Annotated in this window: 52 protein-coding genes (2 of these 52 running past the window's edge); 34 read left to right on the top strand and 18 right to left on the bottom strand. The window is 48.1% G+C overall.

The genetic code is table 11. The features are described 5' to 3' along the window. The 3 genes from OL444_RS21985 to OL444_RS21975 form a co-directional block, all read left to right on the top strand. Positions 1-6,371, top strand: the final stretch of a protein-coding gene (locus OL444_RS21985; RefSeq protein WP_264729694.1) for a non-ribosomal peptide synthase/polyketide synthase. 98,989 nt of this gene lie to the left of the window's left edge; the window shows 6,371 of its 105,360 coding nt (coding positions 98,990-105,360); the start codon falls outside the window, past its left edge; its stop codon occupies positions 6,369-6,371. Positions 6,372-6,567: 196 nt separating this feature from the next. Next, positions 6,568-8,730: a TonB-dependent siderophore receptor gene (locus tag OL444_RS21980; protein WP_264729695.1), complete on the top strand. Its 2,163-nt coding sequence runs from the start codon at positions 6,568-6,570 to the stop codon at positions 8,728-8,730. A gap of 224 nt (positions 8,731-8,954) precedes the next feature. After that, positions 8,955-9,920 carry a hypothetical protein gene (locus OL444_RS21975; protein WP_264729696.1) on the top strand — a complete coding sequence of 322 codons (966 nt, stop codon included), beginning with the start codon at positions 8,955-8,957 and terminating at the stop codon, positions 9,918-9,920. 135 nt (positions 9,921-10,055) lie between these two features. On the opposite strand, the gene OL444_RS21970 is transcribed toward OL444_RS21975, so the two are convergent. Beyond that, positions 10,056-11,468 (bottom strand): aminotransferase-like domain-containing protein, encoded by a 1,413-nt coding sequence (locus OL444_RS21970; protein WP_264729697.1) that lies wholly within the window; start codon positions 11,466-11,468, stop codon positions 10,056-10,058. A 97-nt stretch (positions 11,469-11,565) separates the two neighbouring features. On the opposite strand from OL444_RS21970, the gene OL444_RS21965 reads away from it, so the two are divergent. Beyond that, complete coding sequence (locus tag OL444_RS21965) at positions 11,566-12,462, top strand: DMT family transporter (protein ID WP_264729698.1); 897 nt, start codon at positions 11,566-11,568, stop codon at positions 12,460-12,462. Between the two features lie 55 nt (positions 12,463-12,517). On the opposite strand, the gene OL444_RS21960 is transcribed toward OL444_RS21965, so the two are convergent. The 3 genes from OL444_RS21960 to OL444_RS21950 form a co-directional block, all read right to left on the bottom strand. After that, positions 12,518-13,438 (bottom strand): helix-turn-helix domain-containing protein, encoded by a 921-nt coding sequence (locus tag OL444_RS21960; RefSeq protein WP_264729699.1) that lies wholly within the window; start codon positions 13,436-13,438, stop codon positions 12,518-12,520. Between the two features lie 85 nt (positions 13,439-13,523). Next, the gene (locus tag OL444_RS21955; RefSeq protein WP_264729700.1) at positions 13,524-14,429 is read right to left on the bottom strand and encodes an NAD(P)H-binding protein; all 906 of its coding nucleotides are present in this window, start codon (positions 14,427-14,429) and stop codon (positions 13,524-13,526) included. A 213-nt stretch (positions 14,430-14,642) separates the two neighbouring features. Then, on the bottom strand, positions 14,643-15,731 hold the full coding sequence (locus tag OL444_RS21950; RefSeq protein WP_264729701.1) for an FG-GAP repeat domain-containing protein: 1,089 nt from the start codon (positions 15,729-15,731) through the stop codon (positions 14,643-14,645). Positions 15,732-16,317: 586 nt separating this feature from the next. On the opposite strand from OL444_RS21950, the gene OL444_RS21945 reads away from it, so the two are divergent. Further along, positions 16,318-19,695 (top strand): outer membrane protein assembly factor BamB family protein, encoded by a 3,378-nt coding sequence (locus OL444_RS21945; RefSeq protein ID WP_264729702.1) that lies wholly within the window; start codon positions 16,318-16,320, stop codon positions 19,693-19,695. 143 nt (positions 19,696-19,838) lie between these two features. Here the strand turns inward: OL444_RS21945 and katG are convergent, their stop codons facing one another. Beyond that, positions 19,839-22,115: a catalase/peroxidase HPI gene (gene katG, locus OL444_RS21940; RefSeq protein ID WP_264729703.1), complete on the bottom strand. Its 2,277-nt coding sequence runs from the start codon at positions 22,113-22,115 to the stop codon at positions 19,839-19,841. A gap of 623 nt (positions 22,116-22,738) precedes the next feature. Beyond that, the gene (locus tag OL444_RS21935) at positions 22,739-22,867 is read right to left on the bottom strand and encodes a hypothetical protein (RefSeq protein ID WP_264729704.1); all 129 of its coding nucleotides are present in this window, start codon (positions 22,865-22,867) and stop codon (positions 22,739-22,741) included. 373 nt (positions 22,868-23,240) lie between these two features. Here OL444_RS21935 and OL444_RS21930 point away from each other — a divergent pair, with 373 nt between their 5' ends. From OL444_RS21930 to OL444_RS21920, 3 genes are all read left to right on the top strand, one after another. Further along, positions 23,241-25,502, top strand: coding sequence for a S41 family peptidase (locus OL444_RS21930; RefSeq protein WP_264729705.1), 2,262 nt, complete (start codon positions 23,241-23,243; stop codon positions 25,500-25,502). A gap of 166 nt (positions 25,503-25,668) precedes the next feature. Continuing rightward, positions 25,669-26,124, top strand: coding sequence for a hypothetical protein (locus OL444_RS21925; protein WP_264729706.1), 456 nt, complete (start codon positions 25,669-25,671; stop codon positions 26,122-26,124). A 126-nt stretch (positions 26,125-26,250) separates the two neighbouring features. Continuing rightward, entirely contained in the window at positions 26,251-27,966 is a 1,716-nt protein-coding gene (locus OL444_RS21920; protein WP_264729707.1) for a peptide MFS transporter, read from the top strand. Between the two features lie 17 nt (positions 27,967-27,983). Here OL444_RS21920 and OL444_RS21915 read toward each other — a convergent pair whose 3' ends face one another. Both OL444_RS21915 and OL444_RS21910 read right to left on the bottom strand, forming a co-directional pair. Continuing rightward, positions 27,984-29,300 carry a hypothetical protein gene (locus OL444_RS21915; RefSeq protein ID WP_264729708.1) on the bottom strand — a complete coding sequence of 439 codons (1,317 nt, stop codon included), beginning with the start codon at positions 29,298-29,300 and terminating at the stop codon, positions 27,984-27,986. Positions 29,301-29,314: 14 nt separating this feature from the next. After that, positions 29,315-30,697: an aminopeptidase P family protein gene (locus OL444_RS21910; protein WP_264729709.1), complete on the bottom strand. Its 1,383-nt coding sequence runs from the start codon at positions 30,695-30,697 to the stop codon at positions 29,315-29,317. 475 nt (positions 30,698-31,172) lie between these two features. Between OL444_RS21910 and OL444_RS21905 the strand changes: the two genes are divergently transcribed. The 3 genes from OL444_RS21905 (at position 31,173) to OL444_RS21895 (ending at position 35,035) form a co-directional block, all read left to right on the top strand. Further along, a complete protein-coding gene (locus tag OL444_RS21905; RefSeq protein WP_264729710.1) occupies positions 31,173-31,664 on the top strand; it encodes a hypothetical protein in 492 nt (163 codons plus the stop codon). A gap of 109 nt (positions 31,665-31,773) precedes the next feature. Next, positions 31,774-32,265 carry a hypothetical protein gene (locus OL444_RS21900; protein WP_264729711.1) on the top strand — a complete coding sequence of 164 codons (492 nt, stop codon included), beginning with the start codon at positions 31,774-31,776 and terminating at the stop codon, positions 32,263-32,265. A gap of 76 nt (positions 32,266-32,341) precedes the next feature. After that, positions 32,342-35,035 carry a TonB-dependent receptor gene (locus OL444_RS21895; protein WP_264729712.1) on the top strand — a complete coding sequence of 898 codons (2,694 nt, stop codon included), beginning with the start codon at positions 32,342-32,344 and terminating at the stop codon, positions 35,033-35,035. 28 nt (positions 35,036-35,063) lie between these two features. On the opposite strand, the gene OL444_RS21890 is transcribed toward OL444_RS21895, so the two are convergent. The 4 genes from OL444_RS21890 to OL444_RS21875 form a co-directional block, all read right to left on the bottom strand. Beyond that, complete coding sequence (locus OL444_RS21890; RefSeq protein WP_264729713.1) at positions 35,064-35,624, bottom strand: hypothetical protein; 561 nt, start codon at positions 35,622-35,624, stop codon at positions 35,064-35,066. 13 nt (positions 35,625-35,637) lie between these two features. Beyond that, complete coding sequence (locus tag OL444_RS21885; protein WP_264729714.1) at positions 35,638-36,051, bottom strand: LIC_13387 family protein; 414 nt, start codon at positions 36,049-36,051, stop codon at positions 35,638-35,640. A 67-nt stretch (positions 36,052-36,118) separates the two neighbouring features. After that, a complete protein-coding gene (locus tag OL444_RS21880) occupies positions 36,119-36,706 on the bottom strand; it encodes a Crp/Fnr family transcriptional regulator (protein ID WP_264729715.1) in 588 nt (195 codons plus the stop codon). Positions 36,707-37,340: 634 nt separating this feature from the next. Next, entirely contained in the window at positions 37,341-38,684 is a 1,344-nt protein-coding gene (locus OL444_RS21875) for a jacalin-like lectin (protein WP_264729716.1), read from the bottom strand. A 412-nt stretch (positions 38,685-39,096) separates the two neighbouring features. Between OL444_RS21875 and OL444_RS21870 the strand changes: the two genes are divergently transcribed. Beyond that, entirely contained in the window at positions 39,097-39,831 is a 735-nt protein-coding gene (locus OL444_RS21870) for an ATP-grasp domain-containing protein (protein ID WP_264729717.1), read from the top strand. Between the two features lie 18 nt (positions 39,832-39,849). Here OL444_RS21870 and OL444_RS21865 read toward each other — a convergent pair whose 3' ends face one another. Beyond that, complete coding sequence (locus OL444_RS21865) at positions 39,850-40,863, bottom strand: LacI family DNA-binding transcriptional regulator (protein ID WP_264729718.1); 1,014 nt, start codon at positions 40,861-40,863, stop codon at positions 39,850-39,852. 345 nt (positions 40,864-41,208) lie between these two features. Here OL444_RS21865 and OL444_RS21860 point away from each other — a divergent pair, with 345 nt between their 5' ends. The 8 genes from OL444_RS21860 to OL444_RS21825 all read left to right on the top strand — a co-directional run bounded on the left by OL444_RS21860 (position 41,209) and on the right by OL444_RS21825 (position 58,582). Then, on the top strand, positions 41,209-44,370 hold the full coding sequence (locus OL444_RS21860) for a SusC/RagA family TonB-linked outer membrane protein (protein ID WP_264729719.1): 3,162 nt from the start codon (positions 41,209-41,211) through the stop codon (positions 44,368-44,370). A gap of 43 nt (positions 44,371-44,413) precedes the next feature. Next, a complete protein-coding gene (locus tag OL444_RS21855) occupies positions 44,414-45,985 on the top strand; it encodes a RagB/SusD family nutrient uptake outer membrane protein (protein WP_264729720.1) in 1,572 nt (523 codons plus the stop codon). A gap of 26 nt (positions 45,986-46,011) precedes the next feature. Next, positions 46,012-46,902, top strand: coding sequence for a DUF5017 domain-containing protein (locus tag OL444_RS21850; RefSeq protein ID WP_264729721.1), 891 nt, complete (start codon positions 46,012-46,014; stop codon positions 46,900-46,902). Between the two features lie 30 nt (positions 46,903-46,932). After that, on the top strand, positions 46,933-48,651 hold the full coding sequence (locus OL444_RS21845) for a sodium:solute symporter family protein (protein ID WP_264729722.1): 1,719 nt from the start codon (positions 46,933-46,935) through the stop codon (positions 48,649-48,651). Between the two features lie 10 nt (positions 48,652-48,661). Next, complete coding sequence (locus OL444_RS21840) at positions 48,662-51,283, top strand: glycoside hydrolase family protein (RefSeq protein WP_264729723.1); 2,622 nt, start codon at positions 48,662-48,664, stop codon at positions 51,281-51,283. Then, positions 51,267-54,677, top strand: coding sequence for a glycoside hydrolase family protein (locus tag OL444_RS21835; RefSeq protein ID WP_264729724.1), 3,411 nt, complete (start codon positions 51,267-51,269; stop codon positions 54,675-54,677). Before OL444_RS21840 ends, OL444_RS21835 begins: the two co-directional genes overlap by 17 nt. A 17-nt stretch (positions 54,678-54,694) precedes the next feature. Next, complete coding sequence (locus OL444_RS21830) at positions 54,695-56,113, top strand: SGNH/GDSL hydrolase family protein (protein ID WP_264729725.1); 1,419 nt, start codon at positions 54,695-54,697, stop codon at positions 56,111-56,113. Positions 56,114-56,281: 168 nt separating this feature from the next. Beyond that, positions 56,282-58,582, top strand: coding sequence for an FAD-dependent oxidoreductase (locus OL444_RS21825; RefSeq protein ID WP_264729726.1), 2,301 nt, complete (start codon positions 56,282-56,284; stop codon positions 58,580-58,582). A gap of 67 nt (positions 58,583-58,649) precedes the next feature. On the opposite strand, the gene OL444_RS21820 is transcribed toward OL444_RS21825, so the two are convergent. Continuing rightward, positions 58,650-60,224, bottom strand: a complete 1,575-nt coding sequence (locus OL444_RS21820; protein WP_264729727.1) for a Na+/H+ antiporter — start codon at positions 60,222-60,224, stop codon at positions 58,650-58,652. Between the two features lie 449 nt (positions 60,225-60,673). Here OL444_RS21820 and OL444_RS21815 point away from each other — a divergent pair, with 449 nt between their 5' ends. Beyond that, positions 60,674-61,918: an alpha/beta hydrolase family protein gene (locus OL444_RS21815; RefSeq protein ID WP_264729728.1), complete on the top strand. Its 1,245-nt coding sequence runs from the start codon at positions 60,674-60,676 to the stop codon at positions 61,916-61,918. 252 nt (positions 61,919-62,170) lie between these two features. Here OL444_RS21815 and argH read toward each other — a convergent pair whose 3' ends face one another. After that, a complete protein-coding gene (gene argH / locus OL444_RS21810) occupies positions 62,171-63,763 on the bottom strand; it encodes an argininosuccinate lyase (RefSeq protein WP_264729729.1) in 1,593 nt (530 codons plus the stop codon). 246 nt (positions 63,764-64,009) lie between these two features. Here argH and OL444_RS21805 point away from each other — a divergent pair, with 246 nt between their 5' ends. Together OL444_RS21805 and OL444_RS21800 are read left to right on the top strand one after the other, a co-directional pair. Then, entirely contained in the window at positions 64,010-64,858 is an 849-nt protein-coding gene (locus tag OL444_RS21805) for an AraC family transcriptional regulator (protein ID WP_264729730.1), read from the top strand. 76 nt (positions 64,859-64,934) lie between these two features. Then, a complete protein-coding gene (locus tag OL444_RS21800) occupies positions 64,935-66,275 on the top strand; it encodes an amidohydrolase family protein (RefSeq protein WP_264729731.1) in 1,341 nt (446 codons plus the stop codon). A gap of 138 nt (positions 66,276-66,413) precedes the next feature. On the opposite strand, the gene OL444_RS21795 is transcribed toward OL444_RS21800, so the two are convergent. After that, positions 66,414-67,649 carry an amidohydrolase family protein gene (locus tag OL444_RS21795; protein ID WP_264729732.1) on the bottom strand — a complete coding sequence of 412 codons (1,236 nt, stop codon included), beginning with the start codon at positions 67,647-67,649 and terminating at the stop codon, positions 66,414-66,416. 927 nt (positions 67,650-68,576) lie between these two features. Between OL444_RS21795 and OL444_RS21790 the strand changes: the two genes are divergently transcribed. Beyond that, on the top strand, positions 68,577-70,712 hold the full coding sequence (locus OL444_RS21790) for an Ig-like domain-containing protein (protein ID WP_264729733.1): 2,136 nt from the start codon (positions 68,577-68,579) through the stop codon (positions 70,710-70,712). A gap of 206 nt (positions 70,713-70,918) precedes the next feature. On the opposite strand, the gene OL444_RS21785 is transcribed toward OL444_RS21790, so the two are convergent. Both OL444_RS21785 and OL444_RS21780 read right to left on the bottom strand, forming a co-directional pair. Then, entirely contained in the window at positions 70,919-73,375 is a 2,457-nt protein-coding gene (locus OL444_RS21785) for a TonB-dependent receptor (RefSeq protein WP_264729734.1), read from the bottom strand. Between the two features lie 96 nt (positions 73,376-73,471). Then, complete coding sequence (locus tag OL444_RS21780) at positions 73,472-73,804, bottom strand: hypothetical protein (RefSeq protein WP_264729735.1); 333 nt, start codon at positions 73,802-73,804, stop codon at positions 73,472-73,474. A 138-nt stretch (positions 73,805-73,942) separates the two neighbouring features. On the opposite strand from OL444_RS21780, the gene OL444_RS21775 reads away from it, so the two are divergent. From OL444_RS21775 to OL444_RS21730, 10 genes are all read left to right on the top strand, one after another. Further along, on the top strand, positions 73,943-74,629 hold the full coding sequence (locus OL444_RS21775) for an RNA polymerase sigma factor (RefSeq protein ID WP_264729736.1): 687 nt from the start codon (positions 73,943-73,945) through the stop codon (positions 74,627-74,629). Beyond that, positions 74,610-75,029: a hypothetical protein gene (locus OL444_RS21770; RefSeq protein ID WP_264729737.1), complete on the top strand. Its 420-nt coding sequence runs from the start codon at positions 74,610-74,612 to the stop codon at positions 75,027-75,029. Before OL444_RS21775 ends, OL444_RS21770 begins: the two co-directional genes overlap by 20 nt. 259 nt (positions 75,030-75,288) lie before the next feature. Continuing rightward, positions 75,289-75,942, top strand: a complete 654-nt coding sequence (locus OL444_RS21765) for a response regulator (RefSeq protein ID WP_264729738.1) — start codon at positions 75,289-75,291, stop codon at positions 75,940-75,942. 987 nt (positions 75,943-76,929) lie between these two features. After that, positions 76,930-83,394 (top strand): non-ribosomal peptide synthetase, encoded by a 6,465-nt coding sequence (locus OL444_RS21760; RefSeq protein WP_264729739.1) that lies wholly within the window; start codon positions 76,930-76,932, stop codon positions 83,392-83,394. Positions 83,395-83,424: 30 nt separating this feature from the next. Then, positions 83,425-84,381: a TauD/TfdA family dioxygenase gene (locus OL444_RS21755; protein WP_264729740.1), complete on the top strand. Its 957-nt coding sequence runs from the start codon at positions 83,425-83,427 to the stop codon at positions 84,379-84,381. 45 nt (positions 84,382-84,426) lie between these two features. Continuing rightward, positions 84,427-95,304: a non-ribosomal peptide synthetase gene (locus tag OL444_RS21750; RefSeq protein WP_264729741.1), complete on the top strand. Its 10,878-nt coding sequence runs from the start codon at positions 84,427-84,429 to the stop codon at positions 95,302-95,304. Continuing rightward, positions 95,301-108,944, top strand: a complete 13,644-nt coding sequence (locus tag OL444_RS21745; RefSeq protein WP_264729742.1) for a non-ribosomal peptide synthetase — start codon at positions 95,301-95,303, stop codon at positions 108,942-108,944. The genes OL444_RS21750 and OL444_RS21745 overlap by 4 nt, the downstream gene beginning before the upstream one ends. Positions 108,945-108,991: 47 nt before the next feature. After that, positions 108,992-110,851, top strand: coding sequence for an asparagine synthase (glutamine-hydrolyzing) (gene asnB, locus OL444_RS21740; protein ID WP_264729743.1), 1,860 nt, complete (start codon positions 108,992-108,994; stop codon positions 110,849-110,851). A gap of 64 nt (positions 110,852-110,915) precedes the next feature. Beyond that, positions 110,916-114,023 carry a non-ribosomal peptide synthetase gene (locus OL444_RS21735; RefSeq protein WP_264729744.1) on the top strand — a complete coding sequence of 1,036 codons (3,108 nt, stop codon included), beginning with the start codon at positions 110,916-110,918 and terminating at the stop codon, positions 114,021-114,023. 71 nt (positions 114,024-114,094) lie between these two features. Further along, positions 114,095-115,343, top strand: the 5' portion of a protein-coding gene (locus tag OL444_RS21730) for a non-ribosomal peptide synthetase (RefSeq protein ID WP_264729745.1). The gene runs 7,493 nt beyond the window's last position; 1,249 of the gene's 8,742 nt are visible here — the first part of the coding sequence; it begins with the start codon at positions 114,095-114,097; its stop codon lies beyond the right edge, outside the window.

Here is a 115,343-nt window from a genome sequence, read left to right as displayed (position 1 = left end):
GTTATCTGGTAGATGCCGTATTAGATCAGCAACTTTCTTATTGGAGAGGCAAGCTGTCGGGCTACGAAACCCTGCATTTGCCTACTGATAAAACCAGGCCGGCCATGATCAGTTATGAAGGAGCCGACATCGGTTTTGTAATAGATAAAGCGACTACTGATGAGTTGAAAGCCTTGTCGAAAGAATTGAAAGTGAGTATGTATAGCTTGTTGTTGAGTGGTTATTATCTCCTCCTGAGCAGTTATAGTCATCAGAAAGATATTGTGGTAGGTAGCCCGGTTACTAACCGGCATTACGGAGAGGTGGCCGAGCTGATTGGATTTTTTGTGAATACGTTGGTATTACGGGAAGAAATCAATCCGGAGCAGCGGTTGGTCGACTTTATAGAGCAGGTTGGTACTGCAGTAATCGCGGCACAATTGCATCAGGATCTGCCTTTTGAAAAATTGGTGGATGAACTGGAGGTCACACCAGATACATCGCGGCATCCTATATTCCAGGTATTATTTGGTGTGCAGAGCTTCGGCGGAGAAGTAGTAGCTGGTGATCAGTTATTTATCCCATATGGCGGAAATGACCTGGCTGCGGCCAAATATGATCTGACTATGATGTTGGATGATAGCGGAGAAGAACTGGTAGGGGAATTCAATTATGCTACCAGCCTTTTTGAAGAGGATACTGTGCAGGCCTATATCCGGACCTATAAAGAAATATTACGTCAGCTTGCCGGATTAAGGTTGGCGCCACAACGCAGCAGGAAAATCAAATCATTGCATTATCTGGACCAGGCGCAGCATCAGGAAATTATTTATAACTGGAACGACACCACGAAAGTATATGCAACCGATAAAACTATCCACCAGCTGTTTGAAGAACAGGTAGCGCGCACGCCAGACCACATAGCAGTAGTCTATAACGGTGTACAGCTGACGTATAAAGAGCTGAACGCCCGTTCCAATCAACTGGCCGCTTATCTGCGGGACGTGTACGTTATTCAGCCGGATGAGCTGATCGCGTTGTGCCTCGACCGCTCCGAACATATGCTGATTGCCATACTGGGAGTATTGAAAGCAGGTGGCGCGTATGTGCCAATGGACCCTGCATACCCGGCAGAACGAATCGCCTACATCCTGTCTGACACAAATACGAGACTGCTATTGAGTAATGTAGCGCATCGTCCTGAACTGGCCGTGCATACCGTAGAAACATTATATATTGATGCCACTGAAACAGCAGCTATCTGCACATCGTATGCGGTTACCGATCTGGAGCCGCTGGCTACTACCGGTAATCTGGCATACGTTATTTACACCAGTGGTACTACCGGTGTGCCTAAAGGCGTGATGGTGGCCCATCATAATGTGGTTAATCTGGCTTGTCTGCAGGCAGACCAGCTGGGATGGAAAACGGGGGGAGCGGACAGCAGCTATCTGCGTTTCCTGCTCTATGCCAATTATGTATTTGATGCCCATGTATGGGAGCTGTATACAGCGCTGATCAATGGCCACACTACTTATCTGGCAGATGGTGATACCAGAACAGATATTACTTTGTTACAGGCGTATGTAGCAGCAGGTCATATTCAGGTAGCTACCGTACCGCCGGCCTTACTTGATCAGGAACATTTGCTGGATCTGGAAATATTGATCGTGGCAGGTGATGTTACGCCGGCGCATGTGATGGCAGCTTACCACCAGCAAGGAGTAAAGGTGATAAACGCATACGGGCCAACGGAAACAACGGTATGTGCTACCTGGCATATTTATGCGGCTGGTAGCAGTAATACGAATATCGGCCGTGCGGTTACGAATACCACTGTGTATGTACTTGACAGCAGCCTGCAACCCGTACCCATAGGTGCCATTGGAGAATTATATGTTGGGGGCGCCGGTATATCCCGAGGCTATCTGAATCAGCCAACGTTAACGGAAGAACGTTTTATCGCGAATCCTTTCCGGACCACTCAGGAAAAACAAGATAACAGGAATGCCACGTTGTATAGAACCGGCGACCTGGTGCGGTATATGGCTGATGGTGATATCGAATACATAGGGCGTAATGATTTTCAGGTGAAGATTCGTGGGTACCGTATTGAATTGGGAGAGATAGAAAGCCACCTGGCAGCCTTGCCGGGCATACGGCAAGCGGTAGTACAGGCGGTAGACGCCCCCGCAGGAAATGGTCAATATCTGGTAGGTTATTATGTGGCAGAGGATAAATTGAACCACGAATCATTATACAGCTATTTGCATGCAGCTTTACCTGAATACATGGTACCGGCAGTATTGATATACCTGGAAAAACTGCCGCTGACCATTAACGGTAAGCTTGACCGGCGTATGCTGCCTGATCCGCAATTGCTGGAAGCTGACAACTATCAGGCACCGGAAGATGAGATGCAGGCACGCATGTGTGATATCTATGCACAGGTGCTGGGCAAAGAGGCGCATCAAATTGGTATTCAGGATGATTTCTTCCGCCTGGGAGGAGACAGCATTATCAGCATTCAGCTGGTAAGCCGTCTCAAACAGCAGGCGGGTATTCATGTAAGTGTGAAGGACATTTTCCGCTATCGGACGATTGCTGCACTTTACAGACATGTAGTAACAGCGGCGCCGCAGCAGGCAGTACAAGTCGATACAGAACAAGGCATATTATCAGGAGAGGCAGGTTTGCTACCTATTCAATCCTGGTTCTTCGATCAGGTAGAGAAAGGATTATTACCTGACAGGTCTCACTGGAACCAGTCATTCCTGATTAATGTGCCTGCACTCGACAAAGCATTGCTGGAAGAGACAATTATCCGTTTATTAAACTATCATGATGCATTGCGGCTGCGTTATACACGTGAAAATGTACAGTATTATAGTGAAGCAGTGACGGCTGCAAATGTCCGTTACCTGGATGTAAATACGATGGGTAGTGCAGAGGAGCTGATGGGAGTATTAACAACATGGCAGCAGGATTTCGACCTGTATGGAGATAAACTGATGCAGGTAGGTTATCTGTATAATTATCCGGACGGGCGTGCGCGGATTTATATAGCGGCACATCACCTGTTGATTGATGCGGTGAGCTGGCGTATACTCACGGATGATATGGCCAATATTTACCGACATCTGTCTGATAGCACAAATAGGGCAGGCTTGTCAGATCTGGCTACCGTGAACATTTTAGGTAATAAAGGTACCAGCTATCGCCAATGGACGGCATTAGTCGCAGATTATATGGCACAGCCATCCTATCAGGCATCAGAATATGCCTATTGGTCCAGGATACAGGCCGGTGTAGCGGCATATAATACCTCCCTGCTGGCGTTGGCAGCGCAGGAAGAGCACCAACATACGGCTTCCCTGTTACTGGATGTGTATCACACCGGATTGTTATTACACCAAACCAGTCATGTTTATAACACCCAGATCAATGATATTTTGCTGAGTGCATTAGGAGCCGCATTATCAAAAATGACAGACCTTGAGCGGCACTATATTGTATTGGAAGGGCATGGGCGTGAAGAATTAGCTGATACCATTGATATAACACGTACGACCGGCTGGTTTACAACGATGTATCCAATTGAAATTGTAGGGAAGGGAAATCACTATGGAGAATGTATTATAGCCGCCAAGGAAATGTTACGGGAAGTGCCGGCTAACGGTATCGGCTATGGGGCATTGTTTGGCTATGCACTGGAGCATTTGCCCCTTATCAGTTTTAACTACCTTGGACAATTTGATAATCAGGCAGCCGAAGCTGGTGCAAGCTGGTACATTTCCAGCGAAAATAGTGGACTGGCAGTAAGCGTTGCCAACAGCAATCATGATCTCATCAGTATCGATGGGTGGGTGATAGACGGACAGTTACAGTTCGGTATTTCAGGTAATTTCAGCGCAGACTGGCTGAATCAGCTGGCTACAGCTTATCAGCAGGTATTGAAAGAAATGGCTGTTTATCTATCGGGTATGAGCCGCAGTTATTTAACAACAAGTGATGTAGATCATATTATCTCGGCAGACTATTTATCAAGATTGCAGGCGGGAAAAGAGGTGGCCGCAATTTATCGCGCCAGCAGCCTGCAGGAAGCATTTATTCAGCCGAGTGAAGGAGACGTGCATGAAACCTCCGTGATACAGGTAGTGTGGCACTATACGACTTCGTTGAATGAATCATTCATGAAACAGGCATGGTCGTATATACAGCAACGTTATCCGGCATTGCGGCTACGCTTCGGATGGGAGAAAGTACCTGTACAGATTATTGATAAAGCCGGATATATGGACTGGCGTTATACGGATATCAGTCATCAGGATACTGCATACGGGGCTGCTTACATGAAACAGTTACAAGTAACAGATAGATCTGAATTGTTTGACCTCGCCGCAGGTAATCTCTGGCGGTTGCAGCTCGTGAAATCAGGTGAGACAGCATACACCTGTCTGTTCAGTTATCATCAGGCGATCCTGGATGGATGGAGTATTCCGGTGTTACAGAAAGAGGTACATAAGGTTTATCTGCAATTATTGGAGGGGGAACAACTCCTTATACAGGAAGATACCAGTTATGTATTGTCTCAGCCGCAACTGTTGTTACAGGCAAAAGATAATATCAATTACTGGCAGTCCTATATCAGTCAGCTGACCGTACAGGAAGAACTGAGTGGTTTATTACGTCCGGAAATGCGGGGTATCAGGTTGTCGGATTACAGATATGTGCTACAATCGCAGGAACAGTCACTGACCATCACCGGTGCATTGTATAAAGCCCTGAAGGAGCTGGCAGATACACAGGGTATCGCCATAAGTGCCGTGTTGCAGTACAGCTGGCACAAGCAACTGAGCCTTTATGGTAATAACAATGTCACAGTAACCGGTGTACCTGTATCGGGCCGTTACCTGCCGGTAGATAATATAGCACAGGCGGTAGGATTGTACGGTAATATTGTGCCGATAATATTGCATCATAAAAACAGGGATGTGATCAATGCCATTAAAGACCTGCAGGCAGATGTGGAAGCGGCGCAAAATCACAGCTGTGTGGATGTTCATCAACTATGGCAGGAAAGAGCAACCGGATTCGATAGCCTGTTTATGTACGAAAAAGAAGTGGTCGGAAAAGGAGGAGAAGAGGCGCCGGCTATACAATGCCACGGAAGTGCAGCGGCATTTGCTTATCCGTTGGTCGTAAACGTGAAGGAGGGTGAAACGGCGATAAACATCACCTTGCAGTATGCCGAAGTCTTGTTTGAAGAAGAAATGATGGTACAGTTACTGTCAGGAATGAACTGGATTATAACACAGCTGACAGATAACACAGCAATAACCACCCGTGCACTTTCCTGGATCAATCCGGATCAGCACCAGCAGATGGTATATAACCGGAACGAACCAACGTATGTACTGGACAGCTATTTACAACCTGTTCCGGTGGGAGCTATCGGAGAGCTATATGTTGGTGGCATGGGTGTAGCCGATGGGGATTTGAATCAGCCAGCATTGACAGCGGAGCATTTTATCACTAATCCTTTCCGGACAGCGGCTGAAATACAGGCTGGCATAAATGCACGATTGTATAAAACAGGAAGCCTGGTGAGATACCTGCCGGATGGTCAGCTGGAGTACCTGGACCGTAGCATTGCCGGGGTGAAATATATCCCGGGTGATTTTACGGAGGATTTTGATCCTTACATCACCATAAATGCTGAAAATGAATCTGATCCGATATTGTTTATGTTACCACCGGCAGAAGGAGGTGCGGAAAGTTATTTAGGTAACATTATACCGGAATTTAAGAACAAGATGATCGTCGCATTTAATAACTATTATTTGCACCTTGCGCAAAAATTAGATCAACAGGAAATGGATAAAATCGGATTTGAATTTTTAGCGGCCTATTATATCCAATTAATTAAAAAGATACAACCAGCTGGCGTGTATCACCTGTTTGGATGGAGCTTTGGGGGCGCACTGGCATTTGAAATAGCCAGGCAGCTGACAGCGAGTGGTATGCAGGTGGAAAGTTTACAGATGGTAGATACCTATTTCAACTGTAAGCATGTGGCTCATGTATTAAATACGGATCAAATGGGCGCGATTAATATAAATTATACGCCGGATGTTAACGGGAAACCAGTAGCAGCCAGAATGATCCTGTTTAAAGCGTTGACGATAGGAGAGCAGATGTTGAAAAATAATTCTGCTGAAATGATGCGTATTATCAGCCATTATGTTTCGGTGCCTGATAACTATTTGAAAGAAGTAATAAAAGATGCGCCGATTGAGATTATTAATATTGACGCAGATCATGACTCCTGGATGCATAATAGCGTGATCATTGATCAAGTGGTTGGCTATCTGGCATCCAATAAAAATTAATCAGTTACCAATCGGATGATAAACAGCCCATTCATCCGAATGAAGCAAAGTCGATAGTCTGCTTAGACAGGCTATTGACTTTGCTATGATGAGATGTTGTTTAAATAACAGAATTTCCTGATCCTGCAACTAATTTTCCCGATAGCGTAAGCGGCCTGCCGGTATTTAGTGACACCTTTGCGAAATTCTTTCTCTGATGACGCCAACATCTACCCTTATCTCCTGGCTGTGCATAACAGTACTGACAATAGGTGCGTTGCCATCTACCGGGCAAACGCACCTTCCACAGGACACTACCAAAATATTGAAGGAGCTGACCGTATATGGTCAGAAGCGGGAAATCGCCTCCATTACCAAAACACCTACTGCATTGCTGGATCTTCCGATATCTGTACAGCTGGTAGACAAAAAGTTGATTGAACAACAACAGATTATGGATGTACGGGATGCCATCAAGAATGTAAGTGGTATCACCGTAACAGGTACTTATGGCGATGGGTATGCGATGTTCAATGGCCGCGGTTTTAGTATGAACTTTCAGTCCAACTTCCGCCGGAATGGTATGCTGACGCCGACTACCGGCAGGTTATACGGAGACAATATAGAACGTATAGAAATACTGAAAGGCCCGGCTTCTATACAATATGGAGATGTGGCGCCGGGCGCCGTGATGAACCTGGTCAGCAAAAAGCCGCTGGACTACGACTACCGCCGGTTTGAACTGCGGTTGGGGGAATATGGGCTCATGCGTCCATCCCTGGATCTCAGCGGTGCCCTGACAAAAGACAAGAATCTCCTCTACCGGCTCAACACCACCTATGAAAGTAGTAATTCCTTTATTGATCATATCAAGGGGAAAAGTTTTCTCATCGCTCCTACGATTACCTGGAAGATCCTGCCGAACCTGGAATGGACGGTGGAACTGGTTGCCAGAAATGAGGCGCGTACCTTTGCCGCCGGCGTGGTATCACCGGATGGTACTTTTGAAGGGTTGAAGAAAATACCGATCAGTCATTTCCTGGGAGAACCGGGCAACCAGCATCGGTATAATGAGCAAAGCGCTTACTCTACCCTGCATTACAAACTGGGCAAAAACTGGACGCTCCGCAATACCTCTTTTTACGCTAAAGCCAATGAACAGGAAGAATCGGTTTTTTTTCCGAATAACCGGGCCGATGCCAATGACAGCCTGAAAAGGACCACGGAGTTCTTCCAGACGTTTACCCGCATATATGGTACTACGCTGGACCTCGTAGGGAGGTTCTCTACTTTCGGGGTACGTCACGACTTCTTACTGGGCGCAGATTATACCGAATGGAACTATCGTATATATTATAACGATGCGCTGGAACTGAAACCGATCCATATCTATCATCCTGTATACGCCCAGGATGTGTTACCTAAAGTGCTCGGTTATGAAAGCGATAAGGATAAGCCCCGGCAGCAGATCAAACGGATAGGCCTATACGCACAGGATCAGTTGAAGTTCTGGGATAACCGGATACACCTGTTATTGGGGGTACGGTTAAACCGCACTACGCGGGGTACGGCCTATACAGCTGCCAATCCTGCCCCGAAAGATTATAAAGATGATGTACAAACACCGCTGTCGCCCCGGCTGGCATTACTGGTGAAGCCTATCCGGAACCTGTCTGTATATGCTTCCTACACGCAGTCCTATGAGCAGAATGGCTGGGATGAAATCACAAACATCATGTTGCAGCCGACCAACGCCAAACAAATTGAATTTGGCGCCAAGGCAAACCTGTTGCAAGAAAGATTGGGCGTAGGCGTATCGTGGTTTCAGATCGATAAAAAGAACATCGTGGGCTATGTATACGGATTGGAAGAAGCGCCGGCATGGTCGCACCTGTACTATCACAAATACTACAAATGGGCCATGTACCAGGGCGGACATCATCGCAGTAAGGGTATAGAACTGGATGTGAATGGAAAGATCACGCCGCAACTGAGTATTAACCTGGCTACCTCTTTTATAGATGCCACAGTAGTGGAAGATCCTGCATTCAAAAAAGGGAATCAGCTGGAAGGTAATGCCAGGCAGACATTTAACATCTGGGCCAGCTATGCACTGGATAAAGGCGCGCTGAAAGGACTGGATATAGGCTATGGCTTCTTTTACAAGGATAAATTCTTCGCGGCTACCGACAACCTGCCCGAACAGGAAGTAAGGTCTTACTGGAGTATGGATGTATCTGCAGGCTATACTTACAAGAGTTTCTTCACGCGACTGAACGTGAGTAATTTTACCAATAATAAAGGCTACCTGGCGCGTAACAACCTGTATGAACCGCTCTGGGTACGCCGCGCAGTATGGAGTGTAGGCGTGCGGTTCTGAGGTACCTGATATGTTTACGTAACTGAAACCTTGTAGTATTCATTACTACAAGGTTTTTTTATATACTATGGTCCCGGCACAGCAGTTAACCAAAACAGGGTGGAGCGATGTATATTGGATCATGCCATCCGTATTACTGATAAATGATGGGAGATGTAATGCTGCTGTTATTTTACTACTTTGCATTAATATTTATCCGGATTTTTAGCATAATAAAATTACCTATGAAGTACTTGATCCTGTTGTTGGGTTATCTCACACTTTTTAATGTAGTGAACGGACAGACCAATTTTGTTCGCGATACCGGAAATGTTGGTATCGGCACCCTGGCGCCAAAACAAAAGCTGGAAATTGCAGCGAATGGCGCCGCCTACGAACAGCTCACCAATAATTGGGATGTATTAGGCACTGTTGGTGCTATCAAATTTAATATGGCTGGTACTGAAATTGGCAGCATCGAAAGTGAAAGAGTAGTGCCTACAGGTAGATTGGGTACGTTGAAGTTTTCTGTCAGAACCGCCAATGGTTTATCTGAAGGATTGAGAATCGGTAGTAATGGATTGGTAGGCATTGGGGTGACAAGTCCGCAGGCAGGATTACAGGTAGCCAACGTCAACATCCTGGCAGATGGAACAAGAGTGGCGGCAGTATTGGGAAACGCCTGGAACGACTGGACTGCGTTCGGCGGCACTGGCGGAGGAAAGATCCGGGGAAGTAATGAAGGGTATCTCATGCTGGAAACCAATCCGACGGGTTCAGATAATGTGCTGGGATTAAATCAGAACTCACCGGGGAAGGTGTTGATCGCCGGTGGTGGCGGTAATGTGGGGATCGGTACATCTACACCTCAGGCGAAATTAGCCGTTAATGGCGATATCTTTGCCAAAAAAATAAAGGTAACACTGATTGGGTGGCCTGACTATGTTTTTGAGCCAACATATGCTTTACCAACTTTACAGGCTGTGGAATCATTTCTGACAATACATAAACATCTGCCCGAAATGCCTTCTGCAGCGGAGGTAAAAGCAAATGGTATTGATGTTGGTGAAAACCAGGCTAAGCTATTGCAGAAAATTGAAGAGCTGACGTTATACCTGATTGACCTGAATAAAAAAGTGGCGTCTCAAGAGCAATTATTATTGGAGCAACGTAAGGAGTTGATGGCATTAAAGCAACAAAAAACTAAGTAAAAGCAGCGGTACTTATCTTATATAACACGGTAGGATAGCCTATTCGGATTGGTAACTATTTTTATTGACCGCTGTTATCGCGCCTGCGGCATCTTACAGCAGATGCCGCAGGTATAGAAAATACCCACATAGGATTCAAATGCTTTTAGCCAGCTGTCCGAGCTGTTTTAATTTAAGCCGGATGTCTGCAGACCAGGGTAATCCGATACAAAGCCGCATACAGTTTTCAAATTGGTTTTGCAGGGTAAACATGCGTCCGGGTGCGATGCTGATACTCCGTTTAATAGCCAGGTCATATAATTGCTTGGTATCGGCGCCTTTGCTGAGCTCCACCCAGATGGCAAGTCCTCCCTGCGGTCTGCTGGTTTTGGTGCCTTCCGGAAAGTATTCGGCGATGGCATGTACATAATGCTGGTAGTTGCTTTGCAGCGTCCGGCGCAGGTGGCGTAAATGATTTTCATACTTGCCGGAACCGAGGAAATTGGCTACTGATTCCTGGATGATCGTGGCAGAGGAAATGGCGTGAATCAGTTTTAGTTTCAGCAGTTGGGCCTTGTATTTGCCTGGCGCTACCCAACCCACCCGATAGCCAGGGGCCAGGGTTTTGGATACAGAGCTGCACCATAGCACATTGCCTTCCTTATCAAAGGATTTACAGCATTTAGGTCGTTGTGTGCCGAAATACAAGTCACCATAGATATCATCTTCAATCAGTGGAATGTTGTGTTTGGCGAGCAGCGCAACGATTTCTTTTTTATGTTCATCCGGCATACAACTTCCCAGGGGGGTATTGAAGTTGGGTACCAGCAGGCAAAGGTTGATTTTAGGGATAGCGGCTTTCAGGGCGGCTATTTCCAGACCGGTAACAGGATGGGTGGGTAGTTCCAGTACTTTGAATCCCAGGCTGATGGCCAGTTGCAGCATACCGGAATAACAGGGGCTTTCCATGGCGATGGTATCGCCTGGTTTGCCCAGCGCCATCAGGCAAAGCGAAACCGCATTCATAGCCCCGTTGGTGGTGATGAGATCATCTTCATGCAGGTGACCGCCCCAGCCAAGAGAGCGGATGGCCACAATTCTTCGTAGTTTTACATTGCCCTGTAGCGGCTCATAGGCCGTGCCGGCTTCTTTCAGGTCGCGGGTGGCCTGTACAATATCCTTTTTTAATTTAGCCAATGGCAGTAATTCCCCGGCGGGTGCACTGATGGAAAAAAGTGTGAGCGCATCATTGCCCATGTTGGCATATACTTTACTGGTCAATTCATCCGGCTCGTTGTCGTTGGCGCGGGCCGACGGCCGGCTTACAGCTGGCAGGGGTAGTTTCAGGTAAGGAAGCCGGCTGACAAAATAGCCCGACTGCGGTTTGGAGTCGATTAATGACTGTGCTTCCAGTTCCAGGAACACGCGTTTGGCCGTGTTCATACTGATACCGTGTTCTTCACACAACATCCTGACAGAAGGAAGCTTGTCGCCGGATTTTAAAACCCCCGTCTTTATCTGACCGGCAATGCCGTTGGCTATTTCATTATACAGAAAATCCCTGCTCATACTACAAAGATAACTGTGTCCATTAAAATATACAAAACTGAGACTGTGTTTATAGTAGCCCTCTTGCTATTTTTGTAAAAAGAATCATCACAATAACATGGAAAACAGTTTATCATCGCCGGCCTTATTGGAGAAAAACAGCACCAGTGGCTGGATCAATGGGTTTATAGGCGTCGTTATATTCAGTGGCTCGCTGCCGGCCACCAGGCTGGCAGTGCTGGAAATGAGTCCGGTATTTTTAACGGTGGCACGGGCGACCATTGCCGGGTTGCTGGCACTTTGTGTGCTGCTGTTGCTGAAAGCGAAGCGCCCTGAAAGGGCACACATGGTTCCCCTGATGATCGTATCAGTAGGGGTGATTATCGGATTTCCCTTACTGAGCGCCTTGGCCTTGCAGTATATAACGGCTGCACACGCTATTGTATTTCTGGGTATGTTACCATTGACCACAGCTATATTTGGTGTGATGCGTGGAGGAGAACGTCCGCACCCGGTATTCTGGTTATGTGCTATCGCGGGTAGTTTGCTGGTGATTGGTTTTGCTGTTGCGCAGGGGCTTTCCGCATCGCCGGTGGGAGATATATTAATGTTGCTGGCTGTCATTTTATGCGGACTGGGGTATGCAGAAGGGGCTATGTTGTCTAAAACACTGGGTGGGTGGCAGGTGATTTCCTGGGCGCTGGTGCTGTCGTTGCCGGTGATGATACCTGTAATGTGCTGGCAGTTTCCGGCCTCGGTATCCGGCATTGGTGCGCCAGCCTGGCTGGGACTGGCTTATGTATCCATATTCAGTATGCTGATAGGTTTTATATTCTGGTATCGGGGATTAGCCCAGGGTGGTATTGCTGCAGTCGGGCAGTTACAATTGTTGCAGCCATTTTTTGGATTGGCATTGGCTGCTGTTTTTTTACACGAACAGGTGAGCATTGGCATGGTGGGTGTTACGGTAGGGGTTATTCTTTGTGTGGCCGGCTCAAAGAAATTTTCCAGGTAGCCCGTGCTGCCCGTATGGCCGGACAACCGCAGCAGTAGCACATCTGCGCATGAGGTTAGTTAAATGACTGCCTGAATGCCAGCGGAGAAAGATTGGTTTTGCTTTTGAATAATTTACTGAAAGACTGGGAATGTTCGAAGCCTAATTCATAGGCAATTTCACTGACAGATAAATCGGTAGTAGATAATTTTTCTTTGGCTTTTTCAATCAGCTTTTCGTGAATGTGTTGCTGAGCGGTTTGTCCTGTCAATACTTTTAATAAACTACTAAGGTACTTCGGCGAAACGTTGAGCATGCCTGCAATATATTGCACCGTTGGTAAGCCTTTGCTGATCAGGTCTTCCTGGTTGAAATAATCTGCCAGTAAAGCTTCCAGGCGATCGAGTATTTTGTGATTGGTGATTTTTCGGGTGATGAATTGACGGTGATAAAATCTTTGCGAATAACTGAGCAAAGTTTCTATCTGCGAGATGATGATCTGTTGACTGAAATTATCAATGTTTGCATGATATTCCTGCTGAATATTTTGAATGATGCTGTTGATAATCGTTTCTTCTTTATCGGAGAGGAATAAAGCTTCGTTGACCGAATAATCAAAGTATTCATATTGCTTAATGCTTTTTGCCAAAGCGGTATGCCATAAAAAATCAGGATGAATCAACAGCATCCAGCCCGACCGTTGAGCGGTGGGATGGGTACGGGCTGTAATTCTGAAAACCTGATTGGGTGCAATGAAAAACATGACGCCTTCATTAAAATCATAGGACTGCTGGCCATACAACATGGTGCCGCAGATGCCCCGTTTAACGGCGATCATGTAGAAATCAAAAACCCAGTTGGTGGAGTCGTTATCAGGTGCATGTTTGATGGCCGCATAATCCACCACACTGATCAGCGGATGTTCAGGGCCAGGTAAACCCCGGAGCTGATGGAATTCACTGATGCTTTTAACCCGGTATGTTTTTGTGCTGTTCATATCACTAAAACCATTAAGGAATAAGTAGGATAGGGGTACGTTATTCCTTAATGGATTTGTTTTTTACTGTTTAAAGATAGCCATTTTATTGCTGATGGTAGGCGGCTGCAAACGCTTGTGCAAAATCGGTGAGCTTAACCTGACCGAGCACAGGTTTATGCCGGTAGTAGTCTTCATACAATACGCCGCTGTGCATGCTGGCCTGCATTTCTACAAAGTCTTTGGCCAATTGTGCATTCATACCTGCTGTCAGCCACTTTTGCAGTAATTGGTCATCTGCAATTACCTCCCATTTCAAATCGGGTTTCCCGATGGCTTGACCCAGGAAATAGGCCGCTTCATTCGGAGAAAATTCATCGCTGGCGATGTAACGGATTTTTCTGCCTGCAAAAGGTGTGTCCACTTCTTCTGCAATCACTGCCGCGATGTCTATCGGCGATACCCAGGGGAATTTGTTGTCTCCGCCATAGTTCTCTACGATATTGCCATGTGCTGCAATCGAGCGTATAAAGGCAAACATATTGGTGTAGAATCCTACCGGGCGCATAAATTTAATGGCAACATCTGCCGGCAACTCTTGCAATATGTTTTCAACATTGTGGTGAAAGGCCAGAATGCCGTTTCCTTTGCTCATGTGAGCGCCTATGCTGCTGAGGTGTATCACCTGCTTTACCCCGGATGCTTCAATCGCTTGTTGGTAGTTACGGCCAATCTGGTTGATCGCCGCGATAAAGTCAACCGCAGGATCGAAGAAGCTGCCAGCCATATCCAGTGTTTCCATCACATACACGATGTCTGCACCTTTGAACGTAGCGGATAAAAAATCTACATCCCCGATGGTGCCAATCGCCGCTTTTGCACCCAATGCTTCAATGTCTTGTTGCCTTTCGGCTTTGCTGCTGATAACAGTGACCTGATATCCTTTTTGTACCAGTGTTTGTGTAAGTGGTTGGCCAATGTTCCCTAAGGAGCCTGTAAGCACAATATGCATAATCTTGTTTTTTGTTGATACAAAGGTCAGTTGTTATGACACGACTGCTGTAGCCAAACGACGTATTGTTGTAGTCAAAAAGGAGGGAATGTTTTATTTGTAAGGTAAAGCTGGACAATGTGTGTTTTGCTGAGTGGTTGCAGTGGTAATAAACGCATAGCCGGGCATTATCAATGCCTGGCTATGGATATAATTAAAATATCGCTGTATACCTTAATCGAAAAAGGGTTCCCAGGTTTTACTTCTGGGATTCCAGGTAATACTGTAACCAATGTAATACTTATAGTAATCTTCTGCCGGTGTATCGGTTACGCTTAAGAACAATATATCCCTGGTGCCATCCCGATCGAAATCGGCAATAGTAACGCCAGTTCCCTGGCCACTTTCACCCAATCCTTCGTATTGTTTAAAGCCGGATACTTTTTCCAGCTCTCCTGTTGGGGTGACTGTGGCTGTGATCACCCGGAAGGAATTTTGTCCGGGCGGGTTATCATTACCCACTATAAATAATTCCTGTTTGCCATCTCCGTTTAAATCGGCCAGGGCGGTACCAATATCCTGTATAATATGGCCCAGATAGGTGCCAGCGTGTACGCCATAATCTTTTATGTTGGTGGAGAAACCGGCACTATTCAGATTAAAGGCAATCTTATAGGTGAATTTTCCTTCTACATCAAAATGATAAGAGGAGAGCAACAAGTCAAGGGTACCATTGGCATCAATATCGGCGAGGGAAGCAGCGGCTCCCTGGGCAACATAATTGGTGCCGAATACCGTAATGGGAGAAGACCAATAGGCCGGGTCACCATTGGCATTCAGGTTAAATCCTACAATATATACAAAGTTATTGGGGCCGTCCGGTGCATCATATGCCAGCAATACAAGGTCTGGTATCCCGTTTTTATCGATATCTCCCACAGCAATACCTGCTCCTTCACTGATGCTACTGTTGCTGGCAATTTGTTTAATGCCGGTAACGCTACTGGGATACCCTGTTTCACTGACATCCCATCCTACATAATACCGGAAATAGTTGGGGCCGGCCGGTGCATCATTGATGAGATAAATGAGATCTGGTATACCATTACCGTTGAGGTCTGTAGCTGCTACATCACCTCCTTCAATAATCCAGCCGAAGGCATTTAACGTATTGATGACTTTGGCCTTGGGTTTACGTGCCGGCGCGGGCTTGTCTGCTGTTTTATCCGCGGAGGCGGTAGTCAGCTGTGCCTCTTTTTTACAGGCTGTCAAATACAATGCTGCTATACAGCATACACAGTAAAGAATAATTGTTTTCTTCATAAAGTAGTATGGTTTAGGTGATAAAAAAATGATGGTATCATGCAGGATAATAACACTGGCTATTATGCTGTGGTGGTACATGAGCAGATGTCGTTCAATGAAAAATATGGGTAATAGGATGATGTTTAATGGCTTCCTTTGATAGGAACAACGGGTAAATAAATATTGGTATAAGTCCGTTCGGTTGATGGCACAAGATTACAAAGCGGGGCTGCCATGCAATTACAAACCCGTGAAAATAATCAGAGAGGTCTGGCCGCAGCAGGCATGATGTTGGCGTAAAACGGTTGTGGAACGCAATTGGTTGTTAGTTGATCCTGTTACAGGAGACACGGATACTGCAAAAAATATAATCAATCAACTTAAATAATACACCTGATAAATAGCCATGTGCAGCAAAAAGAGGGCATGTGTTTAAGTGAAGTGCAACATGACCGGCGAGGCAGAAGGTCTTTGAAGTGACGAATGTTGATGGTTACTCCGGTAACTAGAATAGTAGGCAGCAGATTTTCCCTATTCTTGATATGGTGATATTTTGTGGTATAACATTTTTCTATACCTTAGTGCTACATTATAATTATCCCTTATGTACCGATTGATTGCGCTTTGCGTTTACCTGTCGATTTTATCGTTAACCTCTGTGAATGGTCAGCATCGTTTCTCTTATATATTACCCCAGCGGGATACTTTTCCTGGCAGGGAAACAGAAGCCGTAGTACAGGATGGTCCATTTCTCTATTTAGGCGTATCTGTTAATCCGCTGAATGGTTCACAGCCTGCCATCATCAAAACAGATACTTCCGGTAAAATTATCTGGACACATACAGTTGATACGGAAACCACCCGCGAGGATGTCAATTATATTAACGCCTTACCCATTGATATGGTGGTTGATGGCACACAGTTGTATGCTGTTTGCAATACGGTCGACAACCTGCTCATCTGGGGAATCGATAAGGAAACCAGTCAGCTTAACTGGCAGCTGAAGGTAGGAAAGTATAACAATTTCCGCGCAGTGCTGAAGGATGCCTTCGATGGTACGCTGTTATTGCAGGCCGGTTTAAATATCATGACCATCGATAAACGTAGCGGCACTATTCTCCGGCAACAGGACATCCCGCCTCATATCCGGCTGATCGCGGTAGACAGTGGTGCGGTATACCTGTCGGGCGGGAGCATGCTGTATAAGTATAATACTGCCCAGCTCCAGGTACCTGTCTGGCAAAAACAGGTGCTACTGCGTGATAACCAGGTGAACATCACAACCGTGGATCTTCCTGGCGGCAATGAACTATATGTTACCGGTGGCATCGATTTCGAAAATATGTTTGCCGTGCGGTTGGATAAGCACAGTGGTGATATCAAATGGAGCTGGCGGGCGCCTGTAGGTTATGGCACCGGCTTGTCTAATGACCTCCCGGTGATCGTGAGATTTACCAAAGAGCAGCTCTATATTGCTGGTCGGCACAGGTATGTGGGTGGTGGTAATAAATCTTATCATGTAGCCAAACTAAACCGGGAAGATGGGCATGTGAGCTGGGATCACGTATATGATGAGGATGGCCGGCAACAGGTAGGGAACAGCATTTCAAAAGGTTTTGTGAACGGTGTGCTGGATGAGCAAGGTAATTTTTATCTCTGCGGCTACCGCGATTCAGATAACTATGGTCCCGGCAAGTGGATCACCAGCAAGATCAATACGAATGGGGAGATGGTGTATAATTATACCGTTTCTGAAATGGCTACGAATCGGAATGATATGGGAATATTCAGTTTCCTGAATAATGGCAGGGTATTTCACGTAGGAACGCTGGAAACAGCAGGGGAAATGGGCGTTTACCTGGCTGCCGCGGATACCACCGCCGTCTACAGGCCGGTGTTGAAAAAAATGAACGCGGAACTGCAATGGAGTGTAGCCGTGACCGGAGTAGTGACTTTATCCGACAGCAGTTACGCATTGCTGAAGCAACAAGGACGGCAGGTGGTATTGGAAGTAAGAGGTACGGCGGATAATCGTTTGTTTTGGTCGAAGCTTTTCGGAGGAGAAAAACGTTTCTATAAAGCGGATCAGCTGGTGGCGGGTAACAATGGTACCGTCGTTGTTTCGTGGTTAACACATCTCTCTCATGAAGGCACGTATTACTATGGGAACCCCCAAACCCTGGAGGTGAGTACATTTGACGCAAGCGGTAAAGAGTTGTTCATACGCAGGATAGAAACCAGCAACCTGTATGGCTTCCGTCCGAAACGGCTTTTTGTACCTAATCCGCAGTGTATTGTATATGAATGTACGCTGCGGGAGTCGTACGATGGTAACACGGAGATGTATCGTATTAATCTGAACCAGACAAACCAATACAGTGAAACCGATCTTATCAGAAGAGCCCGGGCAGGAGAAGCCGGGGATGAGCCATGGGAAAAACGGGGCATATTGCCCTATCTGCGCGACTCTTCCATCAGCGCTTACCAGTATATAAGAAATGGGGTATATGGAATAGAACTGGCTACCATCATTTATAGTACGGCGCCTGCGGCTTATTATGGCTACAATGTTGGCCGTTGGAGAGAGATGCCGGGGATGGATGCTGAGTTCCATAATATAGCTCCGCTGGATTCCGGCAGTGTGTTGCTGGTGACCCGTAGCCGTATCTCCCGCAAATCTGAAATCCGGGGAATTGATTTTGAGAAAGAGCAGACACTGTTTAAATTCACGACCAGTGATACCACCGCTATCTGGGATGCTACCACTGATAAAAAGATAACATGCTGGATAGGGAGGAGAGAAAGTAGCCTGGTGGTAGGTAAGTTGGATAATCTGACCGGTACAGGGGTGTGGGAAAAATCTTTTACCCTTGCCGGGGCCGGACAATATTACATACCACAGCAACAGCAACTCAACAGCATAAAGCAACAGTATATCATCAGTGGTTACGTAGCGGATAGCAGTGTGCCCATTAAAAAACGTTATCCGTTTTTCCTCGTACTGGATATGGCAGGAAATACAGTGAGGCAATGGCAGGGTACACCAGATTACCTGGGAGATAATGGTCTGCCGGTGATGATGACAGACCATCAGGGACGCACCATGATCGGTGGGGCCTATTACACCAAACTGGCCGGTAAAGCCGGTGTGTTAATCGATCTGGATGGGAAACGGGGTCCGGTGATAACAGATACGATGGAGGTTTGTATAGGCGCCATACCTGTGTTGACAACAGATGATATTGGCGACTCCTATCAGTGGCAAATCTATAAAGGACAGGGTTTTGAAAATCTGAAAAATGGCGCTGGCTTTCAGGGGGTAACCACCGCTAAGCTTACACTGCCTGCAGCAATAGCCAACAGTGATGAGTTGTATCGTTGCCTGGTCGATGGATATAATGACCTGCAAATCAAATTACAAACTAAAACAAGTATTGTACCGGCGCTGAGGCTAACCGGCGATACGGCTGCATTAGCCGGTAACCCTGTTGTACTTAGTGCTTGGGTGAATGTCGTATCGGCTGCACCTGTATATCTTTGGGAAGACAGTACCGCTTCACACGGCTGGCGGACCATCGACAATGATAACGGGCAGGTACTGAGATATACACCTGCCTTAGGGCGTAACAAGGTGCGTTGCACGGTAACAGCTGATGTGCTTTGCATTGGTAACCGGCAGTTTACAGCACCGGCCTTTACTGTTACGGGTACGGCAATAGCAATAGATCCGGTAGCAGGTGCGGGTATACATCCTTACCCAAATCCTGTTTCAGATTACCTCGTATTGGATAAACTGAATGAGACCGACAAATGGGAATCCCTGGAAGTATTGCAGGCAGATGGTACCTTGTTGCTGACGAAGCGGATCAAGGATCAGACCAGGGTAGCACTGTCTACCACGCATTGGAAAGCGGGATTTTATTTAATAGTCCTGCGTAATGGACAGGGACAAAAGGCATCATACCGGGTGCTCAAACCTTAAACAGCAGCTAATAAAAAAGGCACCGTTATCGGTGCCTTTTTTATTAGATCGATCCGTTACCGGATCAGCGTAAAATGTTTGAAGCAATTTTCTGTGCGGGCGTATCTATAGCAAACAGGCTTGCTGCCTGTTATGGCTGCTCATCAGGCTACATCAAATCTGTCCAGGTTCATGACTTTAGTCCAGGCAGTCACAAAGTCTTTTACAAATTTGTTCTGCGCATCTGTACTACCATATACTTCTGCAATGGCCCGCAGTTCTGCGTTGGAACCAAATACCAGGTCTGCCCGGCTGGCCAGCCATTTAACGATGCCGGTGGTACGATCGGTGCCTTCATACAGTTCTGTACTGCCACCCGCTGATTTCCAGGAAATACGCAGGTCGAGCAGGTTGATAAAGAAGTCATTGGTCAGCAGTCCCGGACGGGTGGTGAAGATACCTTGTTTGGAACCATCGAAATTGGTGTTCAGGGCACGCAGACCTCCGACGAGTACAGTTAACTCAGGTGCGGTAAGGGTCAGCAACTGTGCCTTGTCTATCAGGAATGCTTCTGTACTTACCGGGTATTTCGATTTGCGGTAGTTGCGGAAACCGTCTGCCAGTGGCTCCAGGTAACCGATTGATTCCACATCCGTCTGTGCCTGTGAAGCATCCATGCGGCCAGGGGTAAAAGGTACGGCGATCGTATGCCCTGCATCGGTGGCTGCTTTTTCTACCGCAGCACTGCCCGCCAGTACAATCAGATCTGCCAGCGAAACTTTTTTACCATCTGTCTGGGCAGCGTTGAAGGCATTCTGAATATTATCCAATACCTTCAATACTTTCTTCAACTGCACCGGATTGTTTACTTCCCAGTCTTTCTGAGGCGCCAGCCGGATGCGGGCGCCGTTGGCACCACCCCGTTTGTCTGAGCCCCGGAAGGTCGACGCAGAAGCCCATGCAGTAGCCACCAGTTCCGCAACACTTAATCCGGAGGCCAGTATTTTTGTTTTTAAGTCGGCAATATCTGTAGCATTTATTAAAGGATGATTCACGGCCGGAATCGGATCCTGCCAGAGCAGTTCTTCCTTGGGTACGTCCGGGCCGAGGTAACGGGTACGAGGACCCATATCTCTGTGTGTTAATTTAAACCAGGCCCGGGCAAATGCGTCGGCTAATGCATCCGGATGTTTCCAGAAGTGCCGGGATATTTTTTCATATGCCGGGTCAAATCTTAAAGAGAGATCGGTGGTCAGCATGGTGGGTACATGCTTTTTGGTGTTGTCGTAGGCATCCGGAATAATCGCCGGTCCGTTTTTAGCGACCCATTGATGTGCCCCGGCCGGACTTTTAGTGAGTTCCCATTCAAAGCCAAACAGGTTCTCGAAGAAATTATTGCTCCATTTGGTGGGAGTAGTCGTCCATATTACCTCCAGACCGCTGGTAATGGTGTCCGGACCTTTACCGGTACCATAGCTGTTGCTCCAGCCCAGGCCCTGCTGTTCTATGGATGCGGCTTCCGGTTCCTTGCCTACGTGGGTGGCAGGAGCGGCGCCGTGGGTTTTACCAAAGCTATGGCCTCCTGCAATGAGGGCAACAGTTTCTTCGTCATTCATGGCCATGCGGCCGAAAGTATCCCGGATATCTTTGGCCGCTGCAATAGGGTCCGGATTACCATCCGGTCCTTCCGGGTTCACGTAGATGAGTCCCATCTGTACGGCAGCCAATGGTTTTTCCAGGTTGCGGGAATGAATATCACCATCTGCATTATCGTCTGAGGAAACCACGCCATGCTCTTTGGCCACACCATCGGAGCCATGCGCATAACGGATGTCGCCACCTAACCATTTCGTTTCAGCGCCCCAGTATACTGCTTCATCTGCTTCCCAGGCATCTTCACGTCCGCCGGCGAAGCCGAAGGTTTTAAGACCCATTGATTCCAGTGCTATATTACCGGTCAGGATCAGTAAATCGGCCCATGAAATTTTGCGGCCATACTTTTGTTTGATGGGCCAAAGCAGTCTGCGGGCTTTATCGAGGCTCACGTTATCGGGCCAGCTGTTCAGCGGCGCAAAACGTTGTTGTCCGGAACCGGCTCCGCCACGACCATCGCCCACACGATAGGTACCTGCACTATGCCAGGCCATACGGATGAACAAAGGACCATAATGTCCGAAGTCTGCCGGCCACCAATCCTGCGAGTTGGTCATCAGCGCATGCAGGTCTTTTTTCACTGCTGCCAGATCGAGGCTTTTAAAAGCTTCTGCATAGTTAAAATCTTCGTCCAGGGGATTGGATAAAGGTGAGTTTTGACGCAGGATACTGACTTTTAACTGGTCGGGCCACCAATCATGGTTCCTGGTGCCGCCACCGCCTACATTGAACTTCGTGCTGCCATTATGAAACGGGCATTTACTGATGTCGTTTAATTCTTTCTCCATTTGTAAAAATTTAGGGTCTGGAATGTACATATGCTTGCACCAGGTATTTGTGCAGGCTTATAAAGTTAAGGTATTGAAGGTATAATCATAATCAATTAATTCTATTTTTTAATAGTTAAAATTTATAATTATACAATGGCTGCGGACTGATTTCCGGGGTTAATACTGCAAATGGCTGTTTGTCATTGGTCGTTGATCAACAATAAATATAGCAGTTGACTGTTGGATATATACCTGGCCTGATAGCCGTGATGAGCGGTGCTATATATACCGGTCCCGAAACTTCCTGTCAGGAGACTGGCTATAGCCGGTCTTATAAGAATGGATTCAGGATAGGTGTTAATGCTTCGGTCGACGTATCATTCGCACATAGCATGGCGTAATCACTTGCTTTATTTGTCTGCCTTCCTTACTTTAACCTGTTACTCCTAAGTTAGGATAAGAAAGTATAATCACCATCAATTGACCAGGCTTATTTTATTATAACAAATACTGATTTTTTTTGTTGCGGGGAAGACACAAACAATCCGCTTTAATGTTCCCCTGGTGAAAGCGGCTGCCACACCATCGTCTTGCCGCCGTATTACTTTTCTCTGTCCGGCTGCCAGCGCGGTAGCATCAAATCACTGCAGCCGGTGACAGGTTTTCAGGAGCGGGTTGTTCTGCCGTTGCTGATCCTGCACAAATACCACAGCAGGCACGGTATCAAACAGGTATATGATGAGGACAAACGGGCATATTAGTATGGTCATGGTTATGCGCGCATGATTTTGGCGCGATAGGTTTAAAAAAACAGCAATAAGCACGATCATCTTACTACTAATATAATCTTTTATATGCAGGATGGGCAGGGGATAAGTTGATAGCGGCATTTACCTCGACAAGAATGCAGACCGTCAGGAATATTTGTTCAATATATGCGTCTCCGTATGTGAAAATGAGCAGTAGTATGTTTGATATTCGCTGTGGTAGTCTGGTTGCTGAAACATGGGGTAGACCAAAAAATGACTTATGTCGTGATATCAATGTCAGTAACCGGATGATGAAATAGAAGGGAATGATTTTATCTGCAGCACTTATCCGTATATTCATTTTGATCAATTAACCCTGCAACATTTTATTGTTATGTACAAAACCCTATTCGCTTTTTTTCTATGCCTGACGACGTATGCTTGTCGGGCGCAGTCATCTCTTTATAATCTCAATTTTGAACAGGTAGATCCCTCAACAGGTTATCCGTTACATTGGGGGCTGGGTAGTATAACGGGAACGATCAATCCCGTGGAAGCCGGAGCTTTCCGTATAGACAGTACCGTGAGTCATCAGGGGCGTAATGCATTGCTGATTGACAGAAAAGGAACGGGATGGGTAGCTTGTTCCTATAAAATCAGCCGGGTATTCGCCGGTAAAAAAATACAGTTGAAGGGGTATCTGAAAACCGCACTGGAAAAAGGTCAGGCAGCGATATGGATGCGTATTGATGGCCGCGAAGGCAATCCGATTGCATTTAACAATATGGAGGATCGCATGGTAACTGGTACAACCGCATGGGAAGAGTACACAATAACGCTGAACTATGAGCCGGAAATTGCAGCGGATATTTTGGTGGGTGTGTTATTCATCGGTGAAGGTAAGGTATGGGCAGATGACCTGCGGGTTACGATAGACGATAAAGATATCTCAACGGCGGCCGTTTATCCGACTGTTGTGCCGCCTGCTGCATTAGATACCGCTTTTGATAAAGGCTCGGGAATAACAGCCATCCCGATAGCAAAAAAAGATATGACCAACCTGGTGAATCTGGGTCAGCTCTGGGGTTTCCTGAAATATTATCATGCGGGTGTTAATCGCGGAGAATATAATATGGATGCTGCTTTGTTTCGGGTGCTGCCACAGATCATAAATGCCGGCAGTAAAACGACAGCAGATAGTGTGCTGGAAAAGTGGGTAGATGGTTTTGGAAAGCCGGCGCCATGCCCTTCCTGTCAGTCTGTTACGACAGCAAAAAATGCCACGCAGCTGCCTGTATTCGGGCAGCTTTTTGAAACCGGCAATTTCCCGGCTTCTTTGCGGGAGAAGCTTATCTATATCAGAGACAACCGCGATACCGCTACCTTACATTATTACATCACCCACAACAGGTATATTCATAATCCGGAGTTCCGGAATGAAAAAAAGTACAGGGAGGCCGGGACCTATCCGGATGCGGGGATGCGGTTACTGTCACTTTACCGCTTTTGGAATATGATCCGGTACTTTTTTCCGGCCCGTCACCTGATAACGAAAGATTGGGATGGGGTCCTGCAAACGGCTATACCTGAATTCTGCCAGGCAACAGACAGTACGGAATATGTGAAGGCCTGCCTGAAATTGATCGGCCAGGTGGAGGACACGCATGCCAATATATGGCCGGGTAATAAGACGCTGGATAAAGCAAAAGGGGAGTGGATGACTCCCTTCAAGGCCCGGTTTATCGAAGACAAACTGGTGGTGACATCTTATTATAAGGATACTTTAGCCATCCGGGAAAGTATCTACATCGGTGACGTGATTGAAGCAATAGACGGCACGCCTGTTCAGCAACTGGTACAGCGTTATCAACCACTGACGCCCGCCTCCAATAGGGAGCGGATGTTACGGGATGTGGCAAATAGTACGGGATGGCTGCTCCGGGGCCAGTTACCGCAGGTACGCGTGAAAATCCGGCGCAATGGTAAGACTGCTGAGGTGCTGATCCCCCGTATACGCCTGGCGCCATTCATGTGGCAGGGGGATGGGAATGAAAGAAAGGTGGCAGTGGGGTATAAACTACTGCCAGATAACATTGGCTATCTCTATCCGGCCAACCTGAAAGATCCTGACCTGGATAAGGTCAAAAAACTGCTGGGTAATACCCGTGGAATCATTATTGACCTGCGTTGTTATCCGGGTACCTTCATGCCGCATACCTATGGGGAGTGGTTTAAACAAAAGGTTACCCCTTTTGTACAATTTACATATGGCAGTGCCGATCGTCCCGGGATGTTTTTTAAAGGAGAATATGATAAGAACGGAGGTGCAGGAGAGGATCACTATAAAGGTAAGCTGGTGGTGATCGTTGATGAAAATACCCTGAGTCAGGCGGAATATACGACTATGGCTTTTGCTTCGTGTGCAACAGTGATTGGTACGACAACGGCAGGTGCAGATGGGAATATATCCTTCATTACATTACCGGGCGATGTGAGAACAATGATCTCCGGTATAGGCATTTTATATCCGGATGGTACAGAAGCCCAGCGTAAGGGGGTGAAAATAGACCGTATCGTGAAACCTACCATTGCTGGTATCAAAGCGGGGCGGGATGAGCAGCTGGAAGCCGCCATACAGCTTATTGAGGGGAAGTGAGTTCCTGATAATAATATAAATCATCTGCTGATAAAATAAGCAGGTTTACATAATTAAAACCTTGTAACATCTATTGTTGCAAGGTTTTTGTTTTTTAAATAGTAAAATTGTGAAAAGATAGGATGGTGATGGAATGAGTTTAATATCAGAATAGATTTATCTCCCTATGACGCTACTGCATAAAACGGATGAATACTTCCGGAAAAGGTTGATCTGGCAGGCTACAAAACATAATTTGCCGGCTGCTTATTCCTTCTTGTACGATGATCTGCCTGAGGCTACGAAAACATACCTGGCTGCACAAATTGATATGGAATCAGCGGGCATCCCGGTATTGTTCTTTACTACACCCAGCCAGGAATGGACGTTGCTCTGTACGCGACAATTAATTGGATATAACCAGGGCGTGTACGTGCTTCCGCTGAAAGAGATAACGTTTATCACATCGAAAAAGCGGACATCCCAATTAGCAGGAGATAGCCGGCTTCCCAAAGGTGAATGGCATGAACTGGAGGTCAAAGATCAGCAGGAGCAGATTTTTTTATTTCATGCACATAAGGGAGGTGAATTTTTTGCCTTGTGGAACCTTCTTTTGATGATGCGCCGGTTTAATCAGGAATAACCTAACCAACCTCACTTTGGTTAAAATGAACGGACAGGCAGTTAATTATTGCAAATACATATCCGCTAAAGCAGTGCATATTTGAGATGGTACCCTGGTTGAACAGGGTATTGAAAATATAGCACTATGCCTGATTCCCGTCTACTACCTCATCCCAAAGGTCTGTATATCCTGTTTGTTACTGAAATGTGGGAGCGCTTCAACTACTATGGCATGCGCGCGGTGCTGATCCTGTTTATGACCAAAGCGTTGCTGTTCAGTAAAGTGTTTGCCGCCAACCTGTATGGCAGCTATACTGGTCTTATCTATCTGACACCTTTGCTGGGCGGCTATATAGCAGACCGTTACTGGGGTAACAGGCGATCCATCATTATCGGTGGTATTGTGATGGCGGCAGGGGAGATGGTACTCTTTGTATGTGCCTCCTTATTTCATACCTATCCGCAGTTGTCGTTGCTGCTCTTCTTTTGCGGTCTGGGCTGCATGATTGCCGGCAATGGGTTCTTTAAACCGAATATCTCTTCCCTGGTAGGACAACTCTACAGTGAAACGGATAAGCGAAAAGATACGGCCTATACTATTTTTTATATGGGTATTAATACCGGTGGCGCCTTAGGCCCTATTATCTGCGGACTTACCGGAGATACCGGCAACCCGGCCGATTTCAAGTGGGCATTTTTAGCCGGTGGCATCAGCATGATCATCAGCGTGATCGTGCAGGTAGTGTTTCATCACCGGTATGTAAAAGATCCTGCGGGAAATGTACTGGGCCTCACGCCGGAAGATGCGCCGGTAAAGCTGCTCCGGCCATTGCTGACAGTGGCAGGTTTGGTACTGATTACATTACTGATGATCGGTTTATTATACCTGGATGCAGCGGTGATCAGTTACCTGTCGTATTTCCTGGTGGTAGTCGTGATCGTGATTGCGGTGATTATCCTGCGTGATCCCTCGCTCTCCCGGGTGGAGAAGCAGCGGATTCAACTGATTTTTATCATTTCCTTTTTTGTGATCTTCTTCTGGGCAGCGTTTGAACAGGCAGGCGCTTCGCTGACTTTTTTTGCAGATGAACAAACGGACCGACAGCTGGGCTGGCGTATACCCGTATGGGGTATACAACTGGGCGCTGTAGGGCTATGGTATCTGTTATACCGGTTGTACCGGAAAACCCAAAGACAGCTTGCTGCAGCAGCAGATCGTTTGCTGCGCCATACCGTATATGGATTGCTGGCAGGTTTGCTGACAGGCATCGTAGGTATACAGGTGTACCTGCTGGTACAAGGCAACAGCGTTTTCCCGCTGAACGAAATTCCTCCCAGTCTTTTTCTTTCCCTGGGCTCTATCTATATCGTGCTTTTTGCCCCTTTCTTTGCCTGGCTGTGGCCGCGTTTGGGAAAGCGTGAACCAAACGCTGTTGTGAAGATGGCAATAGGATTGTTGTTGCTGGCATTAGGATATCTGTGGATTACCTTCGGCGTAAAGGCGATTACGCCCGGTGCCAAAGTAAGTATTATCTGGATTACCGGCATGTATGCTTTACATTCCTTCGGAGAGCTATGCTTATCACCGATCGGGCTTTCATTGGTGAATAAACTATCGCCACTTAAATTTTCCTCCTTACTCATGGCTGTATGGTTCCTGGCAACAGCGGCGGCCAATAAATTTGCCGGTGTATTAAGTACGCTGTATCCGGAGCAAGGCAGGATCACGGCTTTCGTGGGGTATCCCATCCGGAATGCCTATGACTTCTTCCTGCTTTTTGTGGTGATGGTAGGAGCAGCAGCAGTGTTGTTACTGCTGCTGTCCAAAAGATTATCTGCGATGATGAATGGTCGTCAATAAATGGTCGTCAGGAATAGTTATTCCGCGTGATGGGCATTGATCAGGTCTGTTGGTGTAATTTCATTTGTCAGCAAACGCCCGAAGCTTTCCCATCTATCTGAGAGTTGGTTACCTTTTTCGGCTGCTGCAATATAATTCCTGATGAGATCCTGGCCGTAGTTGTAATTGATCACATAGCTACGGTTCTTTTTGATGAACTGCAGCCCTTTAGCCGCTGCTTCCTGATTCAGCAGGGTATAGTTCAATAGCCATTGTGTTGCTGTGGTGTCAGACATGCTGCCATTCAGTAAGCCGCGGCCCACTTCATTGCGGGCATAGTTGAGCTGTCCTTTGATAGCCAGCGCCTGGAAGTAGGTGTCTATCCCGGTAGTATCCAATCCTGCCAGTGGCAATAATACATTTTTGGTAAACGTATTTTTCTCCGTTCCGGGGAAAGCGATTTCTATGCCGTAGTTGGCGCTGCCCTCTGCAATCAGCGACTGCGGGCTGAATAACGGATATAACGATATTTCCGGCCAGCCTTTATCGTGATACAGGTTTTTTTCCAGCAGCATATTATACACATGATGTCCGGGATAACCTTCGTGGCAGCCCAGATCGATTGCTTTCTCGATAAAGATCTGCAGGTCGGCGCTGATCTGAATGAGGCTCACATAATTGCCTTTGTACCAGTTGTACCCCATCCACGGTTTACCGGAAACATATTCCAGGGTAAAGTTTTCCGTTGCTGGTAAGGCATAATGCTGTAAGGTACGTCTGCGGGCCTCTGCAATGGCCGCCTTGAAAACAGTATCCAGCTTATCTTTCGGGATGATGAAACGGTTGGCCAGTTGTTGGAAACGATCCTGCACGGCGCCAGGGCCGGGCAACAGCCTGTTCAGTTCCGCTACGAGCGACTGATAATGTGTTTCAGGATAGGTGGGTGCTACCACATCAAACAGTTCCTTTGATTCTGTATCAAAATCGCTGTATTCGCCGGAGAATATTTTTATGCGTCTGCTGAAAGCAGTAAGCTGACGTCTCATCCAGTTGGCCCTGATACGGATAGTATCTGTTTGGGTGGTATCCGCTACCTGTTGTAAAGCAGCTTTTAAGGCAGTTATTTCCGTCTGGAAACTATCCTTGGGGAAGGTGGCCTGCCGGGTAAGTGGCTTTAAGGAATCCGGGCCGTAATAGGCATCTACAAAATCCGGGTCATATTGCCCGATGTTTAATCCCAGCCGTACATACTTTTCTGCCAGGAGGTGTAAAGGGTGCTGACCGGTGTTATCACTTTTACGGGTATTACACGCAAATAAAAATAAAACGGATACGAACAGTAATTTGTTTTTCATGTATAACAGGAGATTTATAAAGAAGCGATCAGGTTTTCAATTTCAGTAGCGGTGCGGGCAAAAGGACGACCCAATAAATGGCTGCCCTCCGCGGTTACCAGGAAATTGTCTTCCAGTCGTATTCCCCCGAAGTTACGGTAAGCGGCTAATTTTTCATAGTTGATAAAGGAGGTATGTTTACCAGCTGCCTGCCAGGCATCTGTCAGTAAGGGGTTGAAATAGATGCCCGGTTCAACGGTCAACACAAATCCTGCTTCCAGCTCCCGGCCCAGGCGGAGAGATTTTAATCCGAATGCGGTACTTTTCTGCAGGGTATCTGTATAACCTACATAGGCTTCTCCCAGATTCTCCATATCATGTATATCCAGTCCCAGCATATGCCCTACGCCACAAGGAAAGAACAGTGCGTGCGCGCCGGCGGCTACGGCTTCCCGTGGGTCGCCTTTCATCAACCCTAGTGCAGTCAGTCCGGCTGCTATCTGCTCACAGGCCAGCAGGTGAATATCTTTAAAACGTATGCCTGGCCGGATCGCATCTGCTGCTGCCTGGTAGGACTGGTATACAATGTCGTAGATGTCCCGCTGGGCGGTCGTGAATTTTTTATCGACCGGATGGGTGCGGGTAAGGTCGCCGCAATAGCGCATTGCATTTTCTGCACCGCAGTCGCATAACACCAGCTGTCCTTGTTGCAGTGGGGTGTGGTGCGGGTGGTTATGGAGAAACTGACCGTTGGTAGTAAGAATCACCGGAAAAGAAATATGGCCGCCGGCGGCAATCGCTACGGCATGTAACTGACCGGATATCTCCGTTTCTGTAACGCCGGCAGCTGCCAGCTGCATAGCTTTCAGCTGCATGTCGATGGTGGTATTGACAGCTATTTCTATCTGTTGTATTTCTTCTGTGGTTTTATAGGAACGTTGGGCAACGATGGCTTTTATCAGCTTCACCGACACACGCTCCGGAATCTGGGCGGCAGGTATATCCAGCCAGCTGCTCAGTTTAAGGGTAATATCTGCTCTGTAGGGTGACAGAAAATGAATGGTTTGTTTGTTGCCTGCCAGAAAACCGGGTAGCTGGGATAAAGGCCGTACGTCTGCAATACCGGCCCTGGCAGCCTGCGATACCAGCGAATCTACTGATCCTGTCCACACGATATCTTCGACGGTACTTTCGTCTCCAAATAAAATCTCCCGGTTGTTATCTGCATCAATAATAAAAGTCAGCCCTGGTCTGTCGATACCTGCATAATATAAAAAGCTGCTATCCTGCCGGAACGGATAGATATTGTCTTTGTAGTTCATACCGGTATCGTCGTTGCCGGGCAATAAAATGATGCCGCTTCCGATGGCTGCTTGTAAGCCACTTCTCCTGTCGATGTAAGTTTTTGCTGAAAACATACGGGTGATTTTAAAATAGTTATGGGATACTTTGGGTTTAAAAGTACTCCACAAAAGCAGATAATCAGTCAGGTGGTTAAAATGGGCAGACAGATGGTTAATTATTGCAAAGAAAATTACCCGGGATGGTGAAAGTGATCGTGTTACAGCAAGCAGGCGCCAGGTGCCCATCTATAAAAAGTTCCTTTCTACAGAACAAAAGCAGACATCTACCTAGTACAGCTACCCGGTGCGAAATACCTGCCTTATTTTTAAGCTGATCATCTCAGGTAAACGATCGTAAAATGATAAAAATTCCTGTTGTGCCGACTGTTGTTTTTTTGTAGATCCCTTCGTTTTCCAATCAGTACATAGCTGCTATTCCCCGGTTTAAAAATGTGATGATTTTATGCGCTGATGTTTATCCTGAATGTACCTGTGCCATCGAAAAACAATTCCTGTACTTAATATTTCCTTCACCAAAATCATCAAACTTATGAAATGTCAACTAAAGAAAATGGTAGCGTTGCTGCTGCTTATCGCTGTTTTTATCGGGAGCAGCAGTTTCGTAAAACATGAACCGAAAGCGCCTCCGCCGGGTAACAGTCAGATCGCCTTTATCAACTACACCCTGCAGCAGGTAATAGTAGATATTATCATAAAGGATGGGGGTGGAACAGCGGCTGCTACGCTTTATCGCTGGACATATAGTGTGCCGGCGTGGGGCGTACAGTATACGCCGGCCATTCCCCATGATTGCACAATAGGTGTCTGGAGTCCCTATCTGTATATACAATGGAGAGTCGCTACACCATTGAATAATGGTTCTCACAGATTTACGGACCCTAATGGACAACCGATATTCGGTTCGCCGGATGGATGTAAAGGATTGGGTTCTTCTGCCACCAAAGGTGGCACCGGAAATCCTTTTGGCTATGGTTGCGGGCAATATACCTATGAACTGTATGGGAGTAGTGGTTGTCTGTAAATGTCATAGATACCATTATTTATCCTGATACACCGGTAAAATAAACCGGTCTGTCAGCGTGAAAAAAATTCCTGTATGTAATCATTCCTTCACCAAAATCATCAGACTTATGAAATATCTTTTAAAGAAAACAGTGCTACTATTGTTACTTGCCACTGTTTTTATCGGTAGCAGCAGTTTTGTTGAAAACAAACGGGTACCTCCTCCGCCGGGGACCAGTCAGATTGTTTTTGTCAATTATACCCTGCAACAGGTAATTGTAACCATCGTTGTCAAAGAAAGCGGCGTACCTAATGCGCCTACATTATATCGTTGGACTTATAGTGTGCCCTCCTGGGGTGTACAGTATACACCGGAAATTCCGCATGATTGTACCATAGACAATCGTACTACCTTTTTTTCTGTGGATTGGAGAGTAGCCACGCCAATAACCTGGGCCTCTCATAAGCTTACAGATCCTAACGGGCAACCGGTATTTGGTTCAGTTGATGGGTGTAAAGGACTGGCTTATTCCACGGTTAGAGGAGGCAGTGGAGACTATTTTACCCGTGGTTGCGGGCAATATACGTATGAATTGTATGGAAGTAAGGATTGCCAGTAACCTTAGATAGGTATACATGGAAAAGGAAGAAATCAGCCTCGTTACTCATTTCTTCCTTTTTCATCATTTCAGATGAATGACCATGCTAACGCGTCGCAAAAAAAAGTATGCATTGCTCCTGTTGCTGCTGGCTGTTTCCTTCCTGACCTATGCACAGCAAGGAATGGTAACAGGTCGTTTAGCCGATAGCGTTAACCATCAAAATTTACAGAACGCTTCTATCTTTCTTTTCCATGCAGCGGATACCTCTTACCGTGCTATGACCGTAGCCGGAAACAACGGGGAGTTCTCCCTGAAAGATCTCCCCATGGGTATCTTTTTGCTGGAAGTCCGCTTTCAGGGATATCAAAAGTATACCAGGGAAATTGTGCTTACCAAAGACCAGCTACTATTTGATGCGGGCATCCTGTTTATGGCGGTACAGATCAAAGAACTGGATTCTGTCACTATCACATCGCCACCGATTGTGATTAGAAAAGATACTATTGAATATCATGCAGGCAGTTTTAAAACAGGTCCTCATGAGAAGGTAGCCGCCTTACTGCGGTTGCTGCCAGGTATTCAGGTGTTGCCCAACGGAAAGATACAAGCCAACGGGCAGGATATTCAACAAATACTGGTAGATGGCCAGCCATTCTTTGAGAACAGTCCGAATGCAGTACTACAGGTACTCCCCGCTGAAATGATCCATAAAGTAGCGGTATATGATGCTGCCAGTGAGGTCAGTCAGTTTACGGGCATACCCGATGGACAAAAAACAAAAACCTTAAACCTGACGATTAAGCGTAACCGGCGTAACGGCACTTTCGGACAAGCCGGTGTGGCTGGCGGCAGTGCAGATACTTATGGTGTCGGGGTGCAACTGAACCACTTTAAAAACAACCGGCAATTGTCTTTTGTCGGACAAGGCACGAACACCAATGACCCCGTTTTTACAGCAATGGCGCAGGATCCGGCCAGTACGGATAATGGCATTACCACTAACCGGAGTGGCGGAGTGCATTATCGGGATAAATGGGGGCCACATACAGCTATCAATGGTGGTTATACCTATACAAACGAGCAGATGCTGCAGGAGCAGCAATCCGCCACACAGTACATATTTCCACAGGAGGCGGCGACGTATCAGGAGCAGCGCAGCAAAGGCTTGTCAGATAACAGCAGGCATGTCATCCGATTTAATATGGAAACACTGTTCGATGCCAATAACCGGTTAACCATCCGCCCTTATATCAACTATGCACAAAACGAAAATTTTGCTGCACAGCAAAGCGCACTGACTGGCGGCAAAACAATGCCGGGAGATACGATGTATACAGCTACCTATCATACCAACGGGAAAAGCAATACCAGCAATGCTGCCATCAAGGCGATGTTTGTGCATAAAGGCAAGAACGGACGTCGGGCTTTATCTGTTGCCATGGATATGTTTTACAATAAAAATAATACAACAGCAGACAACTATTCACTTAATCAGTATTGGCAGCCTGCTGCCCATACGGATACCCTGCACCAGCGCCGGCAGATAGCGGCCACACGGGCACAGGTGAAAACGGATATCACCTATTCAGCGCGTATCGGAGAAAAACAATCCCTGCTGATGCAGTACAGCTACAAATATGAAACAGGTAAAAATGCTACAGACGTCTGCGGGTATGATGAAAAATGGCAGCAATACCTGATCCGGGACAGTACCCAAAGCAACCGCTTTAAAAACCAGGTACAGGACCACGAGGGGAGTATCAGCTATCAGTTAACCCAGGATAAATATATGCTGCATATCCGTGCTGGCTGGCAATCCCGGCAACTGGTCAATAATAACCTGCTTACCCATACGGATATACGAAAGAATTATCTGAGTGTTATACCCCGGGTAAGCTTTCAGTATAATTTTTCGGAGATAACCAACCTGCAATTCAATTATGATGTGGTACCGCGGCAGCCGGCATTGGAGCAATTGCAACCCACTATTGCTACGGTAGATTCCCTACGTATTATGAAGGGAAACCCTGATCTGAAACAAGTGCAGGTGCACAGCTTTTCACTCTCTTATCAGCATACGGATGCCATCAAGCAAAAAATGTATAGTGCCACGCTGGGAGCCAGCATGAATAGAAACGACATACAATATGCCGTTACACAATTGCCCAATGGTGTGCAAATCATGATGCCTGTTAATGTGAATGGCGCATATAGTATAGTGGGTAATGTCAATTATGCATTTCCTGTCAGCAGGTTAAAATCAACCCTCCAATTTACTGCAGGTATCGATTATGTCCAAAATAAGACGATCCTTAATGAGCAGGATGTGTACACCCGCAATATAGCCCTGCAGGCAATGGTGAGCCTGCAAACGAACATTTCGCGTGCGTTGTCCCTGACACTGAGTGGCAATGCCAGCTATCATATGCTGACTTACACGCCGGCATCTACCGCAACCATTCGCTATTTTACGGGCAATGTTTCCGGTAATGTGAGGTATACGCTGGGAAAAAGCTGGCAGTTGTTGTCAGATTTTAATGTGGCCTATAATAGCAGCGTGCAGACAGGTGGGCAGCACTGGATACCGATGGTGTCTCCTGCTGTAACCAGACAATTGTTTAAGGATAAGTCGGGAGAGCTGAAGTTGCGTGTTTTTGATCTGCTGAATCAAAATACCAATATGTTCATCTCCGTGGACAATAACAGGATTCAGCGTTTGAATACCAATACCCGGCAACGGTATGTGATGCTTTCCTTTACCTATAACTTTCAGCGGTTTAGGAAATAACAGTGTAGTATCAGGCGCTTAATGGTCATTATAACAAGTACACCAGCAGCCCAATAAATAAGATACCCACGATGAAAGGCGTGATAAAAACAACCAAACTGATCATCATCCAACATAAAATGCTGCGATGGCGCCTGGGTTGATTGCTTAATACATTGCGTAATGCCGGTACAGACAATTGGTACATATCCTGTTTAGATAATCCGCAGGTGAGGGCATTGTGCATGGTGAGTCCTCGCCGGAAAGACTGCAACGTACTTTTAGGATAAAACAATACGCCCAGTCCCATCGCCCAAAGTGCCATGATCCAGATGACATACACGTTCCCCCAGCCGCCGGCCGCTATTTCCCAGGCGGAGATGCTGCTTTCTCCTTTCCAGCTGGTATCATAACCGGTAACAATATGGTGGATGTCATGTAAATAAACATGTTTACGCCTGCCTGCGGTATTGATCATTGGAATAGAGAAAAATCCAAATTTTATCCAGGCAAATTTTTCATAGGTGCCCCCTTCTTCGCCATACTGGTGTTGCTGGTAGAAGTCCTGGAGGGCCTCTTTTACGGTGGGAGATGGTAACATGGCGTTCATACTTTATTACTTACTACATGTACATTAAAATGGCCGCCACTATAAAACAAAGCCATGCTGCGGCCAGCAATAGAAAAACGGTTTTGAACCAGTATTTGCCGGCTACCCAAGCATAAAAGCCGATGATAAGCAGGGTCAATACCGCAAAGAAAGGATCTGACTGTAACAGGCCAAAGTATTTGTAGCCGATATAACAATTGATCATGCCTAAAAAGATGGCGCCACTGCTGTGGGTAGCATTAAAACCAATCCAGGAAGGCCACATCGTTAATTTATCTGTTAAAATAAGGGGAGTCGCCTGCATGTCGGCTATTAATTGCTCATCGCGTGGATGCATGGCCTTCGAAAAAAGCGTGCCCCGGAGATGGAGGAGCCCCATCAGGGCGATCATCAATGAACCTGCTTGCCATAGGTACTGTGCTATCATGTGTGCCGTTTTACAGCAGTAAAGGTCTATCGGAAAAATAACAATTTCATTCACCTGGGTGAAGAAATTACCTGCTTTCAAAAATTCTTTTGCGGATGCGGCTGAGGGAAGGCGGTTTTACGCCTACAAAGGAAGCGATATGGTATTGGGAGATGCGTTGCTGCAGTTGAGGATATTCTTCTATGAATCGTTGGTAACGTTGTTCCGGGGTGTCTGTATAAAAGGAAGCCAGATCTTTTTCCAGTTTTATAAAGGCCATGCCCAGTACTAACCGGCCGATTCTATCGCCTGATTGAGTATGGTCAAAGATGTACTGAAAGTCTTCATAGTTGGCTACATGTACCGTTGTATCTTCTAGCGCCTGTATGATTCTGGTAGAGGGAGCCTGTGTAATAAAGCTTTCATAGTTGCAGAGAAATCTTTTTTCATGCAGAAAAGAAAAACTTCTTTCCTTACCATCCTGATTGATGTAATAACGCAGTAATCCGGATTCCACGAGTCCCATATATTTGCAGACTTGTCCTTCCTGCAGAAAAAAATCGCCTTTCCGGTAATGTTTTACCTGGAAGCGATGCAGATATATTGCTTTATCAGCTTTGCTGACAGGGCCCAGCTGTTGAAGCGTATCGATCAGAAAAGATCCGGTTGTTGCCATTGCCACTTTTTCGCGAAACTAATACAAATTCCGGCGAAGTAAAAGTGGGGTAGGTGTGAATGTTACAGGAAAAAGTGCTGGTGCATCTGCTATGCATGCGGCAGCCTTATCAGGAAGGCGTTAGATAAAGGCTTTTATGGAGGATGATCCCTGCTTTCTGACCGTTGACTAAATATCTGCTACCATTGGTTAGGCATTTTTGGGGTAGATGACTACATGGTCTGATTTACTATCTCATCTTAACATCATATCAAATGAAAAAGAAAAGCTTACTGCTGACCAGGAAATTATTGCTGGTTAAAGGAACCGTTTGCAATCTTAATATATCTGATAGGGGAAAGATACAAGGAGGTGTCACACAGCAGGACGAGGGACGTAAAACAGGTGATTGCGTAACTTATGGAAGTGTATGTATTACCATGCTACAAACGTGTACCAATGAATTAGGATGCATAGATACCATTCCTTATCCCCGCGGTGTTTGTTGAATGCCATGATGGTCGGTATAGGAAGCAGTTTCCATTTTATACAAACGGGAAAAAATACAGCAGCCGTTTGAAAGGCTGCTGTATGGTATTTAATGGGCTGCTTTATAGGGTTTCATTTTTAGCTGTGTCCCGGCTAACAGGGATGCCTATCCGAAACTGACATTTAAAGCAGTGATAACCATCGTAGTACCGCCACTGGCTAACGGTACCTGGCTGGTATTTCCATTAAAAGCGATGATACTTTGCCCGGAAGGCGCCGTATAACTAAATGATGTAGTAGCGGATACATTATTCAGATGGCCGAATGGGCCGTAGGTATGGCCCGCACTGGTTTTAACAGAGAGTTGCGCCACCACTTCCCAGCCAAACCAGATACCGGTATAGCCATACACTTCGGTGATCAGCTCACCGGAGGAAAGCTGAATGGTATTGCCATTACCGCCGTTCCCACCATGTTGCAGCAGTCCCAGTATGTTTTCTGTACCATTGGATACCCAGCTATTGGTGGCCTGCAAAGAGTCCAGTACGTCGCCGCCGCTGACAGCCAGCGTGGTGATAGGCGGATTGCCGGCTTTGCCGGCAATGGCGCCGTCGTTGAAAGACGAACCAGGAACACCGTAGGCCAGCTGGTATAATAATATTTGCTGCCCCTGTTCAAATTCATAGTTGTCGGAGTTCAGCCGCCATTGCGTGATGTTGTTGTAAACATACGATTGGTTTTGGTATTTGAATCCCTGTTGCGCCTGATCGTAGGCATTGGTAGCATTCTGATAGTTGGATTCGAATTTGGCGCCGTAGGCCATCAGCAATGGATTGATGCCAATGTTGACAAATGAACTGACATACGTGAAACCAGAATAGAGTTGCAGGTTGACGATATCAAAACAGCTATTCATGGTGGCTACATCCAGGTTGCCTACTTCTGCCGGTGAAAAACTCAGGTACAGGTAAGAGCTGGTATTGGTGTCAAAAGCCTGCCGGATGGCCGTGAACAGCATACTGAATTGCTGCCGGGTGATAGCAGATGCAAAACTTCCTTCCCAGTCTATATCCAGCCCGTTCATCTGATTGGCCACCAGGTAATTTTTTACATTGGTGGCAAAATTAGCGGTCGCAGTTGGCCACTGATCCGGATTGGAAGAAAATATCTGGGAGAGGTTATCCGTATTGTAGTTTAAGGTGGCCAGCAGCTTTACGTCTGCATTTTGCGCACGCGCATCCTGTATGGTATATTGTAAATACTGCGCGGTCGTGGAGCCATCCGGGTGAACGGTGGTGGCGTTGCCGATATCAATCGTGTAATATCCCTGGTTATCTGGTATGACGGCGAAAAAACAGATCAGCACCATATCTGTGTTCTTATATACGTTATTGTTCACGAGGGATTGATAACTACTATTAACAGTCGTGTAGCCGGTGCCTTTTGGTTCATCCTCATCCAGGTAAATCCAGGCATTTACACTTTTGGAGGGAATAAGGGGAGTTGCCATAATAGTGGGGTTTTAATGTGATAGGATAACACAAAAGTAACTATTAACTGGTGGCCGCCACCCGTGAAAATCCCCGTATTACAGCAATGGATGTGACAGGCAGCCTAAGCGAAGCCGGCAGCGTGGAAATGGCGATGGTTTTGTAAGTAGAGGTATGGTGGTATCGTAATAGCAGCAGGGTTGCAGATTTTAATTCAGCGGCTGCTACGCATGGATGATACATTATACGGCTGATAGTGCTATAGTGAAAGTTACCATTTCTACGGGATCATGTAGTTGCCGGGAAATTTTGATGAATGCCATTATTCCCTTTTTTCTGGTTCGTATATCCCACAACGTAAGTGATGAATCCCCTGAAAAAATAATCCGGAATTTCGTTCGTCTTAATATCTTTAGGCTTTAATTCGCCTATATGAAAGTTTATATTCACAAGGGCTCCGATGGAGAGTGCGCTAATGTAAATGCCTTTGTTGCGCTGGATGGATTTCGTCAGTTGGGATGGGAAATACTGTTTTATCAGGATATCGCACAGCTGAAGGAGCAACTGCCGGAAGAGGTGGTGGTAGGCGGAATCAGTGATATAACTAAAGCCCTGGCACATTTTCAGATAACACTGCCAGCTCCGCTGGATTATCCCTATTCGCTTCATCCGTTTTTAGGAAGACAACTATGGCCATCTACCCTGCATACCTTTGCCAAAGAAGCGGGCGGCCAACCTGTTTTTATCAAGCCCATGAACCGGTCTAAAGCCTTCACCGGTAAACTGATTACTGCCGAACGTGATTTGATAGGCTGCTACGACTATCAGGAAGATATGGATATCTGGTGTGCGGAACCGGTGAAATTTCTCAGTGAATGGAGATGTTTTGTAAGGTATGGTCATATCCTGGATGTCAGACGATACCGGGGCGATTGGGAATTACATTACGATGCTGCTGTGATAGCCGCTACGTTGCAAAGCTATACGTCGGCGCCCAAAGCTTTTGCACTGGATTTCGGTATTACGGATAAAGGAGAAACACTGCTGGTAGAAGCCAATGACGGATATTCACTGGGAGCATACGGACTTAATAGTTTAGACTACGCGAAGCTGTTGTCCGCCAGGTGGGCAGAGCTGACAGGCAGTATTGATTTTTGTGATTTTTAAATAATGACGGCAGCAACATCAACTGGAATTACGCACAATCAATTCCGTTTTCAATACCCTGATAATGTTTTTCCATTCCGAAACATCGCGGTTGATCTGGTCTATCAGCAACTGTGCCGCCGTTTTGCCTATTTCTTTTACCGGTTGCGATACGGTGGTGAGGGAAGGCTCAATAAGGCTGGATGCAAAGTCATTACTAAAGCCTGTTACGGCAATGTCTTCGGGTATTTTTAATCCTCTTTTCTTGATGACCTGAATGGTCTCAATAGCGGTAGGATCACTGATGGCAAAAATGGCATCCGGTGGTGCCGGCAGGTTTAGAAGATGATTGACATAGATGTGTACCATATCGATGTTCAGGTCATAGGGAATGACCAGGCTTTCATCATACTCAATATTATTTTTTCTCAACGCAGCTTTGTATCCGTTCAGTCTTTTCTGGCTGATCATTAAGGAAGGTGGCCCGGATAAATGCGCAATCCTTTTCCGGCCTCTTTCAATCAGGTGGCTGACTACCCGGTAAGCACCATCATAATCATCCACTACTACTTTGGGGGCATCCATTTCATCACATACCCGGTTGAAAAATACAATGGGAATACCTTTCCGCTGAAATATCTTTAAATGATCGAAATTCCTGGTTTCCTTTGTGATAGATACCAATAAGCCATCTACCTGGTTGGCCAGCATCACTTTGGTGTTAGCCACCTCTGTTTCATAGCGCTCATTGGACTGGCAGATAACCGTGTTGTAGCCGGCTTTCCCTGCTTCTTCCTGCGCTGCAATCGTGACGGTGGGAAAATAGGAACTGGTAAACTCCGGTACGATAATACCGATCGTATTTGTCTTACGGGTAATGAGCCCGATGGCCAGCATGTTGCGCTGATAGTCCAGTTTTTCTGCCAGCTCCAGTACCAGTTGCCGCGTAGTGGCATTAACGCTGGGATGACCGGTCAACGCCCGCGAAACGGTTGATTTGGAAAGCTGAAGTTCCCGGGCGATATCTACGATGGTTACCTGGTGTCGCTTCATGGATGTTCGTTTAGGCGATAAAGGAACGAAATAATTTCAGTATTGGGAACATTCCCGGTTTATGGGAACATTCCCAATGATAAAACAATTACTTTTTTGTTTTAAGGATAATAATAAGTTGTAATCTTTGATACAGGAAATTCGCACGATATGAAAAAAACAGCTATTCTTTGGCGTGTCAGCGCCAGCTATTGCTATCCCTGTATGCTGATGCCAGCCATCAACTGAATGATTATTTATAAAGGACCAAAATCAACAACGCTTTGCAGGCCGTAAGGCCATTGCCGGATATGACAACGGTACCGGCATGCAAATGCATCATGATCACTAAAACATGTTGGGGGTATGCATGAAAATACTTTTTTACCAGTAAGGTATCTCTTACGCCTGTTTTTTATCCTCTTCACCGCATTGCCTGTAATGGCACAGCAGCAGCCGGCTAAATCCGGTGCACAGGTGATTACCGGCATCGTAACGGCTACCGACCGTACGCCGCTGCCAGGTGTCACTATCCGGATAAAAGGGGGCGTACAATCGGCTATCACCAATGAAGCCGGCAGGTATCAGTTGAGCGCAGATACAGCTGCTACACTCTTATATTCCTATGTGGGATATCTTCCCAAAGCCGTCAAAGTAACTGCCGGCAGAAATGTATACCATGTCACACTGGAACCCACCGTAAAAGGGCTGAACGATGTAGTGGTAGTAGGCTATGGCACCGTAAAGCGGAAAGACCTCACCGGCGCCGTAGGAGAGGTGAAAATGGCCGATATGGCAAAGGCACCCGTGTCTTCCTTTGAAGAAGCGCTGGGTGGGAGGGTGGCCGGCGTACAAGTATCTGCCGGCGATGGCCAGCCGGGATCGCCCATGAACATTGTGATCCGCGGGAACAACTCCGTTACACAGGAAAATTCTCCCTTGTATGTGATCGATGGTTTTCCGGTGGAAAATCCGGCCAACAACATTTTTAATCCGGAAGAAATAGCCTCCATTGAAGTATTGAAAGATGCTTCTGCCACAGCTATCTACGGCGCCCGGGGCGCCAACGGAGTGATCATGATTACTACCAAAAAAGGAAAAACCGGCGCACCGGTGATTACCTGGCAAACATGGATGGGATTTCAGCAAAACCTGAAAAAACAGGAGATGATGAATCCTTATGAGTTTGTAAAATACCAGCTGGAACAAAACAATACGCTCTATACACCCATCTACCTGAATAATGGAAAAACCCTGGAAGACTACAAACAGGAAAAAGGAATCGACTGGCAGGACCTTGTATTCAGGAATGCATTCCAGCAAAACCACAGCCTGTCGATGAGAGGCGGTAATGAGAAAACCACTTATGCGGTTTCCGGCTCCCTGCTGAACCAGGATGGTATTATCATCAATAGTGGTTTCAGACGTTATCAGGCAAGACTGGCACTGGATCAGCAGGTGACCTCCCAGGTGAAGGCCGGTATCAATGTGAACTACACCGGCACCAAAACCTATGGCACAGTTGCCAATACAACACCCACAGGTCCTACGGCCAGTCTGATGTACAGCATCTGGGGATACAGGCCTGTTACCGGTAATGCCGGCCGGGATGCTTCCCTGACAGACGAACCTTTTGATCCGGATGTAGACCCGATGGGCGAATACCGCATGAATCCCATCATCTCCACGCGGAATGAGTATAATCCGGTTTTCAACCATACGATCATGGCCAATGCCTATATCGATTATAAGCCGGCCCGGTATTTTACGCTACGGATTTCCGGCGGTATCACCAAAGAGGCTATACGAAAAGAACTGTTCAACAACTCCAACACCCGGCTGGGCCATCCTAAAAGCAGTACGCTGGGCGTGAATGGGGGGATCAGTCAGGGGGAAAAAACAAACTGGCTGAATGAAAATACGCTTACGTATGCGCGGGTGTTTAATAAAGCCCATAGTCTGAATGTAGTGGGAGGCATGTCTATGCAAAAGGTATCCCTATACAGTTATGGTTTTACCGCTTCACAGCTGCCCAATGAATCGCTGGGCATGAGTGGGTTGGATGAAGGAATTATCACGACAGGACCCACTGCTAAATCATCGAATGCATTGATGTCTTTTCTGGGTCGTGTGAACTATGGATATAAATCGCGGTACCTGTTTACCCTGTCCTTTCGTGCGGATGGTTCTTCGAAATTTCCCGCGGCTAACCGATGGGCTTATTTTCCGTCAGTGGCAGTGGCATGGCGGCTGATAGAAGAAGGTTTTATGAAAGACCTGCCATTTTTGTCTGAAGCAAAAATCCGTGCAGGTTATGGCATGACAGGAAATAACCGGGTACCCGATTTTGCCTATCTGTCGGCATTGCAACTATTTCCCTATTCCGGCTACAGCTTTGGCAATTCCCCGGTACAGGGCATTATTCCCGGCAACCTGGGATATCCCGGGCTGAAATGGGAAACCACCGGGCAAACAGACATCGGACTGGATCTCGGTTTTTTAAATAACCGGATTACCCTTACGGCAGATTATTATAGGAAGAATACCCGCGATTTATTGCTGAATGCCACGCTGGCGCCTTCTTTGGGTTATCTCAATGGTATCCGGAATATTGGGAAGGTGACGAATGAAGGTATAGAGCTCACCTTGAATGCGCAGCCTGTCCAGCAGAAAAAATTTACGTGGTCTACCAGTTTTAATATCTCCTTCAACCGGAACAAGGTATTACAGCTGAATGAAGGAGAGCCCAGCTATGCTTCGCGGATCACCTGGGGGAATTTTAATAATGCCTATCCTTATATCGCTATTCCCGGTCATCCGATTGCGATGTTTTATGGATTCCTGTTTGATGGTATTTATCAGTACAGCGACTTTAATAAATCGGGAGAAAGCGGATACGTACTGAAAGACAACGTACCCAATAACGGTAGCCCCAGATCGGCTATCCAGCCGGGTTATATCAAATTCAGGGATATTAACGGCGACGGCCAGGTGGATAATAATGATCAGACCATTATTGGTAATCCCAATCCGGTGCATACTGGTGGGTTCTCGAATAATTTCACCTATCGGAACTTCGATCTGCATGTCTTCTTTCAGTGGAGTTATGGTAATGATATCCTGAATGCCAACCGGATTGAGTTTGAAAATGGAGATGTCAACAGGCCGTTCCTAAATATGTTTGCCTCCTATGCCAACCGCTGGACACCGGAGCATCAAAGCAATACCTTGTACAAGGTAGGTGGCCAGGGGCCGCTGGTTTACTCTTCCCGCACCATTGAAGATGGTTCTTACCTGCGGTTGAAAACAGTGGCACTGGGTTATAACTTCCCGGCCGTAAGATTGAAACCAGTTAAAATAAAGTCCTGCCGCATCTATGCCGCTGCGCAGAATCTGTTTACCTGGACCCGCTACTCCGGTCTGGATCCGGAAGTTTCGGTCAGACAATCTGCTTTAACACCGGGCTTCGACTGGTCGGCCTACCCTAAGGCCCGCACCCTCACTGTCGGCCTGGATCTTACGTTTTGAAGCAGCGATGCGGAAACATTTACAGCCACTAAAATCAACACGGATGAAAAAATATATCATCTCCCTGATTATACTAACAGGTTGCATACTACCAGGGTGTAATAAATTCCTGGATACGAAACCGGAGGATTTTGTGACGCCGGAATTTTACTACAATACCGAAGCTGACCTGGAACGCTCGCTGAATGGGGTGTACAACAGATTAATAGATACCTATGGCAGAATGTATGCGCGGGGTTTGTTCAGTTTCCTGACCATCAGCGACGAATTCTTTTACAAAAATGTTTCGACCAACAATGTCCGGGTAATGGATTTTGATGCCGGCCAGCTGGACGTCGGCAAGTTGTGGGAAGTTGCCTACCAGGGTATCGACCGGGCCAACCTGTTGCTGGAGAATGTGCACCGGCCTGCAATGGACGAAACAAAAAGAAATGCCATCAAAGGACAGGCGCTTTTTTTGAGGGCTTATTTTTATTTTGTGCTGGCAGATAATTTTGGTGCGGTGCCTTTGCGGCTTACTGCCACTAAATCGTCCCTGGAGCCCATGCAGGGCCGTGCTCCCGTAGCGGCAGTATATGCTTCCATTGTGGCCGACATGAAGGCTGCGCTGCCTTTGGTGCATGATATCCGTACTTATACCAGCAATGAAAGAATTACCGCCACTGCTGTAGAGGCAGTACTGGCACGTGTGTACCTTACAATGGCCGGCGCGCCGCTGTATGAGACAGCCCGGTATGCAGATGCGCTGACCTGCACCAATAACGTGATCAAATCGGCCCGGCATTCACTGAATACCAGCTATAGCGCCATATTCATCAATCATTCAAAAGATATCAATGAACCGGGTGAATGCATCTGGGAAATCGGGATGTACGGCAATCAGCAAGGGGCAGCCCAGCTGGCCGGCGGAGTGGGTATTGAAAACGGATTGGAATGTCCGGATGATAATATTGGTTACTCCGGCGGAGGGGTACATCCCACCGCCCGGTTATTCAACCTGTTTGCACCGGACGACCTGCGCCGCGATTGGGCTATTGCACCCTATCGTTATGCGATAGCTGCCGGTGTTACCAGCCGGGTGAGTTATACCCCTGCGCAGGTATATGACCGTACTGCCGGCAAATGGCGGCGGGAATATGAAACCTTGGTACCTAAGAACAGGTTATACAACGGCACTAATTTTCCTGTAATCCGGTATGCAGATGTGTTGCTGATGAAAGCGGAAGCGGAGAATGCGGTAAATGGTCCGGATGGCGAAGCCTATGAAGCGGTGAATATGGTGAGAAGGAGAGCTTATGGAAAGTTACCAGGTACCCCTGATGCAACAGCAGATCTGCCTGCCGGTTTGAGCAAAGCGGATTTTCTCTTGCAGATCCAGGATGAACGGGCAAGAGAACTTTGTTTTGAAGGGCTGCGGAAACATGACCTGATACGCTGGGGATTATATCTTTCAAAAATGCAGTCACTGGCCACAGAGATTACAGCTACGGCGCCCGCTGCCTGGAAATATGCTGCCAGCGCCGCCAAAAATGTAACCGCCCGTAACCTGCTGTTCCCGATACCCACGACGGAAACAACGATCAATCATCTGGTTGAACAAAATCCGGGATGGTAAACAACTGACCTGTAAATGTATGTACTATGCGAAACTTATTATGCCTGTTGGTATGCGTAGTGGCAGGAGTAGCCTGCAGTAAGGAAAAGGTACCCACGCCTTCCCTGGAAGTAACAACAGCTGCCAGCACCTATAAAGCCGGAGAGATGATTACTTTTAACCTGACCGGGGATCCGGATAATATTACCTTCTATTCCGGTGAACCGGGACATCACTACGATTACCGCTATCGTACCCGCGCAGAGAATGACCTGCAAATAAGTTTTAAGACGTTGGTGCAATTCGGGAAGATATACCCGAACCTGCAACTGCTGGTATCTGCTGACTATAGAGGAGAAGCGGATACCGCTAAAGTAAGGGCAGCTACCTGGAAAGATATTTCCAGCCGTGCTGTATTCTCTGCCGGACAGGATAATACAGCTTCCGGTACCATCAGTTTAAAGGCATTTGCTGATCCGAAAGACTCAACGGCACGGCTATACGTAGCATTCAGATATACAGATTATAAGAAGACACAGGGCCAGAACCGGTGGGTGATCAGTGCTTTTGATGCCGGCAACGTTTCGCAGGAAGGTATGGTATCACCGCTGGCCACCATGGCTACAGCCGGCTGGCAGGCGATTGATTTCAGGAATAAGGAAACAGGCTGGATGATTTCTGCCACGCGATTACTGATGCCGGCAGCAGGGAAGGAGGCCGATGATAATGAAGACTGGATCATCAGCAAAGGTTTGGACCCCGGGTACATCAAACCCGATGCGGGCGTGGCGATAAAGAATATTAGTACGGCACTGCCGGTGTATAAATATACCTACACCAGGCCAGGTAGCTATAAGGTAGTATTTGAGGGAGCCAATGTGCGTTACAACGGTGCACAACGTACAACAAGAGAAATTACATTAACAATCACTCCCTGACAATAATACCGGGGATAAAAGGAAAATGGGATGAACGCTGTTATTGATACCACTGTTATGGTTGTCTTTTCTGTATTTATCATGCTGGTAGGGTTCTCTTTTTCCCGTACCGGGAGAAACCTGCGGTCTTTTTTTGCGGCCGGTGAAGCAGTCCCCTGGTTCATCGGCGGTCTGTCGTTGTTCATGAGTTTTTTCTCTGCCGGTACTTTTGTGGCATGGGGCGCCATTGCCTATAAATATGGCTGGGTGGCCATCACCATTCAATGGACCATGTGCATCGGCGGGCTGGTAACCGGATACTACCTGGCGCCGCGGTGGAAAGCTACCGGCAATCTTACTGCGGCGGAATTTATCCGGGAACGTTTAGGCGTTAACGTGCAGCAGTGCTTTATCTATATCTTCATGATCGTATCCTTACTGATCAAAGGCTCCGTACTTTATTCCGTTGCCAGGCTGGTCAGTGCATCATTAGGATTTCCTTTGATGCCGGCTACTGTGGTGCTGGGATTGTTTATGATTGCCTATACCGCCGTAGGTGGTTTGTGGGCAGTCATGGTAACGGATATCCTGCAGTTTGTGATCCTGACAGCAGCCGTATTGATTATCGTACCACTTGCCTTTGAGGCGGCCGGCGGAGTACATCATTTTCTGCATTTTTCTCCTGCCGGATTTTTCGATGTAGTCAATGGAGAATATTCCTGGAGTTTTATCCTGGCGTATGCCTTGTATCATATCTTCTATATCGGAGGTAACTGGACGTTTGTACAGCGTTATACCAGTGTGGATACGCCGCGGTCGGCATCAAAAGTGGCCTGGCTTTTTGCGGCGCTGTATATCGTAAGCCCGGTATTGTGGATGCTGCCACCGATGTTGTATAAAAGTATTAACCCCGGATTGCTGGGATTGGATACAGAAAATGCTTACCTGATGATATGCCGCCAGGTATTACCTGCGGGACTGATGGGGTTGATGCTGACCGGTATGTATTTTTCTACTTCTGCTTCTGCCAATACCGCTCTGAATGTGGTAGCTGCCGTTTTTACCAACGACATCTATAAAGGGGTGTTCCGACCGGCCGCATCAGATACCACCCTGATGCGGGTAGCCAGGATCTCTTCCTGGTTCTTTGGTATAGGCATGATTGGGATTGCCTTGATAGTACCCTATATGGGTGGAATTGTGGAAGTCACATTAAGCATTGGTGCGATCACGGGCGGCCCCTTGCTGGCGCCGCCGATATGGGCCCTGTTTTCCAGGCGGCTAACGGGAAAGGCTACCCTGTATATTACCGGTGTTAGCCTGGCCGTCAACCTGGTATGTAAACTCCTGCTGCCACTGACGGCAGGGTACAAATTGAGCCGTGCCCATGAAATGCTGCTGGGGGTAGGATTGCCCTTTTTGCTGCTGGCGTTGTACGAGCTGTATGCTTACTACAAAGGACATATCAGCCAGGAATATATACACCTGCAGGAACAAAAAAAACAACGCAGCAAAAACATACCCGAAGCAGCTCCCGCGGAAGCCCTGGCCATCCGCAAACAAAACCGTTTCGGACTGCAGGTGATTGCTTTTTCATTGGCGTTTATTGCCCTGCTGTTATATGGCTTATGTTTTTTCTCCGGAAAAAGTACCGGGCTGGTAACAGGCATTGCTACGGTTATATTGTTGCTGTCGCTCATTCCGTGGCGGGCGGCCCGTAAGGTAGATGTATCACCGGTATGGACAGCAACAGAAACAGTCATCCACTAAAAAACATCCTTTGAAGAGAATAGCGGTCATAGTATTGTTGATGATGTATCTGCCTGTGGCAGCACAGCAGGCAACCCAGGTTTCGCTGGCCACGGCGGCGTTGCAACTGCACTGGAAACAGTTCCAGGAGCAATGGCGATTGAACAGTATTGTTGTCAATCACCAGGGCAGCTGGCAGCAGCTACCACATGTAAACGGCGAATATACCTTCCTCTATGCAAAAGAAAAACCGGATACCACACCGGTAGCATTGTATGATAAGGCCGGGAAGCAGCTGCATTTTCCCGAGCCGATATACAGATATATTCTTCCGCTTTGGGAAAAAGCGTTGCAACCCGTGTCCATGAATACGGCCGGAGAAGCAGCATACCTGTATCCTTCGGCGGTAAAAAAAACAGGTAACCAGACATTATGTTTTACTGCAGAAAATGATAAAGCCAGTATTATAGCCACCTGGCAGCCGGATACCGCTTTCCCGGCAGACATCCTGGTAAAGATATCGTTACAGGCAAAAGCAGCCGGATACTTTTCACTGGCCACGCCTACGTTGGCTACGGTGCCGGAAAAAGAACTGGCGTGGGGTGGCATTCCCGGCTATTTTCAAAGCAATGCCATCGAAAAGGATTTTATAAAAGCCTATGCTTATATGCAGGGCATTCCGGATAAACCCGTAATAGTAAGAGAACGGACCGCAGCTACCCTGGCGGCTTTTGTCAGTACCCGGCAGCACCTGACCATCGGAGTCATACCGGCGCCCGGCACCGGCAGGGATCCCTGGGAGCATGCGGTGAAAACACAGGATAACTGGCAGACCGGCCTGTCACTCATGAACAGAAAGGCTTCGCTGACACCTACAGCGTATCATCCTGTGCTGGGAGAGAAAGGTTCTTTTTTGGAAAAAGGAGATACAGTTACTTTTTCTTTCCGGTATACGATCCGGCGGGCCGATTGGTACACCGTTTTTAAACATGCCGTGAACGACGTGTATCATTTTGCTGATTTCCTGTCGTTGAAAAAAACACGCCAATCCCTGAGCAGTCGTATCCTGACGATGTATCAATACCTGATTAATGACAGCACATCCCTGTGGAAAAGGGAACAGTATAATGGTGTAGACATCGGCGCACAGGCTTATCTGGGTGGGGTGTACGGGGCGCAAAAAGATGCCATGAAAAATGCAGACTATGGCGCCATGTGGATGCTGGCCGCCATAACGGAAGATACCGTGTTGCAGCAAACCCGCCTGCCATATGCCCGTAATTTTAAACTGCAGCAACAGGACCATAACCCCGGTTTTTTCCACGGCGCCACTGCCGGACAATACTACCTCACCAAAAGTAAAAGGTTTACAGAAGAGTGGGGACCCTACACGGAACCCATTGGTATTACCTATTACATGCTGATGGATATCGGTAACCTGTTATTGTTTCAACCCGGTGATACCACCTTAAGAAAAGCATTACAGGCTGCTGCAGACAAGCTGTTGGCCTGGATGGATACGGATGGACATTGGGAGGTTGCCTATGACCTCACTTCCGGTAAACCCATGTTTACGGATATCGCAGATCTCCGCCCTACTTTTTATGGCTTACTGGTTGCGTATAATATCCTGAAAGATGAAAAATACCTGGCTGCTGCCAGGAAAGGAGCTGACTGGTATATACGGGAAGCCATCCAAAAAGGGCACTTCCTGGGTGTTTGCGGAGATACCCGTTTTGTACCCGATTTTGCTACCGGACAAAGCGCCCAGGCATTCCTGCATTTATATGAAACAACCCGGGAGGAAAAATACCTGCGTGCGGCCATCCGCACCGCGCAGCTATATACCACTTCCATCTATACACATCCTATTCCATCTGCCCAAAAGAAAATAGTAAATGGTATGGCGCGGCAGGATTGGGAAATCAGCCAGGTGGGCCTCAGCTTTGAACATGGCGGAACACTGGGTTCTGCCAATCAGCGGGGACCTATACTGCTGGCCAGTCATGCCGGTATGTTTGTCAACATGTTTATGCAAACCCATGACTCGCTGTTCCTGCACATGGCCCGGGCTGCCGCTTTGGGAAGGGATGCATTTGTGGATACCACTACCGGGGTAGCCTCTTACTATTGGGATGTGATGAATAAAGGCGCCGGTCCCTATCCACATCATGCCTGGTGGCAGATAGGGTGGATCACGGATTATCTGTTGGCGGAAATAAAACTTCGTTCAGCCGGTAGCGTGACCTTTCCGCATGGATTCATTACGCCTAAGGTAGGGCCTCATCTTACCTATGGTTTTGCTACCGGCAGCGTATATGGTACTCCTGCAAAACTATTGCTGAAACCAGGTTTGATAGAAATCGCCAATCCTTACATCGACTATTACTGCGCTATTAATACAGCACAGAAAAAGCTCTGGCTGATATCGCTGAATAATGATGACGATGCACAGAAAAGTACCGTACAAATCGATTATACCAAAGTAATCAATCATACAGGCATCAAGCCGGTAACGGTTTTTGGAATCAGTAACCGGGGCGAACGTACGCGGTTATCTACCCGTAATTCCTTCCCGCTAACGCTGGCGCCTTATGGGCTGCAGGTGATTGAAATTAACTATCAACTGACTGAAAATGCAACAACCAAATAGATGGCTATCGCTGTTTCTCTTGCTGTGTGCTTGTTATGCACCCGCCGCCATGGCGCAAACTACCTACCTGCTGGAAGGCGAAGACTTTCAGTTTAAAGGCGGCTGGCAGCTGGATAAGGTAGCGGGCACCCAGGTGTCCGGTAATAATCTCCTGCGGGTATTGGGCAGCCGGGTAAAAGCGTCGGACGCGATGACGGTGATTAAAATAAAGACAGCCGGCGACTATGATGTGTGGGTGCGGACACCGGACTTCCCGGCCAATAATCCGGGTACCCGCCTGTTTCGTGTAGTCGTCAACGAAAATCCGCTGCCCAAAGAATCCGGTCAGCACGGAAGAGAAGGATACTATTGGGAGAAGGCAGGAACAGCCAGGCTGGATACTGGTGAAAACGTTATAGGATTGAAAGATACCCGGGGTAATTTCGGGAGATGTGATGCCATTGTTTTTACTACTACTATCACAAACCCGAATCAGTTGTCACTGGACAGTTTGCGGCGTTTTAAAATAAAACCGGTGGCGGTGGCCTATACACCGCCGCCACCGGCATTTGCGGCAACTGATAGTGTGCATTTACCGGAACAGGCGCCGGTGTTGGGAACCATCAGTAATGAACATATCAGATTACAGTTTGTAGAGGGAACAACTGCCGCCGGGGTACAAGGGATTTTCGCCAGAACAGCCGTCCGGAAAAATAATCAGTGGATCAATGTGGAAGATGGCGTCGAAGGCAACCGGATATTGCTGCTGCAGGCAACAGATCCTCAGCTCAGCTTCAGTAATTTTTATCCTTCCTGGAATGGTACGGTGGCCTTTGGCAGTTTTGTCAGCAGGGGAAAGACGTTCCGGATACTCGCGCCGGAAAGCCTCATGAACCCCTTTCTCGCAGGGAAGCTGATAGCCTGTTCACCCATGCATGTGCTGCAGAAAAATACGCAGGAGCTGGAAGTGACCTATGTAACCACAGACAGCCAAACGGTGAAAGGAATCTGGCAACTGAACACGGATGCCCGACACCTGTCGGTAACGTTAACGTATATATCAAAACAGGCGGGCTATTATAGTTTGGTGCTGGCTGCTTTCAATGGACGTAAACCGGATCAGGTGAGTCATATCTTATTGCCGCCGATGTTCCAGTATCAACGTATTCCTGATAACCCGGTGTTGCTGCCTTCCGCCATGATGCAGCAACCGCTGGCAATAGTGGAAACACAACAAGGGCAGGAGGCACTTGCCCTGTTTGTTTCCGCAACAACAGCAGGCCTTCCCCTGGAATGGGGACTGGCTACCAGTTCGCCGGCCGGATTCGGGATCAAGAATGAAAGAAATGAAGTGCAGCCGGTGGTACTGGCTCCCATACCCGGACTGGATAATGCAAAGCTGACGGCCGGGCAAACGCTGACCCGGACATTTGCTGCAGGAGTATTGCCTGCCGGTTGGAACGAGGCGCTGGAATATATTTCAGACAGTATTTATCAGGTGAAGGATTACCGCCAACAGACCAATACTTCGCTCACGGAAACGCTTTTTAACATCACCGGATTGATGAACAATGATACGGCTGCCGGCTGGGATCCGGCGCTGAAAGGTTTCTATGATATAGAGGCCGATCCGGCTCAGGCACTCACAGTGGTACAGGCCGCACCGCTGGCGGTGGTGGCAGCCGCGGTATTGGCGCGCGATGAAGCATCGTATATCAGCCGGGCATTACCCACCATTGAGTATACGTTGTCCCGCAGCGGATTCAGGTGGGCGAAAGCCGTTGCCGGCGGTTCTTCCGGAGATATCAAAACGTTGGTGCTAAGTCCTTTTAATTCGCAATTCACTACAGCATACTATGCAGGATTACATCAGCTGCTGGGGGAAGTAAATCCGTGGTTAAAAAGTGTAGCGCTGCCGGATAATAAAATCAGATCTGCCAAAGGATACTCCGTGAGTATACCCGCCTGGACGCAGGAACTGGCTGCCTATCGGTTAACGAAAGATACGGCCTGGCTGTCCGCCGCAAAAAAAGATGCCAGGGATTATATCGCAAAGGAAGTGTACGGCCGTAAAACAGTGCCGGTCAACAAACAATCTTTTTACAACACTTCTTTTTATGCCTACTGGTGGGAGTTACCGGATTTGTATGATATCACCGGCGACAACTATTTCATGCATGCTGCCGAAGCCACAGCCTTTCATACACTGGCAGGTATACGGTCTTTCCCGGTTGTGAAAGATACGTTGCAAACCATACATCCCGGTAACGCCTATGAGGGCAACACCACCATCTGGTGGAAAGGGGCCGTAAAATACCGCCTCGGATTTCCACGGCAACCGGGAGATGTACAAACGAAAACAGTGGCACAAAAGGTAGTATCTCCGGTGGGATTAGGTTTTGAACAACCGGTAACTTATTTTGATCCGGGTAAATTGGTACGGCCGGTTTTTATGAGTAGCTGGGCGCCCCATTTATTACGTTTGTTTACAACAGATCACCGCACCATCTTTGAAACCTACGCGCGGAATGCCGTCATCGGCAGGTTTACCAACTATCCCGGTTATTATGCTACCGGTTTTACCGATATAACCCAGCAGCCGGACTTTCCCTATAAAGGACCGGATGTAAGCTCTATATACTATCACCATATTCCGCCGCACCTGGCTTTTACCCTCGACTTTCTGGTAACGGAAACGATACAACGCTCCGACGGCAATGTGCATTTTCCCTATGGCAAGCAGGATGGTTTTGTTTGGTTCAATAACCGCATTTTTAACGATGGAAAAGGAAACATATACGGAGATACCACAGCAAGGCTGTGGCTGAAACGTGGACTGGTTGCTATCGATCACCCTGCTGTGAATTACATCACAGCGATGTCTGACAGTTGTTTCTGGCTACTCTTGCTGAATGAATCAACGGTATCCGATACCTGCCATATTACACTCGGACAGGAAGTGCCTGTTGCCAACAATAGCAGTGCCGCCTGGTATGCTGCGGCTTTCGCTACACCCGCACCGTTAGCTTTCAGTAATCGTAGCGGGCAGGTAGTATTGGCCCCCAAAGGATTTGCTGCCCTGGCCTTCCCGTTAACGGCTGCAGGGAAAATACAGCGGCCGGCAGTGCCGCCTGTCAGCAATGGTATGCAGGTGCTGGAACTGGGCAACGGCATCGGCAAGTGTTATGCTTTCAGGATACGTTCGCCTTTCGGATGGGATGATATATATGTATACCTGGAAACCCCTGAGGGGGGCCGGCAATTAACGGTAACCGCCAATGATACCACTAAAACCGTTACAACTTATCCCTATGAATGTTCTTTCTATCCGGTAAATAAAGATACCACTGTGCATGTGCGGGTAATCGTGCAAACAGGCGGTGGACAAACCGTTGAAGGAACTTTTGTTTTCTAACCAATAAATAATAAACGATGAAAGCAGGTTGGCTGATCATGTTAACAGCATTGTTGTGCACCCGGGTAACAGCACAAAATAACAACAGGAAAGAAAGTGACAGACTCATAGCCGCTTCACAGGCTGGCGCTACTCCTTTATACTTTAATCCGGCGGAAGATTCGGTACAACTGATTACGCCGGGAGATTTTAAATCGGAACAGGAATGTACGGTTCGCCGTGGGCTGCCTCATTTTTTTAAGAAAGCTGCCGCCGGTAAACCGGTGACCATTGGTTTCATCGGTGGCAGCATCACACAGGGCAATCAATGTTACCGGCAACAAACGGCAAAGTATATGCAGACGATGTTTCCGGCGGTAACCATGAAAGGCGTTAATGCCGGTGTTTCCGGAACAGGAACCGATCTGGGCGCCTGCCGTTTATATGAGCAGCTGCTCCGGTATCAGCCGGATATGGTGTTCGTGGAATTTGCCGTAAACGGCGCGTACACCAATGGTATGGAAGGTATTATCCGGCAGATCCTGCAATTTAATTCCGCTATTGATATCTGTTTGATATACACTATCCGTAACGGACAAACGAAGTATTATGTGGAAGGCGGGATCCCACCCACGATAACAGACCTGGAGAAAATAGCGGTACATTATAACCTGCCCTCCATACACCTGGGTATGGAAGCGGCCATGTTGGAACAGGCTGGTAAACTGATCTGGAAAGGCGCCGGTGAAACAGTACCCGGTAAAATTATTTTTTCCGCTGATGGTATACACCCGGTCAGCGCCGGCGGCAACCTGTATGCAGCGGCGATTGCCAGGGGATTGAAAAAAATGCAGCCGTTTACAGATACGCCGGCTACCAGTGCGCTGCCGGCCCCTCTGATCGCAGATAATTGGGAAGATGCCGGTATGTATGCGCCATTGGATATCGCTGATTTCAGCGCCGGCTGGCAGCAGATAAACACAAAGCAATCAGGGCTGAAACAGTTTACCGGTTGGTTCCCATATGTCATGCAGGCGGAGCAACCCGGCGCTTATTTTACCTGCAGATTTGAAGGAACCGCATTTGGTTATTTTGATATAGGTGGCCCTGAAGCCGGCGCCCTGGAAGTGGTCATAGATGGAACACCCGTAGAACTGGCGGATGTAGGCTACAGCAGGGCGCGATTGCTAAAACCGGCAACAGCCAATGGCAGTAAAGTGATAGATCGTTTTAATCCGTTTTGCAACAACCGTTACCGGGGGCAATATGAATGCATTGTATTGCCGCCAGGCATACACACCGTTACGATCCGGTTATCTGCTCAAAAAAGTGATAAGGTGAAAATATTGGGGGATGAACAAACGGAAGATATCTCCCGTAATCCTGCAAAATATGACAGAACGGTATTTTATCTGGGAAAGATACTGCTTAGAGGAAAACCTTTGAAAAACATATAATCCACGTATGGCGATGGGAACATTCCCGGTAAATGGGAAGGTTCCCGTTTTTATTAGCTGTCTGAATTGTTGCAGTTACGTGATACAGGCTGTTAATTTGAAAGCGGAAAAATAACCGCAGACAAGGGCAGATCCTATGCATATCCTTCACAGTAAAATTGTACAGTCATGATTAAATCCGGCATCACGGATAGCCGTTCTTTCCCGGCCGTTTCTATACACGGAGACCTGGTGATAACAGGTGGGGGCCTGTCAGGCGTATGTTGTGCCATCACGGCAGCGCGACAAGGGCTAAAAGTAGTATTGGTGCAGGACAGACCCGTATTGGGCGGTAATGCCAGCAGCGAGGTGCGTTTATGGATTCTCGGTGCTACTTCCCACATGGGGAACAACAACCGCTGGGCCAGAGAAGGTGGGGTAGTAGATGAAATCCTGGTAGAGAATACCTACCGTAACCCGGAAGGAAATCCGGTGATCTTTGATATGGTATTGCTGGATAAAGTGGTGAAAGAAACGAATATCACCTTATTGCTGAATACAGCGGTATATGCCGTAGACAAAAAAGATATGGCGACTATCCAGTCACTACACGCTTTTTGTAGCCAGAATCAGACAACCTATACCTTAACAGCTCCGCTTTTCTGCGATGCTTCCGGCGACGGTGTTGTCGGCTTTTTATCGGGCGCTGCGTTCCGGATGGGAGCAGAAAGTCAGGAAGAGTTTGGAGAAAAATTTGCGCCTTCCGCGGTATATGGAGAGCTGTTGGGACATAGCCTGTATTTTTACAGTAAAGATACCGGTAAGCCGGTAGTCTTTACCCCGCCTGATTTTGCTTTGAAAGATATTACTAAAATTCCGCGGTTTAAAACATTCAATGCACAGGAGTCTGGTTGTAAGCTATGGTGGATTGAATATGGTGGCAGACGGGATACCGTACACGATACAGAAGAAATTAAATGGGAATTATGGAAGGTGGTATACGGTGTCTGGGATTATATTAAAAACTCCGGCAACTTCCCGGAAGCGGCCACGCTGACACTGGAATGGGTAGGAGCGATCCCTGGTAAAAGAGAGAGCCGCCGTTTTGAAGGAGATTACATGATGACGCAACAGGACATTGTGGAACAACGCTGGCACGAAGATGCGGTTGCCTTCGGCGGCTGGTCGGTAGACCTGCATCCGGCGGATGGTGTTTTCAGTGAAAAACCGGGATGTAACCAATGGCATAGTAAAGGCATTTATCAGATTCCCTATCGGAGTCTGTACAGCAAAAATATCCATAATCTTTTCCTGGGTGGCCGTATCATCAGTGCCTCACATGTGGCGTTTGCCTCTACCCGCGTGATGGCTACAGCAGCTTATGTATCGCAGGCGGCGGGTATGGCAGCCGCACTTTGTATAGAAAAAAATATACTGCCGGCCGACATTTTTAATCAGTACCATATACCCTCCCTGCAACAACGCCTGTTAAAAACGGGCCAGTATATTCCCGGCCTGGTATTGCAGGACGAACAGGACCTGGTTGGCAAAGCTGTGATCAGTGCTTCCAGTGAATTGTTGCTGACGGCTTTCCCGGGGGCAACGCAGGTAACGCCGCTGACATTGTCTGTTGCACAGCTGCTGCCTTTGGATAAAGGTACCGTACCATCTTTTACTTTTCAGGCGGATGCACAGGAGAACACGGTATTGGAAGTAGCGTTGCGCAGCAGCAGTAAGCCGGGTAATTATACCCCGGATATCACCCTGGCAACACAACATATACCGGTACATCCCGGCCATAATGTGTTGGAAATACAATTCCCGGTGGAGCTGGAAACGGCGGCCTATGTATTTATCACCTTTATGAAAAATCCACTGGTGGCGTTGCATGTTACAGAGAAGCGGGTGACCGGTATTTTATCGGTATTTAACAGCGTCAATAAAGCGGTGTCTAATTACGGCCGGCAAACCCCGCCGGAGGACATTGGTATGGAGGCTTTTGAGTTCTGGTGTCCGCAACGCAGACCCGGTGGACAGAATATAGCCGTGCAATGTGATGCCGGCATTCACCGGTTTAAAGCCGCCAATATTAGCAATGGTATTGACCGGCCTACCCATCAACCCAATGCCTGGGTGGCAGACTGGAACGACCCGCAGCCGCAACTGATCCTCACCTGGAGCCAGCCACAGCAAATCCGTTATATAGACCTGTTCCTGGATGCCGATTATGATCATCCCATGGAATCTGTATTGATGACCCATCCGGAAAATGTAATGCCATTCTGCGTCAGGAACTATCGGATCAAAGATGCGGCAGGAAATATATTAGCAGATAAAAAAGATAACTACCAGACGCATAACCGCATTTATTTTGCTGCGTTGGTGACAACAGACCGGCTGATCATAGAACTGGAGCATCCGTCGGCAACAGTGCCGGCCGCTGTTTTTGCCGTGCGTTGTTATGGAGGAGAAGTGGGTCAGCAGCTGTAGTAAATACTGCTGGTATCGGGCATTCCGGTTACCATTGATGCCAACCGGAATGCAGGTCCTGATGATCTTATAGAAACCGTAGCTTTTCTTCTTCGAGGTCAATATACACCAGGTGTTTGCGGATGATTTCCTCATCGAATGTTTTCTCGCGGCTGTTTTTAAGCAGCAACCATTGCCTTTGCTGGGCCAGCAGATCAATGTATACCGCTTTCCCGGCTGTGGTAATGCCATTGTCCAGCTGCAAAGCACTGTTGTCTTCCCACTTACGGGCCAGCTGCTGGAGGAAAGCGTGTTCGTTGAGTTGTGTGGCATATTGCGTCCGCAGATACCCCAGGGCATGCGCCGATAGCTGTTGTCTGATCTGCAGGTCGGCTTCCTCTTCCGATATCGTCGCATCAAAATCAGGCAGCTTCACTTTCCGGATCAGAAAGGGAAGGGTGAGGCCCTGTACCAGTAAGGTAAGCAGAATCACAATAAACGTGATAAAGAGAATGAGGTTGCGTTGCGGAAAGGGAATGCCATTATCCAGTTTCACCGGGATAGATAAAGCGGCAGCCAGCGATACCACGCCCCGCATACCAGTCCAGCCGATGACCAGTGGCGACCGGTAGCCGGGATGTCTGGTATCCGCAACGGTAATGAAATTACGGGCAATCAGCGTGGTGAAAACAGCCCCGTAACAGGAAATAATCCGGGCGATCACCAGGGTGAGGGTAATCAGTGCGCCGTAGCCAATAGCCGCCCAGATACTGACGTCTCCGAGGCCGGCCGTTATCTCCGGCAGGTCTAGTCCTATCAGCATAAACACCAGCCCATTCAGTACAAAACAAAGACTCTCCCATACGTTCACTCCCCGTAAACGCGACGTGCTGCTCAGGAATGAATGTCTTTTGTTGGACAACAGGAGACCGCCGCTGACTACCGCCAGTACACCCGAGCTATGCACGGATTCAGCCGTTATATACATCATATAGGGCGCTACAAAGGTCAATACAATATCCATATTGGCATCAGTAGGCAGGTATTTATGCGCTTTCATAAAAAGCCATCCCGCCAATAAGCCGATGCCCACACCACCTATCAGCATCCAGCTGAAACTCAAGGCGGCTTCATACCAGATAAACTGACCCGTGGCCACGGCAATCATGGCAAAGCGGAAAATGATCAGCGAAGAAGCATCGTTGAGCAAACTTTCGCCCTCTAAAATAGAAGACATCCGCCGGGGTACTTTTACAAATTTTAAGATAGCACCCGCGCTGACAGCATCCGGTGGTGAAACAATGCCACCCAGCAAAAATCCCAATGCGAGGGAGAAACCGGGAATAAAATGATTCGCCACAAAGGCGACGGAAAGCGCCGTAAAGAACACGACTATAAATGCAAAGCTGCCAATGATACGCCGCCAGTGCCATAGCTCTTTCCAGGAAATAGCCCAGGCAGCTTCGTATAACAACGGGGGCAGGAAGATGATGAAAATAAGTTCGGGATCGATACGGATGACGGGGATGCCCGGAATAAAACTGATAGCCAGCCCGGCCACTACCAATAACACCGGATAGGCCACCTTAATTTTATTGGCCAGCATAATGAGCAACACAATGATCACAATCAAACTCAGATAAAAGGGGAAGTGTTCCAGCATGTAGATCAGAATTGGAGTAATACAAAAAAAGTATGTTTCAGCAGGGTACGATGCAAGTTTATGCTTTATATTTTATATTTTAAAGGATCCCTTACATTTTTAGCTGCTGCCCCGTATAACGGGCATGGTTGTCTGCAGTATTTATCTCTTCGGTAGGATGATAAAAAAAATGATCCGGTAGTTGTTTTTTGCACCGGTGAAACGGGTTTACCGGTGTGTACAAATAGCAGTATCAGGTAGCACCCGCTCAAATAACAACTCATCACGGAAATTAAACAGCTCACAGGTTTTTTGTTGGTGTCGCGTAGAAATAAGCAGAACATTGTAAGCAGGAAGCATCCGGATGAATAACCGCTTCACGAAAAAATAAGGAAACACATTTTACAATCTGGTACCGCATTAGCGCTATTGCCAGGCCTGGCCATCTGTTCTCAATAAAAAATAAATTTATGGAAAATATAACCGTTAACACCCGTTCCAAAAAATCCTGGTATCCACTGGGCCTTTTCAACGACCCCGTACTGGAAAACGTTTTTCTTTTTTACCTGGAAAGCACCTGGCAGAAATCAGCCGACGCAGGTGAATGTTATGAAACAGCGGCCCGTATTGATGAAAGCAACGTATATAGCTGGTCAGATGAATGGACTAAAACGGCCAACAGATTACATGCATTGGGAGATACCTGTCTGGCCGAACAACATAAACTAACGGCAGGAGAAGCTTACTTACGGGCAGCCACTTATTATCGGGCAGCACTGCACCGGCACCCCGATTCAACGACGAACAACATCAAGCAGCTTTCGCTGAAAGTGCTCAAAGATTTTAATAAAGCCTTAACGCTGTTATCGTATCCCTTTCAGGCAGTATCTATCCCTTATCAGGGCACTTCTTTGCCGGGATATTTTTTCCGTGCAGCTGTAAAACCACATAAGAAAGCCCCTGTTATCATTTTTCATTCAGGGAGAGATGCCTGGGCAGAAGACAATTTATGGATTGCAGAATATGCCCTCAAACGCGGCTATCATTGTTTGCTGATGGATGGCCCGGGCCAGGGTAAAGTGATTCGTTTGCAAGGACTCCCGTTTCGGCCCGACTGGGAAAATGTGATTACACCCGTGGTGGATTTTCTGGAACAGGATTGTGAAGTAGACATGAAAAGAAGTGTGCTTATGGGATTCAGTATGGGTGGATTCCTGGCGCCGAGAGCGATGACTACCGAAAAACGTATTAAACTTTGTGTGGCCAATCCGGGCGTATTAAGCTGGGAAGAAGGAGTATTCGATTCCCTGAACCGGCTGATCCCCGATCTGATGCTGATATTCCAGGCAGGCGATTACGATTTGTTTGATACGAAAATGGCAGCACTCATGCAAACAGACCCGTTTATTAAATGGGGTATAACAGATGAGATGTGGAAGAATGGCGCCAGCAAACCATCTGAATTATTGCGGAATTTTAAGGCATACACCAGTGCACATCTCGTCAAAAACATTACCTGCCGTACCCTGGTAGTGGATGGTACCGGCGAAGAGTTCTCCCGGGGGCAGGCGAAAAAACTGTATGATGCCCTGACCTGCCCGAAAGACTTCATTTTATTTACCGAAGAAGATACCGGTTATCTGCATTGTCAGACAGGTGCGCTGGCCATCAGCTATACCCGGATATTTAATTGGATCGATAAACATATTCATTAACAGCAGCGGCGTACCTGGCATCTTTTCAATGGGAATGTGCGAATGCCTTTTAACCGGATGAGATGTGAAACGCTGACAGGACACGGAAGCGTGGTGCCATGTAAATGGCATCACGCTTTTATGTTTGAAGAAAGGAGTACTTTTAAAATCCTCCGCTTAAAAAAAATAATTATTCATTCAGCATGGTTATTACAGAATAAGTCTTATCCTGTAATAACCATGCTGAATAACCACGCTGAATAAACTGTTGCATTAAAATGTTGATAGCAGTGTTTGCAGTAAAACATTACTTTGCTGCAAAGCGGTCTGCTTTTTATGCAGCCATTCTTTTTTGTCCTGTATGTTTTTGTTGGAAGATGAGATCATCTTTTGTACTGATTCGGGTGAAGGCATCCCGTCTCCCTGTTTACGTTTGATGCTCCTGATGGGATCCAGTGCGTCCTGCAGCTGTTGATGCGTTACTGTTATATTTTTGTGCAATAGTTTTTGTGCGGCATTTTGTATCATGTCTACCGTGATTTTATCGGCCGTTTTACCTTGCTGCAAAGCATCATTCACCACCATGGATATCACCTCATGTGCTTCCCGGAAATCCATTCCTTTTTCACGTACCAGCAGATCCGCCAGGTCTGTCATGGTAGAAAAATTTTTGCGTGCGTAATCCAGCATAACGGCTTTGTTGACGTGTAAAGTAGTGGTTACACCAGTCATGGCATGTGTTGCTGCCAGTACGGCGTCCAATGATTTAGGTTCCAGTGGTACACGGGCGCCGCTGTGCTGGTACTCAACGGCATTTAAGGACGTCAGGATGGCGGTTAACTGGCCGGTAGCATTGGCCGCCGCTTTCCGGCTGCGTTCCAGGGCATCCGGATTTTTCTTCTGTGGCATCATGCTGCTGATACCGGCATATGCGTTATCCAGTTCGGCCATCTGGTATTCATCAGTACTCCAAAGCTGTATTTCCGATGCGTACCTGCTGACCGCGCTCAGATAAACCGCATTGTCGAATGCAAATTCAGCGATGTGGTCCCAGCCTGCAACGCCTTCAATGGTATTTACTACCAGCTTGTCGAAACCTAGCAGTCCGGCCACCCGTTTCCGGTCTAAAGGCCAGCTGGTGCCACCGGTAGCGCCGGATCCCAAGGGGCTTTGATTGATTCTTTCATATAATTCGATGTAGCGGTCTAATGATTTTCCGAAGCTCTCATCAATCGCTGTTAAGTAGTGGGCGAGGGTAATGGGTTGGGCTTCTTTTCTATGCGTATAGGCTACCATGACGGTTTCGAGGTTGTCGGTAGCTTTATGCAGCAAGCTTTCTCTGAAGGGAATCAGGGCCGCGATAATATCCAGCAACCGGTCCCGCAGCAGCATTCTGGTGGTGGTATTGTCAAGATCATTGCGGCTACGGCCGGTATGCATTTTCCCACCCAGGCTGCCAATCTCTTTTATCAGGGCGGCCTCATAAGGCAGATATACCCGCAGGGCAGGATCCTGTATGGCCAGTGAGTCTACCTTTTTCAAGCCGGTGAGTAGGGTACTGGCTTCCGGGCGGGTAAGAATATGTTGTTCGGCCAACATCACCACATATGCTTTATGCAAGAAACTTTGATAGGGAAACAGGGCATCTGTTAAGGTTTCATTTTTCGCTTCATAATCATATAATTCCTGGAAGGCAGGTGCTTTCGCGCCTGCGGTTCTGCCGATTCTGCTGGCGTCCCGGAGGGCTGATTTTTCCGGCTGCGTTGCCGCTTGTTTTCCTATCTCTTTATGTTGAATCAGCTGCGCCTGTACCTGGGCCGCGCTAAAAGTTGCGGCCACTATTAGTGGTATTATTCCTATTCTCATGAAATGTTATTTTTTGAAACAATGTTGCAAAAATAGGGTAAAATAATCATTTCTGCAGGCGATCATCAACAGAAAAGGTACCTGCCGCTGATACCTGTTTTTCATACATGGAGGAATAGCGTATGCTGTAAACCTGCTTGTAGTATAGGATGGCAGGCATCGCACCTGGCAAAGCGACCTGGAAATATGCCGCTGAAGTAATAGATAAATGCGTCCGGTTGCCGGGAATTTTATTAATTTTCAATCGTGAAAGCAAAAGATCAATTTCCGATTCTGGGGCTTAATGCGTTCCGGCCTGCACTGGAAGGGGATTCCAGATTGCTGTACCACGAAATACAGGGCAGCAGACTGATTGAAAAACCACATAAGCACGACTTCTTTGTATTCCTTTTAATGGAGCAAGGAAGTGGTATACATGCCATCGATTTTGTTGATTATGCAGTAACCGGTCAGCAGATACACCTGTTGTTCCCGGATCAGGTACATCGTTGGGAGTTAGGCGCCGATACCATGGCTTATCAACTGATGATTAGCCGGCGTATTTTTGAAACGTTTTCTTCCTCCTTACATTTCTCCTTTCTGTTATACCAGAATCATCCGGTTATTCATCTCGCACCGGGTATCTTCCAACAACTCCTGTATGAGTTTAAGGCAATACAACAGGAACTGGGCAGGGGCACCATTGACTGGGATATTATTCACCTGCGTAGTCAGCTCATTGCACAACTGGTTTGCCGGGAAGCGGAAAACAAATTTGACGACATGCTGATTTATCAGGCCAAACCGGTTTTATTCAAATATCATGCGCTGGTAGATGCGGCTTTCAAAGAACAAAAGTCGGTATCCTTTTATGCCGATCAGTTGCACATTACGCCCAACTATCTCAATATCCTTTGTAAAAGACACCTGCACATGACGGCTACCTCCCTGATCCAGAACAGGGTCACGTTGGAGGCTAAACGATTATTGCGGGCTTCCGATAAATCGGTGAAAGAGATCGCCTTTGAGCTGGGCTTCCATGACCTGGCATATTTTTCGAATTTTCTGAAAAGCCAGACCGGCATCTCACCCCGTGAATTCAGGGGGGAGTTATAAATTCTACAAGTTTTGGCATAAATCCTACAGCAATACCGTTTTTATTGCGATTAACTTTACCAAAAAAAGTAAAGGCATGGCGCAACAATCAATTTCCCGCAAAGATTTTATAAAAAGTTCTTCTATCCTGGTAGCAGGTGGCAGCAGTATGTTGCTGGGTAGCCGGGCAGCGGCAGCCGCTCCGGAGGAAACCACCACCACGCCGGCTATGGCAGGTAAAACATTTACCTTGAAAAACGTGCGGCTGGAAACTGGTTTTAGCTATGAAGAAGGAGAGGTAAGCGGTACGCTGACCGGGTTGTTTACCATAGACATTCAGGAGGGGAAAATAAAGGCGATCCTGCCCAATAACCCGCAGGCAAAGGCGATTGATGCAAAAGGATACTTGATGCTGCCTGCATTTAAGGAAATGCATATCCACCTGGATAAAACTTTTTATGGACTTCCATGGAAGGCGCACCTGAAAAAAAACAAATCCGTGAAGGATATGATTGCCTACGAGCAACAGGTGATTCCCGAATTGCTGAAAACATCTACCGCCCGTTCTGAACTGCTCATTGAGCTGCTGCAATCCCGCGGTTCCAACTTTGCCAGAAGCCATGTCAATATTGAACCAACGTCGAAGCTGGATTCCTTAAAAAATCTGCAGCGGGCGCTGGAAAATAAAAAAGATTCTTTTGCCGCAGAACTGGTGGCGTTTCCCCAGCACGGTATCTATTATACCCAGTCGGAACAACTGATGAAAGAAGCCGCCAAAATGGATATAGATTTCATCGGTGGATTGGATCCCGCTTCTATCGACGGCAGTATTGAGAAGAGCATGGATTTCGTTGTACAATTGGCACTGGACCACCATAAGGGGATTGATATTCACCTGCATGAAGGCGGAGAGTCCGGTCTGAAAACCGTGGAGTACCTCATTGATAAGGTCAACGAAAACCCGGTGTTGAAAGGTAAAACGTTTATCAGCCATTGTTTTGTGCTGGCTAAACTGGAAGCGCCGAAACTGCAGGAGGTAGCGGAAAAGCTGGCCCATGCTCAAATGGGCGTGATATCCACCATTCCGTTTGGAAACACCATCATGCCAATTCCAACCCTGTATAAATATGGGGTAGATGTACGTGCCGGTAATGATTGTATTATAGATCACTGGAATACTTTCGGTTCCGGCAGCGTTTTACACAAAGCCAATCTGATGGCGCAGTTGTACGGTTACCGTACGGAGTTCGATCTGTCGAGAGCCCTGAAACTGGCTACCCATAACGTGTTGCCCCTGGATGACAAAGGTAAACGGCAATGGCCCAACGTAGGGGACAACGCCGACCTGGTATTGCTGGAGGCGAGTTGTTCTGCGGAGGCAGTATCCCGTATTTCACCGGTTAAGTCACTGATCCATCGGGGTAATATTGTATTCTGATAAAAGCAAACATCCTACGCCATGCAGGCTGAAAGGCCTGCGCCGCCATCAAAGCAAAAGACCTGTGCAGGACACAGGTCTTTTGCTTTGGTATCGTTATCCAGCCGTGTGCCCGGAACGGGAGCTAACGGTGCGGATTTATTTTTTATCGCTGCGATAGATAATTTTGCCGTTACGGATGGTATAGGCTACGTCCGAAAAGTGGCGGATGTCTGTATGCGGATCCGCTTTCAGTACAACCAGATCTGCATCCATGCCTTTGGCAATACGGCCGCTATGTTGTGCCATTCCAAAACGTTTGGCAGGGGCGGTGGTCAGGGCGGTGAAGATCTGATCGAAGCTGAGACCGGCGGCAGCCAATAACGTATATTCGTCAGCGATAGTATAGTCTGAAACATACCCTACATCGGTGCCAAACAGGATTTCCCCACCCGCTTTGGCATAGGCGCCTACCTGTTGCAGGGCCGTGGTCATGAGTGGATTATCCGCCACCGGCACGCCATTTTTTTCCAATTCCCATTTATAGAGTTTTAAAGTAGGAATGAGGGCCACCTGATGCTGGCGTAACAGCCGGATGTCGGCTTCACTCCAGGGAATATAACCGTCCGGCGCCGGATGTGCCAGTACGTCCACACCACCGGCAACGGCTATACGCCATCCCGTATCGGCAGTCGGATGTGCGAAAACGGGTTTGTGGAACTGGTGTGCAGCAGCGCTGGCCGCCTTTACCACTTCCAGCGGCATCGGTACGGCCTGATGACCGTCCGGAGAAGCCGACCACATTTTGATGCCATCCGCACCTGCCTGCAACTGTTTTTTTACAAAGGCGGCGGCATCAGTTGGCTGACTGATTTCATGCAATTTCAGTGGCCGTACATAAAAAGGTGTACCGTTCGGCGGAACGAAAGGCACCCCTACGGTAAGAATAGCCGGACCATCTACTTCACCGGACGTCACCCGGGCACGGAGGGCCCGCAGGTTGGGATAGTTCAGTGATGCCAGGTCAAATACATGGGTAAAGCCATAGCCAGTGATCATGTTGATCATTTGTTGATTGAGGCGCGCCACGGGCAAACTATCCGCCGGCTCCCACAATGGTTCAATAAAGTGTACATGGCTATTCCAGAAGCCAGCCATCAGCACCTGGCCTGTACAGTCCAGCACTTTTAGCTGTGCCGGTACTTTCACCTGTTTGCTGCTGCCGGCGGCCGTAATTTTACCGTTTTCGATAATGACTACGCCATGCTCAATAGGCGGCTGGCCGGGGGAAGTATATACACGGGCGCCGACCAATGCCCAGCTTTGAGAGGCAGGAGATTGTGCATAAAAGGTCAGGGGCAGTAGCGACAGTAAAGCGAGCAATAATGTTCTCATCAGCGAATGATTAAAAATGTATCAGTATATAGACATAAGTGTTAGCAGTTTTAATAAGTGCCGCCCTTACACCGTTGCTGCGGGATAGGTGAGCGGTAGGTGGATACATGGCTGATGCACTCCTGGTTCATAACAATATCTCAGCTGCCGGTACATGTAATCGTTAAAACCGATAGCAGGTATCGTGTTTGCAGTGGCATGTTTCCGTAACGTTTTTTCTCAGCATTGACCAGGTTACAAGTTACACAGAAGGTTTTATACGCTGTCATCCTTTTTTGATGATAGGAAAAAGTGGCGGGACAAAAGGAGGAATGTCCGCAGGTATGGACCGGGAGGAAATGGGTACAGACTATTGATGCGGATAAGATCAGCGGGAAGCAGGCTATCTATTTATCGGCTTGCAGACTAAATAAATAACCGCGTTATGACAGCCAGTGTCTCCACCTATTGTTGAGACACTGGCAGCTACTGTTAATGCCCGGTTGTACAGGCAGATACCCATGGCACGGAGGTATATGAACAATAGCAGATGACGGTATGAGTACGATCCGTACATTCATCATTGGAATTGCAGCGGTTTCCCGGACAGTAAGGATTGTACTGTTTAATACCGCCATTGATAGCAGCCAGCTGGCGGCGGTTTAATTGTTTTGCTTGGCGAAAAAAAACGGATGATGTCATGTGTAAATAGTTTGGTTTAAATGAAAGTGAGGGTTTGTGTCGAAAAGCCTTTGGGTCTGATCATATTGCCATTTAAGTATTTCCGCTGCAGCCCTGTCTCTTGTTGTAAATAAAGAGCGGAAGCATATAGCAGTTGCAGTGCCACTAGTTAACTTTGAGTGGTTAGCCGTTCCGGAAATAAGGTACTCCCCGCTGCAATAGCCTTGGATTCAACACGATCATTCATCCTCAAAAAAACCTGCTTTCATGAAGCATCATTTTTACTTTTTCAAAAGTATCTCCCTGCTTATTCTTTTCCTGTGCCTGTGTGCCGGGAAAATGTGGGCACAGACTTATGCCACCAGCCAGACCAATGGCACTACAGGACTATGTTTACTCTGCAGTGTATCCAATCCCGACAATGCCATCAAAAACGATAACCTCACGGATTATAGCGCTTTCAATATTCCTGTGGGGTTATTAGGTGTCACGGTTTATCAGTCCCTGATATTTCCGGCAGCCAGCATAGCTGGTTGCGATTCCCTGATCGTAGGGGTGGGCAATGGGGGTTCGTTGCTCGCCATCAATCTGCTGGCGGGCGTGAGTGTACAGACGTTTAATGGGAGTATTGCCAACCCTGATTCGGTATCACTTAACAGTAATAATGTCCGTATACTTGGCAGCAATCAGGGAGAAGTAATCCTGAAGCCTGCCGGTAAATTTGATCGGGTGAAAATAACGTTGAGTAGTAGTATACTCGGTCTGTTAACGGGCTTTCGTATTTACTACGCCTATCATAAGCCAGTGGTGCCGGTACCTGCCGGAACCGACAGTATCACCATCTGTGCCGGCAGTAGTACTGCCCTCACCGCTACGATAGCGCCGGGGAGCAGCCTTTACTGGTACAACGCCGCCACCGGAGGTACTTTATTATATAACGGGAATAATTATACCGTAAGCCCGGCTACGACTACTACCTATTACGCGGAAGCACGCGCTGCAGGATGTGTCAGTACACGGAAGGCCGTGAAAGTGATCGTGCATCCCAGGCCGGCAAAACCTGTTTACAGTGTACCTCAGGATTATGTATGTGGCAGTACAACCCTCCAGGTATCCAACCATACACCGGGAAATAATTACGTAGTCAATATACACTTTGTGCCGCTGGGGCGGGCGCCTTTTGATACGGCTTATACGGTAGTGAATAATAACCTGATCACCACACCCGTGGTGGTATTTGGAGCAGGTGGAGAGGGATATGTCAATATACAGGCCGTGCATCCTGTTACCGGCTGTAAATCCGATACAGCAAAAGGTATCCTCGTGTATGGTATATCCGCGAAGATACCCACAGTGAATGCCGACAGTCTCACTATCTGCAAAGGGGATACCGCTACTTTCATTGCTTCCAATGAAGTGGTGGACCTGGTGCAGTTTTTATGGTATGATGCGCCTCAGGGCGGGAATTTATTATATACCGGTTCCACTTACAAGGTAAGTCCGGCTGTTACGACGACCTATTATGTAGCAGCAAAATTCAACTGTGAGTTTCCAACCCGAAAAGCGGTTAAAGTGATCGTGAAAAAATTGCCGGACCCGATCTATACTGTGCCGCAAGGCATTGTATGCGGCAGTGTGAATACACAGATCACGAATCATCAGCCAGGCTATCATTACCGGATAAGCATCCGCAATCTATTGAATGGTACCTTGCTGCGGGATACCTCATTCAGCGCAGTCAATACCGCAAATATCACCTTGCCGGCATTCCTCAGCCTGTATCCGACGAATGCCCTGATATTTATACAGGCGATCGATCCGGTTACTACCTGCAGGTCAGATACCGCGAGGATGGCTTATATACAAGGGAGCTTTGCGGCTTTACCTAACGTAGACGCAGATACGATTAATAGCTGTAAAGGCACCGATACCACCTTGCATGCCTATGTACCTGGTTTTACCACGGCACTGATCTATTGGTATACAGCGCCTGCCGGCGGTACTTTATTATATACCGGCAATTATTACAAAGTAAGGCCAGCCAGTAGTACTACGTATTATGTAACGGCAGGCGGACATTGCGAATATCCGAAACGCAGGCCTGTCAGGGTAAATGTGCTTACCTGTCCGGCACCGATGCCTGCTGCGAAAGCTGTTGCACCAACAGCCCGGCGGTTAAAGATATTTCCGAATCCCAATGAAGGAACGATTGCCTTTGGGAATGATCATTGGAGTGGTAGTTTACTCATTATCCGCGATAACCAGGGGAGAGAGGTACAGCGGGAAGTTATCAGCAGCAATACAGTACGAATAAAAGCAACGCTCCCGAATGGTGCTTATTTTATACAGGTGATTACCCGGGAAAAACAAGCCTATAGTACACAGATGATACTGCTGCGATAAGAAAAAGAAGGTGGCAAATGCAGACAGGATCGGGTGAATTTGACAGGCTTGCAGGTAGTGGTGTAAAGTGCGCCTGCGTGAAGTAGTCAGGGAAATAGGTGTATGGGATTTATTGTCTGTTTATGTATACAAGAGCGGCTCAAAAATTTTTGAGCCGCTCTTGTATAGGTAGATGATCATAAGTGGTTGTTCCGTTTTTAGGTTGCTTAGAGTCCTCCTTTGCTGTTCGACAGATCATCGTTGTTGATACCTCTTTTATTTTTCTTTACCTTTTCTTTCAGTTGTCCGAACCGATAATTCAGGATGAATTGATAGGTGCGGAAGAATTCGTAGGTATTGTTGGTTTCTATAAAATTATGCCCCGTGGTCACGATGCGGTTATCCCGGTGTGCCTGGAAAGGGTTGTTGACAGTGGCGGCCAGTGACAGTCTGTCCTGCAGGAGGTCTTTTCCGAGGGTGATGCCATTGCTGACAAAAGCATTGGAAACGCCTTGTAAAGACACGATGCCGGCGCCGGTAATATTGAGGTTGGCACTGAGGCGCCAGCCTTTATCGAAGCGATAGCCGGTGGTGATATTGACATTATACATCAGGCGATTAACCTGAATCAGGCTACTGTCGCTCACACCGTCCATCCATAAATACACCAGGCTGCTGTTGACACTGGCGTTCCAGCGTTTGGTGACGGCATAGGTAAGATTGATATCGCTGGTTACAGCAGTCCCTTTACCTACGTTGTCGAAAGTAGTCCGGGTGATATTGGTAACCGGATTATAGGAAGAGATGCGGAGATCCAGATTCCGGAAGAAGGAAAAGCCTACGCCCACGTTGGCGGATAATTTTCCGGACCGGCCGTAACTCAGCATAAAGTTGTTGATCGTGGAAGGCCGCAGTTCCGGATTTCCGGTTGATTCATAATTGGGATCAGAACGGTCTACATAAGGATTCAGTTTATTGATGCCGGGGCGTTTGATCCGTTGGTTGAATCCGAAGGTGAGCATGCTCTTATCCTTGAATTTGCGGCTGATAGATGCTGTGGGTACAATGTTGAAGTATTGTTGTTTTACCACGGTGTTTGCTTTGCTGAAATCTACATCGATCACGGTTTCTTCTACCCGTACGCCGGCTTTGAATCCCCATTCCCGCAGTTGATAGGTGTAGGCGTTGTAGAAGCTGAATACGTTCTGATGATTGATGAAATCATTCGAGAGCGCTGGTTCGACTTCAAATTTTCCGTTGTTGGGGTTGAAGAACAGGTAGCGGTAATCGCTTTTATTCAGCCGGAAAATTCCTTTCGCGCCTGCCTCAATCAGGAGTGCTTTAATACCCTGGGCATAATCTACCTGTACTGTGTGTTCCGTTGCTGTTCCCCGATTATACTGCTGATAGTTGGTGTAATCATAGTTAACCCGGTTGTCAAAAAGCACTTCGTCTTCCATGTTATTAGCCGATTTCACATAGCGGTAAGAGAAGGTCAGCAGGCGGTTTTTGTCATGCTTAAAGCCCCGTTGGTAGTTGATGGCAGCATCTATACTGTTGCCGCGGTTATTGTTGTCGTTGCTGAACTGGTATTTTTGCAGGTTTGCCTTGGCGCGTGTCAGTTCGGCATCCTGGAAGATAGTACCATCTGTGCGGTTTTTACTGAAATTAAACTGGGCGGCCAGGAGGTGGATGCTGTCTATTTCGTAGCTGAGTTCTGTTCCGAAGTAGCCGGTTCTGGTGTCTGATTGTTTGGTGCCTTGCTGGGTCAGGGTGGAAGGGAAGGCCGTGAAAGCCTGCCGGGTATTGCTGATATCAGTGACAGGCGTGAAGCTCAGGCTACCGCCGGCAAAGGCGCTGACGCCGAAACGGCCGGTTCTGGCATTGATGGAAGCGCCGATACCCGGGCCACCCTGAGGATACTTCGCATTCAGGTTTACGGTACCGTTATAGCCATTTTTAACATCCTTGTTGGTGATGATATTGATAATACCGGCTAATCCTTCCGCATCATACCGGGCCGGCGGATTCGTAATGACTTCTATCCGCTGGATGGTGGAGGCGGGCATGCTTTGCAATACTTCCTTCGGGTTGGTATCCATGATACCGGAAGGTTTGCCGTTGATGAAAATTTTGTAGCTGGAATTATTTTTCAGCAAAATGTTGCCATCAGCGCCTACTGATACATATGGTACTTTGCGCATCATGTCCATGACGCTGCTGGATTTACTATCCGGATCTGCCTGGAGGTCGTAGCTGATGCGGTCTGCTTCCTGTTTGATGATAGGTTTGAAGGCAGATACGGTTACTTCTTTTAGTTTGTTTGTTTTTTTGTTGATATACACCGCACCCAGTTCCATTTTATCAATGGTGGCGCTGGTGAGGTCAATAGTGATGGATTTGGTAGTGTAACCAATCGCCACTACAGTAAGGGTATACTGTAAGGGTTGCAGTCCTGTAAAAATAAAGGCGCCGTTGGTATCGCTGACAGCAGCTTTCAAAGGTGCGTTGCCACCGGCTTTCAGGCTGGTGGTTACAAATGGCAGGATGGCCTGCGTAGCCGAATCCACGACCGTACCTGAGATGCTGTAGGTAACAGGGTTGGATTGACCATAGGACGAAAGAACCGATAGCTGACTGGTTAACAGGACAATGAGATACAATAAGTTGGACCGTGCTTTCATTTTTCGGGCTTTGGGGGCAGCATATACTTCTCCGGGTAATGGCCCACGATGGTGAATAATTAAGGAGAATAAACGAAATATCAGATATTGATATGGTTATTGTTGTTGCTTGCGTACAATCAGGTAATACACTAAAAACCCGGCTGCCAGTGCCACTGCTTCCACGCCCCATGGAATGGGAGACGATTCAGGGTAGGGCAGGAATCCTGTCACAATCAGACCAAGTCCGCCAAAGAGAAAAAGAATCCCCCATTTCAACGTGCCCAGTGCATCTGGTTGTTTATTAAGCAGTTTGATATAATACTCATTTATCTGGCCGGCATCGATAATACGCCGTTTCAACAGGAAGTTGAGAAACGCGATAACAATCAGGGTGAGCATCGCCATCACTGCTGTAACCATAGCATAGGCATATATTTCTTCTCTCATGTTTTATTTTTTTTAGTAAGTAATACACATTACAATAGACCCGGTTTTATTGTAAAAGGTTGCAGGTAACTGAAATTTTTTTTGATGGATTTTGCCACCGGGCATTGTAGGGTAGATGCCGGATAGTCAGGACTGAGCGTGCAATGGACGGGTATAGTTGCAGGAAAAGTATTATTTGATGCCTGCAGCGGTTTTTGTTTAGAAACAAAACTTGTCCTATATTTCTATAAGAATTATCAACCGCCCCACCATATGTTTAATGAGAACCTTGTTATCCCGAAAATATTACAGGGCGATATGCAGGCCTTCGGGCAACTGGTAGAGGAATACAAGCAGTTGGTGTTTTATGTGACAGATAAATTGATAAGTGATAAAGCCGCCGTAGAAGATATTTCTCAGGAAGTGTTCATAAAAGTATTTAAAAAATTAGCTAGCTTTGATTATCGGTCAAGGCTATCTACCTGGATTGCCAGCATAGCCTACAGAACCGCGCTTAACTATTTAAGAGATCATAGAAAAGGTGTTGTCACGGATTTAGGCCCTCCGGCAGAAAACTTTTATTTTACAGAGGAAACGCCGGAAATGTTGCTGACAAAGAAAGATGCCGCTGCTTATTTGAATCGCCTGGTTGCACAATTGCCTTTAACCTACAGAACAGTACTGACGCTATTTCACCTGAATGAGTTTTCTTACCAGGAAATAGCAGCGGTGATGGATATACCGGAGGGTACTGTAAAGAATTATCTTTTCAGGGCACGGAAACTGCTCGCCGCTAAACTTAAACTTTATCTTAATCCTGATGAATATGGAAGATCATTCAGATAGAATCCTGCAGGAGTGGTTGGACAATGGCGCACCGGAAGACATGTTGCCTGAAGTGGATATGGAAGAAAAAGAAACCTACGAACTGTTGTTTGATACCCTGAACAGTAAGCCGGCCGTACGTCTCCCCGATCATTTCTCTGCCAGTGTGGTGGCCTGTATACAGGCGACGGAATACCAGCTGCCTGCATTTAAATGGCGACCTGTGATATTGCTCCTGTTGTTGGCCGGTCTGGCCGTTTTTTATGGTGTGGCCAGTTGGGTAGATATTAAAATAGCTGTTATATTGGAACACATGTTATATAAATTCAAATGGTTTTTTATTTTTGGTACAGGCGCTTTTCTGCTGATAGAATACCTGGATCAGCAGCTGCTCGGAAAAAGACGCTTCGGGAGGCGCTGATGCCGCAGGGACCTGTATTCCGATGAAGTGTGTCATGTAAGCTTTTGGAAAACGCAATGTTATAGCAGCCGAATTTTCTATTATTGATATGCCAGGAGAATACCAGCTCTTATTGTCCATTTGCATGAAAAACTGTCCATTCTTTTAATTATGTTAACTCGATAGACGGTAGTGATGATTTTTTCTTTTACTTAAATCTGGATTTAATATCCTAATGGAATGAACCCGCATTGAGATTAGCGTCGTAATTCTTTAACCCATGTCGATCAAGCCTATTAAACTTTTGATTGTAGACGAACATGCTTTATTCAGGAAAATTTTAAAAAAATATCTTTCAGCACAACCCAACATTAATGTACTTATTGATGCACCCAACATTCAGGAGGCGATCAGGAAATTTCACTCCGCTGAGGTGGAAGAACTGGTTATAGATGTATTTGCTGCTGCAGAAGACCCGAAAGATACACTGGATAGCATACGCGAGGTATTTCCCCATATAAAGATCGTGGTACTGTCGATGTGCAGGGATGTAAGCAGTATCAGTGATCTCATAGATCTGGGAATCAATGCCTATGTCTCTAAGATGGATGAACCCGAAGAGCTGCTACAGGTCATTGTAGGCGTCTCCGAAGGACATATTTATCCGCATAGGTTATTTACGGAAGCATTGTATCTGAATCAGCAACGCAGCCGCCAGGCTTATGCCGGCAATATCCACGTAGCGCTGACAGAGCGCGAACGAAAGGTGTTGCAGCTGCTGTGGGAGGAAAAAAGTAACAAAGAAATCGCCGATCAGATTTTTTTAGGAGTCAGGTCTATCGAAAAGATCCGGCAGGACCTGAAAGAAAAATTAGGCGTTAAATCAACGGTAGGACTCCTTAAATATGCTATAGACCAAAAGATTATAGGGTAGTGGCATCATGTGCTGCTGCACTGGGCCGGTAATCCGTTTCTTCGCAAACAGCAGGGTGCCGGCGTGATTTCGTAAAATCCGCAATAGAAAATAGAAATTTTACTAACCGTGGTTTGTTTTTTTGGTGCTAACTTGGATGTGTTGTAAGTGAAAATGCATCCGTTAGAAATCCAAACGGTATTCCGGTATAATGAGTGATGCCATTATATTAGGATAGCATGCCTGGTGGAACGTCTTTTAAGACGCTGATAGCAGGAGGCTGCCGTTAAAAAAATGCAGCGATTAGTAATCCAAATGTAACAGCGTAAGTAATGAGTGATGCCATTATATTATCGTTGTACGCCAATTGTTAGTGTCTTTTTGGATGCTGATCAGGATGTATTGCCCTGAAAAATGAAACCATTAGTAAAGAAAGGGATACCCTGATAATCATGAATGATGCCATGCTTCCCGGCTTAGTGTGTCTACTGGCAGCGGTTTTAGGTACGCGCCGGCATATGCTGCTATGAAAGTATACAACGATTCATAAAACCATGGGTTCCCGGTAATATTTTAAAATACTGTTTTATTCGTGTGTCCACCTCCGTTATTAGCCGTTTTGCGGCTGATGGGGAAGTCTTGTCCTGAATAATACGGGTATACGGAACTAAATGAATGCCCCGGCAATAATAAATAATGCCATTCTTCTGCCATAGTGCGACAGCTGTTTACAACTTAATCTTAACTGTATGGCGTTTCCATTGTTCTGCAGTTTATCAACCATGTTGTAGTGTGGGTTATGGCAATAAAACTGTCATCTATCATTTATTCCCGGCAAAAAAAAATACAGCAGTTTCCTGTTCCGAAAATAATGTAAGGCCGGCGACGCACGCCGGTACAGCCTTTTATTATGTTGTCGTTACAGGTGGCGGAGCTGTGCATACGAACGATCATTGTTAACCGACACTGTCCAACTCAAATCGGTAAAACCCGTAAATGTTACTTGCTATGATGCCTATTGATAACCTTGCCAGGATATTGCAGGAAAGAAGCCAGTTGAAAGACAAAGGAGTCACCTTTATTGAAAGAAGTAATCAGGAAGAATTTCTTTCCTATCATGAACTATATAAAGCTGCCCTCCATGGGCTGTCATACTTGCAGCAGGCAGGCATGCAACCACAGGATGAACTGGTGTTTCAGATCAACGACAATAAAAACTTCGTCATTGTTTTCTGGGCCTGTATCCTGGGCGGAATCATTCCTGTTCCTTTGTCGGTAGGTAAAAAAGATGACCACCGGCAGAAACTTTTTAATATATGGCCCTTGCTGAACCGGCCCCGCCTGATCGGCAACAGCCAGGAAATAGCACAACTGGCCGGATTTGCTGCAGCCAGAGGATTGGATACGTTGTATGCCGCCATGAACGCCTGTTTCCTAGAAGAAACAGCTGCCCTGGATTACCCGGATGAAGGGGTATTATATCCCGTTGTTCCGGAAGATATTGCTTTTATTCAATTCTCCTCCGGCTCCACAGGACAGCCGAAAGGTGTTGTCCTGACTCATCAGAACCTGATGACCAATATACGCGCCATCTCTCACGCCGCCGCCTATACGTCAGACGATCGCATGCTGAGCTGGATGCCACTTACCCACGATATGGGACTGATTGGCTTCCACCTGAACCCCGTGTATTGCGGTATACAGCATTACCTGATGCCGCCCGCCCTTTTTATCCGGCGCCCGGCATTATGGATCGATAAAGTGGTTGAGCATAAAGCAAGCATTATCTGCTCGCCCAATTTCGGTTATAATTATCTGCTCAGACATTGGAAAGAAGAACCTGCCGACTGGGATCTGCAACACGTACGCCTCATTTATAACGGTGCGGAACCCGTATCCGCCCGGCAATGTGCGGTATTTAGTACAGCGCTGAAAAAATATGGTCTGCCGGAAGGCGCCATGCGTCCGGTATACGGACTGGCAGAGGCCAGCCTGGCCGTGAGCATCTCCCGGCTGAATGAGCCGGTGAGCGCGATAGCACTGGACAGAGACCACTTGCACGTGGGAAATGGCATCGTTGAAAAAGAAGCCGGTAAGGGCGGTGTATTATTCGTACAGCTAGGAGGACCGGTGCTGGATTGTGGATTGCGCATCGCCGCAGATGATGATCAGGAATTACCGCCCGCGACCATCGGACATGTGCAGATAAAAGGAGATAATGTAACCGGAGGATACTACAATAATCCCACTGCTACGGCAAACGCCATCACCGCCGATGACTGGCTCAGAACCGGTGATATCGGTTTTTTACGGAATGGCGAATTGTACATTATCGGCAGGGCTAAGGATATTTTGTTTGTCAACGGACAGAATTATTATCCGCATGATATAGAAGCCATCATGGAAACCGTGGAAGGGATTGAGCTGAACAAAGCCGCCGTGACGGGTTATTTCAACCATGATACCCAACAGGAAGAAATTCTCGCCTTTGTACTCCACCGAGGTACCACCGCTGAATTTATGCCATTGGCCGCCCGGGTGCTGGCCACGGTAAACAGCCGCCTGGGGTTTGCTTTGAATCAGGTAGTGCCGGTAGAAGATATTCCCCGTACTACCAGTGGGAAGTTACAACGCTTTCGCTTATTGGAAGACTACCGGAACGGTGTTTATAACCAGGTCATCACCGAAATGAAGGGATTGCTCGCACAGGCAGCTGCCAGCACACAGCCAACGGATGATACCGGCCGCCGGCTATTACAGCTGTGGCAGACGGTTTTACAGCACAACCATATCGGAATAGACCAGCCCTTTTTTGAAGCCGGCGGTAACTCCCTGAAAGCAGCAGAACTCACCATGCGGGTACTGGAAGAATTTCAGGTAGAACTGTCTGCAGAAAAGTTTTATACCCTGCCCACCATCCGGCAGCAGGCAGCGGTCATCGACAATAGCAGCAAGCTGAATTATATACTCATACCGCCTGTAGGCAAAGCAGCTTACTATGCGGCGTCTTCTGCACAAAAAAGATTGTACTACTTCTGGGAGCTGAATAAAACAGCTACGGCCTATAATATTCCGGTCGCTTTCCTGCTGCAGGGAAAAATCAGTATTCCGCAGCTGGAAACAGCGCTCCGGCAGCTGGTCGCCAGGCACGAAACCTGCAGCACCATATTTGAGATGCAAGACATACCGGTGATGGTGGTGAAGGACGATATCCCTGTTGCACTGAATTGTATGGCCTGCAGCATGGATGAATTAAATGAAAAACTGAAATCCCTGGTACAACCCTTTGACCTGAACAAAGGGCCGCTGTTCCGTACACAACTGATCAGCACCGGCTCCGACAGGCATGTGTTGTTCCTGGATTTTCATCATATCATTTCAGATGGATTGTCCGTCTATCACTTTGTGCGGGAATTATTGCTGCTGTATAATGAAGAACAATTACCGGATTTACCCCTGCAATACAGAGATTATGCAGCCTGGGAACAAAACGGACCGGCAGTACGCCGGGCGGCAGTACAGGAAACTTACTGGCTGGAGCAACTGCAGGGCGAATTGCCTTTGCTGGAGCTGCCGGCAGATTTTCCGCGGCCGGCTATTTTCTCTACAAAGGGAGAACGGGTGGCGGGAAGTCTGGATGTGGCTACCACGGCCCGCTTAAAAGCGCTGGCCGCCGCCAATGATTGTACCCTGCATGTGCTGCTGTTTACGATATACAATATACTGCTGTCAAAATACACCGGACAATCTGCCATCATAGCCGGTATTCCGGTAGCAGGCCGGAGATATCCGGGGCTACAGGAACTACAGGGCATCTTTGTAAACAACCTGGCGATCCTCACACGGGTGCAACCCACCGAATCTTTTATCGGGCTGTTGCAACAAAGCAGTCTGCAAATGAAAGAAAGCCTGCAACACCAGGACTATCTCTTTGAAACACTGCTGCAACAGCTGGAGCTACGGCGGGAGGTGAGCCGGAATCCCTTGTTTGACAATATGTTCGTGTATCAGAACATGGGTTTCCCCCGCAACCCCCAGGACGAATTTTCTATTACCCGGCATCACTTTGACACCGGTTATACGAAATTCGATTTCTCCATGGAGGTGTTTGATGAAGAAGAAGCGTTGGTATACATCATTGAATATGCCACAGATCTTTTCCGGAAAGATACCATTGCGCGTATTGCCGGACATTTTGAAAACCTCATTCAACGGGTGCTGGCCGCACCGGAGCAGCATGTGGCAACACTCACCCTGCTATCGGATTATGAGTACGAGGAGTTTATCCATAAATTCAACCAGACCGCCCGCGCATATGCTGCAGACAGTACCATGCAGGCCTGGTTTGAAAAGCAGGTAGCGCTGTCTCCCGACAGTATTGCGCTGGTGGGGGAACAGGAAACGCTCACTTACCGGCAACTGAACGACCGGGCTAATCACCTGGCCGGCTCCCTGCGGAAAAAGGGAGTTGTGCCGGACAGCATTGTAGCAGTGCTCCTGCGGCGTTCACCGGAGCTGGTGATCAGTTTACTGGCCATCCTCAAAGCCGGTGGTGCATTTTTACCGATCGATACCGATACCCCGTCGCAACAAATCCGTTATATCGTAACAAATAGCCGTTGTAAGGCGCTTATTACAAGCGATGAGGCCCACGTGAGCCTGGGAGAGGAAAAGTGGCAGGAAGCGCCTTTAATTATCCATATAGGTCATTTGCAGGAGGAAGCAGGAGAGAGTCCGGCGCCGGTAAACACAGCCAGGGATATGGCCTATGTGATTTATACCTCCGGTACCACCGGCAACCCCAAAGGGGTGGTGATTGAACACCGGTCACTGATGAACTATATCACCTGGGCCGCAGAAAACTATGTGAGAAATGAAACGGCCGCCTTCCCCCTGTTTACCTCCATCTCCTTTGACCTGACGATCACGGCGTTGTTTTGTCCGCTGATCACAGGCAACAAGCTGGTGATTTATGACGATGGCCGCAGCAACAGTACGCTGATAGAGCGGGTCATCCTGGATAACCAGGTGAATATTATCAAACTAACGCCTTCGCACCTCCGTATTGTACGCGATAGTAAGCTATTGTTGTCCAATGCGCCCGGTAACCTGAAAAGACTGATCATTGGCGGAGAAGACCTCGACGCCACACTGGCCCGCGACATTTACGATAAATTCGGCGGTCAGGTGGAGCTGTTTAACGAATACGGCCCTACGGAGGCCACAGTAGGCTGTATGATACATGGCTTTGACCCGGAGGAAACTGCCACCAGTGTGCCGATAGGGGTGCCTGCCGCCAATACGGGTATCTATATTTTAGATGAGGCCATGCGGCCCGTACCAACGGGTGTAGCCGGGGAATTGTATATCGCTGGTGATGGCCTCGCCCGGGAGTATCTTTTTCAACCGGAACTGACCGCAGCGAAATTTATTCCCGATCCTTTCCGGCCCGATGCCCGGTTGTATAAAACCGGTGACCTGGCCCGCCGTTTACCGGGTGGTTATATCGGCTTCATCGGCCGCCGGGATCAGCAGGCGAAAATCAATGGATACCGGGTGGAACTCGGTGGTATAGAACAGCAGCTGGCCGGTTATCCGGGTGTTAGCCATGCATTGGTGACCTTACGAACCGGTAAAAAACAGCAACCGTTTTTATGTGCTTACTACCTGGCAGATCATCCGGTGGATGTCACCGCCTGGCGCAGTCATCTCGCAGAGCGGCTGCCGTATTACATGATCCCCGCCCATTTTGTGCTGCTGGAAATGATCCCGCTGACGAAAAACGGAAAGATCAACTACGAGGCATTACCCGATCCGGAATCTGTGCGGGAGCTGGCAGCAGCGCGCCCGCCGGCCAACAGGATAGAAGCAGTATCCATCGCCGTATGGGAAGACGTGTTGGGAGAACAAAATATCCAGGTCACAGATAATTTCTTCGAGCTGGGCGGCGACTCCATCAAAGCGATACAGATTGCCTCCCGCCTGTATGAACAAGGTATTCAGCTGAAAGCAAGAAGTATTCTCACCTATCATACCATTGCACAGATCAGTATACATGCAACACTGACAGAAGACACGGCCCGTTATGAGCAGGGACTGGTAGCCGGAGAGAAAGATTTATCGCCCATAGAAGCCTGGTTTTTTGCACAGCGTTTCGAAAATCCGCATTACTATAATCAGTCTGTATTGCTGCAGCTGAAACGGGAACCGGACAAAAATATCCTGAAAGAAGCGCTGCAGGTGCTGATCCGGCACCACGACAGTCTGCGCCTGAACTATCATCCTGCGAAACAGGTATTGTACTACAATAACCAGTTACTGGAGGAGCCGATTGCCATAGACCGGTTTCTGCTGACACAGGAATCAGACAAGCCGGAAGATACGTCTTCCTCTCTTTTCGTTTCCTTGAAAAGTACCTTTGATATTACTACTTCTTTATTGCTGAAAGTAGCGATCATACAGGAAAATACCTATTCCTCCCTGTTGTTCATCACAGCACATCACTTGCTGATGGATGGTATTTCCTGGAGAGTATTGCTGGAAGATCTGTATACCGTATATACGGCGCTCGAAAAAGGCGAGCGGGCAACATTGTCCGGCAAAACCGCTTCCCTGGCCGACTGGCAAAGAAAACTGCCGGCATGGACCTGGGCGGAAAACCTGAAAGAAGAAACAGCTTACTGGGAAGCCGTAACCAGTACCGTATTCGATATACCACAGGATGAGGAACCCGCTGCATGGCTGGTCAAAGATGCCGCCAAAGTAACCATTTCCCTGGAGGAGCCGGCAACCACTTTCCTGGTGAAAGAAGCCCACCACGTATATCATACGGATGTCAATATCCTGTTGAATACCGCCCTGGCACTCACCCTGCGGGAATGGACCGGGCAACACACGCTGGTAACAGAACAGGAAAACCATGGCCGCCACCTGGAAGATCCGGATGTATCCCGCACGCTGGGCTGGTTTACGGTGATGTATCCGTTGCGCTTATCGCTTCATGGCTATACGACAGGAGAACACATCAAGGCCGTGAAGGAACAGATCAGAGCCGTACCGCACAAGGGAATGGGCTATGGTATACTCCGCAGCATGAATCATCCGCTGGATGAAAGAACAGAACCCATGACAGCCGTACGGTTTAATTACCTCGGTATCTTCGACAGTGAATTAGACAACGATCTCTTTGTATACAGCGGCCAGGCCCATGGCAGCGAGCATGACGGCCATAATCATCTTACGGCAAAAATAGAACTCAATGCCATGATTATCCGTGGTATACTCACCATCGATATCCATTACAACACCAAAGCATACCATACGGCTACAATAGACTGGTTTAAACAAACCCTGATACAACAACTGCAGGAGATCCTGCACCATATCAGGCACGAAGACGAACTGCATTTTACCCCGTCGGACTTCGATGCCGCTGACCTGGACCAGGCCGACCTGGATGCCTTGCTGGCATAAAACAGCAAAACCTATTTAAAATATATGCTCATGGAAAAACTGAATATACAGGAAATAGCAGGTAGAAAAATGTTGTTGCAAACAGCCAACATCGGTATCTCCCCGGTAGATTGGGCGGTGCAGTACAAAGAGGCAGTGGCAGCTGTTTTGGCGGAGGAAGGAGCCTTGCTGATAAGAGGGCTGAATATTAAATCCGGAGAAGAATTCAGCCGGATGCTGACCCTCTTTTTTGGCAGTGAGCCAGGCGCCTACACCTATCGCTCTACCCCGAGAACCAGTGTAGAGCATAACATTTATACCGCTTCCGAATATCATCCTTCAGAAACCATTCCGCAACATAACGAGAACGCCTATGCGCATACCTGGCCGCTGACGATTGGATTCCTGTGTGTACAAAAGGCTGCCACCATGGGCAATACGCCCATATCAGACAGCAGGGTAGCCTATGCGCAAATACCGGCCGACATCCGGGAGGAATTTGAACGCAAAAAAGTGATGTACGTACGTAATTACTCCGATGTAGACCTGCCCTGGACAGAAGTATTTCAGACAACCGAGAAGGGAGAAGTGGAAGCATTCTGCAAGGCGCATAACATCGGATTTGAGTGGACGGAAACAGGCCTGCGCACCAAACAAATTAACCAGGGCGTGATTCAACATCCGGTAACGGCAGAAAAACTGTGGTTCAATCAGGCGCATCTTTTTCATGTGAGCAGCCTGCAGGAAGACTTACAGGAAAGTTTGCTGGACCTGCTGGGAGAAGAGTTTCTGCCCCGCAACGCCTACTTTGGTGATGGCACACCAATCGATACAGAAGCGCTCTCCATCATCCGGGAAGTGTATGACAATACCAAATTCAGTTTTCAATGGGAAAACCAGGACCTGCTGCTGCTGGATAATATGTTGTTCACGCATGGCCGTGAACCGTTTTCCGGCGACAGAAAGGTATTGGTAGGCATGGGCCGGAATTATATACCCGCCAGCTGATAACCCGTCTTACCGCGCATATTCTATATAGTAAACAGCAACCCTATGAACGGCAGAATTGAAAAATCCAATATCCAGGATATTATCGAATTAACCGGTATCCAGCAAGGCATGTTTTTTCATTACCTGAAAGAAACGGAAAACAGCCTGTATAATGTGCAGGTATCTTTTCTGCTGGAAGGCGCCCTGCAGGCAGATGTGCTGGAACAGGCCATCTACGCTGTGCAGGCGGGCAACGAGGTGTTAAGGTCTGTGTTTAGCTGGGAGAAGGTGAGTAAACCGCTGCATATTATACTCAAACAACACCCGATTGATTTTAAATATATAGACCTGTCTGCCACACAGCACACAGCAGCGGAATACATAGCCGCAGATCGTCATCAGCGCTTTGACCTGACCGTATTACCTATTCGTTTTACCCTGCTGAAACAAACAGCCGGTACCTATATTTTCAGTATCACCCATCATCATATTCTCTACGATGGCTGGAGTACCGCCTTACTGCTAAAGGAACTGCTGGGCAACTATCACAGGCTGCTACAGCAGCAGGCCCCGGAGATCCGGGTGAAAATTCCCTATAAGGAAGTGGTGCAGCGGATTAAAAGAAAGCGGTTGGGCGAAGGAGAAGGTGGTTTCTGGAAACAGTATCTGCAGGGGTATCACTTTACACCGCTGACGAAAGATTTCACCGGCACCACAACGGAGCGGTTGCTGCGAAGAAAACATTACAGCATACCGGCGCAGGAACTGGAACAATTTTCTGCCAGCCACAAAGTAACAAAGGCTGCTGTCATATATGCTGCCTATGCCTTGTTGATGTATAAACACCGGCAGCAGGCAGATATGGTGTTTGGAACAACGGTATCCTGCCGGGAGCCGGAAATACGGGGAAGTGAGTCGGTGATCGGCAACTTCATGAATACCGTTCCTTTCCGGGTGAAGCTCGAACAACAGACGTTGTTGTCGGCGCTGGTAGCTACCGTGAACAACGATATCATCCAGGTGAACCAGTTTTGTACTACCTCTTATTTTGATATCAAACAACTACTCCGGTTAAAACCGGCAGCAGATCTTTTTGATGTGATCATCGCGATAGAAAACTATCCGTTGGATGAAAGCATTACCCAACAACAAACCTTTCAGATCTCCCTGCGGGAAGTATATGAAAATACCAGTATCCCCTTTGGTATATATGTGTTTTTTAAAGAAGCGCTGGAGATCGAGTTCGTATATAAAACAGATAAGATCAGTGATGGCTTCGCGGCGGAAATGGCTACCCGCTTCTTTATGGCGCTGCAGGAAATACTTCGCAACAGCAGCAAGTCAGCCGGGGAAGTCAGTTTGTTTACCGCAGCAGAACGCCAGGCGATATGGGACGAGCAGGCGCAATACCTGCCCGAAAAGCTGCCGCAGGGAGGTCTCACACCAGCTTCTTATCACCAGGAACGTCTGTGGTTTATCGATCGGTTTGAAGCAGGTTTTCTGTATGAAAAAGGACCGGTGTATCATAATATTCCGCTGCTCCTCCGCTTTGAAGGCGCGTTACAGCCCGACCGGCTCAAAAAGAGCATCGGCTGGCTGGTACAACGATATGATATACTCCGCACCCGGATTATTAATAAAGAAGAAACACCTTTTCAGGAAATACATACCAGTGAAGATTTTTTCTGGGAAGAAGAAGATCTGCGCGAACAACCAGCGGAGCTGGAGCCCCGTCTGCACCGTTGGATCAACACGGCTTTTGACTTATCAGCAGCCTTGTTTCGGGCAGTCCTGATACACACCGCAACCGACGAGTATCAGTTGCTGGTCGTTTTTCATCATGCCATCGCAGACCGGCACACTGTATGGTTGTTGCGGGATGAACTGTTGCGCAATTATCAGGCATTGCTGAACGGCAGTACCGCACCGGAAAAATATACCGGCCTGTCTTATCGCGGGTTCGGTTTATGGCAGCAGGAAAGCTTGCTGAAACTGGAACCCTGGTACCTGCATTACTGGAAACAGTACCTGGGGCAGCAGGTGAAAGCACTGGAGATACCTACTGATCGCAGCAGGGCGGCCATTCATATTTATACGGCTGCTTCGGCAACCGTCCACATTCCGGATAGCCTGTACCAGGCAGTGGCACAGGTGGCTGCACAGGAGGAAGTACCCATCCGCATTGTATGGATGGCAGCTTTTAAAATGTTGCTGCGCAAGTATTGCGGACATGATGAAATCGTCATCGGTACCAGTGCTGCCAATCGCAACACGCCCTTTTCGCAAAACGTAATAGGGCCTGTAGCCAACCTGGTGGTATTGAAAAGCGATATTACCGATGAAAGCTGTTTCCGGAATTATCTGCACGTGTTAAAAGCAGCGGAAGCACAGGGAATGTCTTTTGCAGCTATTCCTTTTGATAAACTGGTGAAAGAGCTGGCGCCGGGAAAAGACATGAGCCGCACCGCCTTGTTTGACATCCTTTTCCAGTATGAAACACCGCCCGATAGCCTGCCACCGGTAGCCGGACTAAATATTACAACAACAGCCACCAACAATGGATATGGTAAGTATGATCTGCATCTGCTACTATCAGATAATGGAGATACGATCCAGGGTAATATGATCTACAACGCAGATTATTTTGATCCGGGTACCATCACAACGTTGCTGACACATTATATTACCTTGCTGGGCAACCTGCTGGCGGCTCCGCTGACCGGCCTGGGTGAACTGACGGCCATCGCTGCCGAAGAAGAACAACGCTTACTACAGCGTTTTGATCATACACAGGTATCTTTCCCTACCAACAAAACTATTACCGATCTCCTCGAGGAACAGATCGTACGGGTGCCCGACAATATCGCCATCAAGCTGGGCGATCAGCAGGTAACCTATGCCGAACTGGATCGGGCGGCCGACAGGATTGCTGCATGTCTGGTGAGCAAAGGCGTACAAGCCGATACGATTGTAGCATTGCTGGCAGACCGCTCCATCGATACCGTCATTGGGATGGTGGCTATTCTCCGGGCCGGTGGCGCCTACCTGCCCATTGATGTGGACTACCCCGAAGAACGTATTCAGTACCTGGTGCAAGATAGCGGTACACAGCTGCTATTAACCAGCCGGGCATTTGAAGAAAAAGTGCCGGCCGGTCCGGCAGTGATATACCTGGAAGATGCCGCCGACGCATCTCCGGATATTTCGTTTGCCCGTTACCGTAATCATCCTGCAGACCTTTGTTATATTATCTATACCTCCGGTACCACTGGTCATCCCAAAGGGGTGATGGTAACACACCGCAATGTGGTGCGGTTGTTCTTTAACGACGGATTTCAGTTTGATTTCGGCCCGGGAGATGTCTGGACCATGTTCCATAGTCATTGCTTCGATTTCAGTGTATGGGAAATGTATGGCGCCTTGTTGTTTGGTGGCCGGTTAGTGATTATTCCAAAAATGATGGCACGGGATACCGCTGCCTATCTGGATATTTTGCGGGAAGAAAAGGTCACGGTACTGAACCAGACGCCCAGTGCTTTTTATAACCTGATACGGGAAGAATTGGTTGGTCCGGCATCCTTGCCTGCGCTGCGTTACGTTATATTTGGCGGAGAGGCGTTGTCACCTGCCAAACTGGATACCTGGTATGAAAGATATCCGCGTGTGCAGCTGGTGAATATGTTTGGAATTACAGAAACCACTGTGCATGTCACCTATAAGGAGATCGGCGCGGAGGAGATAAAAAATAACAACAGTAATATTGGTAAACCAATTCCAACCCTGTCGGTATTCTTGTTTGATCAGCACCGGCAGCTGGTGCCACGTGGCGTAATAGGAGAGTTGTATGTAGGTGGAGAAGGTGTGTCGAGAGGCTACCTGGGAAAACCGGAACTGACAGCACGCGTTTTTGTACCGCACCCTTATTATCCGGAACAACGATTGTATAAAACAGGTGATCTCGGCAGAATACTAGCCAGTGGCGACCTGGAATACATTGGCAGAATAGACCACCAGGTACAGCTGCGGGGATTCAGGATAGAGCTGGGAGAGATAGAAGGACAGCTGGGAAAATATCCGGGTGTGAAAGAAACCGTGGTCATTGCCCGGGAACAGGAAGAAGATAAATACCTGATTGCTTACTATGTATCTGCCACAGAAATAGCCGCACCGGCGCTCCGTAGTTTCCTTTCCGGTAAACTACCGGATTATATGCTGCCATCCTATTTTGTGCGGATGGAGCAGCTGCCGCTGACATCCAATGGAAAAACAGACAGAGCTGCTTTGCCGGATCCACAGCTGGAAGCAGGTACCGGGTACCTGGCGCCGGCCAATGATACCGAAGTGGCACTGGCAGCCATATGGGCAGAAGTGCTGAAAGTCCCGCAGGAGCTGATCAGCAGAAAAGCCAGCTTCTTCGAATTGGGAGGGCATTCCCTGAAAGCCACAGTGCTGCTGAATAAAATATTCAAACACTTCCAGGTAACCATCTCCCTGCAGGAAGTATTTACCCACCAGGATATCAGCAGTCTGGCCATGCTGATATCCGCAGCTGTTACCGCTACCTATACGCCCATACCTGTTGCAGACAGCAAGTCCTGGTACCGGGTAACAGCAGCACAGCAACAATTGTATTTTTTATACCAGCTGGATCGTTCTTCGCTGGCCTATAATATGCCTTATTTCCTGCGCCTGGAAGGGATACCAGACCCGGAACAGTTATCCCGTGCCTTTGAGCGGTTGATACAACGCCATGAAATTTTACGGACCCGCTTTGCGATTGTGCAGGGCGCCGTAATGCAACAGGTGCTGGAAACCGTTTCGTTTTCACTGGAACAACAGGTGGCAGGCGCCGATATTACACACAGCATCGGCAACGTTATCCGTCCGTTTGACCTGGAAGCCGCGCCATTATTCCGTGCGGGATTAATCACGGGCGCGGATACGACGCAGCTGTTGTGGCTCGATATGCATCATATCATCAATGATGGGGTATCCCAAAGTGTGCTGGTACAGGACTTTGTAGCAGCTTACCGTGATGAGGAACTACCGCCTTTGCGGTTGCACTATAAAGATTATGCAGAATGGCAGCAAAGTCCCGACCGGCAAAATGCCATCAGTCAGCAACGGGCTTACTGGATGCAGACCTTTGCAGAACCGGCCAGCGCGCTGGAACTGCCGGCAGATTATCCGCGGCCCGCAGTGAAGAATTATGCGGGGCATACGATCCATTTTGCCACCACGCCAGCCACCACTGCTGCATTGAAACAATTGGCCGCACAGGAAGGAAGTACCCTTTTTATGGTATTGCTGGCGGTATACAATGTATGGCTGGGCAAACTCAGTAACCAGGAAGACGTGGTCATTGGTACGCCGGTAGCCGGGAGGGAACATGCAGATGCAGAAAAAATACCGGGTGTATTTATCAATACCCTGCCCCTGCGAAACCGACCGGTAGGCAGCCTGCGTTTCCGGGAATTGCTTGCTAACGTGAAAGCCAGTACGCTGGAAAGTTTCAACAACAGCGCCTATCCCTATGAAGCGCTGGTAGAGCAGCTGCAGCTGGAACGGGACCTGAGCCGGAATCCGCTTTTTGATGTGTTGTTTCTGTATCAGAACTTCGACGACATTTCCTGGGATATCCCGGGGCTCACGCTGACGCCTTACACTTATCAGCATCCGGTAGCGAAACTGGACCTGACGCTGATCGTTGCGGAGGAAGCAGACCAACTGCAGTGGCAGCTGGAATATGCAACGGCACTGTTTAAAGAAGAAACGATCCGCCGTGCGATCTGTTACTTTGAAAATATTATAGCAGCCATCATTGCTGCACCCGATATCCGGATTGCTGCCATCGACTTTTTGCCGGCAGCAGAAAAGTTCAACCTGCTGCATGCTTTTAATGATACGCAGGGCGCATTTCCGGAAGAAGATACCCTTGTTAGTTTATTGGCGGCACAGGTACAGCGTACCCCCGATAAAACAGCCGTGATGTTTGCTGATGTGGCGCTTACTTATCGGGAACTGGATGAACAGGCCAACCGGCTGGCGCGGCGGCTGATCGCAACGCACCAGGTAGGGGCAGGGCAATTGGTCGCGATTATGCTGGAACGTTCTGAAAAACTGCTGATAAGCCTGCTGGCAGTATTAAAAACCGGAGCAGCCTATGTACCGGTAGATCCATCGTATCCTGCCCAGCGGGTAGCTTATATTCTGCAGGAAAGTAAAGCACAGGTATTGCTGACTAATGAGGCGTATGATACTGGCATAGCTGACCAACGCGCTGTATTGTGGTATAGTGAGGCAGAACAGGCAGCCTATGCGGCTACGGCGCCGGAGGTGTCTGTTTCGCCCCGGGATCTTTGTTATGTTATCTATACATCCGGTTCTACAGGCGCGCCCAAAGGCGTAATGATCCATCATCGCAATGTGGTGAATTTCTTTGCAGGCCTGAATGATCATATAGAAATAAACGCACACGACGTTATGCTGGCAGTGACCAGTACCTCCTTTGATATTTCTGTATTGGAACTGTGCTGGACGTTATGTCATGGTATATCTGTTATCATTCATCCTGCTGATGTATCCTTAAGTGGATTGGACCGTTACCTGCAGGCGGAAAATACGGTGGGGTATCCACCGGTGACGATGCTGCAATCTACACCGTCCTTTATTCGATTATTGCGGGAAGACCCGCATTCCCGCCGGTTTCTGGCATCGCTGCAACAATTGATGGTAGGGGGAGAAGCTTTGCCGCTGCCGCTGATACAGGAACTACGTACCGAAAATAAAACCTTGCGCATCTATAACATGTACGGACCTACGGAAACAACCATCTGGTCCTGTATGTATCCGTTTGAAGCGGAAATTACCACCATCAGCATTGGTAAGCCGATGCGCAATACACAGATCTATATACTCGACAATTATCTGCAACTGGTACCTGCCGGTGTTACCGGCGCACTGTATATCGGCGGGGAAGGCCTTTCCTCCGGATATAAGGACCGGCCGGAGCTGACGCTGGAAAGATTTATCCCGCATCCTTTTGTACCAGGAAAAAATATATATAACACCGGTGATATGGCCCGTTGGTTGCCGGATGGGAATCTGGCCTATGCGGGCCGGAAAGACCAACAGGTGAAGATACGTGGCTTCCGGATTGAGCTGGGTGAAATTGAAAAATGCCTGCAGGATATTGCCGGTGTGAAGGAAGCCGTAGTAATTGCCGGCAAGGAGAAAGGAGAGGCGGTATTGATGGCCTATGTGGTTACTACTGATACGCCGGATATTACCTTCATCCGCGCACAGCTGAGTGAGCGCCTGCCTTACTACATGGTACCGCCATACCTCATACCACTGGAAGCGTTGCCACTGACGCCCAATGGTAAACTGGACCGCCTGTCGTTGCCGGCGCCCGGCATCGCCGCAGCACAGGAATACATCGCACCGCAAACCCCGGCCGAACAGCTGCTGGCAACCGTGTTTGCAACAGCGCTGGAAGTAAACAGGGTAGGCATGGCCGATAATTTCTTTGCCCTCGGCGGTGATTCCATTAAATCCATTCTCATCATTTCAGGCTTGCAGGCCGCCGGTTACCGGCTTTCTATAAAAGATATTTTTACCGCCCGTCAAATCGGAGAGCTGGTAAGGAAGATGGAACAAGCAGTGCTGCCGGAACAACCTGCTGCGCCTGCAGGCGGGTTAACTTATAAAGGCCTGACGGCCGCCCAGCTTGCCGCATTGCAGGCCGACTATCAGCTGGAAGATATTTATCCTTTGTCTTCCCTGCAGGAGGGCATGCTATTTCACGCGCAGCTGAATGCCGCTGCCAGTTATTACTTCGTGCAATTGAGCTATCAGTTGGAAGGCACCCTGGACATCAACGCAGTGGAGCACAGTCTGAATGGACTGGTACGGCGCTATGCAGCGTTGCGGACGGTATTTCCACGCGGTGAGTTTTCCCGCGCGTTGCAGGTGGTACTCCGGGAAAGCAAAGCGGATTTCTGCTATAAGGATGTCCGCGAAGAATGCCGGGAACGCGGCGCAACGGCAACGATAGCCGCCCATCAGTTACTGGACAAACATAAGAAATTTGACCTGGCGCAGGGGCATCTGTTCCGGTTAACCGTACTGCATGTCAGCGATACGGTATATGAATTTATCTGGAGCTATCACCATATTCTCATGGATGGCTGGTGTATGGGGATCATTGTGCAGGACTTCAAAGCCCTGTACCTCGCCGCCAGACATGGCCAGGACGCGCAGCTCCCACCGGTAGCACCCTATGCCCATTATTTTGAATGGCTGTGTAAACAGGATCATAAACAATCCCTGGATTTCTGGCGCCATTATTTAGCGGGTTATGAAAGTCCGGTAGGCGTGCCCCGGAAGAAAAAAGCCGGTGAGGCTGGTGCGGAGCATACCCGCCTCAGCGAAACACTAACGTTGCCGGCTACACTGATGGAGCAACTCCGGCGTGTATGTACCACGCAACGCGTGACACTGAGTACCCTGGTGCAAATGGCCTGGGGTATTGTGCTGGCCAGATACAACAATACAACCGATGTGTTGTTTGGGGGCGTAGTGGCGGGCCGGCCGGGCGAAATTGCAGGCGTGGAAGCCATCGTCGGATTATTTATCAATACCATTCCGGTGCGTGTGCAGTACCAGGAAACAGATACGGTAGGCAGTCTGCTGCGGCGCATGCAGGACGAAGCGCTGGAAGCATCGGCACATCATCACAGCGCATTGCCCGAAATACAAGCACAGAGTGTACCTGGCAGGGCATTACTCGATCATCTCCTGATTGTGGAGAACTATCCGGTGTCTGAAAAAGTACAGGGAACAACTGTGATAGATGCTGCCACAGGAGAATACTACGAAGTATCCGGCCTGCAAACAGTTGATCAGAGTAATTATGATTTTCATGTGGTATTGATACCCGGTACGGATAGTATACTCCGGCTGGATTATAACCCGGTGATCTATGATCAGCGACTAATCGCACACATGGCAGCCAGTCTGCAGCAGGTCATTACGACAATTGCCGCCGGCACAGACCATCGTATTGCAACGCTGGAAATATTGCCGGATATCGAAAAGCACCGCATCCTGCATGATTTTAATGCGCACGATGTCGTGTATCCTACCGATAAAACGGTCATTGGTTTATTTGAAGCACAGGTAGCTGCCGATCGGGAAAAAACAGCTGTGCAACATGAGGAAGTAGTATTGAGTTATGGTGCATTGAATAACCAGGCGAATTACATCGCGCAGGAAATAAAAAGAAGATGCCCGGTGGCCGGCAACCATAAGATTGCGTTGCTGTATACCCCTTCTGCAGAAATGATTGCCGCCATGCTGGGGGTGCTAAAAGCGGGATGTGCCTATGTGGTATTATCGCCGGATATCGCCGCTGCCAGAAATGAATATATTGTGGGGAATTGCGGGGCGCGTTTGTTGCTGATACAACCGGCTGTTTTAAAAAGTAAGCCCGGCGCCGCTGCTATCATCGATCCGGAGTTGTTGTATGAAGTGCAGCTCGATAAAGTACTGCCGGACACGCCTGCTCCTGTAGTGTCTGTGTTACCGGAAGACCTCATCTATACCATCTATACATCCGGTACCACCGGTACGCCTAAAGGCGTGGAAATTGAGCACAAAGGACTGGTGAACATGCTGTATTATCACCAGGCGCTTTTTGGCGGGAAAGCCGGTACCGCGATGAGCCAGGTGGCCAATATAACTTTTGATGCCGCCGCTTTTGAAATCTGGCCTTGTCTTACACAGGGTGGTTGTTTGCACATCGCACCAACTGCTGTCAGGTTTTCACCGGAAGATATGAAAGCGTGGCTGATAGCCCATCAGATTGAAATTACCTTTCAACCGACCGTCATCGCACAGCACCTGCTGGAAATGGAGTGGGACACTACGCCATCTGCCCTGAAAGTGCTGAACATAGCCGGCGACCGGTTAAACTATATTCCTGCGCATACCTTCCCGTTCCGGGTGTATAACCTGTACGGACCTACGGAGGATACCATCTGGACTACCTATACCGCGCTGCCTTACGCCGGTATCCGGGAACACTACCTGATTGGTAAACCGATTCCCAATAAACGCGTACTGATCCTGGATAAAAACAGACAGCTGCAGCCGGTAGGCGTAGCCGGTGAGCTATGTATTGCCGGCAGCGGATTGGCAAGAGGGTATGTGGAAGACCAAAAGAAGACAGATGAAAAATTCATCACACATCCGCTCATACCAGGGCAACGCCTGTATTGTACCGGTGATTATGCCCGCTGGCTGGAAGATGGTACGATTGAATTCCTGGGCCGCGACGACAGCCAGGTGAAAATAAGAGGTTACCGCATCGAACTGGGCGAAATAGAATGGCAGCTCTCTCTCTATCCGGATATCCTGGAAACGGCTGTTATGGCCAGTATAAGAGAGAAGGAAAAGTACCTTGTTGCTTATTATGCGGCCAAAACCCTCATCGATGAAACGGCCCTGCTGAAATATCTGCGGGAGAAATTACCGGATTATATGATACCGGCCTGTTTTATGTATCTCCCGAAATTTCCCGTTACCCGCAATGGAAAAGTAGACAGAAAGGCATTGCCCGAACCGGTGTGGGGAGCTACGGTAGCGGATGCACCGCCAGCCAATCAAACAGAAGAACAATTGGTGACTATCTGGGCGGAAATGCTGGAAATAGCCGCGGATGCAATCAGTGTCAACAAAAGCTTCTTTGTATTGGGTGGGCACTCCCTTACCGCGGCGAAACTGGTCAGCCGCATCAATCATCACTTCGGTATCGGACTTTCCCTGCAGGATGTATTTGACCGCGAAACGGTACGGCAGTTATCAGATTACATCATTACTATCCGGCAGCTGAATCACCAGCTGACAGATAATGATCAAACCATTGAAATTACTATATGAGAATCGATGAATATATCACCAGCCTGAGAAAGGAACATAACATCATTCTTACAGTAGATAAGGATGAAGTAAAGATAAAGGCTGATAAAGAAGTATTAAGTAAGGAGATCATTACAGAGATCAAAGCCCGTAAACCGGAGATCGTCGCTTTTTTTGAAAAGGTGAACAGCAGCGGCGTGACTGTGATTCCCCGCGCACCACATCAGCCAACCTATCACTTGTCGGCAGCACAGCAAAGACTGTATTTCCTGCAGGAACTGGATAAGTCATCCGTAGCCTACAACCTGCCCCAGGTAGTGAAACTGGTGGGAACAGTGGATCGGGAAAGAATTAGCCATGCTTTTAAAACGCTGGTGACCCGACATGAGAGCCTGCGTACTTCCTTTCACCTGGCAGATGGCGCACCGGTGCAACAGATCGAAACAGACATAGATTTTGAAGTAACCTATATAACAGCCGGTGAAACACCTGCAGTCGCCGTCGTACAACAGCAGGTACAGGTGTTTGAACTCAGCCGCGCCCCGCTCTTCCGTGCGGCGCTCATTGCCATAGCGCCCGATGAACACCTGTTGATGGTGGATATGCATCATATTATTGCAGATGGTGTATCACAGGGTATAATGATCAGGGACTTTATGCAACTGTACAATCAGCAGCAGTTGCCGGCCTTGTCACTCACCTATAAAGACTATGCAGAATGGCTGCAAAGTCCCGCACAGCAGGATAAGATCACGCGTCAGCGGCAGTTCTGGCTCAGCGAATTTGCGGATATGCCCGCGGTACCGGAACTACCTGCCGACTTTCCACGGCCCGCTGCCAAAACCTATGCCGGCGATACACGCACGTTTGTACTCAATCGGGAAACAACGGGCGCCTTGAAGGCAATCGCCGCGCAGGAAGGAGTTACGTTGTTTATGACGTTGCTGGCGGTGTATAATATTTTGCTCAGTAAACTATGCAATACCGAAGATGTAGTGATCGGTACTTCTACTGCGGGCAGAGACATCGCCGGCCTGGAAAACATCATGGGTATGTTCGTACATACGGTACCGTTACGCAACCGGCCGATCGGTAGCAGTACTTTCCGTGATTTCCTCACTACCGTGAAAAGCCGTACCCTGGCGTGTTTTGAACATCAGTTGTATCCATATGAAAAACTGATTGATGATTTGCAACTCGCCCGCGATATGGCGCACAATCCCTTGTTTGATACCGTATTCACCTTACAGAATTTTGAGCGGCCTACGCTGCGGATGCCGGATATTACCCTGCAACCATTTGACTATGCACCGCCGGTCTCAAAATTTGATCTCACTTTTTCTGCAACGGCATCCGAAGGGCGGCTGCACTTTCAGGTGGAGTATGCCACGGACCTGTTTAAAGCGGAAACGATAGACAGGCTGACTGGTTATTTCCGCCAGATCATCACACAGATATGTGTCCATCCCGGCATCGTGTTGCAGGACATCGATATCTTACCGGCAGCAGAAAAAGAATTGCTGACCGTACAGTATAATAATACAGGGGTAGCCTATCCGGAAGCGGCCAACATCATGACATTGTTTGAGGAACAGGTGGCACGTACCCCCAACAACATCGCCCTCCGGTATGACAACGGACAGCTGACTTACCGCGAACTGAAAGACAAAGCAGAGGCAATCGCCACTTATCTGCGTACCATCGTTGGCGTTAGTACCGGTGAGTTGATAGCAGTAATGCTGGAAAGAGATGAACACCTGGTACCGTTGATATTTGGCATCCTGAAAGCCGGTGCCGCCTATCTCCCCGTAGATCCCTTCTTTCCGGCAGAACGGATCAGTTTTCTGCTGACAGATGCGGCCCCGCAACAAATAATTACCCGAAGGACCTATATACCCGAAGACGTACAACTACCGGTAACACCGGTATACCTCGATGACGTATTACCGGTGATGTATGCCACACCTGCCGGAGAACCGGTAGTAGTCAGCAGCAATAGTCTGGCCTATGTGATTTATACTTCCGGTTCCACCGGCACGCCTAAAGGCGCTATGCTGCGGCATCAGGGATTGGTGAACCTCATCTGCTGGCTGCAACGGGAATTTGTGTTGGAGGAACAGGATGTACTGTTGCTGAAAACGCCTGTCATATTTGATTTCTCTGTATTGGAACTTTTCTGGTGGGTAGGTACCGGCGCTTCGCTTTGCCTGCTGCCACCGGGAGGAGAGAAGGACCCCCTGGAAATAACCCGGACGATTGCCCGCCACCAGGTGAGCGTGATCAACTTTGTACCTTCCATGTTGCATGCGTTCCTGTCTTATCCGGATGACACATTTGATTATAATACCCTCGCTTCGCTGCGGCTGATGTTTGCCGGTGGGGAGGCGTTGAAAACAGACAGTGTAAACGTATTTGCAGCTACCTTATACCGGCATTGCCAAACCCGCCTCGTAAACCTGTACGGGCCTTCTGAGGCGACGGTGCTGGCCACCTGGTATGCATGTGACCTGTCGCGCCCTGCCGGAATCATACCGATTGGTAAACCGGCCAGTAATATGCGGCTGTATGTAACCGGTAAAACAGGACAGTTGCTGCCTGCGGGCGTGGCTGGCGAATTATGTATTGCCGGTGCCGGATTAGGAGAGGGCTATCTCAACAATCCGGCATTGACAGCCGAAAAATTTGTATACGACAGCCGTTTGCAGGAACGGCTCTATAAAACCGGCGACCTGGTCAGATGGCTGCCGGACGGTAACCTGGAATACCTGGGCCGTACTGATGAACAGGTGAAAATAAGAGGCTTCCGTATTGAGCCAGGTGAAGTAGAACACCAGCTGCAAAGCCATGATGAGGTGCAGGCTGCGGCGGTAGTAGCGAGAGAAATAAACGGCGACAAATGCCTGGTAGCCTATTATGTGGCCGCTACAACGATCGATACCGCATTGCTACGCGCTTATCTGCAGGAAAGACTACCGGAATATATGGTACCGGCTTACCTGATGCAGCTGGAAGTATTGCCGTTAATGCCGAATGGGAAGCTGGACCGCAAAGCCCTGCCGGAGCCGGAAGCGGCAGCAGGAGGAGCGTATGTGCCGCCGGTAACAAAAGAAGAACAACTGCTGGCAGCGGTGTGGGCCAAGGTATTGGGTATTCCCGCCGTGAGCATGACCGATAATTTTTTCGCGATAGGAGGCGACTCCATCAAATCTATACAGATCAGTTCCCGGATGCGGAATGCCGGCTATGAATTGCCGGTGCGTGATTTGTTTCATCATCGCACCATCCGGCAGCTGGCGCCTCACCTGAAAAAGGTAGTACGGGTAGCCATGCAGGGAACTGTTGCCGGCACAGCGCCGCTGACGCCGGTGCAGCGCTGGTTTTATGATACCGTTACAATGGAGCGGCATCATTTCAATCAGTCCGTGTTGCTGCATTTTGAAACAACGCTGTCCGAATCGCTGGTGCGGCAAATATTTGAAAAACTGCAATCGCATCACGATGCCTTGCGGATGGTGTTTGAAGAGGAGGATGGCGCATGGCGCCTGCGTAATAAAGAGACGCAGGAGTTGGGCCTTACCGTGTATGATCTGAATGAAGTGGCAGATGTGGATGCTGCCTTGGCGGCACATGCAGACAAGCTACAGGCAGGTATATCGTTGGCAACCGGCCCGCTGATGCAATTAGGATTGTTTCAGACACCAACCGGCAGCCGCCTGCTGATAATCGTACACCATCTGGTAATAGACGGGGTTTCCTGGCGGATTTTGTTTGAAGATATCGCCACTTTATATGCGCAACTGCAACAACAGCAGCCGTTATCATTGCCGCTAAAAACAGACGCCTTCCTGTTATGGTCCAGGCACGTACAGGCCTGTACGGAGCGCCCCGCTTTTGCAGACACACTGGCCTACTGGGCGAAAGTAACGGAAACGGATACACGGATTGTTCCGCGTGACTACCCCGCCGGCAACGGTCTATTCGGTAACCTGCAACAGGCTTCTTTCCGCCTGAGCGGAGACGTGACGACCCGTTTGCTGACGACCGCACCGGTGGCCTTTAATACACAGATTAATGACCTGTTGCTGACCGCTTTATTGCTGGCACTGGAAGTGCAATATGGTACAACTGCGGTAAAGATCGACCTGGAAGGACACGGCCGCGATACACAGGAAGCAGGTATGGATGTAAGCCGTACGGTGGGCTGGTTCACCAGCATTTATCCGGTGATACTGGAAAAACAAGGCAGCGCACTACCGGCTGTTATCCGTACCGTGAAAGAGTCATTGCGGCAGGTACCGCAGCAGGGAACAGATTATTTATTACATCGTTATTATACCGGCGCCATTGGCCGCAGTGGTGCACAGATCAGCTTCAACTACCTGGGGCAGTTTGATGCGGATACCAGGGATCAGGTGTACCGGATTTCTGGTGCGCCACATGGGGCCGACATATCTCCCCAGGGAGCGCTGTTGCATGATTGGACCATCAGCGGCAATATCTCCGGCGGACAACTGTTTATGCAGCTTGCCTATAGTCCGGATCAATATGCACCAGCGACGATAACGGCGTTGATGGCGGCATATGAAAAACAATTAATTACCCTCATTCATTATTGCAGTGATTACGGCGGTACATTGCTGAGTCCATCCGACCTGACTTACAACCGCCTGGAATTATCGTTACTGGATCAATTGCAACAACAATACCCGGTGGCAGATGTATATCCGTTATCGCCGATGCAGGAGGGCATGTTGTTTCATTCACTCATAGATACCGACAGTTATTTCATACAACTGGTGCTGGAGATAGAGGGGGAACTGGATATGACGCTGATCCGGCAAAGTGCGAATGAACTCGTCGCGCGATATGATATCCTGCGTACAGTTTTCCTGCATAGAGACCTGGATCGTAGTCTGCAGGTAGTATTGAAATCCCGGGAGATGGAAGTACGTGAGGTAGATATTCGCGAGGCTTGTATCGCCGGAGAGGAAGCTGCCATCCTGCAACAGTACCGGGACGAGGATAAAGCAAGGCCCTTTGACGTCACAAAAGATATGCTGGTAAGATTGCAGGTATTACGTCGGGCAGATGACCGGTATGTTTTTATCTGGAGTCATCATCACATACTGATGGATGGCTGGTGTATGGGCATTATTACCAATGATTTCAGTGCCTTGTATGCTGCCGCCAAAAGAGCAAAACGGGCGGCATTACCTGCGGTGAGCCGGTATGCCGGTTACATCAGCTGGCTGGAAAAGCGGGACCGGGAAGAAGCGTTGTCTTACTGGAGAAATTACCTCGATGGGTATGACCATCGGGCCAGCCTGCGACAGGGAAAAACATCAGAACAGATCACCTATACCCATCAATCGCAGCAACTATTGTTTTCCAAAGAACAAACCGGTTTGCTGGAAAGGATATCGGGAGCATATGAAGTATCGCTGAATACTATTTTTCAGTTTGCCTGGGGGCTGTTACTGGCGAAGTATACCAACGTAACGGAAGTGGTGTTTGGCGCCGTCGTATCCGGCCGGCCGGCTGCGATTCCCGGTATTGAAACGATGGTAGGCCTCTTTATCAATACCATACCGGTGAGGCTGGGGTATAATGTCGCCGGTACTATCGGGGATATGCTGCGCAACATGCAGGAAACAGCCATCGCCGGAGAACCGTATCATTATCTCGCATTGCCGGCTATACAAGGCGTTAGCCTGCCGGGAAGAGATCTCTTTGATCACATCCTCGTATTTGAAAACTTTCCGATTGCACAGCAGATCGGAGAGAACGGACAACAGGAAGATTATCGCATCAGTCATATCAGTGTATCGGAACGTACCAGTTATGACCTGACAGTAGTGATGGTGCCGGGCACCGAGATGGCCGTACGGTTCGACTACAACGCGGAAGTATATACGCCGGAATGGATCGCGCGTATCTCGCTGCATTTGCAGCAGCTGATACAGGAAATCATTACCGGCAGTAACAAGACAATTGGAGAGATACACATACTGCCGGCAGCAGAACAGCAGGCACTGATAAACAATAATCAGGACACTACCACCTGGTATCCGCAGGGAGTCACCGTGATGGACCTGTTTGATGAAAAAGCGATACAAGTGCCGGCACATCCGGCGTTGTACGTGAACAATAAAATTATTTCCTACAGTGAGCTGAAAGACCGGGCCGATCGCATCGCCGCTTACCTGCGGGAAGTGGCAGGGGTGAAAACAGGCGATCTGGTAGGCATCATGCTGGAAAGAGAAGAACATTTGATGCCCGTTATTTTTGGGATATTGAAGGCTGGAGCCGCCTATTTACCTATTGATCCGCTTTCTCCGCCGGAAAGGGCGGCTACCATCCTGACCAATGCAGCACCGGTATTGGTGATTACCCGTAAACATTATGAGCAGCATCATTTCACAGCTGTGCAGGCGGTATTATATCTGGAAGATACGTTGCCCGGACTGTACCAACATCCCGCGCATCCGTTGCCCAAAGTAGATCCTGCAGGACCCGCCTATGTGATTTATACTTCCGGTTCTACCGGCATACCCAAAGGCGTAATGATAGCCCACCACTCCGTGGTGAACCGCCTGCACTGGATGCAGGAAGCTTATCCTTTGCAGGATACCGATGTACTGTTACAGAAAACACCGGTTGTTTTTGATGTATCTGTATGGGAACTTTTCTGGTGGGCATGTACGGGCGCTTCCCTTTGCCTGCTGAAACCAGGTGGGGAAAAAGATCCGGAAGAGATTATCCGGACGGTGGAACAGCATCGGGTAACCACGATGCACTTTGTTCCTTCCATGTTAAATGTATTCCTGCCTTTTGCGGAAGATGCGACGAATCACAATGCCCTTGCTACTTTACGCCAGGTGTTTGTGAGCGGCGAAGCACTGAAACCTGCTACAGCAGACTTGTTTGGCGCCACGTTGTTTCAACAGGGCGGTACCCGCCTGATAAATTTATATGGCCCTACAGAAGCCACAGTGGACGTTTCCTATTATGAATGTACGTTTACCGAACCAGCCACCATTGTACCTATCGGTAAACCGATCTATAATACCCGTTTTTATGTAACCGACAGAATGGGTCGGTTAACACCCACCGGTGTAGCCGGTGAGTTGTGTATTGCCGGGGTAGGACTGGCAACAGGGTATCTCAACAATCCGGTACTCACCGCCGAAAAATTTATCTACGATACTACTTTGCAGGAACGCCTCTATAAAACCGGCGACCTGGTCAGATGGCTGCCAGACGGTAATATCGAATACCTGGGCCGTACCGATGAACAGGTGAAAATAAGAGGGTTCCGCATAGAGCCGGGTGAAATAGAATACCAGCTGCAAAGTCATGCAGCGGTAAATACCTCGATCGTAGTGGCAAGAGAAGTCAATGGCGACAAGTACCTGACAGCCTATTACGTGGCAGCGGTGCCAATTGATACGGAAGGGTTGCGAACCTATCTGCAGGAACGATTACCGGAATATATGGTGCCGGCCTACCTCATACAGCTGGATGCCATGCCACTGACCCCCAATGGAAAGCTGGACCGCAAAGCCCTGCCCATACCGGAGGTGGAAGCTGTAAATACCTATGTGGCGCCGGTTACCCAGGAAGAGCAACTGCTGGCAGCGGTATGGTCTAAAGTACTGGGACATGCTGCCGTAGGAGTGACCGATAACTTTTTCTCCATCGGAGGCGACTCCATCAAATCCATACAGATCAGCTCCCGCATGCGGAATGCCGGCTATGAATTGTCGGTACGGGAACTGTTGCAACACCGTACCATCCGGCAGCTGGCGCCTCACCTGAAAAAGGTGGTGCGGGTGGCCAGTCAGGAAACCGTGACGGGTACGGCGCCGATCGCGCCGGTACAACGCTGGTTTTTTGATAAGGTGACGACAGACCGGCATCATTTTAACCAGTCAGTGTTGCTGCATTTTGAAACGACCGTCCCCGAAGAATGGATCCGGCAAATATTTGATAAACTGCAATCCCACCATGACGCACTGCGAATGGTGTTTGAAGCAACGGATATACAACGTAACACCGCAGCACAAACGTTGGCACTCACTGTGTATGACCTGCAACAGGAAACAGATGCGGAAGCCTTACTGGCAGCACATGCCAGCCGCCTGCAGGCAGGAATATCTTTATCTGCCGGTCCGCTGATGCAGCTGGGGTTGTTTCATACAGTCAAGGGTAGCTACCTGCTGATCGCCATTCATCACCTGGTGATAGATGGGGTGTCATGGCGCATTTTGTTTGAAGATATAGAAAGTTTATACCAGCAGTTGCAACAACAGCAGCCTTTATCCTTACCACTGAAAACAGATGCCTTCCTGTTATGGGCAACACACGTGCAGGCCTATACGGAGCAACCTGTTTTTGCAGACACACAGGCCTACTGGACCAAGATCGCCAACACACAGCCGCCGGCCATTCCACGCGACGATGCCGCCGGTCAGGGCGTATTCGGACAAACAGCGCAAGGCACTTTCCATTTAAGCCGGGAAGCCACCGGCCGTTTGCTGACAACCGCGCCGGCAGCTTTTAATACACAGATCAACGACCTGCTGCTGACAGGGTTGTTACTGGCACTGGAAGTACAGTACGGCACAACCGCCGTGAAGATCGACCTGGAAGGGCATGGCCGGGAACCAGTGATAGCCGGTATGGACGTAAGTCGTACGATTGGATGGTTTACGAGCATCTATCCGGTGATACTGGAGAAACAAAGTGGCGAATGGGCAGACCTGATCCGTGGGGTGAAAGAATCATTGCGGCAGGTACCACATCAGGGTATGGATTATTTATTGCATCGTTATTATACCAACACAGTTAGCCATAGTGAGGTACAGATCAGCTTCAACTACCTGGGGCAGTTTGATGCAGATACCAGTGGCAAGGCTTTTCAGCTGGCAGATACAGATCGCGGCGCGGAAGCGTCTCCGCAGGGACAACTGCTCTATGACTGGACGATCAGCGGCCATATATCAGGCGGACAGCTGCACATGCGGCTTTCCTATAGTCCGGAGCAATACCTGCCGGCAACTATTACCGCACTGATGCAGGCATATGAAACACAGCTGCTGGCGCTGATCGGTTACTGCAGTGATTACGGCCGTACGTTGTTAAGCCCCGCTGACCTGACATACAACCACCTGGAAATCGCCTTGCTGGATCAGTTACAGACGCAATATGCGATCGAAGATATTTATCCGTTGTCGCCCATGCAGGAAGGAATGTTGTTCCATGCACTGGCAGATGAAACGGCCGGCAGTTATCTGGGACAAACCACCTGTTACCTCCGTGGTAACCTGCAGGCAGCGATGATGGAAAAAAGTATGAACCAGCTGGTAGAAAGGTATGATATCCTGCGTTCCGCTTTTCCATATGATGGATTGGAGAGGAGCCTGCAGCTGGTACTGAAAGAAAGGAAAATAACATGTACGTATACAGATATCAGTACAGCGGAGGAGATAACCGCTGTCATTGAAGCCTATCGGGAGCGCGACCGGGCCACCCGTTTCGACCTGGCCCATGATACCCTCATGCGCCTGGCGGTATTCCGGACGGCAGCAGATGCCTTTGTGCTGATATGGAGTCACCATCACGTATTGATGGATGGCTGGTGTATTGGCGTGCTGGTGAATGAATTCATGCAGTTGTACCGTGGCCATATCACCGGGCAGTTGCCGGTATTGCCGCCGGTACAACCTTATGCCGGGTATATTTCCTGGCTGGAAAAAAGAGATCGGGAAACGACGGCCCGTTACTGGCAGGAATACCTGCAGGGGTACGATACCGTAGCCACCCTGCCGGGTAATAAGCAGGCTGGCCATCAGCCATATGAGCAGCGGGCCAGCCGGGTTACGCTGGATAAAAAACAGACCACAGCTTTACAACAGGCAGCTGCCGGTTATAAAGTAACCGTAAATACCCTGTTCTCCGCTGCCTGGGCCATCTTGCTCTCCAGGTATAATAATACGGCAGATGTGGTATTTGGATTGGTGGTATCGGGTCGTCCGCCGGAAATCCCTGGTATTGAAACCATGGTAGGTCTTTTTATCAATACCATCCCGGTACGGGTTACGCTGCAACCGGGCGAATCATTGCCGGCATTCCTGGAACGGATACAGCACCAGGCACTGGAGAGTGAACAACATCAATACCATCCATTATCGGAAATTCAGTCTTTCAGTGAACTGGGCAGTGGTCTGCTGGATCACATCATCATATTCGAGAATTTTCCGCTGGCAGATCAGATCGAAAATGCGGCCACTGGTGCCGATGTATTTGAAGTAACGGCAGTACAGCACCGGATGCAGACCAACTACGATCTTAACCTGAAAGTTATTCCGCAGGAACAAGTAGAGATCTGCATAGAGTATAATGCACATCGGTATGAAGCAGAGATGATCGAAGGGGTGATGGCACATTTGCTGCAGATCATACAGGAGCTGGTGCAACAGCCTGCGTTACTGGTGGAGGAGGTATCGTTGTATACTGCTGCAGCAAAAGCTGCGATCCATGCAGCATACAGTACAGACCTGGAAGCAGGTAATACCGTGACAACGATACAGGCGCTATTGCTGAATAGTTTTGATCAACACGCCCATCGCAGTGCGATCGTTTATAGAAATAACGATTATGACTATACGGCACTACAAACCAGGGCATATCAGGTAGCAGCCGCATTAACTGCGCAGCAATTGCCACCTGGCAGTTACGTGGGGATTATGTGCGAAGACCGTTATCAGTTAATCAGTGCGGTGTTGGGTATCCTTTTTGCCCGTCATGCTTTTGTACCGCTGGAAATTACTTTGCCAGCCAACCGCCTGGCAGCGATGATTACGCAAACGGATATACGTTATATCATAACGGATCTGCCGCCGGCAGAAAGGCCGGTAATGGAGGTGCCATTACATTGGCTTACCATGGAGCTGATGACCGGAGATACTGGTTTTACGGTTGATCGTAACAGCTATCTGCCGGAAGATAATGTCTATATGTATTATACGTCCGGCTCCACCGGCGTACCCAAGGGCGTAATCGGAAAAAATAAAGGGCTGGCGCATTTTATCGACTGGGAAATTAATGCTTTTCAGGTGGATGCTGATTTCCGTTGCAGCCAGTTTACGAACCCGGGTTTCGACGTATTTATGCGCGACATACTGGTACCCCTTTGTGCCGGCGCCACACTATGCATTCCGGATGGCAACATCCTGGCTGCCGGCGAAGGAATCGGCCAGTGGCTCGCAGCACAGCGCATCCGGTTGATTCATTGTGTACCCAGTCTGTTTAAATTGTTTAATACGCCCGCTACAGCACAGGATGGCCTGAAAGACCTGGCCTATGTGTTGCTGGCAGGGGAGAAAATTCCGGCGCAGGACCTGGCCGCCTGGTACCATCACTTCGGCGACTATACGCAGCTGGTGAATATTTATGGTCCTACGGAAACAACATTGGCCAAATCCTTTTACCGGATTAAACCGGCAGATATACATCGATCCTATTTACCTGTCATACCACTTCCGGGCTCCCAGTTTTTGATCCTGGATAAGGACGGGCGGATTTGCCCGGTGGGTGTTGCCGGCGAAATATATATCCGCACGCCTTTCCGGTCAGGCGGATACTATAATATGCCGGAAGCCAATGCACAGGCCTTTATCATCAATCCCTTCAGTGGCAGGGCAGACGACCTGTTGTATAAAACAGGAGATACCGGCAGAAAGCTATCCAACGGAGAAATAGAACTGCTGGGGCGTGCAGACCAACAGATCAAAATAAGAGGTATCCGCATTGAGCTGGAAGAAATCAGAAAAAATATACTGACCTATCCGGATATACAGGATGCGGTATTACTGGTAAAAACAGACCAGGAAGGAGAGAAGACCATCTGTGCTTATATAGTGGCGACCGTATTACCTGAAGAGAAAACACTGCGGACCTATCTGTCAGACCGGTTACCGGATGTAATGGTACCCACCTATCTGCTCTTTATCCCGGAAATTCCGCTTACGCCCAATGGAAAGATCAACCGGAAAGCCTTACCGGAACCGGATTACGTGAGCGGTGCTGGTGTGGTAGCACCGGAAAATGAAACTGAGGAGATCCTCACAGATTTATGGGCCGCCGTCTTGAAAACAGACCGCGAAAAAATAAGTACTACCCGTAGCTTTTTTGAAATGGGTGGGCATTCTATCCGGATTTTTCATCTCACCAACAAAATACAACAAACATTTTCCGTAAAGATCACCTTCGCGGAAGTGTTCCGCCATAACACCATCAAAGCCCAGGCAGCCGTTATACAAGCTGCTGCTACCGGTGTGGCCGAGGTGATTCCATCAGTAGGAGAAAAAGCATTTTATCCGGCTTCTCCTGCCCAGCAGCGAATCTATTACCAACATCTGTTGCATAAAGAAAGTATCGCCTTTAATATTTCGTTGCCGGTCAGCATACAGGGAACACTGGATATACCGCGCATCCGCGATACGTTCCGGCAGCTGCTGGAAAAACATGCAGGGCTGCGCACCGGATTTATACTGACCGAAAACGGGCTGCGGCAACAGATCGCAGCCGCTTGCGAAGTACCATTGACCATACTGCCGGCAACGCAATATAATACTGTAGGAGAAGCCTTCCTGGATTTTATCCGGCCGTTTGATCCGGCAACACCGCCGCTGATGAGAGCTGTTGTGATGACACATCCGGAAGCAGGACATCTCTTATTCATCGACCTGCATCACATTATTGCGGATGGCGCTTCCCTCGATATCCTGATGCAGGATTTCAGCAACATCTATCGCGGGCAGTCCTGGAGTACTCCTGCATTACGTTATGTGGATTATGCCGGCTGGATGCACGAAGGCAAAGGGCAGCTACAGCAGCAACGTGCTTTCTGGGAACAACAACTGGTATCACCCTTGCCACGACTGGAACTGCCGGTACTGCAAAACCCGGATGAAATAGACGAGTATCATGCAGCGGTAAAGGTGCTGACGATAGCGGACATACATTACCAGCAGGTGAAAACATATGCGGTAGGTGCCGGCGTGTCTGATTTTATGTTGTTGTTATCTGCCTATTATATCCTGTTGTCAAAGTTATCGGGGAGTACGGATATCATTATCGGAACAGATGTGATCGGCCGTACGCAACCCGCACTGAGAGAGGTAGTAGGATCTTTTGTAAATATCCTGCCGTTGCGCCTGGAGGTAGCGCCGGATCATGTCTTCGCTGACCTGTTGGTACAGGTGAAATCACGGGTATTGGAGGCATTCGAAAACCAGGATTTTCAATACGATCAGATGCGGGAACTCGTAGGGCCGGAAACAGCAGCGCTGAAAAATCCGATTGTGCAGGTGCATTTCTCTTTCTCCAATGTAGTGGAAGGTAACGGGGAATTAAACGGATTCGCCTATTACCCGCTGGAAAGCAGGAGAGACGAAATCAGTGAATACGAGTTTAAGCTGGAGGTACGGGAAAATGCCGGGCAGCTGCATATTTCTTTTATCTATCTGACGGCCCTTTATGACAACGATACCATCGCACTGTTAATGACTTATTACCGGAATATATTACTGTCCGTCCTGCACAATGACCAGATCACGATCTCGGATATTGACATGGAAACAGCCCCCGGAGATTAACCCATATATAATCTGTATTCATCTAACCAAAACATTACTATTATCCTATGTGTGGAATTTGCGGATTTATTAAAACAGGTCGCCGGGTGCAGGAAGAAGATGCACGCATCATTAAAGCAATGAATGCTAAACTGGTACACCGGGGCCCGGATGCACAGGATACCCTGCTATTCGACAATATAGCGTTGGGTTTCAGCCGGCTAAGCATCATTGGACTGGAGAATGGCATGCAGCCTGTTTCCAATGAAGATGGGTCGGTGATCATGATCTGTAACGGCGAAATATTCAATTACATTGAACTGAAAGCAGCACTGATAAAACGGGGCCATACCTTCCGCACGTTGTCGGATGTAGAAGTAATTGTGCATTTGTATGAAGAAGAAGGCATGGCATTCCTGAACCAGCTGAACGGACAGTTTGCATTTGCCCTCTATGATAAAAGAAAACGGATCCTTTGCTGTGCGAGAGATCAGATGGGCATCCTGCCATTGTATTATACCCGGGTAGAAGAGCAGTTTATTTTTGCTTCTGAAATCAAAGCCATCCTCGAACACCCGAAAGTGGTGCGGGAGGTAGATCGGGTAGGGCTGGATCAGGTATTTACTTTCCCGGGGCTTATCAGTCCCAGAACCATGTTCAAAAATATCCATAGCCTCGAAAACGGCCACTACATCACTGTAGATGATGATGGGGTGATTCGGGATACAGAATACTGGGACCTCGAATATCCAGAAGGGGAAGTAGCCATGAATGGCAAATCAGAAAACTATTATATCAATGAACTGGAAGCCTTGTTTGAAACGTCCATCAAACTGCGGATGCGTGCGGATGTGCCTACAGGATTCTATCTCAGCGGAGGGCTCGATTCTTCCATGATATTACTGAAAGCTCATCAGCTTTTTCCTGATATGCATAAGCAGGCTTTTTCCATTGATTTTGTGGAGTCACAATTGTCGGAATCTACCTATCAGCAATTGGTAAGTAAAGAAAGTAATGCCGTACTCAATCAGCAGTTATTTTTTTACGACGATATCAGCAAACGCCTGCAGCATTCTGTTTACCATAGTGAATGTCCGATCAAGGAAACCTATAATACGGCCTCTATTTCTTTATCGGAATCTGTCCGGAATAAAGGTATTAAGGTGATTCAATCCGGAGAAGGAGCAGACGAATTTTTTGCAGGTTATGTAGGATACCGTTTTGATAAAATGCGTGCAATGAACCTGGTGAAGAATGAATCCAGTCCGGAAGAAATAAGGCTGCGGCAGGAACTGTGGGACGATCCGGATTTTTTCTATGAAAGAAATTTCCTGGAATTTGATCAGGTGAAAAAATCCTTGTACTCCGCTGCACTGCGCGATGATTATGCTGCTGTGAACTGTCTGAATTATCCGGTCGTCAATAAAAAACGACTGGTCAACCGCAGCCAGGTAAGTAAGCGGGCTTATATCGATTATAAACTCCGCCTCGTGGATCACCTGGTATCAGATCATGGCGACCGGATGGCGCTGGCCAATTCTGTGGAAGTAAGATATCCGTTTATGGATAAAACACTGGTGGAGTATTCGGCCCGGCTGCCGGCATCCCTGAAGATAAATGGCTTCACGGAAAAATACATTCTTAAAAAGATGGGAAGCCGCTTTATGCCAACGGAGATTTTTGAAAGAGAGAAATTTCACTTCGTAGCGCCTGGCAGTCCTTATCTGCTGCAAAGGAATATAGAGTACATCAACGACCTGTTGTCGTATGACCTGATACGTAAACAGGGATTCTTTAACCCTGATGAAATAGAACGGCTAAAGAAAATGTACGCACAGGAAGGTTTTACTATCAATGCGCCGTATGAAAGTGACCTGCTGATTACGGTGATTACATTCGGGATTTTACTGGATACTTTTTTTAACTGAGTAAAGCCGATTGCCGTAAAAAAGCAGCTATACGGTTATGAAAAAACAACAAAATCATTGACATATGTCTTTTCAGCACGAATTAATCAATAGCCTGAGAACACACGGAGAAAGTATTGTGTTGGAGTATGACGGGCAACAAATTTCAGGAAACGAGTTACTGCAACGTGCGGATGCGATCACGCAACACCTGTTGCAGGAAGCACTCCCGCCCGAAACATTTGTAGGGGTCCGCCTGCAGAATCGTGTAGATCTGATTACCGCTTTTATTGGTATTGCCAATGCCCGCTGTGTATTTGTTCCGATAGACGGGCATTTACCGGAAGAACGGCTGAAAGCCATGCACGAAGAGCTGGCACTGCGTTATGTGATTACTTCCGGAACAGATATGCTGCCGCAGGAAGATGAGCTGCAGTATTTTTATCTGGAAGATATATCACTACCTGCTTCGGAAAATAACGGCTATCCGGCTTATGAAGCGGAAGATAGCCTGTATGTATATTTTACATCCGGATCTACCGGCAAGCCCAAAGGGATTATCGGGAAAAACAGCAGCCTGCTGCAATTCCTGCAATGGGAAAAAGAAACTTTTCATATCGGGCCGGGAGATAGAATCAGCCAGTTTATCAGCCCTTATTTTGATGCCTTTTTAAGGGATGTTTTTCTGCCGCTGTTGTCCGGCGCTACCTTGTGTATCCCGCCTTCGGACAAAGCTTTTTTTGTGCCGGAAAACATCAGCGCCTGGATCAGCGGGCAGCGTATTACCCTGATCCATTGTGTACCCAGTGTATTCCGCAGTATCAATCATGATGATATAACGGCAACGGATTATCCGGCGCTGAAATATGTGTTGTTATCCGGTGAGAAGATTGTACCCAAAGCGTTGTTGCCCTGGTATGCCTGTTTCGGTGAACGGGTACAGCTGGTGAATTTATACGGACCTACCGAAACAACGATGGTGCGTTCCTGTTATCTGCTGCGGCCTGCTGATGCTGCCACTGACCGGGTGCCGGTAGGAAAGCCCATCAGCGATACCCAGCTGTTGATATTGGACAAAAATGGTAAACCCTGTAATACCCTGGTGCCGGGAGAACTGTACATCGTAACCGATTACATGACGAAGGGCTATCTGAATAACGCGGCGCTCACCGCTGAAAAATTTATCACCTTATCTACCGGTGAATACGCGGGTAAAAGCGCATTCAGAACAGGTGACCGCGCGCGGAAACTGACCGATGGTAATATCGACCTGCTGGGAAGAGAAGACCGGCAGATAAAACTGAGCGGCATCCGTATAGAACTGGATGAAATAGAACAGGTGCTGGCTGGTTCAGGCCTGATCAGGCAGGCGGTGGTGATCAAACAGGAAGCTGCCAGCGGGGATGAATCATTGGCGGCATTTTATATCAGTAAGGACGAACAGCCGGAAGAACAAACGGCTATTCAGCAATACCTGCGCGAGCGTTTGCCGGAATACATGATACCTGGTTTGCTATGTGCTGTAAAGGAGTTTCCGCTGCTCAGCAATGGTAAAATCAATTACAAGGAACTGGTCAATGCTGTGGAGAAGCGACCGGTAGTATTACCGGAGAATGATACGGAAGCACGGCTGTTGCAGATCTGGAAAACGCTGCTGGGCGATATCGCCATTTCTACGGCAGACAGATTCAACCTCGTCGGGGGAAATTCCATCAGCATGATGCGGCTACTCAGCCTGATCTATAAAGCATTTAATGTGAGGATGACGTTGGCCGACCTGTTTGCACATATGACCATCCGGCAACAGGCCGCATTTATACAGCCGGTGGCACAGGATACCACCCTGGATATTCCACATGCGCCGGAGCAGCCTTACTATCATACATCTGCTGCACAGGAACGCGTGTACTACAATTTTGAGCTGGATAAAGAACGGATCTCCTACAACCTGCCTATGGTATGGGAAATAGCTACGGAGATAGAAAATGACCGTATTCTGCACGTTTTTCAGCAACTCACAGCCCGGCATGAGAGCCTGCGGACAAGGTTTGATGTGGAAGACGGACAAGTGGTGCAGTATGTGCTGGACCAGGTAACCCTGGAACCGGAGCTGTTGTATGTAGCAGAAGCAGACAGCGACGAAACGATCCGGCAGTTTGTACGTCCCTTTGATCTTAACAAGGCGCCATTGTTCCGCATCGGTATCATCCTGACGGATCACGGCAGAAAAATACTGGTAACAGATTTTCACCACAGCATTTGCGATGGGATGTCGCAGCGCATATTGATGGCAGATTTTAGCACGCTCTTTTATGGGCAAACCCTGGCGCCGCTGCAATGGCAATACCGGGATTATGCCGAATGGGAATATCGTTATAAAAAGACGGCTGATTATCTGCAACACCGGCAGTTCTGGCTGGGTAGCTTCGAAAAAGGCGTGCCCGAATTACAGTTGCCCGTTAGTAATGCAAATACGGAAGACTTGTCGGAAATAGGTGGCCACACTGCATTTGAGATCTCCACGGAGGTCCTGCAGCCGTTACTCGACCACCTGCGTGCGGAAAATATTTCAACGGTATCGGGTCTTTTCGCCGTATACTATCTTTTCCTGTCGCAGCTTACCGGTCAGGAAGAGATGGTGATCGGGATGGCTGCTTCCGGCAGAACCCAGCATGAGCTGGAAGGAATGGTAGGTATGTTTGTGAAAACACTCCCCATTTGTTTCCGTAGCACTGCCGCCACGTCTTTCGATGTGATGGTGAAAGCCCTGCATCAGCAACTGATACAGGCGGGTAGTCATCAATTGTACGACCTGCAGGATATGATGACCGAACTGAATAAGAAGCGCACCGTTAAACTTTCCCGGCTTTACAGCGCTGGTTTTGTATCCCTGGATTTTGAAGATGAGCAAGTACCGGATGACAAAAATGATTTCCGCCACTATGCATTTGAAAAGACGGGCGCCAAAAATCCTCTCACCTTATATCTGCGGGAACATGGCAGCACCTTTTATTTCCGTTTGTCCTATGCACATGCCTATTTCACGGCGGCAGACATTGATTTGCTGATCACGCAATTCAAAGTACTGGCAGAACGTATAGCCGCCAACGTGCATGCCCGTATCGATGATATGATCGGAGATGCCGGCAATGCTGCACCGGTAGTGGAAAGCGATATCGATTTCAACTTTTGATGAGTCAGCAATACCAAAACACCGGGGCGTCATGGTAAGCTATTATCATCCCCATAAAATATTAAAGTGACATGTCTACAAAACCTACCCTGGACCATAACGCTATTGAAGCCAACAGGAATATTGCAGCCAGGAATTATTGGAGAAACCGGCTGCAGCACCTGGAATTCGGTGATTATTTCAACTATGCCCCGCGTGCTGTCAACACTTCGGAAAAGCCCCGGGTAGTTACTTATACGGTGACGGGAACAGATGCATTAAACAATGCATTGGGGCGCATCGCCTTATCTTTGAAAGCCAGGCATGTATTCCTGTTGTCGGCGCTCGGGGTGATAGCCGGCAAATATGCAGGCGTGGAAGAGGTATGTTTGTTTACTCCTTTATACTCTTCCGGATTAAAAACCGGGCAGGCCGGCATCATGCTGCCTGTGCGGATATCATTAGCCGGTGAACCTGCTTTTAAAACCTTGCTGGGCAACGTAAAGAATGACCTGTTACAGGATATGGCCTATGGTACCTATCCGTTGGAGCGCATCCTGCAGAAAGAAGAAAAAGCATTTGTACCGGAGGTGTCCGTAGGCATGCTGGTAAAGGAAATACAGGCTGTTCCCGAAGAAGGCAGCTTTGTGCCGGCGTTGTTATTTTCCTTCAGCCTGACAGCACAGCTGGTACTCGAAATACAATACGATACCGCCCGGTTTGAAGAAAGCTACATCGCTGCCATCGCACAATATTACCTGGACGTGCTGACGCAACTGCTGCAAAATCCGGACATCGGCTTTTCAAAGGCTACCTTTTTATCCGCTGCTGCGGAAGGGATATTGCTGCAGCAATATAAAGATACCGCCGTTCCGTTGCCGGAAGCGGCAACGGTCATCACCCTGTTTGAACAACAGGCAGCGGCAGCCCCGGATAAAACAGCGCTGATCAGCGGCAGCCAGACCGTTAGTTACGGGCAACTGCAGCAACAGGCAGACCGGGTAGCGGCTTATCTGCAGCACACCTGTCATATACAGGCCGGCGACCTGGTAGGTATTCTGCTGGACCGGGAACTATTGCTGTTACCTGTTATGCTGGGCGTACTGAAAAGTGGCGCAGCCTATGTACCCATCGATCCGGCTTATCCGGCAGAGCGGATTACTGCTATCGTCACGGATGCCCGGGTAAAGGTATTGTTTACTACGCAGCCGGCCTTGACAGTGGCGGCGCATACACAGGTAGTTTTGCCGGACGTGGCGCTGCAGGCGAATTTGCCGGTGCAGCCATTATCGGCTACTCATCCGGGAGGTCTTGCCTATGTGTTGTATACTTCCGGCTCTA

Origin of the sequence: Chitinophaga nivalis, assembly GCF_025989125.1 — a bacterium.
Classification (GTDB): Bacteria; Bacteroidota; Bacteroidia; order Chitinophagales; family Chitinophagaceae; genus Chitinophaga; species Chitinophaga nivalis.
Note: the sequence above shows the minus strand (reverse complement) of the source record. Positions and strands in the feature narration are given on the sequence as shown.

Excerpts from the sequence above, each read along its gene's own strand:
- OL444_RS21755 (WP_264729740.1), top strand. The coding sequence starts at position 83,425 with ATGGAAAAACTGAATATACAGGAAATAGCAGGTAGAAAAATGTTGTTG.
- OL444_RS21780 (WP_264729735.1), bottom strand. The coding sequence starts at position 73,804 with ATGAGAGAAGAAATATATGCCTATGCTATGGTTACAGCAGTGATGGCG.
- OL444_RS21845 (WP_264729722.1), top strand. The coding sequence starts at position 46,933 with ATGAACGCTGTTATTGATACCACTGTTATGGTTGTCTTTTCTGTATTT.
- OL444_RS21935 (WP_264729704.1), bottom strand. The coding sequence starts at position 22,867 with ATGACCATACTAATATGCCCGTTTGTCCTCATCATATACCTGTTTGAT.
- OL444_RS21765 (WP_264729738.1), top strand. The coding sequence starts at position 75,289 with ATGTCGATCAAGCCTATTAAACTTTTGATTGTAGACGAACATGCTTTA.
- OL444_RS21945 (WP_264729702.1), top strand. The coding sequence starts at position 16,318 with ATGTACCGATTGATTGCGCTTTGCGTTTACCTGTCGATTTTATCGTTA.
- OL444_RS21870 (WP_264729717.1), top strand. The coding sequence starts at position 39,097 with ATGAAAGTTTATATTCACAAGGGCTCCGATGGAGAGTGCGCTAATGTA.
- OL444_RS21825 (WP_264729726.1), top strand. The coding sequence starts at position 56,282 with ATGATTAAATCCGGCATCACGGATAGCCGTTCTTTCCCGGCCGTTTCT.
- OL444_RS21890 (WP_264729713.1), bottom strand. The coding sequence starts at position 35,624 with ATGAACGCCATGTTACCATCTCCCACCGTAAAAGAGGCCCTCCAGGAC.
- OL444_RS21885 (WP_264729714.1), bottom strand. The coding sequence starts at position 36,051 with ATGATAGCACAGTACCTATGGCAAGCAGGTTCATTGATGATCGCCCTG.
- OL444_RS21955 (WP_264729700.1), bottom strand. The coding sequence starts at position 14,429 with ATGCATATTGTGCTTACAGGCTCCTTAGGGAACATTGGCCAACCACTT.
- katG (WP_264729703.1), bottom strand. The coding sequence starts at position 22,115 with ATGGAGAAAGAATTAAACGACATCAGTAAATGCCCGTTTCATAATGGC.
- OL444_RS21975 (WP_264729696.1), top strand. The coding sequence starts at position 8,955 with ATGAAGTACTTGATCCTGTTGTTGGGTTATCTCACACTTTTTAATGTA.
- OL444_RS21865 (WP_264729718.1), bottom strand. The coding sequence starts at position 40,863 with ATGAAGCGACACCAGGTAACCATCGTAGATATCGCCCGGGAACTTCAG.
- OL444_RS21950 (WP_264729701.1), bottom strand. The coding sequence starts at position 15,731 with ATGAAGAAAACAATTATTCTTTACTGTGTATGCTGTATAGCAGCATTG.
- OL444_RS21750 (WP_264729741.1), top strand. The coding sequence starts at position 84,427 with ATGAACGGCAGAATTGAAAAATCCAATATCCAGGATATTATCGAATTA.
- OL444_RS21960 (WP_264729699.1), bottom strand. The coding sequence starts at position 13,438 with ATGAACAGCACAAAAACATACCGGGTTAAAAGCATCAGTGAATTCCAT.
- OL444_RS21850 (WP_264729721.1), top strand. The coding sequence starts at position 46,012 with ATGCGAAACTTATTATGCCTGTTGGTATGCGTAGTGGCAGGAGTAGCC.
- OL444_RS21910 (WP_264729709.1), bottom strand. The coding sequence starts at position 30,697 with ATGTTTTCAGCAAAAACTTACATCGACAGGAGAAGTGGCTTACAAGCA.
- OL444_RS21880 (WP_264729715.1), bottom strand. The coding sequence starts at position 36,706 with ATGGCAACAACCGGATCTTTTCTGATCGATACGCTTCAACAGCTGGGC.
- OL444_RS21815 (WP_264729728.1), top strand. The coding sequence starts at position 60,674 with ATGGAAAATATAACCGTTAACACCCGTTCCAAAAAATCCTGGTATCCA.
- OL444_RS21770 (WP_264729737.1), top strand. The coding sequence starts at position 74,610 with ATGGAAGATCATTCAGATAGAATCCTGCAGGAGTGGTTGGACAATGGC.
- OL444_RS21895 (WP_264729712.1), top strand. The coding sequence starts at position 32,342 with ATGACCATGCTAACGCGTCGCAAAAAAAAGTATGCATTGCTCCTGTTG.
- OL444_RS21905 (WP_264729710.1), top strand. The coding sequence starts at position 31,173 with ATGAAATGTCAACTAAAGAAAATGGTAGCGTTGCTGCTGCTTATCGCT.
- OL444_RS21830 (WP_264729725.1), top strand. The coding sequence starts at position 54,695 with ATGAAAGCAGGTTGGCTGATCATGTTAACAGCATTGTTGTGCACCCGG.
- OL444_RS21790 (WP_264729733.1), top strand. The coding sequence starts at position 68,577 with ATGAAGCATCATTTTTACTTTTTCAAAAGTATCTCCCTGCTTATTCTT.
- OL444_RS21875 (WP_264729716.1), bottom strand. The coding sequence starts at position 38,684 with ATGGCAACTCCCCTTATTCCCTCCAAAAGTGTAAATGCCTGGATTTAC.
- OL444_RS21800 (WP_264729731.1), top strand. The coding sequence starts at position 64,935 with ATGGCGCAACAATCAATTTCCCGCAAAGATTTTATAAAAAGTTCTTCT.
- OL444_RS21930 (WP_264729705.1), top strand. The coding sequence starts at position 23,241 with ATGTACAAAACCCTATTCGCTTTTTTTCTATGCCTGACGACGTATGCT.
- OL444_RS21980 (WP_264729695.1), top strand. The coding sequence starts at position 6,568 with ATGACGCCAACATCTACCCTTATCTCCTGGCTGTGCATAACAGTACTG.
- OL444_RS21970 (WP_264729697.1), bottom strand. The coding sequence starts at position 11,468 with ATGAGCAGGGATTTTCTGTATAATGAAATAGCCAACGGCATTGCCGGT.
- OL444_RS21925 (WP_264729706.1), top strand. The coding sequence starts at position 25,669 with ATGACGCTACTGCATAAAACGGATGAATACTTCCGGAAAAGGTTGATC.
- argH (WP_264729729.1), bottom strand. The coding sequence starts at position 63,763 with ATGAGAATAGGAATAATACCACTAATAGTGGCCGCAACTTTTAGCGCG.
- OL444_RS21860 (WP_264729719.1), top strand. The coding sequence starts at position 41,209 with ATGCATGAAAATACTTTTTTACCAGTAAGGTATCTCTTACGCCTGTTT.
- OL444_RS21760 (WP_264729739.1), top strand. The coding sequence starts at position 76,930 with ATGATGCCTATTGATAACCTTGCCAGGATATTGCAGGAAAGAAGCCAG.
- OL444_RS21920 (WP_264729707.1), top strand. The coding sequence starts at position 26,251 with ATGCCTGATTCCCGTCTACTACCTCATCCCAAAGGTCTGTATATCCTG.
- OL444_RS21795 (WP_264729732.1), bottom strand. The coding sequence starts at position 67,649 with ATGAGAACATTATTGCTCGCTTTACTGTCGCTACTGCCCCTGACCTTT.
- OL444_RS21785 (WP_264729734.1), bottom strand. The coding sequence starts at position 73,375 with ATGAAAGCACGGTCCAACTTATTGTATCTCATTGTCCTGTTAACCAGT.
- OL444_RS21965 (WP_264729698.1), top strand. The coding sequence starts at position 11,566 with ATGGAAAACAGTTTATCATCGCCGGCCTTATTGGAGAAAAACAGCACC.
- asnB (WP_264729743.1), top strand. The coding sequence starts at position 108,992 with ATGTGTGGAATTTGCGGATTTATTAAAACAGGTCGCCGGGTGCAGGAA.
- OL444_RS21855 (WP_264729720.1), top strand. The coding sequence starts at position 44,414 with ATGAAAAAATATATCATCTCCCTGATTATACTAACAGGTTGCATACTA.
- OL444_RS21735 (WP_264729744.1), top strand. The coding sequence starts at position 110,916 with ATGTCTTTTCAGCACGAATTAATCAATAGCCTGAGAACACACGGAGAA.
- OL444_RS21915 (WP_264729708.1), bottom strand. The coding sequence starts at position 29,300 with ATGAAAAACAAATTACTGTTCGTATCCGTTTTATTTTTATTTGCGTGT.
- OL444_RS21900 (WP_264729711.1), top strand. The coding sequence starts at position 31,774 with ATGAAATATCTTTTAAAGAAAACAGTGCTACTATTGTTACTTGCCACT.
- OL444_RS21745 (WP_264729742.1), top strand. The coding sequence starts at position 95,301 with ATGAGAATCGATGAATATATCACCAGCCTGAGAAAGGAACATAACATC.
- OL444_RS21820 (WP_264729727.1), bottom strand. The coding sequence starts at position 60,224 with ATGCTGGAACACTTCCCCTTTTATCTGAGTTTGATTGTGATCATTGTG.
- OL444_RS21835 (WP_264729724.1), top strand. The coding sequence starts at position 51,267 with ATGCAACAACCAAATAGATGGCTATCGCTGTTTCTCTTGCTGTGTGCT.